This is a genomic window from Salinivirga sp. (assembly GCF_055145285.1).
Window position 1 is genome coordinate 1 of record NZ_JBSRDC010000015.1, and the last position, 115,121, is coordinate 115,121.

Below are 115,121 nucleotides of genomic sequence, written 5' to 3' on the forward strand. Positions count from 1 at the left end.
TTAGCGAGTTTATTATGAGACAAGATTCTTTGCTGAATATCGGAAGTGTAGCCGATATATATTTTATCGTATTTTACGGAATAAATGACGTATACCCAAAACATAGCCGACAGGTTTTAAAATAAAAGAGGCCGGAAAAATCTTCCGGCCTCTTTTCTTGGTAGCGGGGGAAGGACTCGAACCTACGACCTCCGGGTTATGAGCCCGACGAGCTACCAACTGCTCTACCCCGCATTGTTTTGCGGTTGCAAATATAAGTCAGTAATATCCAAGATCCAAATTTATCTCGCTTTTTTTACAAAAATCGTAATTTTTTCAAAATTATTTTGATAATAAGCTGAGTAGATGTGGCTGTTTTTTAATGCTTTAGCTTTGCAGGTCAAGGGACGAAGGCTTTTTTTTGCTAAATATTTTTATATTTAAGAGCAATTTTCATTTCTTTGCAGGGTAATATTAACTTAAATTTTAAAAGCTATGTCAGACATTGCATCTCGTGTAAATAGCATTATCGTTGACAAGTTAGGTGTTGATGAGAGCGAAGTAACAGCTGAAGCAAGTTTCACTAATGATCTTGGAGCTGATTCCCTCGACACAGTGGAATTGATCATGGAATTCGAAAAAGAATTCAATTTAGCTATTCCAGATGATCAAGCTGAAAAAATTGCAACAGTAGGTGACGCAATTAAATACATCGACGACAACACCAAGTAAGACTTAATTCTACCCTAAATTTACCAAAATGAACATCAGACGCGTAGTAGTTACCGGAATGGGAACCATTAACCCAATCGGGAATAACACATCCGAGACCTGGGAAAACATGGTGAATGGAGTTAGTGGAGCAGCTCCGATAACTCGTTTCGATGCTTCAAATTTTAAAACCCAATTTGCCTGCGAAGTTAAGAACTATGAGCCTAAGGATTACTTCGACCGAAAAGAGTTGCGCAAACACGATCTTTATTCGCAGTTTGCGATGATTTCTGCCGATGAAGCAATCAAGGATTCAGCATTAGATCTTGATAAAGAAGACAGAGAACGGGCAGGTGTAATTTGGGGTGCTGGTATTGGTGGATTGCAAACCTTTGTTGAAGAAATTGGGAGCTGGGCCACTGGCGATGGACAACCCAGGTTCAGCCCTTTTTTCATTCCTAAAATGATTGCCAATATTGCAGCAGGTCACATTTCAATCAAGCATGAGCTGCGCGGACCAAACTTTACCACTGTTTCTGCATGTGCATCTTCTACACATGCCATTATTGATGCAGTAAATTACATCCGCCTTGGATTTGCCGATGTAATGGTAGCTGGAGGTTCCGAAGCAGCTATTGATGAAGCCGGCGTTGGAGGTTTTAATTCGATGAAAGCCATTTCAACCCGTAATGATGACCCTAAAACCGCATCAAGACCATTCGATAAAGACCGCGATGGTTTTGTAATGGCCGAAGGTGGCGCAGCAATGATTCTCGAAGATTATGACCACGCCGTAAAACGGGGTGCCAAAATCTACGCAGAGATTGTTGGTGTCGGACTTAATGCCGACGCGCATCACATGACAGCACCGCACCCGGAAGGTCAAGGTGCTACCAAAGTCATGCAAATGGCCATGAACGATGCTAAAATCAAACCTGAAGATGTTGACCATATTAATACACATGGTACATCGACTGGTTTGGGAGATATCGCAGAACCTAAAGCAGTACTTAATGCATTTGGTGAGCACGCTTACAAAATAGCGCTGAATTCAACCAAGTCAATGACAGGACACTTGTTGGGAGCTGCCGGAGCACTTGAAAGTATGGCCACAATCCATTCTATAAGTGAGCAAGTTATTCCACCAACAATTAATTTGCATGAATTAGACGAAAATATTGATCAGAATCTTGATTTCGTGTTTAATAAAGCACAAAAACGCGATATCAAATTTGCAATGACCAATAATTTCGGATTTGGTGGACATAATGCTACTATTATTTTCAAAAAGAGTGAATAGTGTGGAGTAAAATAAACTTTACTGCTCAACAAATTACTTTTAAGAACGACCAAGCGTTCAAAAAATCCATTAAAAATGTCACCGGATTTCGTCCGGGTAAAATAATTTTTTATAAGCTGGCCTGTATACACAGGTCAGCTTCTTTTTATCATGAAAAGCAACTCATTAATAATGAGCGACTTGAGTTTTTAGGTGACGCTATTTTAGGAGCTGTTGTGGCTGAATATCTTTATCAACAGTTTCCTGAAAAGAATGAGGGATTTTTAACCAAATTCAGGTCCAAATTGGTTAATGGACAAACACTTAGTGAACTTGCTGAACGTACCGGGTTAGATCAGTTGTTATTTACCCGTTCTTTAGATAAGGAACAAACTAACCATATTTTGGGCGATTTTTTTGAGGCATTTATCGGTGCGGTTTATCTCGACAAAGGATATAAAAGAACCCGGAGATTTATTATTGACCGTATTCTTGAGGCTTTGATAGATTTGGATGAGATGAAACGCCGTGATACCAATTACAAAAGTCTCCTGATAGAATGGGCACAAAAACATAAAAACCCAGTGCGTTTTGAAACGGCTTGTGTGAATAATGAAAAAGCACATAACCCGGAATTTGAAACACGTGTTGTGCTTGATGAACAGAACCTTGGCAGGGGTAAGGGAAAGTCTAAAAAAGAAGCAGAACAAAATGCCGCTCGCGAAGCGCTGGTACACCTTGAAAAATAGTCTCTTATGGGTAATGTTTTTTACTTGGAAGAAGAGATCGAATATCCTGATGTTTTCGGTGTAATAACAGATTTACCACCCTGGAAAATATGTTTTGTCATTGCTGATCTTTCAGGTGTTCAATTAAGTCACGAAGATATTCTCAGCAGGCCGCCCGACCCCATAGAAAAAGTGTATCAGCAACAATTGATTACATTTGAAAAGTATGTGTGGACCGATGAAGAGTCCGGGCAGTTTCTACATTTGATCGAGAACCGAAAAAAACTTGATCCGGCTCCTGCACAAGGTGAGATAAACAAAGGACTATTTGAAGATGTTCCCATAGAAAAATATATACACTTGTTAGATGAATGGACAACCGTAAAGTTTTTAATCCGAACAGATGGAATGGATAGCTTGTTTGACCCATTCCAATTAAAACAAATAAATGGTATTCGAATGATCCTTAAATCTTCGGCAAGTGAATTTAAGAATGGAGAAAAAATAATTTAACATGTTAAAAGAGAATAAATTTGAACGGCTTAAGGCGATTAGCGAAGTGCCGGGTGCATCGGGGTTTGAACATAAAGTGAGAGATTTGGTGAAAGGTGAGGTGGCTCAATACGCCGATAAATTATGGATTGACCGTTTAGGTAATTTAATTGTATACAAAAAGGGCAAAACTGACAAGAAAGTACTTGTCGCCGCTCATATGGACGAGATTGGATTTGTTGTGAGCCATATAGACGATAATGGTTTTATTCGTTTTCATCCAGTTGGCGGGTTCGATCCCAAAACACTTACCTCGCAACGGGTTGTGGTACATGGCAAGCAAGATATTAAAGGCGTTATGGGGAGTAAGCCTGTACACATAATGAAACCGGAAGAACGGAAAAAGAATGTAGAAATCACAGATTTTTTCATAGATACGGGTATGGAAGCTGTTCAGGTCAAAGAAATTATAGAGCCGGGAAATGCCATTACGCGCGACAGAGAATTAATTGAAATGGGCAATTGCTATAACGGTAAATCTCTCGATAATCGTGTTTCAGTTTATATTCTTGAGCAAGTTTTAAATCTTTTAAAATCCGAGACCCCGGCCTTTGATCTTTATGCTGTTTTTACGGTTCAGGAAGAGGTGGGTTTACGAGGGGCCCAGGTGGCAGCGCAGGCCATAGAGCCCGATATTGCTATTGGGTTAGACACCACTATAGCTTATGATACACCGGGTGCGCAACCACAGGAGCAGGTTTCAGCATTAGGTAAAGGTGCTGCCATAAAAATTATGGATGCTTCTGTGATAGCTGATTTGCGTATGATTGAATTTCTGAAAAATACGGCAAAAAAACACAATATTACCTATCAGACAGAAATGTTAGCAGGTGGGGGTACAGATACCGGAAATCTCCAACGAATGGTAAAGGGAGGAGCTATTGCCGGCGCTATTAGCATTCCCACAAGACATATTCATCAGGTTATAGAGAGTGTACACAAACAAGATGTTTTGGATTCAGTGAACCTGCTTTATTTTGCTTTAAAAGACATGGATGGTTTACAATTGGAATACAAATAAGCCACTATGGGTAAGCTGATTGAGCCGGAGCGATTAAAAGTGTTGGCCCAAAGTCATTACGAAGCGCACAAGGCAGTAATTAAACCATTAGGTAAGCAACAAAAACGAAACCTCGATGACCTTGTTCAACAGTGGGATGCCGAACTCTTTGAGGAGATAGATTGTCTGGAATGTGGTAATTGTTGCCGAACATTGGGCCCCAGAATTATAGACACTGACATTCGACGGCTGGCAAAACACCTCAAAATGAAGGATAGTGAGGTCGTAGAAACTTACCTCCGTATTGATGAGGATGGTGATTATGTTTTTAAATTCATGCCGTGTCCGTTTTTAATGGACGATAACTTTTGTATGGTTTATGAAAAAAGGCCTCGTGCGTGCCGCGACTATCCCCATACCCATCAGCCGAAATTTTACAAGCGCATGAAAGTATCACTAAAAAACACTTTTACATGTCCGGTAGTTTATCATATTTTCAGACGGTTAGCTGAAGAAACATAATTATAGGCAGGTTAGTAACTTTACTTTTATACTTTTTTATATTTTTAACCGTTATACCAAACAACTGCTGAGCAAGGCAGTATGATTTATGAAGTTTCGTTTATACTATGAATCGATTTTTTGGAATTTTATTTTTAGTTATATCTGTTTTTAGCGGATACGGGCAATCTGATTTGTCATCGGTCTATCGCTTTTTAACAGTTCCTACCTCTGCATATTCTGCTTCTCTGGGAGGAACACCAATTGTAAGTGCTGACAGCAGTATTAATTTAATAACTGATAATCCGGCATTGCTAAAACCCAAACTGGATCAGCAGATAGGACTTAATTTTGCAAATCTGCATCCTGGTGTTAATATGGGGATGGTAGCCTGGGGATACGATTTAAAAGAGTTGGGGGTTATAGGCGCAGCTATGCAGTATATGAACTATGGAGAAATGGATCGTATCGATCAGTTTGGCAACAATATGGGGATTTTTAATGGTGGCGATTACGCCCTGGTAATTGGATGGTCGCAACCACTTATGAAAAATTTGCGTTTGGGTGCGAGTGTAAAAGGCATATATTCTAAAATTGACCATTATGATGCTTTAGCTGCAGCTTTTGATGCATCTTTGACCTATAATAACCCAGACTTACAACTAACAGTCTCAGTAATAGCAAAAAATATTGGTACCCAAATCGAGGAGTATGTTGAGGGTGAAAATGAGCCTTTACCGCAGGATTATCAGTTTGGAATTGCAAAAGGCTTAGAACATGCACCATTTCGTTTTTCACTGGTAGCTCATCATTTACACGATTTTAATTTACTACTGACCAATAATAATACAGTTACTCCAAATAATACAGACCTTCCACCAGAAGAAATTGAAACGGATTACATTCGAAAAGACGCAGAAAAAATTATGCGCCACCTGATATTTGCGGTTGAATTTATTCCTTCGACCAGGTTTACTGCCAGGGTGGGTTACAACTACTACCGGCGTAGCACTATGAAAATGATTGATAAAGGCGGAATGGTCGGTTTTAGTCTGGGTGCATCGGTGCTTATTAAAGGATTTCATATTGAATATGCCAGAGCTTCATATCACCTGGCCGGAGCTACAAATCACATTTCTGTGCGAACCAATCTCGCACGGTTTTTTGAATAATACAAAAGTGCTGCACTTTGGCGTGTTTTTATAATCAGTATCTTGCTTGTTTCTCTATTTGTTGGTCCATTCTAGCGTGGGGTTGGCTGTAGGTAATTTTTGGATAATGAGCTAGATAACAAGTATGTGCCTGAAGGAAAAGCATTAGCACCAATTACATTCCGAGATGAATTCCGGCGGCTTTAGTTTTATTCATTGGGCTTATTGAGATAGGTCTCCAACTCTTTTGCTACTTCTGACCATTTTTTATGCACTTCTTTTACAAGTAATTGTATTTTTTGGTGATGGTTTCTTTGTTCTGCGAGGGCTTCAATTTGTTTGCTCAAGTTCATTAATTCATCAGCGCCATAGTATCTGAAAGTCGATTTGAGAGAATGAGCAGACACTTTTATTTTTTTATAATCATTTTTTTGCAGGCCGGTGTTTAGCTTTTGGATAAAGTCAGGTGCATTTTTTTGGAGTAGTTTAAGATATTTAATTTCCTTCTCCGGTGAATCGCCAACAATATTTTTAATTTTATTAATATCAATGGTTTTGAAATTATTATTGGCTGAAGAGGCTGTTACAAATGTTTCTGGTGGTTCTGAAGCATTGAGTTCAAGGATTTTTTTGATTTTAATTAGTAAATCGGCCGGGGAGAAAGGTTTAGACAGGTATTCATTCATACCCAGGTCAAGGCAGCGTGTACGTTCATCTTTCATTGCATGAGCAGTCATACCAAGAATTGGAATACCCGATTTCTGATCCTCACGGCTTCTGATAAGTTTTGTAGCTTCATATCCATCCATTACCGGCATCTGTATGTCCATAATAATGAGATCAAAATCTTTTTGTGATAAAATATCAAGGGCTTCTTTTCCATTGTAGGCAACTTCCATTTTGATGCTGGAATTAAATTTTTGTAGTGTTTCGATGGCCAGCGACAGGTTTATTTCATTATCATCGACAATCAGTATACGGATATTTTCTATAGCTTTTTCAAATTGGATTTTATAATCTTCGATTAATGGAGTTTCGTTCTCTGTTGAAATGTTGTAAGGTAGCGTAACATTAAAAACTGTTCCTTTATTTTCTTCACTTTCTACTGTAATATCGCCATTATGTAGGGATATGAGTTTTTTTACTATAGCCAGACCCAGTCCGGTACCGCCATATTTTCGAGTGAGGCTGCCTTTTACCTGCGTAAAGCTCTCAAATATTTGGTTGAGTTTGTCTTGAGGTATTCCAATACCGCTGTCTGATATTTTTATGTTAAGTTTTATACGATCTTCAGCAATTTTTTCCTCTTGAGTAGAGATACTGATGTATCCGTTTTCAGTAAATTTTACTGCATTTCGAAGCAGGTTTGATAATATTTGTGTGAGCCGTACCGGATCGCCATCGATTTTATGAATTGGCCGCGAAATATTTAATTCTGTTTTTAGTCCTTTGTTTTCGGCTTCAATGCGGAAAATGTTAAATGTGTTGATAATTATTCGACGATAATTGAATGATGTTTTATTCAGTGTGAGTTTATCAGCTTCAATTTTGGAAAGGTCCAGTAAATCATTTATGATGACTTTAAGATGTTCGCCAGATGAGCGTATGTTTTCCATGTAGCGTTTGTGTTGCTTATCTAACCTTGCATTGAGCATAAGGTTGCTATAGCCAATTACCACATTGAGTGGTGTACGCATTTCGTGGCTGGTATTGGCCAGGAATTGTTCTTTAAGCTGGGCGCTTTGGCGTATTTCCTTATTGGCCTTTTCGAGCTGATTTTTTTGTTTTGATAATTGCATTGTACGCTCCCTGACTAATTTTTGAAGCGTTACTTTTCTTTTTCTGAGTGCATATATTCGGTAGTTCCATAATAACAGCACAATACTAATGAGGGTTACACTCAGAATAATTCTGAACCACCATGTTTTATACAAGGGTGTATCGATGGTAAATTTGTAAGAAACTTCTCCGGCAGGCCTATTCATGAAGTCAGCGTGCATGGTTTGTACGCGAAAGGAGTAAGCACCCGATGATAAGTGGTTGTAGCTAACTTGTGTTTGTTTACCAGGCTTAGACCATGATTCATCAAGGCCTTCGAGTTTGTATCGGTAAAGCAATTTATCTTTATTAAAAAATTCGGGTGCTCCGTAATAAATGGTTACATTATTTTTACGGTAGGGTAAATGTAAACTTACAGGTAGGTTAAACCAGGGCGCGACTGAATCGGCATAGCCGTGCAAGTGCTCCTTGTTGTCGGACAGTTCGATAGCGCGTATAAAAGGTTCTGCTACGTTTTGGGTTTGTATTTCTTTAGTTGGTATTTGTCTGGTAACGCCATTCACTGTTCCCCAGAATATTTGACCTTTGGCGTTTTGTGCCACTGCATTGGAATTGCACTCTATGCCAAAGAAACCGGTATTTCTGGAGTACTGATGAGTGCCATAAATTACACCGTTTTTATCGGTATTGAGTAAAACAATTCCATTTTCCGTACCCAGTAAAATTCTTCCGTGTTTATCTTCAGTAATAGAATAAAAAATATGGTTTTTGGTTAATTCAGAAATAGCATAATATTTCAGAATTTTGCCGTTGTACCAGGACAGGCCTCCCTCAGTAGCAAACCAGAAATTGCCATATTGATCCTGTAGTATTGAACTCACATGTTCGTTTAACAGGCCGTCTTTTCTGTCTATTGTATCTACTACTTTATTGTTTCGTATGATGTTTACACCCTGATCTGTGGCTACGAAAATTCTTTTGTCACGGGCTTGCAAAACATCCCAAATGTAGTCGGAGCTGATGCCATTGGCCGAAGAAAAAAGCTTTTGGTTATTTACGCATTGCAGGCCCTGTCCAAATGTTCCTACCCACAGGTTCCCCTGGTCATCGATCATAAGAGATTCCACTAAATTTGAGACCAGATGCACGGGTTTACTGAGATAGTTTATTTTTTTTCCGTCGAAAACAGTGATCCCCATATTGGTAGCAACAAACACTTCTCCTTTTTCATTGGAAGCAATTTCGTTTGCAAAATTGCTGCTCAGTCCATTATCTGTTGTAAAATGTTGTTGATTGTTTTGCGATAGTTTAACAATTCCCTGGCCTTCGGTTGCCACCCACATGTTATTGGATTTGTCGACATGCACATCCATTACAAAAGATGGTTGGTAGAGTGCTTCGATGCGCAATTCTGCAAATTGAAAGCCTTTGAAAATCGATGCTCCTGCGCCATCGGTACCTATCCAGATGTTTTTTTGGTTGTCTTTAAAAATTTTATAAATACGATTAAAGCCAATTCCCTGGTATGCTGTAATGTTTTGGACCTCCCCATTTTCATCAAAAATAAACAATCCGGCTTCGTCTGTTCCTACCCATAAGCGACCTGCTTTATCAATTTCCATTGTAATGGCATGGTGGTCGTGTAATTTTCTCGATTGTACCTGTAGTTCGGTTCCATTGACTTTACAGTCGAAAAGCCCCATTGTTGAGGCCACTAAAACATGATGCTCTGATGTGAAAAACAGATCCTCGATAAGGACGTCGTCCGCGATAGGAATTTTAGCCTTTGTTAATGTGTTTTCATTTAGAACCCTAAGTTCTGTTACACCTGAGCAAAACCATAAATTACCTGTGCCAGGTTGGGTTGAAATTTTATAAAACGGGTATTGCCTTATGGATTGATCGGCCAGATAAACGGTATCGTTTTGCACATACCATATACCCTGGTCTGTTGCTAACCATAGTTGGCCTTTTGAATCAGCAGCAATGTCCCAAACAAACAGTTTTTTGATGGGTTCGTTTATTGTGGGTGTTTTTACCGAGTAACCATTGTAGTAGCAAGGGCCATTGGCTGTTCCAATCCACATGCGTTCTTCTTTGTCGAGGAAAAGTGATGTTGTAGAATAGGAGGGCATACCATCTTTAACAGAAAGGTATTTATCTTTTTGACCATCCAGTATAGTGATACCACCGGAATATGTTGCAATCCACACACGCCCGATTTTATCCTGATTTATATCAAAAACCTGACCCTGCGATAATCCTTGTTCATTCGTAAATCTGTCAAAGTTATACCGGTAGCTTTCTTGAGCATTAATAGATGGCAGCAAAAACAATCCCGCCAGAAAAACTAATACATATCTCATTCTGCCATTGTATTAAAAAATATTGAACAACCCCTATTCAGTTTTATCTTGCCTTCGCAAATTACATATTTTTACTGTTTAATCCGAATAAATACACCGTGAAATCATTTTGTGTGATATCACTACTATATTCATGTTGCTGTAGTTTCTCAAAGGTTATTGTTACACGAATATGTCGGCATATTATAAAGGAATTGTTTTGGAGATTTTTATGCTACTTTTTATTCGAGGTGATGTAAGTGTCTTTTTAGCATATAATTAGAGATTAGTGTGGTTATGGGTGCGCTTTGTGTGTATAGAATACGGATAGTGTTATTTTTCAAAATATTTTTCATTGTTTCAGTTAGTTAGCAGGAATATGAAAGTTTTTATGTTTTTTCGGTTCAAAATTACGTTTATTTTTTCCATCTTTGTCGACTTAATATGGCCATAAAAGTGCCTTACATCTGGCAAAAGAAGGGACTTTAGGCAAGGCCGAAATCACTTTATATTATGAGTAATATTAAAATAAGACTTACAATTCTGAATTTCCTTCAGTTTTTTGTTTGGGGGGCATGGTTGATATCTTTGGGTGGTTATATGATTCAAACCCTTAATTTCACGGGTGGCCAGGTTGGGAGTATTTATGCTACCATGGGTATTGCCTCACTTTTTATGCCTGCTATTATGGGAATTATTGCAGACCGTTGGGTAAATGCAGAGCGGGTATTAGGCTTTGCTCACTTAATAGGTGCTGTATTGTTGTTTTTTGCTGCAGGCGAAACTGATTTTGGGGTGCTTTATGTATTGTTGCTGCTAAACTCAATGATGTATATGCCAACCATTGCATTGGATAATACTGTATCTTACAGCATACTGGAACAAAACAAGTTTGATATAGTAAAATCTTTCCCACCAATTCGTGTATGGGGTACAATTGGTTTTATTGCTGCAATGTGGGTTGTAGATTTAATGGGATGGACAATTAGCCCGGTTCAGCTTTACGTGGCATCTGCTGCCTCTTTGGTGTTGGGTATTTATGCTATGACATTGCCGAGTTGTCCGCCAGAGAACAAAACCAAGGGAAGTTCCTGGGTTTCAGCTATGGGATTCGATGCATTTGTATTATTCAAAAAGCGAAAGATGAGTGTGTTTTTCATCTTTTCAATGCTTCTTGGAGCAGCCTTACAAATCACAAATACTTTTGGAGAGCCTTTTTTGCATGACTTTGCTTCGGATTTTGCTGATGCATTTGCGGTTCAGCATCCCAGCTTGTTAATGTCTATTTCTCAAATGTCCGAGACGGTATTCATTCTGACTATACCATTTTTCCTAAAGCGTTTTGGTATTAAGAAGGTTATGTTGTTCAGTATGTTTGCCTGGGTGCTTCGTTTTGCATTTTTTGCCATCGGGGATCCGGGTGGCGGGCTTGTGTGGCTTGTTTTATCTATGATAGTTTATGGATTGGCATTTGATTTTTTCAATATTTCCGGATCTTTGTTTGTAGAACTCGAAGCGAAACCCAAAATCAGGGCAAGTGCTCAAGGGTTGTTTATTATGATGACCAATGGGTTTGGAGCCTTTTTAGGAGCAACAGCCAGTGGTCTGGTAGTAGATTACTTTACACGTGGTGGGGTTAAGCAGTGGGATCTCATTTGGTATTCTTTTGCAGCCTATGCCTTACTTATTGCCATATTATTTATGATACTTTTTAAGTACAGACACAACCCAAAAGCAGTGGAAAAGGCCGAGGAAGCAGGAAAAATTTAGTAAAATTTAAATCGAACTCACGTTATAATAGAAAGTTAAAGAGAGCGGGAATAGTATTATTCCTGCTCTCTTTGTTTTATTTCATCTCTAAGCTCTGAAGCAAGCTCATAATTTTCTTTTTCAATGGCTTCATTGAGCATTTTTTTTAGGTCTTCTAAAGTTTTTTGTGCATACTTTTCTTTTTGCTCCTCTCGCGACAGATTTGCTTTGCTTGCAGTTACTTCGGGCTCATCCGTTTTTTCTGCCTCTAATTCTATACCTGCTTTTTCCATTACTTCAGGAGTAGTGTAAATCGGACATTTAAAACGCAAGGCCAGTGCAATGCTGTCGCTGGTGCGAGCATCGATTTTTATTCGGCTATTGCCGTTGTCGCATGTAATTTCGGAGTAGAATATGCCCTCTTCAAGGCGGTTAATGGTTACATCAATGATATTAATACTATATGCGTCTGCAAAATTTACAAACAAGTCGTGTGTAAGAGGTCTTGGAGGTTTTAGGCCTTCGAGTTCAATGGCAATAGCCTGAGCCTCAAAGCCGCCAATAATGATCGGTATTCTTCTCTCTCCGTTATCTTCAGCAAGTATGAGCGCATAGGCTCCGGTTTGTGTTTGACTATAAGATATTCCCAGTACTTTAAGTTTGATTTTATCCATAAAGGCTTTATTCCGTTACATATCTACAAACTTACATAAATTTTTCCTGTTTTTTATACCGATCGATCGTTTCCCCGGGTTACACCTTTATTTAATTAAATGAGTCCTTTTTGATGTTTTTCCTCAATCTTGTCCAACATATCAATAGTCATTGCGGCCAGGTTGTATTGAGGGCTCCAGCCCCACTCTTTTTTCGCACAACTATCGTCCATCGAATTGGGCCAGCTGTCTGCAATCGTTTGCTTAGCCTGGTCAACCTCATAATTCATTTTGAACTCGGGAATATGCTTTTTTATCTCATCGGCAATCATTTCCGGGTCGAAACTCATGGCAGTAATATTGAATGAATTTCTGTGGATCAGTTTTTCAGGATTGGCTTCCATTAGATCAACAGAGGCTTTTACTGCATCGGGCATGTACATCATATCGAGGAAAGTACCTTTTTGCAGGTTGCAGGTGTACTTTTGATTTTTAATAGCTTCGTAATATATTTCAACAGCATAGTCTGTAGTTCCTCCTCCGGGTAAGGTGACATTGGAAATAATGCCGGGAAACCTTACTGAACGGGTGTCGACGCCAAAGCGTTGATAATAGTAATTACTTAAAAGTTCTCCGGACACTTTACAAACCCCATAAATTGTGTTGGGCTGCATAATGGTGTCTTGTGGTGTGTTGTCTTGTGGTGTGGTGGGCCCAAATGCACCTATAGAGCTGGGTGTAAAAACGGCACAATTATTTTCTTTTGCAATGTTGAGGCTGTTCTCGAGGGCTCCCATATTAATTTTCCATGCCAGTTCAGGATTTTTTTCGCCGGTAGCTGATAGGAGCGCAACCATATTGTAAATTGTATCAATTTTGTACTTTTTCACAATTTCATAGAAGCGATCACCATCTGTGGCATCTAATTTTTCCCAGGGTCCTTCAGAAAGTTTTTTGCATTTAGCTTCATCAATATCTGCAGCTACTACATTACTTGTTCCGTATTGCTTGCGTAAAAAAGGTACAAGTTCAGAACCAATCTGACCTCCTGCACCTACTACGAGTATGTTTTTCATTTTAAATGGTTTATTGATTAAATGTTACGAGTGTCGAATTGAAACAAATGTATATATTTTCAACCGGAAAGCTATATGCTTTTTTATTTTCTTTAACAGTAATATTAAGGCCTTACTTATTGGTTTTTACAAGGGTTTTATACATTACATTGAATAGGTCATTAAACCTTATGGGTTTGGTAATAAATTCATCGCATCCGGCTAAAAGGCACTTCTCCCTGTCATTGCTGAATGCATGAGCTGTTTGTGCGACTATTGGTATGTTTTTATCGATTTGTTTTATTTTTCTTGTGGCCTCCAGGCCATCCATCACCGGCATTTGCACATCCATTAGAATTAAATCTACCCGGGTTTGATTTTTTATGGTTTTTAATGCTTCATGTCCGTTTTTGGCATGTATAAGTTTGCAACCTGTATTGCGCAAAATTGATTTTAAAAGGAGGTAACTTCCTGCATCGTCTTCTACGGCTAATACGCTTTTGTTTTGAATGAAACTTATATCGGCAGGTGCATTCCTTTTCTCCGATCGCATGGGTGAGCTTATGTAAGGGAGTTTAATAGTAAATTCTGATCCCTTGCCGGGCTGTGAATCGACGCTTATTGCACCACCGAGCATTTCGGTTAGTTTTTTTGAGATAGCCAGCCCAAGTCCTGCGCCTCCATATTCTCTTGTATAGCCTTCTTCTACCTGCCTGAACCGTTCGAAAATAGTTTTGTGGAATTTGGGATCAATACCAATTCCGGTATCTTTTATTTTGATCAATAAAAACTCATGATGGCTGTCAAAGCCGGTACTTATTTTTATAGTACCCTTTTTTGTGAATTTAACTGCATTGGCAACAAGACTGTTGAGCACCTGTTGTAACCGGATTTTATCCGTATCGATAATTATTTGTTCAGGAATTTCCGGAAACGCTGTTTCAAAGTTAAGGTTGGGTTTTTTATAATGCGTTTTGTAGTATTTAAATGAATCCTGAAGCATTTCTTTAATGTTTACCGGCTGTATGTTGATACTGATCTGTCCGGTTTCCATTTTAGCAAGGTCTATAATGTCGTTTATAATATCTAACAGGAAATTGCTCGACTCAATAATGATTTTTATAAATTCTTTTTGTTCTTCCGGGTTTGTTTTGGGTTGATTCAGGAGTTGCGAAAAACCTACAATTCCATTCAGTGGTGTGCGGAGCTCATGCGACATATTGGTAAGGAAGGCTGTTTTAAGTTGGTCTGCCATTTCTGCATTTTCTTTGGCTTGCTGTAGTTCTTTGGTCATATGCTTTCTTTCTGTGACATCTCTGCCGAGCATTATGAGCCATGCTGGTTCGCCCTGATTATCGAAAATGGGGACTTTAATAATTTCGTAGGCACGTGGTGACTTTCGGCCCCGGTCAAAGACCATGTCATATTTGTATTGGTTTCTTTTGTGCCATGTTATAGTGTCTGTTTCCGCACATTTGGTATAAATGGCTTTGTTTTCGGGGTGAATAGTTGCCAGCTCTTTGCAGGTTTTTAAGAGGTAGGGTTGGTTGGTAATGCCATAAAGCTCCAACAATGGTTTGTTGGCGAGTATCCACCGGTTTTCTTTATCTTTCAGGCAAACGATATCGGGGAAGTGGTTGATTAAAGAATAGAGTTGTGTCTCGCGGTTTTTTAGTTCCATCTCGGTGGCCTTGATACGGGTAATGTCATCGAGCACGAGTGTCCAGCCAATGTTTTGACCTGTGGTACTGTAACGAATTGAAATGTTAACATAATACCACCTGATTTTACCCTTTAATTCAATTGGGATCTCTATGGTTTGTGCAACACCTTGTTTTTGTACTTTTATGCCGGTTTCCAGAACTTTTTCAATAAACTGCTCCGGCAATGGTAGCTCAGTATAATGTTTACCTGTGGGGTCAAAGCCTTCTTTTAATAAAAAATAATTTGTATTGTTGGGTTTATAAAAATTGATAATGAAGCCTTTATTGTCAACCACAATAATCCATTTTTGCAGCGATTCAAGTGTGGCCTTTAGCTTCATTTGGTTGGCACGCAAAAGTTCGGTTTGAATTTTTTGTTGTGTTTGGTCTGTAGTTATAATAAACGTATAAGTGGGTTTACCAGTGGATTTTTCTTTGTAAAAAATATTTGACAGGTATTTATTCTCTCCATTTTTTGTATGCCCCCAAAAGTTAATTTCAATAATATCTTCATTTTTAGGGTTCGGGTAGTGCTGTTTTATGCTTTCGCTGGAATCTGCAAGATGCCTGATATCTATGTTGTATAGTTCTTCGATTGGATAGCCTGTAATTTGTGCAAGTCGCTCGCTGATAAAAACTGTTTTTTCGTTTTCAATTACGGTTATAGCTTCATTAACTATTGCTGACAGGCTTAAGAATCGGGTTTCAGATTTGCTGAGTTTTTTGTTAATTTCTGCAATTTCAAGATTTTTCGACTCCAGAATTTCGTTTTTGATTTTGATTTTTTTGTTCTGAGCTTCGTATTCTTCATATAAGTTAAGATACTCATGACGCTGTTTTTTGAGCTTAACCTCCAGCGATTTATGTGCCGATATGTCGCGTGCGTCAACCACAATGCCTTGTACCTCAGGGTCGTGTAGTTTATTTATGATTGTTATTTCGAGGTCCCTGGTCTCCCTGGTGTAAAGTGGATTGGTTTTGACCTCCGTTTTTATTTCAGCATCGGGGGTTCTTATAATTTCATCTAAAGACTCAAAAAACAAGGTTCGGCTTTCCCTTTCGAAAATGGAGTCGATGGTAAGTTTCTTGAAAATATTTTCGGTATTTTGTCTTAATATTAACCTTCCATTGTGAATATGCTTGATGTTGAGGTCCTGGTCAATAATAATATTGAGCCCAAAGTTATTTTGTATAGATGCTTCAAGTCTGGCTGTTTTGTGCTGTATGTGTGCAAGATTATTTGTGTCTTTGGTGATGTCTAATAACAACCCCATCCTTGTGTTAGGATTTGTGGTCTTTTCGGGGGTAATTCGAAACCAGATGTATGCTCCTGAAGTGTGACGAAATCTTATATCGAAAGCATTAATAGCTGCTTGCTGTTGAAGCTTTACAATGAAACGCAACCACTTTATTTTGTCTGAGGAGTGAATAATTTGATAAAGCTGCCTGGCTAAATTATCGTTGGTTTCTTCTAATCCAAGCTTTTCTCTAAAATGCTGATCTACGTCAATATGAGAGGTGCTCTTGTTCCACACCCATATGTATGTGGCTTGCTGATGCAGGAGTTGCCTCAGGCTGTCATTTTCTGAGCTCAAAAGATTTTTTTTGTTTGATTCGTGGCCCTGATGAAATCCTGCCTCTGTCATTGCTAAATATTATAGTCGAATAATAGTTAAATTTTTATTATCTAACAAGTTTTGAGATGAAAGCTTTAAGGCAATTCCGCGTTAAAAATGTGATATGGCCGCTGTTAAAAAAAGTGAAAGTACTAAGAAAATGAATGTAATGCGTTGTAAACCACTGGTTTTTGCAATTATTCTTGTTTCACCCTGATGACGAGTTAATTGAATGACAAACAGGTGGTTGTTGGCTTTTGGGGGTAATTAAATAAATAAATCAGATGTGATTTTATCACTTATAAACATTCCGTTGCGGGTCAGATAATATTTGTTGTCTTTCGATTGCACATGGCCCGATTTTAAATATTTCTCAAGGTTTTCTTTTAGTTGGCTGAGATGTTTATCAGAAAAATGATTTACAATATATTCCGTATCAATGCCCCAATATGTGCGTAACCCGGTCATCAGATACTCGTTAAATTGATCTTTTGTGGTTAGTTTTTCCTGTTCCCTGATATCGTCATGTTTTCTTTCTATGCGCAGATATTTGCTTATATCAGGCATGTTCCAGTACCGGTAGCTGCCATCGAAGCTATGTGCTGCAGGGCCTAATCCAAGGTAGGGTTTGTTTTGCCAGTAGTTGACGTTGTGTTTTGAGAACCTGCCCAGTTTTCCGAAATTTGATATTTCGTAGTGAATAAAATCGTTGCTTTCGAAGAATTCAGCCATGCGTGAAAATTGCCAGTGGCTCACCTCTTCATCGGGTGGGGTAAGTAAACCACTTTTTTTAAGTTTATCGAAAACGGTGTTTTCTTCGTATGTTAAATGATAGGCTGAAATATGTTGTATGTTCATTTGCACAGCTTTATTAAGGGTTTTCTCCCATTCAGCCTTTGTCATTTCTGGTAAGCCGTATATTAAATCGATGCTTATGTTGTCGTATCCCTCATTTTGCAAAGCTTCTACCGCTTTTAGTGCGCCGTATACTTTGTGACGTCTGTTCATCAGTTGGAGGTGATAATTATAGAATGCCTGGATACCCAAACTAACTCTGTTGATTTGGGTTTTTGCCAATTGCTTTACATAATACCTGGATATATCATCCGGGTTTACTTCAATGGTTATTTCGGGAAAATCGGAAACGTTAAAATTTTTGTGAATGGCATCAAGCACTTCATTTATTTTGGCTGGTTCAAGCAGGGAAGGTGTGCCTCCGCCAAGATATATGGTTTCTATAGTTTCATTTTTTAAAAAGTCCTTACGTAAATTTATCTCGAAAAGCAGAGCTTTATAGAAAGGCTCCTGCAGCCGGGCATCTGTAATAGTATAAAAATCGCAATAATAACAGCGCGATTTACAGAACGGATAATGTATGTAGATACCTGCCATAAGTAATGGACCCTTTGAAGTTAAGCTCAAAATTAATGAATATTATTTATAAAAACCTCTGCAATCAAGCATTTTATCATAAGATATAACCATAAAAAGCGTATTTATTTTTTATAGCTAATTTCTTTACAAAAACCTGACCAGATGTTTCTTTTAACCCTTATACGATGAGGGCTAAGCTTGGATTCTTTTTTCACCAATAAGTTTCTGTTGTTTGTCAAAATTTATCACTTCAAATGATAATAAAATGTTAATTTCGGGTTTTTGTCATTTGAATATTTTAAAAATATGGGGTACGCTAAACTAAAAAATAGAATCCTTGCCGGTAAGGGTTATAAAAAGACAGTACTTGACTGGAGCTTGCTTTCTTCCTGGATTGCAACTATAACATTTTTAAGCCTGATTCCTGCCAATAGGGTTTCAATGAACTTTTTTTATTTTAGTCAGGCCGATAAAGTTATTCATTTTGTATTTTATTTTGGCTTTTCCATGCTACTCTTCAGGTTATTATATAACTCAAAAATGAAAATTGACAGAAGCATTTTAATTGTTGCTGCAGTTATTCCCATAGTTTATAGCGGCATTATTGAGTTGATGCAGGAATATTTGGTGGCCACCAGAAATGCGGATTTTTTCGATTTTGCAGTAAATATGATTGGAGCTATTGTAGCTACTATTTTATACCGGTATTTACTTAGATTTGAATTTAACCGTTTCTATACTAAAGAATTCTCCTAATTTTTGCTGTGCTTTTGAGCGCATGTGTATTAAAATCGAAGCCAGTGATTACATTTATACCCGGTTTTTTCCCGGGGGTAAAACTACCAAGGTCATCCCATCCCATAAATTTTGCAGCGTTCAGGGTTGCCCACGCAAGAATTCTATTAAAGGGCAGGTTTAATTTTTGTTGAAGTATTTTTATTTCGTCAAGCAGCGATAATGATGCACCACTTGCTGTACTGTCTGTTCCGAGCATTATGGGGAAATCAGCTTTTTTTAGTGTTTTTATGTCTGGTAGTTGACCAGTAATTTGTTCATTGGAACTTGGGCATAACACCCATCCTGTTGGTGCTTTACGGTTTTGCAGCAAATGATTAATATCTTTTTCTTGTGTAAAGGTATTATGGATAAGTAATAAGGGGTTTTCATTTATAAACGAAGGTAAACTTTGCAGGGAGCTTTTGCCTGTATGCTGAAATTGGTCATCAATGAGATTTAATTTTTTGAACAAATCCATGAGTTCTCCCGCGCCATTGTGGAACATTTCGTTTTCAGCTGCAGCTTCCTGGTTGTGAATAGATAACATTTGGCTTGGCTTAATTTCTTTTTGCAATAGCTCCCATAGTTTTGGAGAAATTGAATATGGAGCGTGAGGCGTAATGAAGGCGGGCAGGCCAGATGCATTAAAATCAGCAGCAACTTTTTTTGTGTGCTCAAGTCGTTTGTTGGCTATTTGCGACTTTAAGCCGGTTATTTCAGCAAAAGTGTAGTACCGTATTCCTGATTGTTTTTTAATTTCTTTTGTTTTGCTTGTATTAGCAATATCGGCTACGGCAACGGTGCCGTTTTTATACATGAAATTATCGGCCCTTTCAATACTGTCCATATAATCTTCTGGTCTATGCGACGCCATCATGTGTTCAATAAAATGGGGCATTCCTTTGCCTTCAGGCAACACCCTTGGCACCCAGCTATATTCAAGGTGGGTATGCATATTGATGAGTCCCGGAACTAAAACCCCATTGAGAAATTCGGTATGTGCCAGCTCCAGCATTTTGCCATCAAAGTTGTATACCTTTCGAATTGTACCATCGTCATCCGTCTCCACAATGCCATTTCGTATTGGTGGCCCATCAACCGGGAAAACATAATTGGCAGATATTCTCCTCATTTTTTCAGGTGGTAATGGATTTTGGTTTTATTTGATGCGGTATGATTACCTTTTGATTGTATTTTTTTTGCACTTTTCAAATACAATCCACATTCGGGACACACCTTTGTGTAGGGAGTTACAGGAGTATTGCATGCCGGACAATGTTCCGCTTCCGGTTCATTTACTGGAATTGCATCATTTTCCTCGCGGATGGCATCTACGTGTTTGTGCAGATAATTTCGGGCGCCCTTGTCATTGATTACGTAAATGGCAAAGGCAATGCCGGTTACAATTATGCTACCTACTACGAGCATACGCCAGTTGGTAAAACCGGCTAAAAACAATACAGCGAGATACATGAAGAATATGAGTGGCCCCAATGAAGGCACCCATAATTTGTAAGTAAGTTTGGTGCTGGTGGTTTTCAGGTATAGTTTGTGTTCAGCAAAAAATGGAATATCCCGGGTGTTGATGATGACTGTGTGTTCATCCACTTCAGTTTCATTTTCAGGAAACTGACTCGCTAATTCCTGAATATTCATTTGCCGGGACAACAATATGTTTCCCTTAATCCACATTAAATATCCTCCGAAATAAAGTAGCGCACCAGCTCTTTTGAAATTAGAGAATCACCTCCTAGTGAGTCATTTTCGCGTCTTATTTCCTGTCTGATAAGGCCTATTTTAGGTGCATAAATTTCTTTGGTCATCCAGGGGTGGGCAGCGGTATCTTTAAAGTACTCCTGAACAATAATACAACTGTCAAAAGTTTGCTGATCATTATTGGCTATGGGAGCTGTAAGGGTAACCGTAGTGTCATTGTTAACCACCCTTCTTCTCATTACTCCATTTTGCCAGTAAGTTACTATCCAATCATCGTTTGTCGATTCTGAAAGTAATTTTTTCAATGGCACCCTGTTATCGTTTTGTGTAATAGAATATTCATACACATATTGGTTATCAATCATGGGTACATATACCTCGTTTGTGGTGACATTTGTTTCCAGTTCTTCGTAATAATTGTGTTTGTGGTAGCCAGGCGATACTTTTACGGTTGTACCATCGGAATATACCCAATAAGATTCGGGATAGGCCGGAAAGTAATCTTTTGGGAATATATATTCTATATCAGTATCTTTGCAGCCACCCAAAATGCCTAATAGTACAAGAAGTAATGTTATTTTCTTCATAATGTTGAATCTTCGTTTTGTTTTCAGGCCTTAGTGTGCTCTCCTAATGTTTTTTTGTTTTTCTGTACCCAATAAATTAAACCTATACCGATTGCTATAAAAGGTAAACTGAGCCATTGGCCCATATTTAATTTCATGGTTGCTTCAAATCCAACCTGATCTTGTTTTATAAACTCTATTAAAAATCGTGCACTAAACAAAAGTACTAAGAATATGCCAAATATTTGGCCATTAAGTTGTTTGGCTCTGATTTTCAGGAAATGGAAATGTAGACCAACAAAAATCAGCAAATAGCTAAGTGCTTCGTAAATTTGTGTTGGATGTTTGGGAACTGTTTCGCCTTTTATTTCAAAAATTACACCCCAGGGCAGACTGGTTTCTATACCATAAATTTCAGAATTGAAAAAATTCCCCATTCTGATAAAGAAACCTCCTAATGCTACAACTATTACAACCCTGTCGAGGATCCAAAGATAAGGCACATTGATTTTTCTGGCATAGAGCCAGAGGGCAAGTAAAATACCAACGGCTGCTCCATGGCTTGCAAGCCCCCCTTCCCAAACGAAAAGTATTTCGTGCGGCCTTGATAAATAATACTCTGGTTGATAAAAAAGTGTATGTCCAAGCCTTGCACCTATCAGCGTGCCAAGAAAAACATAAATACTAAGTTTTTCCAGCAATTCCTCTTTGAGCTTATCATACTCAAAGTATTTTTTCATTATTATGTAACCAAAAAAGAAAGCAAAGGCAAACATGAGTCCGTACCAGCGTACGCCATGTCCCCAAATTTCGAATATCTCGGGATCAAAGTTCCAGTGTATTGCTTGTAATATCATGTTTTTTCTGCAAATTTATAAGTATTGTCGGTTATAGCTTTCAAATTTAGCGTTAAATTTTACTACAAGTTTTTCGGCTTTATGTTTTATCCAAAATCTGCAAGTAAAAAAATTAAGGCATGTTTGCGGATTCATACACAAGTATTGTGAACATAATAAATTAAATTCTTGCGGATTTTAGGTTAAAAAAACGCCATTAAGAATCAACCAACTTGTATTATCATGTAATTTTTTATTCCGGGTTATTCTTCTCCCAATCATATTTTTTCTTTTTGGGTTTCATCGGGAGCATCACAGCAGCGCAGCCTGCTTTTCCGTCTTTGAATTTTATGGTCAGATAATAAATGCCGGTTTTGTTACACCTGAAACCAAATGAGCTATCTATTTGTTTACCAGCTTTATTCACATTGCTGCCGTACAATCTAAAGTCATCATACAATTTAATTACGGCAATACCTTTTTTGTTTTTGTCATTAGCTGTTGTAAATCTGTAGAAGGTACCTTTGTTCAGATAAACCGAAAAATTAGCAGTACTGGATTGCTGTTTGTTCAAAGATTTGCCAAATCTTACCTTGAAATGTTTGAGGTAGGTTGTTTATTTAAGTTTAACCTTGCAAGAACCAATCAGTGAATTATTGCACTGCCCATATCCCGACAGATTATAAACAGAAAAGAGCGCTAAAAAAATTAATCTGATACTCATAATTCAATGCATATATGACCGGGTGACCATAAATATAGCATTATCCTATAGGTTACATTATTCTTTAACAGCTACTCTAAGGTTTTCAATAATCCAGGCGCCCTTGTTCTCAAGGGAATTGATGGCTTTTTCAGGCAAAACTATGGTGCTTGTAGAATGTTTCTCAAATTCAAATGTTTTTGCCAGGCTATTGTTTATTAGAATATCGAACTTACTGACCTTAAGGTAGCCATATTCTTTCAAGTCTTTGAGGTTACTTTGATCAAGCCAAATGGTAAAAATAGTAGGGTCAACTTTTGGTCCTGTTTCTATTTCTTCTTCTTCTGGTTGTTTCAGAAAATCTGGTATGTCGTCCTCTTCGTTTTGTATTTTTTGTAATTCTTTACGAACAAAAATTCTTACATAATTCTCAAACTTTTCATCCTGAAAAATGATATAATTTTCTCCCACAGTGTAAGCGGTGGTTTCATATTGTCTGACTTCAAGGGGGCGACAGCCATTACCAGGCACTTCCTGGCAAGGGACATCAGAAACCTTCCCGGTTTTCAAATCAATTTTTTTGAATTCGTTTTTATAAACATCTGTATTGGCATATAAATATTTTCCATCTACATCAAAAACGCTGTTGTATAACTCTACACGCTTTGCTTTAATCCTTAATTCCTGCACGGGCTCCCATGTATAGAGCCTGTAAATATACAGATGAATGTAGCGGTAGCTGGTAGCAGCAAAGGTCATAGCAAGGTAATTATTGTGCTTGTCAACCTTAACTTCGAGTAGCTGACCTCTTTTATGCGTTGGGCCTTTGATTCTTTTTTCAAAGCGGTAATCTTTCAGCATTTCTTCAAGCGGTTGCGCACTTATTGGTTGCAACGCAAATAATGATAAGAGAAATCCAATGACTAGAGCCCTTTGCATAAGCTTGGGTTTTGTGCTTTTCGAAAAATCAGCTTCTTGATTTATTCATCAAGCTTTTTTAATAAACTATTTAGCGATACTTTTTCACGCAATATTTGCGGAATATTATCAATCTCTATCCTTCTTTGCTCCATGGTATCCCGGTCCCGCAAAGTAACGGTATTATTTTCTAATGTCTCATGATCAACTGTTACAGCATAAGGTGTGCCAATTGCATCCTGTCTTCTGTAACGGCGACCAATGGAATCTTTTTCTTCGTAATGACAATTAAACTCATATTTAAGTTCACGAATAATTGCTCTTGCTTTATCCGGCAAGCCGTCTTTTTTGGTCAATGGAAGCACAGCCAGCTGAATGGGTGCAATAGCTGGTGGTAGAGCCAAAACTATCCGCTGGTCTTGCTTGCCACTTTCTTTTTCTATGGTTTCTTCTTTGTAGGCAGCACTCAACACTGCTAAAAACATTCTATCTAATCCGATGGATGTTTCAACTACGTAAGGAACGTAACTTTCCTGCCGCTCATTATCGTAATACTGGATTTTTTTACCAGAAAACTCCTGATGTTTATTTAAATCAAAGTCGGTGCGCGAATGTACACCTTCTAATTCTTTAAAGCCAAAGGGAAACCGGAACTCTATGTCGGTGGCTGCACTGGCATAGTGTGCCAGTTTTTCGTGATCGTGGAATCTGAGCAGTGTATCGTCGTAACCCAATGCTTTGTGCCACTTCATGCGTTTTTCTTTCCATGTGTCAAACCATTTTTCTTCGTTACCTGGCTGTATGAAATACTGCATTTCCATTTGCTCAAATTCGCGCATACGGAAAATGAATTGGCGTGCCACAATTTCATTTCTGAAGGCTTTGCCTATTTGGGCTATGCCAAAGGGTAGGTTCATTCGCCCTGATTTTTGCACATTGAGATAATTTACAAAAATTCCCTGAGCCGTTTCGGGTCGCAAATAAATAGTTGATGCGCCTTCATTGACTGAACCAAGTTTGGTGTCAAACATCAGATTAAATTGGCGCACATCTGTCCAGTTTTTACTGCCACTTACAGGGCAGGCAATTTCTGCATCTTCAATAATTTGTTTTACCTCTGCCAGGTCATCATTATCCATGGAAGTTTTAAAACGCTGACGGGTTTCATCTATCTTTTTCTGGTTAGAAAGCACGCGCGGGTTTGTTTCGCGAAATTTGCCCTCTTCAAAATCATCACCAAACTTTTTGAGGGCTTTTTTTATCTCTTTATCAATTTTCCCCTCTAATTTTTCAATGTATTCCTCTATTAAAACATCAGCACGGTACCTTTTTTTCGAATCTTTATTGTCAATTAAAGGATCGTTAAAAGCATCAACATGTCCTGATGCCTTCCAAACCGTAGGATGCATGAATATGGCCGAATCGATACCCACAATATTTTCATGCAGCATTACCATTGATTTCCACCAGTATGCTTTGATGTTATTCTTTAGTTCCGCTCCAAGCTGTCCGTAATCGTAAACAGCACTTAAACCGTCGTAGATTTCGCTACTTGGAAAAATAAATCCATATTCTTTCGCGTGCGATATGATCTTCTTAAATATATCTTCCTGACTCATAGTATAATCCTTCTAAAATTTGCGCCAACAAAAATATGTTAAATATATGGCTTTTCATAAATGTTTTTATGATTTGTGGGTTTTTCATGATGGAAAGTATCCAATAACTTATAGCATGAAATATCTTCATCAATAAACGAACCAGGTAAAAATATTTATGTATAAAATTGTTTTTTATCGACATAAAGGAATTGAAAAGCTTTTATGCTAATAAATTAAGAGTTTTTTATTTCTTTTGTATGAGAAATTGAGGTTGTCTTAAAGCCTTCACATTATTGATGATTTTGATTCGTATAGGTAGCGTTTTTTGTGAAATAGCATCAATTTTTATTACGAAGAGAAGAATCTAATTATTAGCCATTAGTATGTTAAAAACCGGACTTAAAATATTTTTCGTACTTGCAGCCATTGCAGCTATAGTTTTGGGATATTTTTATTTCTTTGAGCGAAATAAGCATGTTCCGGATCCATTAGAGGTATTCGATAAAGAGGGGATAGTTTTAAGGATTAATAAGCCTGAGAAACTGATTGATGCATTTCAAACTTCCGGGTATGCTTCAAAAAGTCAGGTGCTGGATACTGCTTTTATTGAAACACTACAACAAATGCTGCTCGTGAAAAAACACGAAAAAGTCAAACATATTTTTATGGTGTTTGGTACCACTGATTCTGCATTATCTTCTTTAATTGTTTTTCAAAATTATACTTATCGGCATGCTCGTGATGTTATAGATATTTTTTATAATCATTTTAGTAAGAAGCAAAAGATTGTAGAGAAAATCAAAGACGGGAACCAGTATTTTAGTGTATATGAAGATAATAAACCCAAATTGTTTTTTGGCGAAAAAGAAGGCCTGGTAATACTCAGCCATAATAGAGAGACACTACTTTCCGGTCTGGGGCTAATTGATAGAAAAAAGGATTCTAATATATTATCAAAGTTAAATAACACCGCCAGTAAAGATGTGGCTGCCAATTTTTTCATCAATATTGAATCGTTTGTTGATGAAGTTGGAGGAACATTACTATCCAAACCGGATTCATCTGCCCTTTATGCGCAAACAATGGTATTAGACGTGCATTTAAAACAGGACGAAGTATTGTTAAGTGGGCTTTCAAATCCCGGAAGGGGAAGCCTCGGTGCATTTATAGCACAAGCGGACCAACGTATATTTAGTTTCCCTGAGATTATTCCGGAAGATGCTGCTGTTTTGTATCAGATAGCAGCTAATGGACTCATAGAAGAGCTCCATGAAAAAAACAGACTGCCAAATAATGTGTTGAGCTGGATGAAAAGTTGGTCAGATAACGAGATGGTTCTTTTTGAATCAGGCAACAACAAAGGAATAGGCTTTAAAACTAAAGGCAAATCGCTTGCCATTAATGCTTTGGAGAATTATAAAAAAACCATTGATAATAAATTAAGCGTAGAAAATTACCGTTTCGACAGGGAAACATCATTCGATATTTTTCAGGGTGATTTTAGTTGGATTAATTCTTTTGTTCCTGCTTTTTTTATGAATAAAAACATTTTTAAGTATGCAGCTGCCTCAGGAGAATACATAGTGTTTACTACCCAAAAGAGCCTGTTACAGGGCATATGTCGAAATACTATTCTGCAACAAAACCTTAAAACCAGTTATCAGTTTAAACAGCATGAGCCCTATCTTTCATCGGCAGCAAATATGGTAGTTTACAGCAAGTTTACAGCTTCTGCCATTGCGCCCTATTTGAATAATACAGGCGTTAAAAATCTTGAGCAGCTTCAACTATTTGACATGTTTGATGCTTTTGCCTGGCAAATGACAGGGAGCGGCAAGAATCTTTACAACCATTTGATATTTTTCAGTAACGGGTCAAATATATCGAAGAGTAATATACGGTGGAAAACCAAACTACAAAGCTCAGCAGCACTTAAACCCATAATTGTAAAAAATCACAACAATAACACAGACGAGATATTTGTTCAGGATCAAAAAGATTTTATTTATCTGATCAACAGGAAAGGTCGTATTTTGTGGCAAAAGAAACTGGACGGGCCTATTTTAAGTAAGGTTTATCAAGTGGATAAATACAAAAACAATAAGTTGCAATACCTTTTTAATACAGCAGCAAATATATATTTGATCGACCGAAATGGTAATGATGTGGAGCGATTTCCAGTGAATTTGCCAGTGCATGCTTCTACAGGGCTGTCAATGTTTGATTATGAGCAAAATAAAAGCTACAGAATTTTCATCCCTCTTGAAGACAAACGATTACAATTATACGATATAGATGCAAATATCATTGCCGGGTGGGAATTTAATAAGTCAGATGAAATTGTTACTACGCCCATCCAGTATTTTCGGTTTCATGATAAAGACTATATTGTATTTGCCGACGCCGTGAGGCATTATATTCTCAACCGCCGGGGACAAACACGCATAAAACCAACAAAAATGGTGGGGAAGTCGCCCAGGAATAAAATTTACTTTGATAAATACCAGGCACGTTGGGTCTCAACTACTACCCGCGGGGAGGTGCATTATATCGACTTGTCAGGAGAAGTAGAAACAAAAGAATTAACCAAACTGAACAGCAATCATCATTTTCTGTTTGCCGATATTACCCGTGATGGTAAATCTGATTATATTTTTGTAGACGGTAAAGATTTAAATGTTTTTGATCAATCGGGAGCGCCGGTTTTTCATTACACTTTTAAAAACATCATAACCGAACCGCCTGCATTTTATGTGTTTTCACGGCACAAAGCCGGTATAGGCATCGTTGATCAAAAAGCTGGTAAAGTCTACATGTTTAATCGCGACGGGAATCAATTTAAAGGGTATCCTTATCCCGGAATTACGCCGTTTACCATCAGCCATATTACCGGATTTAGCGGATTTCAGCTTATAGTAGGAAATTTCGACGGGTTTTTATATGATTATCAATTACCATAAATTTACATTATGGATCAATTATTTGCGGCTTTTATTATTATAGGCGTTATGCTGGAAATATATGAACTTAACCGGGCCAGATTAGTTTCATTACCAACCCGGAAATTCTTAGCACTACTGACCTCATTATTGTCATCTGCTATTATATATGGCTTGTTTATAATAGCCGGCTGGTATGCCATGGCCCTGCTTCCGGAACTAAGCTTTGTAGCAAAGAAATTTTTAACGGTGGCACTTATTGCCATTATGGTGGCTTATAGTTTGTTCCGCGATAAACGATACAACAAAGCCGGTAAAATGATTTACAGCAATTTCAATTTGTTTTTGCTTATACTCGTGGGCCGTGGAATACTTCATTTAATTACAGGGTTTATTCTTGCATTAATGGCAGTTCCCGGACTTTGGGTGCTTCAAAGTTATGCTTTTGGAATAGTTGTTTTTGGAATAGGTGTCATATTGGCCAAAGGCGATCGGGTCAGAATCTTTGGCATTAGTGTTGGATACATTAAAGTAGTTTCTTACGCAATAGCAACACTTTTGATTTTAATAAACTGATGATATGATAATTTTAAAATTTTTGCTCATCGTATTCGTGATATTTTATGTAATCTTACTGCTCGGCAGATTATATATCCGTCGCTTTATCAGAAAAAACAGCCGCCAGTATCAGCAGCAAAAAGAACAGAAACAATACGATAGTAAGCGCCACAAAAAAGGGGAGACTTTTGTACAATATAAACCAGACGAGAAAAAGAACATTCCGAAAGACGAAGGAGATTATGTAGATTACGAAGAAATTAAGTGATCCAGTTTTGCACACACAGGAAACTTTTCTATATTTGCAATCCCAATTTAGCCCGGATGGCGGAATTGGTAGACGCGCTGGTCTCAAAAACCAGTGGGCTTTGCCCTTGCCGGTTCGACCCCGGCTCCGGGTACCAGGGTCGTTGAATTTCAACGACCTTTTTTTAAAACAAAACCCCAAATTCTAAGATGAATCGGGGTCTTTGTTGTTGGCTTAAATAAGCCATGAATATAAAGTCTTCAGTTATTGAGTTGGCCCAGGATTAGAAATCGCATAGCCGGGTCGAAAATCACCTACTTCTATTGTTAGGTATTTTGAATTAGAATCTCCTGGTAATAAAATGTAATTGACAGTTGCAGAAAAGGTTTGCCTGCCAGCTGGTTGCCATGTCCTAGTGTCAATCCACTCAATATAACCATGTACGGTTCTTACTTCAAAAGCACCATCTTCATTTTGAAACCATTCTGAAGGAATTGTATATCTGTTATCTCCAGGCCAGTTGAAATGCCATTCTGGTTTATCATATGCTGGTGGCAGTGGTGATCCAACATTTGAATAAGAAACGTGAACATCAGGATAACTTTGACCAAATGCGGTCAATGATAATAAAGCAATAACTGCTAAAACAATAACTTTTTTCATAACACAATGTTTTTAGTTAATAAATAAGTACGATCAAATTTATTTATTAATTTTGAAATAACAAAATACTTTTTTTAGCATATCTTCTGATCTGCGAGGACAAGTCAATTAGAAGAAAAATATTTCTTTAATTCTTGCCTCAAGAATAAGGTGCTGTTATATTGGCCTTTATTGTATATTTATCTCCTACTTAGATATTTGATGCTTTCGAACTGCTCTGAAAAATAACACAACATTAACAATATTGACTTATTTTATTTTCAACTCTGCTATTTCCAACCTTTTTAGCTTTTTTCCAATCTTTGCATGCACCTTTCCTAATCATTTAACCTCATTTTGCAATCGCCCCGAAGCTCCAGTAATTTTGGATCGTTGCCTCTTATTTGAATAGCGCGGTCAAAATCATCTATCGCTTTCCTGAACTTTTTTAGTTCCATCAGCAATATTGCCCGGTTTCTGTATGCTGGGAAAAAGTATGCATTATAATCAATGCTTTTTGTAAATAATTCGTATGCTGCCTGCTTATTACCCTCTAAAAGTTTTAAATAGCCCTTATTGTAGTATGCCTCCGAATAAGTAGAATCATATTTTATAGCTTTATTCATAGCATAAAGCGCTTGTCCATATTGTTTTGTTTTTAGCAAAACACTTCCCGCATTGAGCCAGGCTGGTGAAAAATCTTGCTGTATCTTCAACACATTTTCATATGAATGGTAGGCCTTTTCAAGTTTACCTTTTTTATGATAAGCATTTCCAAGGTTGTAATGTGCAATGTACATTTTAGGCTCAATATTTATAGTCTGCCGGAAGGTTTTAATAGCTGCATCATATCTGTTTTCACTGGTATATGCTTTTCCTTTCATATTAAGCACCCAGGCATTGTCCGGATATTTTTTCTGCACATCACTCCATAGAGCAATGCTATTCTTCCAGGTTTTATTTCTCTCAAACGCATAGATTGAAAGACCTGAAATGTATATGAAGGTAAAGAACAATAATAACTTACGGTTAAGATTAACCTTATCTATCAAATAATATAAAATGATAAAAACACCGATTGATGATATGTAAGTATACCTATCCGCCATCATAAAAATACCAATTTGGGAGGGAAATATTTTCAATACCAGTACTATATTAAAAGTAAAAAATGCCAGCCCAAATAAATATACCCTTTTTTGCTTTTTATAGAAATACCAGAATAAAAATAAAATGAGTGGTATTATTAAAAGGAGAGTAGTGTACCATGATTTGGTTTCATTTAAGATATCATCAGGGTAAGGGTAAAAAGCAGATAAATTTAATGGGATTAGTAGTTTAATGAAGGACAACAAATAAGCGTAACTTGCGGAAGATAACCTTTCAATGGTGGTTAAGTTAATTCCAACCTGGCTATTCTCATTTATTGCTCCATGCCCTCCAAGCGCAACAAGTCCAAAGATTAATGCAATGAGAAAAAACGGTATTTTTTCCAAAATTACTGATTTGGAAAATAAACTTCTCCCCTTTAAATAATCTACCGCTATGAGAGTGACAGCAAGTGTGACAGCCTGCCCTTTTACACCCAAACTCAGCAAAAACAACAAAAGTGAAAGGATAAAAAACTTCCAGTCTCTTTTATCAAGGTAACGAATATAACTTAACAGCGCACTAAAAAAAAATACGCCCAATAATACATCTTTCCTTTCCGAAAGCCAGGCTACACTCTCGGTATGCATGGGATGTATAGCAAAAAGAACAGTAGTGAAAATGGCCAGGTAGTCATCATTAAACAGTTTTCTTATCATTAGAAATACTAACCATGAGGTCAAAAGATGAAGTAGAAGATTATTTAGATGATACAACCAATGGTCGTAGCCAACCAATTGGTATTCAATTGCCCAACTAAGTAATGTGATCGGTTGATATAAATTGTCATAATATTCTGTAAACATCTGTTGAATATTCTCTGCAGAGAGATCTCTAATTAAGTAATTTTCAGTGATCAGACGATCATCATCATAATTAGTGAATTCATTTTGGAAGGTAGGAAAATAGATCGTAACAGTGAGGATAACTGTAATTATTAGCGCGAGATATCGCTGATTTTTAGTCAGTGCTTTTTTCATAAAGGGATTCTTTTTGCTGAATCAAATATAATAAAGATACTTTAAGATCAACCGATATTATAGCGAGAAAGCTTTGCGTAAATGAATTATTGATGTTGTTCAAAATTGAATCAACATTTTTTTAACTTTGAACCCATATTTTGTTTTACAAGCAGTTCGTTTCAATTAAGCTTTATCAATTTAGAACATTTAAAATGGAGTCAGGTAAGGAATTCTCTAAAAACGAAAAACAGCGGAAATTTGATATCCGTTACCTTGAGATGGCCCGTATTTGGGCCAAAAACTCCTATTGCAAGCGCAAAAAGGTTGGAGCGCTTATTGTAAAAGACCGCCAAATTATCTCTGATGGTTACAATGGCACCCCGGCGGGGTTTGAAAATGTGTGCGAAGACCAAAACAACATTACCAAACAATATGTTCTACATGCTGAGGCAAACGCCATTACAAAAGTTGCTAAAACCAACAATAGTAGTCAAGGCGGTACACTTTATGTAACTACTTCACCGTGTATTGAATGTTCAAAACTGATTATTCAGGCCGGAATAAAGAAAGTTGTGTTTACCGAATTGTATTCTAAACACGAAGGGCTGGAGTTGCTGGAAAGGGCCGGGGTTGAGGTATTGCATCTGCCCGATGAGGAAGCTAAAAAACAAAACCGGCATCAATAAGATGATAGAAATATTTTCGTTCTATAATAAAGTAAATTCACATTATGAATTATAAAAACTCACTGAAACACATATTATATCCTGCAATAATTGCATTGTCGATAATTATCGGGATTTTGACACATCGCTATTTCTTCCAGTCTGCACCTGCAGTCCAGAAAATATCAGGAGAACCTTCCAAAATAGATATACTTTTGCAAAAAGTAGCTATCGATTATGTGGACAAAGTAAACTATGATTCCTTACAGGAAAACGCTATTCCGGAAATTGTAGAGAATCTCGATCCGCACTCAGCTTATATTCCTGCGCGATTAAAAAAAGAAGTAGATGCCCCAATTATGGGTGAGTTTGACGGTATTGGCGTGCAGTTTAACATTCGTCACGATACGGTCATGGTTATTCAAACTATTGTCGGAGGTCCTTCCGAAAAGGTCGGCATTATGGGCGGCGACAGAATAGTGAAAGTGAATGATACCGTAATTGCAGGTGTTGATATTTCGACACGCGAGGTAATGAAAAAGTTAAAAGGTAAACGCGGCACAAAAGTAAATGTAAGTGTTAAGCGTCCTGCCACCGAAGAATTAATAGAATTTGAAATTATAAGAGATAAAATACCATTGTATAGTGTAGATATTTCGTACATGTTGAACGACAATACTGGCTATATTAAGGTTAGTAAGTTTTCCATGAATACTTATAGCGAATTTATGCAAGGTGCCAATAAGCTCAAGGCCAAAGGAATGAAGAAACTTATAGTAGATTTGCGTGGAAATGGCGGTGGTATAATGGAAGCAGCTATTCGCATGGCCGATGAGTTTTTAAAAGCCGGTAAATTAATTGTTTATACCCAGGGGAATAACCGGCCTAAGCGAGAATACAGAGCATCACGACAGAATTTTTTAGCCGGTATGAATGTAGCGGTGCTTATTGATGAATGGTCTGCATCGGCAAGCGAAATTTTCGCCGGTGCCCTGCAAGATAATGATAAAGGAGTGATTGTTGGTCGCCGGTCTTTTGGAAAAGGCCTTGTGCAGGAACCCGTCTATTTTGAAGATGGATCGGAACTCAGACTTACGGTTGCAAGATATTATACGCCCACAGGCCGCTCCATTCAAAAGCCATATGAAAACGGTGATGAAGAATCGTATCGTGAAGATATTACAAGACGATATCTGAATGGTGAGTTCATGGAAGAAGACAGCATTCAGTTTGCCGATAGTCTGAAATTCACAACGCCAGGAGGGAAAATTGTGTATGGAGGTGGTGGAATTATGCCGGACATATTTGTTCCGGTAGATACAACTGACGGTAGCGACTTCTTATACGATGTGCGTAGAAGAGGCCTGCAATATAGCTTTGCTTACGACTTTACAGACAAGAATCGCGAAAAGTTGAACACATTTGCCGATTATAAAGCCTTACAAGCTTATTTATACAAGCAAAATATGATGGACAAATTTGTGCAATATGCCCGGGATAAAGAATTAAAAGTCAATCCTGATGATTTAAAAGTATCAGCAAATCTGTTAAAAACTCAAATAGCAGGACTTGTAGCTCGCAACATTCTGGGTGATGAGGGTTTTTATCCAATTATTCATACCGTTGATACCACATTGAAACGGGCTGTTTCGGAGTTGACCAACTAATTGTAAATACGGAGGTACCGGCCATCAAAGCTCGTATTATATGTTTTGAGCGGAAACTCACTCGGACCCTGCGTAACCGATCCATTTTCAATGTAAAACCTGCTCTGACAGGTGTCGCACTGCAGGTATAACTCATTTTCGGAGTCAACGCTTACCCTTGTGCCGTATTCAGCTTCGTAGGGGCAGGTGCGTTCCAAAGCAGAAAATTCGTCAAAATTTTTTCTGTATAGCAAAATACCGCTCAAACCGCCTGTAATATATTTATAACTACCTGGCACCAAATCATTAAACTCCGCACTGTTTATATCTATTGTGATATTTACTTGTGTTTCAGGTACCGGATTTTGATTGTCTTTGCACTGTAATAAAAAGAGCAAAGCCATACCAAATATTAAAAATTGAACTAATTTTGTTTTTTTTATCATTTAATAAAGCAATTAAGATCGATTTTGATTTACAACAAAAATAGACTAATATTACAATTCAAACGAATACTTTGGGTGATTAGTATTTTTTTTTTGCAGGCTGTGCAAGCACTCAGGTAAAATATTCTATTGATCAGGGAAATGTTGGAAAAAGTGGGCGTGTTGGGCTAAAGTATAGAATAGAACAGTTTAAGCAGAATCGTGAAAACAGGAAAGAAGAACGCACCTATCAGCGATCCTTACGCCGTAATGCCAGAGCTATTAAACGGTTTAATCGCCGATATCAGGATAAGCGGACAAAAAAAATGATGAAACGCAGTGCGCGTAAATCTAAACGAATAAATAACGAAAAGCACCAATTTAATATTTTTGAACGCATAATAAACAGCACAGCTGATTATGGAAAACTTTTTAGAGACTATAATTACGGTTTTAATTGGATTAGGCGCCTTTTTCATCAGCTCACTCCGAAAAAGAAAAGCCCCTAAAAAACAAAACAGTAGTCAGGCCAAGGAAATAGATGATTTTTTCGCCGATGAGACCGATACATTCTCTTCTGATGAAAGAGAGTATGCTGCATATTCTTCCCAGGAAAGGCATACTGTTGATTCAAACCCCCAACCTGAAAAAGAAAGAATAACAACAACAGAGCGATTTTCTACAAAGCCAGCCCCGGATCAGCAAAAAGAAAAGCGTCAGGAAGATTCGTATTATTCTACAGAGAAAAACAAGAAATCCAAAGCTGTTATACAACAGTCCCGGAAGCACAGTTTTAACGCACGAAAGGCAATTATTTATGCCACAATTATTAATCGTAAGTATTTTTAAGAAAATGTTAGAAGTTTGTTAATTTTTATGATACGATTTTTGGATTAATGGGTATTAAATATTTATATTTACCCTTTCATAAATTGGAATGTTCTAAATAAAAATATGTGATTATGTTAAGAAAGATACTCTATGTAGTTCTTGCTCTGATCTCTACAAGTGTTCTTTATGCCCAAACAGGGTCTATAAAGGGGACAGTTACCGATTCAGAGAAAAATGAGCCGGTTCCCTTTGCCAATGTGGTGGTGGAAAGAAACGGGAACCAAATTACGGGTACCATTACTGACGTGAATGGAAATTATACATTAAAACCAGTCCCTGCAGGGCAGTTTACTGTATTGGTTTCATCAGTGGGTTACCAAAAGAAACAAATCAATGGTGTGTTGGTCAATGCTGACAAGATACGATTTCTCGATATTGAAATGGGATCAACATCGGTAAAGCTCGATGAAATTGAAGTTGTCGAGTATAAAGTACCACTGATTGATAAAGATAACACCCAAACAGGTGGTACTGTAACGTCAGATGACATTGAGAAAATGTCAGGACGTTCTGCAGAGTCTGTAGCAGCCACTGTAGGAGGGGTTTATCAGCAAGATGGCGAAGTTAAATCTGTTCGGGGTGCCCGTGAAGAGGCCACAACTTATTATATAGATGGTATAAAGGTCAGGGGTTCAAAAGGCCTACCTAAATCATCAATCGAAGAGGTTTCCGTTGTAACCGGAGGTTTAGCTGCAAAATATGGTGATGCAACGGGTGGTATCATTAGTATTACCACAAAAGGGCCTTCAAGAAATTTCTTCGGTAGCGCTGAGTTAATGACTTCTGTAGATGGATATTTCGACAATCTTGCCGCAGTGAGTCTATCAGGCCCGCTGGTTTCAGTTAAAACTACTAATCCGGATGATCCAACAGAAGTAGTTAAAGAAACTATTGCAGGTTATTTTTTGTCTGCCGAAGCTACTTACACAAAAGATGGCCGACCATTTGCAACCGACATGTGGAAGGTGAAAGATGAAGTAATTGATAACCTGGTGCAAAACCCAATTGTACCGGATCCGTATTCTCCTTCAACAATTCTTTCGGCCCAATATCTCGATAAAGCAGATTTTGAGAAAATCGATGCAAAAGAAAATGCAGACAATTGGGGAGGAAACATATCTGGTAAAATTGATATAAAACCTTTTGAAGGAGCAAATATTACTTTAGGAGGTAACTTAACATATAATGAGAGTAATGCTTTTGTGCGTTCTTATCAGTTTATGAACTCCGATCAGAATCCCCAGACCCGGGATTTAACATGGAGAGCATTTGCACGCTATACACAAAGGTTCCAAAATAGAGAGGCTTCCGAAGAGCAAAAAGCATCGCTGATTAAAAATGCATATTTTACCACACAGATTGACTGGACTCAGCAAAAGGGTGGTTTAGAACATGCTGAATATGGTAATGATTTATTTAAGTATGGCTATTATGGTGAGTATCAAATCCGCTCACTTAATTCATACCAATACGGACATGATACAGCATCAAACTATACAGGATATATACACAACGGTTTTATAGAAACCCTTGATACCATATTATCAACGCCTATTAATGAAGCAGCAAGCAGATATAATGAGCTTTATTATGAAAATTATAATCCAGCTAACAATATCATTCCGCGTTATCCAACAACTACTGACCTCGTTATGGGAGGTGGCTATGAGAACGGCGATGGTTTGTCGGGGATTCAACTAACCGAATTAGGAACAATTGCCGTTCCCGGAACGGTTTATAATGATTTCTATGAGTACGATCAAAGACAGCTTAGAGCTACAATCTCCGGTTCTGCCGATATAGGAAATCATGAAATAAGCGCTGGGGGTGAATTTGAAATGCGTTTTGACCGTCAATATCGTGTTTCACCCTCCGGACTGTGGTCACTTGCTCGCGGATATATGAATGATCACATCTCAGAGCTTGACCTTAACAATCCCGAGCCCGGCTACGTAACAGATGCTAACGGTAACATAATTTATGACCCATATGGCAACCCGGTTTTTAATGATACCGTTAACTACCCGAGGTTGCTTTCAAGAGATAACCAGTATCTATTTGACTTGCGTTTCCGTGAGGCACAAGGAATTGAAGATCCACGCCAGTGGGTGAATATTGATGGATACGATCCGGAAGATATGGATATTGCCTATTTCAGTGCTGATGAGTTGTTTAATAATGGTAACAGCCTCGTTTCATATTATGGATATAACCATAAAGGGGAACAGATTGATCCCAATGTATCTTTTAACGATTTCTTTACAGACTATTTTATTGATGAAGTAGGTAATAGAAGATACAAGCGCGAGATTCCTGTATTTCAACCAATCTACGCAGCAGCATATATTCAGGATAAATTTGCATTTAAAGACCTGGTTTTCAACGTGGGATTGCGCCTGGATTACTATGATTTAAACCAAAAAGTACTGGATGATAAATATACCTTCTTTGAAGCCTATGAAGTAGGAGACGCTGCTGTTAATCCTCAAATAGCTGCAGCTACTCCAGGCAATATCCCCGAAGGAGCTACTATTTATGTACAGGATTATAATGCAGAAGCGGGTAACATGAAATTGAATGGTTTCCGTGACGGTGATACATGGTATACTGCCTCAGGAGAAATTACCAATTCACCAGCCCTCATAGAAGGTGGTAAAGGAATACAGCCTTATCTTAAAAACCCGGCGGGAGACACTGTTGGTAGTCCTGGTTATTTAAATTCATTTACCGATTATAAACCGGAATATGTCTTTATGCCAAGGATTTCCTTCTCATTCCCCATTTCCGACGAGGCTTTGTTTTTTGCACACTACGACATACTTACAAAGCGACCAAACCCTGGTAACTCAAGGTTAAATTATGTCGATTATCTTACTATTTTCTCGCAAAGTGGTTCTGTGCTTAGCAATCCTAATTTGCGTCCTGAAAAAACCATTGATTACGAACTTGGATTCCAACAAAAAGTTGGGAAAACCAGTTCGCTCAAAATCTCGGCATTTTACCGTGAAATGCGTGATATGATTCAGGTAAGAAGTGTTAAAGGTGCTTATCCGGTAGATTATCTTACCTATGATAACTTAGACTTTGGTACCGTAAAAGGTTTGACCACTACATTTGATTTAAGAAGAACCAATAATGTATCATTAAGAGCTTCTTATACATTGCAGTTTGCTAAAGGAACCGGTAGTGATCCTACTACAGCCTTAGCTTTGGTGCAAGCCGGCCAGCCTAACCTGCGAACCATTAAGCCACTTAACTTCGATCAAACACATGCATTTGTGTTTAATTTAGATTATCGCTTCGCTGATGGTGACAATTACAATGGACCAAAATTATTTGGAAAAGATATTCTCGCTAATGCAGGTTTCAATATTGTATTAAATACCGGATCAGGAACACCATACAGTTTAAGAAATGTTGCCAGTGGAACCCTGATAGGACGTATTAACGGTTCCAGAATGCCATGGATGACTACGATGAATATGCGTATTGATAAAGATTTTATAATTACACTCAGTAAAGGAGAAAATGATAACAGAAAACGTATCAATATCAATGTGTATGCTGACATCAGTAATGTGTTAAATACCATGAACATTACCGGAGTTTATTCTAAAACAGGGAACCCCGATGATAATGGATTTTTAACCTATGCCGGTAATCAGAATGAAATAGAGTCGAATATCGATCCGGAGTCTTTCAGAAATTATTATAGATTATATATGAATAATCCTTATAATTATACGATGCCCCGAAGAATTAAATTAGGTGTATTGGTAAGCTTCTAACAAAATGAGAATAAATTATATCACAATGAAAAAACTGAATATCATATTAATATTGATTTTTATATTCTCTTTGGCTGGAAACAGGGGATACGCAGAAAAATACCTGTATGCTAAAAAGGGAAATAAGAAAGAGATAAAAAGTGTAGGAGCAGGATGTTTGCCACCCACATCCAGTCGCTACCTGCAGTTTAATAATGTAAAAGCCATGATTCATAATGGTGGAGACATGTGGTGGGATTTTTCTAATGCCCAATATGTTGTACCTAAGAGTGGACGGGCAAGTGCCCTTTTTGCAGGTTCAATCTGGGTAGGTGGTAAAGATTCCAATGGTCAGTTGAGATTGGCCGGACACAGATTTAGAGGTATTGGAGTTGATTTTTACCCAGGGCCACTGGTTGCAGAAGGACCAAATAAAGGTAATGTCTCTGCAGAAATTTGTACACGCTACGACAGACAGTATTATCTTACTAAATCCATGGTTTCAGAATTTATTGCCTACAGCCAATCGGAGAACCCTGAGGAAGAGTTTCCAAATTATACTGTACCGGAAGTAATTACCAATTGGCCAGCTCACGGACCTACAGAAGATCAGTATGATTATCATCTGGCCCCTTTTAAAGATGTAGACGGGGATGAAACATATGATCCCGGAGCAGGTGATTATCCATATTATATTTTCGATAGCCGCAATTACGATTGTAACACAAGACCTGTAAGAGAAGCTTCGGCGCTGAACAATGAATCAATGCAGTTGTTCGGCGATGCTACTTTATGGTGGGTATATAACGATCGTGGTAATATTCATACAGAAACCCAGGGCGACGCAATTGGAATGGAGTTTCGTGCACAGGCTTTTGCTTTTGCTACCAACGATGAGTTGAACAATATGACATTCTACAATTACCAGATCATTAACAGATCTTCTTTCACCCTTAACGAAGCATTCTTCGGAGTATGGACAGACGCTGATATGGGTTATTATAAAGATGATTATGTTGGTACTGATGTTGTCAGAGGTTTGGGTTACCTGTATAACGGAAGTTTGGTTGATGGTGATGGTGAGCCAACCTCCTATGGAGCAAATCCTCCAGCCGTGGGTATTGACTTTTTCGAGGGACCATATATGGATCCGACACTTGAAGATGACCTTACAAACTGGGGTCCGGACGGCGAGCTGGACTGCGAAACAGGGTATAGGTATACAGCTGGAGGACAAGTGGACACAAGTGAAACAAATGCGAACATTGTATTTAATGGTAATATTAATGGTTTAAACTTTGGCGATGGTATTGCAGATAATGAACGCTGGGGTATGCGCCGTTTTATTTATTTCAATAATGCCGGAGGCGATTATGGTGATCCCACCTATGCGCACGAGTATTATAAATACCTCACGGGATATTGGAAGAATGGTAAAAGAATGAATTATGGCGGAACCGGTTATGATGGCGCTACTGAAATAGATGCAGATTTTATGTTCCCGGGTTTAACAGATAAGTGCGACTGGGGTACAGGTGGAGAAACACCGCCACAAAAGAACTGGACAGAGGAATCAGAAAATAATACGCCTGATGACCGACGTTTTGTGCAGTCAGCCGGACCTTTTACGCTGGAACCCGGAAATGTTAACAATATTACTACTGGTGCTGTATGGGCTCGATCTTACGAAAACTCTTTGTTAGCAAGTGCTGAAAAAGTAAGAAAAGCTGATGATAAGGCACAGGCACTTTTTGAAAATTGTTTTCAACTAATTGATGGCCCGAATGCGCCCGACCTGACCGTTATTCCAATGGATCAAAAGTTTATTGTCCATATTTCAAACCCTACCAGCTCTAATAATTATCTTGAGCAATACGCACAGGAAGATTATTTAAATATTGGTACCGCGTATGAGGATAAAACATATCGTTTCCAGGGATATCAGGTCTACCAGGTACGCGATAAAGACGTTACATTAGACCAATTAAGAGACCCTTCATACGCAAAAATTGTTTTCCAATGTGATTTGAAAGATGATGTCCGTGATTTGGTAAATTTCACATACGATCAGGCTATCGACGGCCATTATCCTACTGTTATGGTTAATGCCAATAACCAGGGTATTAAACATACTTTTGAAATAACACAAGACCATTTTTCCGAAACTTCAGGAGGGCAACTGGTTAACAATAAGGAGTATCATTATGTAGCTATTGCATATGCTTACAATAATTATAAAGACTATAGTCAGACAGATACTGCTGGTTTTGACGGTCAGAAGACACCCTATTTGTCCAGTCGTAAAGCTACAACCGGAGAAATCCCGGTTTATGATGTAATTCCACATCCCCGAAATATGGATAATGGTGGAACAGAATTGAATTCTGATTATGGTATCCAGCCAGCTATCACCAAACTTGAGGGAGACGGTAACGGACAAAATTATTTGCAACTGGCAGAAGGTGTTGAAGATAGTATATTGGCCGGCTACGAACTCAATGGAATAAGATATCAAGAAGGCAATGGTCCCATTAATGTTAAGATTATCGATCCATTAAACGTTTCGCCAGGCACATATTATGTCGGTATCTGCAAGGATTCTGTTCATTTTCCTGCCCCGAATGACAATTACTATCATACGGAAAGTGGGACAGCATACAACACCAGTCCGTTCGATGGTTTAATTCGTGACGGTAAGTGGTTCCTTGCACAGGACGATGGTTTTGGAGGATTCGATACCATAGGAGTATCAAATACATGGATGTCTGAAAAGAATGAAATCTTATTCGATAGCCTCGGTATTTCTATAGATATAAATCAATATGGCTTTCCACTTCATAATTATGAAGCAGATATTTCACTAAAGCATTTAATTCGCTTTGATGTGAATAATGGATTTGTAGGTGCAAACCTATCCTACGAGAATGTGGAGCAACCATGGTTAAACTTTATTCAGGATCAGGATGGGCAAACTTTTTTGAACTGGATTAGAGCCGGGAACACGGTATATACAGACAACCCAATTTGGAGCGATTACAAGGGACTTGATTCTGCTTCATATTATGAAAATGTACTCAACCGCACATGGGCTCCATGGGCACTAACAACGGGGCACACACACGGGCCGCGTTTTCCTGGGGTACCCCTTAGTTTTACCAGTCAGGGTGTGGTTCTGCCAAGTATTAATGTAGTAATTACAAAAGATCAGGATAAATGGACCCGCGTTCCTGTTTTCGAAATGTCTGAAAGTGCTTCGAACAGCCAGGGAGGTGTGAACAAATTTGAGATTCGGGCAGCGCCTTCGCTTAATAAAGCCCTGGAACCTGCAACTGCTGCAGGACCATCGCAAAACCCAGCAGATGCTAATTACGTTAGCGATTCAGGTTGGAGTTGGTTCCCCGGCTATGCAATTGATGTGGGAACAGGTAAAAGATTGAACATGGCCTTTGGAGAATCCAGCTGGTTAGTTGGTTACAATGGGCGTGATATGATATGGAATCCGGTTGAAACTATTATAAGTGAAGACGGAACTTATGTGATGGGAGGTAAACACTATCTCTATGTATTTGCAAGCGATAGTAGTAGCATTGCTGGTAGATATTTACCACCTTATGATAGTGTTTTCCAGTTCCACGACAAACTTGTAAACTCATTACCCGACTACCGACCATTTGTACAGTGGGTTTCAATGCCGCACGTCAGAACCGGTTATAGTTTCGATACTTATGACGATATGCCTGATAATGAAATGCGCATAGAGCTTCGAACTGCTATACCGTATAATCAAGGCCTTGGTAAAGATGCAGTTGACAATCCAAGAAACGCTAATTACCCTCTATATAAATTCACCTTAGATGAATTTGTTCCGATAGTGGGAAGCAGATCTGTTGCTGAAGATGCACTTGAAACTGTAAATGTAGTTCCAAACCCATATTACGGAGGAAATAAATATGAAAGCGGACAGGTTGATTATGTTGTGAAAATTACAAACTTACCACGGACATGTAGTGTGGATATTTATAATATGGCTGGTACGCTGATTCGCTCATATGAAAAAGATAATGCTTCTACCATAATTGAGTGGGATTTGAAAAATAATTCCCGTGTTCCGATTGCCAGTGGTATGTATATTATACATGTAAAAGCACCAGGAATTGGAGAGAAAACACTTAAATGGTTTGGCGTATTGCGTCCGGACGATCTTAGCTCATTCTAATACGTATAAAGAAACTTGTTGATTATGAAAAAGATAACATTTATAATAATTACTGTAATCGGATTAACGATTATTGCTCCTGACATGTACGCTGGAAACGATGACCGTGCAGGTGAAGCAGGAGCCAGTGAGTTACTTTTTAATCCATGGGCTGCATCATCCGGTTTTGCAAATGCTAATGTGGCTTCAATCGAGGGGTTAGAGGGTATATTCCTTAATGTTGCAGGTACAGCTTTTACCCGGAAGACCGAATTAGGATTTACCTATACCGATTACCTGTCAGGTGCCGGTATAGGAATCAATTCTTTTGCGTTTTCGCAGCATGTTGGAGAATCTGGAACATTATCAGGTAGTGTTGTGGCCTACGATTTTGGAGATATTGAGCGTACAACAGTAGAACTACCAGATGGTGACGGTACAACATTTAATCCTTCTTATACCAATATTACAGTGGCCTACGCCCGTGCATTTTCTAATGCAATTTATGGTGGTGCCGCTCTTAAGGTTATAAATGAAGGAATATCAAACGCTAAAGCGACTGGTGTTGCCATCGATGCTGGTATTCAGTATGTTGCTGGCGAAAGAGATCAGTTGCGTTTTGGTGTTACAATGCAAAATGTTGGACCTACCATGAGTTTTAAAGGCGACGGGCTCTCCTTTAAAGGCTATACACCAAGTGGAACACTTCAAACCATCGAATTCAGAGAACGGGAGTTTGAATTGCCTTCTTTAATTAGAATTGGCTTATCTTATGACCTGTTTCTTGCTGAAAACCATAATTTGTTATTGGCAGGAGCCTTTACATCCAATTCTTTTACCAAAGATAATTATCACTTAGGATTAGAATATGGTTTTAGCGATTATCTGCGTATTCGTGGAGGTTATTTGATGGAGAAGGGAACCTTCAATGAAGAAGAACGATCAACTGTATTTACCGGTTTAAATGCTGGTATATCGATAATGGTTCCAATCAATAAAGAGAATGGCTCCAGATTTGCAGTAGATTATTCTTATCGATCTACAGATGCATTCGATGGTGTGCACTCCATAGGTGCAAGAATTATACTGTAAAATCAAACTTAAATATAAAAGAAAAGGATCTCTCATAGGAGATTCTTTTCTTTTCATATAAAGTTGTTTTTATCCTATCCTTATGGGTAGGGTTTGTTGTTTTAAAAACATTACCGCCGCGTAATCGTTAGAATTGTTTATAAAATAAAAGTTGAGCAAAATGTCGAAGTTGAACTATTTAACAGAAGATGGATTAAAAAAATTGAAAGACGAGTTAAACCATCTTAAAAGCGTGGAGCGACCACAAGCTTCTCAGGCAATTGCCGAGGCAAGAGATAAGGGAGACTTGTCTGAAAATGCCGAATATGATGCAGCCAAGGAGGCTCAGGGGCTTCTGGAACTTAAGATATCTAAAATGGAACAAATAATCCAGAATTCCAGGATTATAGATGAGTCTAAAATTGATTATTCCAAAGTACAGATTATGACCAAAATCAAAATCCGGAATACAAAAAATAATGCTGAGATGGAATATTCAATTGTATCAGAGTCAGAAGCCGATTTAAAAAAGGGGAAAATTGCTGTCAATACCCCAATAGCCAAAGGACTATTAGGTAAAAAAGTCGGTGAGAAATCTGTCGTTACCGCTCCTGCTGGTAACATGGAATTTGAAATCCTCGATATTTCACCAATGTCATAAAAGTTAATATTATGGAAACAATTTTTAGTAAAATCGTTAAAGGAGATATTCCTGCTCATAAAGTTTATGAGGACGATCAATTTCTTGCTTTTTTAGATATTGCACCTTTAAAGAAAGGGCATACACTCGTGATTCCTAAAAGAGCTGAAGACTATCTTTTTGACCTCGATGACCAGGAGCTCGCAAAAATGATAATTGTTTCTAAAAAAGTAGCAAAAGCTATTCAAAAGGTATTCCCATGTGAGAAAGTTGGTGTAGCAGTTTTGGGTCTTGAGGTTCCTCATGCCCATATCCATCTGGTTCCGCTTGAATCAGAGCAGGATATTAATTTTGCTAATCCTAAACTTAAACTTACTCAGGAAGAAATGGCAGATATTGCCGGAAAATTGCAGACTCAGATCTAAAAACCCTTCACAATACCTAAATTTCTTTTAGTTAAGTGCTAATGTTGCATCTTTGGAGGTGTGATTGTCAGGCTCATACATACATTATCAGGTTTTTGTTGTTATTAAGTATGGTACTCTTGCTCTATTTTCATTTTTTAGCAGATTTGGATATGAGATATAAGAGAAAACAAAACCTCTAAATATCAAATTAGGGTAGCACTGACAATATTTCCTCAAGTATATATAAATTTTCTTTAATCTTTCTAAATTTATATAAAAAGGCTAACTTCATCTTGTCATAAAATCAAAATTGCCGACAAATGAAAAAAACTTTATTACTGATTTTGATGACTTTGATTTCTCTTGGAATTTTTAGTCAGGGAATTAATACGGACTACTATAAATATGGTGCAAGTCCATCTGTGCTACCAGATTTTTTATTGCATTCTACTGAAACCGGACCTCTTATGATTGGCGTTTCTGATCCGGATATGGATTCAGCAAAAGCAGTGGATCAGGCAGTAAAGCGAGCACGATCACTCTTGTATTTATCACAAAACGCACATGTAAGATCGTTATTTGATTATTATCTTGGCGAAGAGTATTCGGGGAGTGGAGGTACATTTCAGTCATTTGTGCAATTAGCCGTACACGATTCTGTTTTTCCTGAATATACGGTCATCGATACTTTTTTTACAAGGTTCCAGGAGGCCATTGTCCGCATACAACCTCAAAATGATGAATTAGAATTTGGTTTTACTATTGGGAAATCATATGATATTCGTATGGAGAAATTTAGAATGGAATATGAGTGGGGTGGCGCTACAGTGTATCAGGATCAAACAGAGATGGAGATTCGTTACTCTGACTCAGTTTTGTGTACAGATCTTGTTTCTGTTTATCAATATGCTGAACAATTTGAGGTTTATAGTGCTGTTAATGGAGAAGAACGCTTTTTTCCAATTTTACGTTATAATTATGTGCAACAGGAAAATGGCAAGCAACAATATTTTAAATACGGCCTTTGGGTGCATATAATGAATCGGTTTATCCAGGAAATTGCCAATGAATCCAGAAAAATGCGGGAAAAGGTGAAAAAAACCAGCGAAACATACAAAATCAATACGTCTTTAAGCCAGGGGGTTACCTCTAACCTGGTTACTTTCCAGATTAGAGATATTAACCTGATTAATGGAAATGTGGAAATTGATTTGAATGTTGAATTTCTTGAGTATTAGTTTTTGTCGATGTTATTTGCCTAATTTTTTGATGGCCAACTCAATCCTTTCCAGGGTATTGTCACGACCAATTAATTCAATAATTTTAAAAAGGTCCGGGCCTTTTGCTCCACCCACTATGGATAATCTTAGTCCGCTCATCACGGCACCAAAGCCTAATTCATGTGCATTAATGTAATCAGAAACCTGTTGTTTTAACTCCTCTGCCTGCCAATTGTCTGTACCAGCTAAAATACCTTTTATAACTTCAATAGCTTGAGGTACATTGTTTTTCCATCGCTTTTTTACAACTTTAGCATCATAATCCTGGGGTGCATGGAAGAAAAAGTAGCTTTGATCCCATAATTCATGTACAAAGTTTACACGTTCTCTTACCACCTCAACTATTTCATTTAAAATATTGAAGTCGTAGTTGATGCCTTTTTTATCCAATTTTTCCGAAAATGTTTTTGTTATTTCTTTTACAGGTTTGCTTTGTAAATATTGATGATTGAACCATTTTGCTTTTTCAGGGTCAAAGCGCGCACCGCCTTTTTGAACTTTACCCAAATCAAATTGGTCAATTAATTCTGATTTGCTCAAAATTTCCTGGTCATTACCCGGATTCCACCCCAACAAGGCAAGCATATTTACAAATGCTTCAGGGAAATACCCATCTTCCCGATACCCTGCAGCTACCTCTCCGTCTTTACCGTGCCATTGAAGTGGAAATACAGGGAACCCCATTTTTTCTCCATCCCGCTTACTAAGTTTACCTTTTCCGGTTGGCTTTAGCAACAAAGGAAGATGAGCAAATTCCGGTTTTTCCGTTCCCCATCCAAAGGCTTCGTAAAGCAAATAGTGTAATGCCAGCGAAGGAAGCCATTCTTCTCCCCGAATAACATGACTAATCTGCATCAAGTGGTCGTCTACAATATTGGCCAGATGGTAAGTGGGTAACCCGTCAGACTTAAATAAAACTTTATCATCAAGTGTGTTGGTATTTACTTTCATTTCCCCTCTAACAACATCATTCATTTCTACCGTTTTATCTTCTGGCATTTTAAACCGAATCACGTAAGGCTCGCCTTTTCCTATTCTTGTTTTTACCTCTGTTTCAGATAGCGTCAATGAATTAACCATTCTTTTCCGCTCTTCCTGGTTGTAAGTAAAAGTTTTTCCTTCGGCCTCATATTTTTGTCTGCGATCGGCAATTTCTTCCGGTGTGTCAAAAGCATAATATGCCATGCCATTTTGGATGAGCTGTTCTGCATATTTGCGGTAAATGTTTTTTCGTTCCGACTGTTTGTAGGGGCATGCTGGTCCACCTTTGGTGTAACCTTCGTCGATTTCAATACCGCACCACTCCAACGCTTCCACAATGTAATCTTCTGCACCGGCTACATAGCGGTTTTGGTCGGTGTCTTCAATCCTCAGAATAAAGGTACCATTGTGCTTTTTGGCAAATAAATAGTTGAATAAAGCGGTTCTTACTCCTCCAATATGTAAAGGCCCTGTTGGGCTTGGGGCAAATCTTACTCGTACAGTCATAAATTTTGAACTTTTTTAATTGAAAAATTCTTCGTTTAACGATTCTCTATCGATTGTGGTTTCAGCGTCATTTTCTCCGCAATCCAGATTCATGTTAAAATTTTCAGGAACAGCAAAAGTATCTTTTGGTGAGATGTGCAATTCTTCATCGGCAAAAACCTTTTGCATAAAGAGGCCGTAAACTGGCAGTGCCATATTGGCGCCCTGACCCAGTGAAATGCCATCGAAATGAATCGATCTTTCCTCACCACCGGTCCAGACTCCTGCTACCAGTTCAGGAACTATGCCCATGAACCATCCATCTGATTGGTTATTGGTTGTGCCTGTTTTTCCTGCAATTTCACCTTCAAGCTCATACTTATATCTGAGTCGAATACTGGTTCCTTCATTTACCACGTTTTGTAGCAGGCTTAGCATTAAATAGGCTGCGTTTTCTGATATGGCTTCATTTTTACGGGCTTTAAAGCGTGCCAGTTCATTACCATTTTTATCTTCTATATGTGTAATAAATAAAGGTGTAGCATGTATTCCTTTATTCGCATAAGTGGTATAGGCACTTACCATTTCATAAAGACTAAGATCGGCTGATCCCAGTGCAATTGCTGGCACTTCGGGAATGTGGCTATTAACACCCATTAAGCGTGTGATATCAATTACTGCTTTGGGTTTAAATTTTTGTATAAGCCATGCTGAAAGATTATTGATAGAATGGGCAAGCCCGGTTTTCAGGGTAATATTTTTTCGTTTAAAACGATCGGGCCCTACACTTTCAGGTGTCCATGTTTCACCTGTCGGGAGCGATATGGTTACTGGCACATTAGGCACCCTGTAACATGGAGAATAACCTTCTTGCATGGCCAGGGTGTACAGAAACGGTTTAAAGGTAGAGCCTACCTGTCTTCTGCCTCCCGTAACGTGATCAAACTTGAAGTGTTTGAAATTAATACCTCCAACATAAGCTTTCACATGGCCATTGTGTGGGTTTACAGCCATAAATCCACTGTGAAGGTAATATTTATAGTAAAGCAAGGAATCCCATGGTGTCATTACTGTATCAATTTCGCCATCATAACTGAAAACAGACATTTCAACTGGTTTGTGAAATGCAGCTTTAATCTCTTTTTTTGATTTGCCGCGATTTTTCATATTCCAGTATCTGGTACTCCGGCGCATTGAGTTTTTCATGATCTGGTCAATCTGTGTTCTATCCAAATCCTCACTAAATGGCCCTTTTGAATTATATTTTTTTTCTTCAAAAAAGGCTTTTTGCAGATCCTGACTAAGGTGTTCATGCATTGCTTCTTCAGCATGTTTTTGCATACGGGAGTCAATTGTTGTGTAGATCTTTAACCCGTCTTGGTACAAATTGTAGCGTTCTCCATCAGGTTTGAAATTTTTGTTACACCAACCATAAACCGGATCATCGACCCATTTGGCTGAATCTTTCGAAAACTCCTCCTGATTAGTGTATTCCTGTTCAAAAGGGTTGGATTTGTTAAGTTTCAGACGTAAATATTCGCGGAGGTAGGTAGCCAGACCGACGTTGTGATCCTGGACTTTAAAATCCAGCTCTACTGGTTTTTCAGATAGAGTATCGTAAGATGTTTGTGATATGAACTCATATTTACGCATTTGACTGAGCACAATATTACGACGGTCTTTTGCCCGGTCTGGGTGTCTCACCGGACTGTAAAAGGAAGGAGCCTTAAGTACACCGACTAAAGTTGCAGCCTCATTTAAATTAAGTTTTTTCGGTGTTTTATTAAAAAAGGTTTTTGCGGCTGATTTAATTCCGTAGGAATGATACCCAAAATATACTGTATTGAGATACATTACAAGGATTTCTTCTTTTGTGTAATTTCGCTCGAGTTTAACGGCAGTTACCCATTCCTTGAATTTTATCAACGTTAAATTAGCGTAATAAGATAATTTTGAATTATATGAAGTTGTATTCCTTGGAAACAGGTTTTTAGCAAGCTGTTGAGTAATGGTACTTCCACCTCCCTTAAGCGACCCTGTCATTACGCCGTATAAAACGCGCATTAATGCAATTCCGTCAATTCCTGCATGCCGTTCAAAACGGTAATCTTCAGTGGCAATCAGGGCATTTACAATATTAGGCGAGAGGTCATCAAAATTAATGTAGGTCCTGTTTTGAATGTAGTAATTACCGAATGCAACCTTATCTGCAGAATATATCTGAGATGCAATATTGTTCTCCGGATTTTCCAGGTCCTCAAAGGTGGGCATAAACCCCATTTTCCCCGTTGCTATTAGCGTGAAAAATATGATAAAACCTAAGATTGGTACAATAATAATTGACCAAAATATGATAAGGTATTTTCTGAATTTGTTTTTATGTTCATTTTGGTTTTCTTGTGTTGCCATATCGCTCAAATTTTCTAAAAATTTCAACTAATCACCTTATCAAAGTGTTAGCCCACTGTTTATGAAATAATTTGTAATCAATGATTATGCAAAAATAAGTTTAAAAAGTAACATATAGCTAAAATGAGTTGAAAAATTCAGTGAACCAGCTTTGTGTGTTCTTATGTGCAAGCACATAAACAAAACTTAAATTTGGAAAAAAAAATAAAATTTGATAAGACTAATTGTTTTCTGTTATTTTTGTGCCCTGAAGTGATAACGTAATTTTGCTTAATATATGATTAAAAATCTGGTAATTGTCGAGTCCCCGGCTAAGGCAAAAACAATAGAGAAGTTTCTTGGTAAGGATTATACCGTGAAAAGTAGTTACGGACATATCCGCGATTTGGCCAAGAAAGATTTGGGTATTGATAAGGAAAAAGGATATAAACCTAAATATCTTCAATCCCCGGACAAAAAGAATGTAATTAAAGAGTTGCGAGAGGCCAGTAAAGAGGCCGATATGGTATGGCTTGCTTCCGATGAAGACCGGGAAGGAGAGGCTATTGCCTGGCATTTGTTCGAGGTGCTTAAACTGGACAAAGAAAAAACACGCCGGATTGTATTTCATGAAATAACTCCTAAAGCCATCAAAAACGCCATTGAAAACCCACGGGAAATTGATTATAATTTGGTCAATGCCCAACAGGCGCGACGTATATTGGATCGACTTGTAGGCTTTGAGTTGTCCCCGCTTCTGTGGAAAAAAGTTAAGCCATCGCTCTCAGCCGGCAGGGTTCAGTCTGTTGCTGTCAGGCTTTTAGTAGAACGTGAAAGAGAAATAATTGCCTTCAAACCAGATTACTCATATAAAGTTCAGGCCACATTTTCTGATCAGCAAGGTAAACACAAGCTTAATGCTGAATTGAATAAACGCCTACCCGAAGAGAATGATGTCAAGGAGTTCTTTGAGAAAATAAAAGAACAGCAGTTCAAAGTTTTAAGTGTGCAAAAGAAACCTGCACAAAAATCGCCGGCAGCACCATTTACCACATCAACTTTGCAACAAGAAGCTGCAAGAAAGTTTGGGTTTTCTGTTTCACAAACAATGACCCTCGCACAAAGACTCTATGAGGCTGGTTACATTACATACATGAGAACGGACTCGGTGAACCTGTCGAATGATGCTATTGCTTCAGCTGCAGAACAAATTACTCAGCTATATGGCGACAAATATCAGAAGACCAGGAGATATGCCACCAAATCAAAAGGGGCACAGGAAGCTCACGAGGCCATAAGACCCACATATTTACAAAAGCAATCGGTTGATGCCGCTTCTGGAGAACAAAAACTGTATTCGTTGATTTGGAAAAGAACCATCGCATCGCAAATGTCCAATGCGCAGTTAGAGAAAACTACCATCAATATACCAGTTGAACATAACAATTCCTATAAGTTCGTTGCTCAGGGAGAAGTATTGCTGTTCGATGGATTTTTGAAAGTGTATATGGAGTCGCGTGATGAAGAAGAAAATCAGGAAGATAAAGGATTGCTTCCTCCCATTAAAGAACAGGAAAGTTTAGACCTCCTGTATTCCAAAGCATTGCAGCGTTATACATCGCAACCACCACGATATACTGAAGCGAGTCTGGTTAAGAAACTCGAGGAATTAGGCATCGGTAGACCTTCTACATATGCCCCAACCATTTCTACAGTACAGAAACGTAATTATGTAGTTAAAGAAGATCGCACAGGTAAACAAAGACCTATAAAGGAGATTGAACTTAAAGACCGCGAGATTATATCCCGGCAAAAAGAGGAAACCTATGGCAGTGAAAAAAGTAAATTGTTCCCCACTGATGTAGGTATGGTTGTAAACGATTACCTGACGGAGTATTTTAAAAATGTCATGGATTATAGTTTTACAGCTGATGTCGAAAAAGAATTTGACCGCATTGCTGAGGGTAATCGCAAGTGGAGTGCAATGATAGATGAGTTTTATCAACCGTTCCATCAAAAAGTAGCGTATGCCGAAGAAAATTCAGAGCGGAAAGCAGGTGAGCGAATTCTGGGGGAAGACCCAAAGTCAGGGAAACCCGTGATGGTAAGGATTGGAAAATATGGTCCCATGGCGCAAATTGGCACTGTAGATGATGAAGAAAAGCCACAATTTGCCTCACTTCGAAGCGAACAGCATTTGGAAACTATTACCCTTGAGGAAGCTTTAGATTTATTCAAGTTGCCGCGCAACCTGGGCGAATATGAAGGTAAAACAGTGACTGTATCGGTAGGTAGGTTTGGACCCTACGTACGCCACGATGGGCTCTTTGCAAGCCTTAAAAAAGAAGATGATCCGTATACCATCGAGTTCGATCGGGCTGTTGAGCTTATTAAAGATAAACGAGAAGCCGATGCTAAAAAACACATCAAAACTTTTGATGAAAAGGAGAAAATTAAGGTGCAGAATGGAAAATACGGACCATATATTACGCATAAACGGAAGAATTATCGAATACCCAAATCTGTTGATCCTGAAAAGCTAACTTATGAAGATTGCCTTGAGATAATTGAAAAAGGCAAGAATAAAAAAACAAGAAAAACTAAAAAGAAATAATTCATCAGAAGCTTTCACTTAATGCAGAAAAGAACAAATGCAGTTAAATGAGTTTATAAAACCCAATGAACTTACAGTTGATTATACAAAAAATCAACTTGGAGCCAGGGTTAAACAATGGAATAGAAAGGATTTACCAAATAACTCATTGTTTATAATAGGTCTTAGTAATTTAAAGGGGGAGGTACATAATTTATGTGCCATTAGAACTGAATTATACTCATATTACTTACCCAGCAGCCAAAAACAAACAATAGACCTGGGAAATATTATTTCCTTTGATAAAACAGATCAGGCTGAATTGCTTATTCTTGTAATGAACACAGTGCAAAAAAACGGTTCAGTGCTCATTATTCTAACAGAGGAAAAGCAAAATCTGTCTTTTTTATATGGTCATGAATTAAGCAAAGAATTATTAATTGTTGCGGAAAAGTCCCCTTCTGGCAAACAAAAAAATCCTGTAGATTTATTGCAAAAGAAAAGAATTGAGCGCTTATTATTGGTTGGCGTGCAATCATATTTTCTTAATCCGGCCATTAGAAAAAATACAATACATCCGATTATATGCCGGCTTGGTCAAATTAGAGATAGTATTCACGAAATTGAGCCCTGTTTCCGTATGGCAAGATTTGCCGAGTTTGATGTAAATGCTTTGCGTTACAGTGATTTCCCGATGAATAAGTCTGAAAATCCAAATGGACTATATGCCGAAGAGTTTTGCCAACTCGCCTGGTTTGCCGGGAATAGCGAAACGTTAGATTTTATTGCTTTAAGTGGGTTATCTGAGAATCTGCGAAACTCAAAACCCAGTATAAAGCTTGTCGCTCAAACAGTTTGGTACATAATAAGTGGTGTAGATATCCGGCAGAACCACCTACCCGGAAATGTTCCGGAAAATTTTAAAGAGTTTCACCTCCAAAACACCCGGTTGCCTGAAGATTTGGTTGTGTATAAAAGTAAAACAAATGCAAAACATTGGTTGCAATATGGAAAAATTGACAGATTTGTTCCTTGTACACAAAAAGATATGGACGATATCTTAAACGATAACATTAATGATCGGCTCTGGGAAGCCATAAGTATGCTGTAATTCGAATATTTGGAATTTATATTTCCTTAACCACCGCTTTTCTGTATGGTTTGTTTGATGTTTCAGGAAGGTTTACTATATTTACTAATCAATAAATAGTGTTTATTTTACTTGGAACGAATAAAAAAATATAGCATAATAAAACAAGTTGGAATATATTACGTAAATCCATTAATGCTTAAACAATTCAAAAACTTACAATTTAAAAAAGTATTTAATTTGTTTGGTTTAATGATTTTTATTTATTTTACCTCTTTAAAGGCTCATGGAAAAGCCTGAGATTAGATAAATCAAAGAATGAGAATATTTTTTATCATTATAATACTAACTTTATCCACCTGGTCAATGGCACAAACCATACCACATGCAACGTTATTTCAATACAATCACATGATGGTTAATCCCGGTTATGCAGGTATGAATGATGGGATTACAGTTAATACGGTTGTAAGAAATCAATGGATGGGATGGGACGGTGCTCCAAACACCCAAAATTTTAATGCACATATGCCATTTAAACTTTTTGGCGCCGAGCATGGAGCAGGATTGACGCTTATGAACGACGAAGCCGGATTTGAGAATAATATTGCTATTGGTTTAAATTATGCTTTTCGTCGAGATATTGCCGAAGGTACAATGGGTATTGGTGTTGGATTTGGGTTTTACAATCAGACGCTTAATGGAACATTTGACCCAATACAGGAAGGAGATGCTTTAATACCACAAGGAAAAGATGAAGCACTTTTTTTCGATCTTAATATAGGTGGTTATTATAAAACAGATAAGTTGTATTTTGGATTATCCGTAAATCATTTAACGGCACCCGAAGTCAAATATCAAAACAGTACAGGAGGAAGTTATCCATATTACCAGCGGGCGGCCTTTTTAACAGCTGGTTATCGTTATCAGCTCAGCAATCCGCTATTTGAATTTGAACCAAATATTATGGTTTATTCGACAGGTTCTTCAACCCAGGCCGCTTTTAATGCAATATTGCATTATAAAAATCGTTTTTGGGGAGGTGTTGGATACCGGGTCATTGATGCCGCATCTGTAATGGCTGGCGCAGAAATAATTGAAGGATTAAATATAGGATTAGCTTACGACATACCAACATCGCAGGTAATTCATGCCACAGCAGGTTCATTTGAATTTACTGTGCAATATGTGTTTAAGGTTGATCTGGAGAAAGATGACCGAATTTATCGAAGTGTTAGATTTTTGTAAATTAATGATATCAAAATATGGGCAATATGAAAAAACTAATTGTTTTATTAACCGCAGCGACGCTATTAAGTGCTTGTAATTCAGGTGGAGGCGGTGAGCTGACCGGTGTTGAGGGTCGTGCACCCGGTTATGATCAAACACCTTATGGAATGGTTTTGGTTGAGCAAGGAAGCTATACCATGGGGCCAACAGACGATGATGTACCCTGGGCTATAAATGCACAAGCCAAGACAGTTTCAATTTCTTCTTTCTGGATGGACGAAACAGAAATTACCAATAACGAATACAGACAATTTGTACATTGGGTTAGAGATTCACTAGCCTACCGCATGCTTGGTGAGCAAATTGATGAATACCTTATTCGCGAGAATGAATTTGGCGAGGAAATCGACCCGCCATATATTAACTGGAATGAGCCAATAGTTTGGGACGGACAAGAAGAACAAGAAATTCTTGCCGATCTTTATTATCCAGAAAATGAGCGTTTTTTCCGGATGAAAACTATTGATCCAAGAAAACTTATCTATCATTATTATTGGGTAGATTATAAGCAAGCTGCTGAAAAGTTTACTTTCGATAATAAGGTGAGAAGAAGATATAACTACGAAACAGGTCAGTACGATGGCGAACTTTACAATGAGGAAGGTATAAAAGAAGAGGTACAGGATAGATCTTCATTTATTATGGAAGAATCCACTCCAATTTATCCTGATACATTAGTTTGGATTAGTGACTTTTCATATTCTTATAACGAACCAATGGCCAATTCTTACTTCTATCACCCTACTTATGACAATTATCCTGTTGTTGGTGTGAACTGGGTACAGGCCAAAGCTTTTGCTGTATGGAGAACAAACCTGCTTAATGCAGCGCAGTCACGCCGTGGTGAACCTAATGTTCAGGACTACCAATTACCAACCGAAGCTCAATGGGAAAGAGCTGCCAGAGGAGGTCTCGACCTTGTCCCCTATCCATGGGGAGGATATTATACCAGAGATGCCGAAGGTTGCTTCCTGGCAAACTTTAAACCTCTTAGAGGAGATTATACAGAGGATGGCGCCCTTCGTACACATGAAGCAGCTGCTTATAACCCAAATGATTTTGGTTTGTATGATATGGCAGGCAATGTGGCCGAATGGACACGTAATTCTTTTGATGAGTCAGCCTATACTTTTACTCATGATATGGACCCTGAATATGAATACAGAGCGCTTGATAATGATCCTCCAGTACTAAAACGAAAAGTCGTCAGAGGTGGATCATGGAAAGATATTGGCTATTACCTGCAAAACGGGACTCGTGCCTATGAATATCAGGATACTGCTAAATCTTACATTGGATTTAGATGCGTACGTTCATTCATGGGTAGCGGTCAAGATGCCCCTAGTTCTAATGTTTACTAAATTTTAGGTTATGACATTATCGGAATTTGTTGAAAGTAAAACGTATAAGACAATTATGAAATATGTATACGGCTGGGGCGCATCCGTTGTGCTGGCCGGTGCATTGTTCAAAATTCAGCACTATCCTGGTGCAGGACCAATGCTTGTTGCAGGGATGAGTACTGAGGTTTTGATATTCTTTTTGTCTGCTTTCGAGCCTTTACATGAAGAGCCTGATTGGACCTTGGTTTATCCTGAATTGGCTGGAATGACGAATGACCTTGACGATGATTTGCCGCGTGATAATTACGGAATTCAACGCGATAGCAGATTGTTTAATGTCTCAGAAGCACCCTCTGGGGCCCCCGATGGTAGGCAACCAGCAGTTGCTTCTCAGGCTCCTGCAGCCCAGGAAGGTGGAGAACAACCGCAAGCCGGAGCACCGACAGGCGGATACCCGGTTCCAGGAGGGCAAAAAACTTACGCACTCGAGCGATTTGATGAACTTCTTGAAAAGGCAGAACTTGGTCCTGACCTATTTGTAAAAATGGGAGAAGGAATTCAAAGACTATCCAATACTGCTGAAGACCTGAATAAAATGCAAGATGTTGTTGCAGCCAATGAAAACTATGCTGCAAATATGCACAATGCATCAGAATCAGCTCGCCAGCTCTCTGAAACATTTAATTCATCCAGCGATGTTGTTCAAAGTTCAACCTCCTCCATGAGCGAAGCTTCCTTGAAAGCTGCTGAAAAAATGGAGCAAACAGGTGACGATTTGGCTAGCGCAGCACATGAAAGTGCAGAAACCATTAAGCATTCCTTTACGGAGGCTTCCAAAAATAGCGCTTCTAAAATTGAACAATCATTTGATGGCTTCTCTGATGCCGCAAGATCCAGTTCCGATAATCTTGCCCAAAGTGCTGAAAAGGCCGGTAAACATTTAATGGATGCGGCAAACGAGAGTGGTAGCATGCTAACTCAAAGCTACCAGCAGCTAATTTCTGAGATGGAAAATAGCATGCAAAACATGAAATCAGGAAACCAAACATATATTGAACAAATAGACACCCAAAACAAACATCTAACTGCCTTAAATTCAATATATGAACTGCAGATGCAAAATCTAAATCAACAAAACGAGCAATCAGAACAGTTGTATAACAAGGCCAATGAGGCAATTGAAAATATGAGTGCTGCAGTTGGAGATACTCAGAAATACAAAGAAGAGCTGGGTAAATTAAATGATAATCTTGCCGCATTAAATAATGTTTATGGTAATATGTTATCATCATTCAATTTGAACTCAAACGAATAAGCTAGAGAATTATGGCAGGTGGCAAAGAAACTCCCCGGCAGAAGATGATAGGGATGATGTATTTATTCCTCACAGCAATGCTTGCTTTGAACGTATCAAAGGAGGTTTTGAATTCTTTTGTACTTGTGAATGATAGTCTTTCTGCAACAGTAGATAACTTTACTGAAAAGAATAAGAGTATCTACCAGGATTTTGAAGAACAAGCTTCTATGAATGAAGAGAAGGTTGGGAAATGGCGGGATCTTGCCAATGAGGTTAGGGCAAAAGCTAATGAAATCAGTGAATATATAAAAGAACTGAAAGTTGAAGTTGTTCAGGCAGCTGATGGGGAGGATGCAGCAGCTATCACCGAGGATGGAGAAGTTATTGCTGATAAAATTGATGCAAAAGACAATTTGGATGTCGGAGGAGAGGTAATGATAGTTAAAGGGAAAGGTCCTGTATTAAAAGAGAAAATCGCTGAGTTCAGAAAGTTTTTGCTTAAAAATACAGATCCAGAACACTCTTTTATTCGAAAATCGATTGAGAAGAATTTAAACACAAATGATCCACCATCGGACGATGGAGCCCAGCTCTCATGGACTTCTCATCATTTTGGAAATATGCCGCTTGCAGCTGTTTTGACAATGCTTACTAAAACGCAGTCCGATATACGAAATGCTGAAGCTGATATTTTGCGTTATTACTATGGCCAGATAAGTGCCCAGGACTTTAAGTTTAACGATTTGGAACCTGTTGTGCTTCCTACCAAAAGCAACTATGTGCTTCAGGGAACCGAATACGAAGCGGAAGTTTTTATTGCTGCCCAGGATACTACTCAAAAGCCAAGTATTTATGTTGGGGAATACGAAAAGGTTGGTGAAGGAAAATATCGCATGTTAGGTAATTACGACTCTTTAGATATAAAAAATGGTCGTGGTATTTATCAGGTAAGAGCAAACAACAGAGGAGATAAAGAATGGGGAGGTTTGATTGCAATGCGTGCTCCCGATGGATCTATTCAGCAATATCCTTTCGAAGCACAATACCAGGTGGAAGTGCCTACAGCCATAATCAGTGCCAGCGCAAACCGCGTATTCTATTATGGCGTTCCAAATCCATTAGAGGTATCAGTACCCGGCCTTCGAAAAGACCAACTGAAACCAGCAGCTACAAATGCACGTATTGTTTCTTACAATGGCGGCATAGCTGTTAAACCAAGTAAAAAGGGGGGTAAAATTAAAGTAAGCCTTTATGCTGATGTGGACGGTCGAAGAAAATTTATAGGTAGTAGAACATTTAGTGTGAAGCAGATTCCACCCCCAACCCCGGTTTTGCAACCGATTAATGTGAAGTTTGGAGATATCGCTAAAGGAGAGTTGGGTTTTGCTGATCGTGTAGTAGCTAAACTTGAAGGATTTATTATGGAAAATATTAAATATCAGGTAATTAGTTACACTGTAAGCACCACAGATGAAGGTTTTACTATAGAGGAAACAGTAAATGGTGAACGCTTTACTCAGGCTGTAACCCAGATGATACAAAAGGCCAGTAGAAACCAAAAAATAACCTTTGAAGACATTAAAGCGAAAGGACCAGACGGAGTTAAAGAACTAAGTCCAATGGTTTTTACCATTAAATAAAAACTCCATAACAGTAGAAAATTAAAAATTAAACGATAAACACATGAAAAAATTAGTGCTTTTCTCTTTTACATTTGCCTTGTTGTTTTCTTTAGTCCCTGTGGATAAGGCGGAAGCACAGGTTCTTGATGGTATTTATGAAAAAGAACATGTGCCTAGCAGACGCCCTGTTCCATATTCACAGCTGCGAGAAGCCGATGTGATGTGGAAAAAACGAATCTGGCGGTGCATTGATTTGCGTCAAAAAATGAATTTTCATTTTTATTATCCAATAGAGCGCATAAATGAGCGCATGAGCCTCACCAATTTATTGGTTTATGGTCAAACGCACGAAGGTGTAGTGCTTTATGATGCCGATGAGAATGATAGATTTACCACCATTCTGACCACTTCAGAAATTGAAGCAAAATTTGATGCCGGAACACAAGAGCGAAGAATTGTGCAGGAAGACGGTACTGAGATTGTTAAAGAATTTTATCAGGGAATTAATTACGCTGAGGTTAAACAAATATGGTTAAAAGAAGACTGGTTCTTTGACCGTCAGCGTTCCAAAATGGAAGTCAGAATATTGGGCATTATGCCAATCCGTTTTGCTGAAGACCCAAATACTGGAGAGCTGGAGAAACAACGTCTTTTCTGGGCCTATTACCCTGCCGTGCGACCAATTCTTGCAAATCATGAAGTGTTTAACCGGCAGAACGATGCAAAACGTCGAACATACGATGATATCTTCTTTAAAAGGTATTTCGATAGCTATATCGTAAAAGAATCGAACGTATATGAAGATCGTAGGATAGCAGAGTATCGCGAAGGAAGAATGGCACTATGGGAAGCTCAAAAAATTAAACAAGAAATGTTTAATTTTGAACAGGATCTCTGGTCATATTAGATATTGAAATTAATGCAAGAAAAGGCCCGGAAGGGCCTTTTTTTATATGTTCTCTTCACCTTTTTTAAACTTAATGTCGTTTAAAATTTCACGTATTTTATCTTCTTCAGACTTTTTACAGATAAGCAGGGAATCATAAGTTTCAGCTACTACATAATCATCTAAACCCTGTATAGCCGTAATTTTGTTATCCGTTGTAGTGATAAAAGTATTGTGTGTATCATATGTAAGGATGTTTTGATGATTGATGACATTATTCTGTTCATCTTTATCCTTATTTTCGAAAAGATTGCTCCATGTACCCAGGTCAGACCAGCCAAAATTTACACAGTATACGTAAACATTTTCAGCTTTTTCCATTATTCCATAATCAATAGAAATGTTTTTACACCCAGAGTATATTCTACTAATGAAATTTTCTTCTTCTGCGGTATTGAATACTGCCCTGTCTTCTGCAAAAAGTTCATATATTTCAGTAAGATATTCTTCAAATGCGGCGGTTATATCTTTCAGTTTCCACATGTAAATTCCGGCATTCCAAAAAAATTCGCCACTTTCAACAAAAAAATTTGCCAGTTCCGCATCGGGCTTTTCTGTAAAATTTTTAACTTTTGTAATACCTTCTTTGATGGAGGTGTCTTCTATTTGAATATATCCATAATTTGTCTCTGGTCTTGTTGGAGTAATGCCAATTGACAGCAAGGCATCTTTGTGATTAATGAATTTTATACCTTCATTGATGACTTTTACAAATTTTTCCTGGTCTAAAATTAGATGGTCCGCAGGCGTTACAATTATCGAGGCTTCTGGATTTATAGCTCTAATCCGTTCATTAGCAAAAGCTATGCATGGGGCAGTATTCCGCCGTGTAGGTTCTACAAGTATCTGGCTTTCTTTTAATTCGGGAATTTGTTCCTGAACAAGTTTTTTAAAAATGAAGCCTGTGACAATAAAAATATTTTCCCTGGGGCAAACTTTAGCCATGCGATTATATGTCATTTGCAGTAGGGTAGAACCTGTATCTAATAAATCGATAAATTGTTTGGGACGGTTTTGCCTGCTCAAAGGCCAGAAACGCCTGTCGATTCCGCCAGCCATTATTACGCAAAACAAGTCTTTATTCATTTTCATTGTTTTTTTGAATGCTGTTATCGGTTGCTTCTGCTTCTTCCTCTTTATCTGCCTCTTTCATAAATGTTTTCATAAGTAGAATTGTCCAGCCGCTGTTTCTATTGTATCCAAGCCGTTGGAATCTTATTTGTTTTTTTTCAAAATATATTTTTATAAAGATGCTGCGATAAGTATCATCTCCGGTACCCTCCCAATGATTAAGGGCATTTACGTTTTCAACAATGTCAAAAGGCTTTCTCAGCATATTAAATCTGTGGTCATAACTTGCAAGGCAACTATTACCTGTTGAATCAAGAATAATTTGTAGTGCAAGTATGCCTTTAAGCCTTTGAATATGTTTTTTTTCAGCCCCTTGCATAATTTCTGTAACAAGCAGGCTATCTCCTTTAGCGTATTGAAGCGTTACGCTTTTATCTTCCAACCGAAATTGCGGAGAACAATTGTCAAGTTTGTCTTTAAACATTTTTTGGGCATGTAAGTTTATTCCCAAAAATATGATTGTCAGCAACAGTAGAATCCTCATTGAACAGTTTTTTTCTATATCAACAAAGATAATGTTTTCTGACACCTAATGCAATTTTCAAAAATACAACGTTTCCTTCTAAACTATTAAAAATTGGTGACGGCAGGATTTAAAGGGTATTTTTTTACCTTAAGTAAAAATTACTCTTATTTTCACATCACTGCCCTAAAGCAAAAGAAACTACTTTTGATACTAATTGAAATTTACAGAACACACTGCATGGATTTCTTAGATGTGGTAGTTGGTATTGGGATTGGCTGCTATGCGCAGGAGGTAGAAATAGAGAAAAATATTGAACCCAATACTTACAAGGCTGAACAAACCAACGGTAATTAAAACATGGTCGAACCATAATACTCCGGCACCCAGAGCCAGTAATCGGCCTCCGAGCAAAGCCAGCTGGTAAAGCGTACCGGCTTTTTGTTTGTTCAGCATGGTGAGCAAACTGGTGGCAGGGTTGTTCATAAAACTAATAAAGAAAAAAGGTACGAGTACTTGTGTCATAAAACCTGTTGACATATAGTCATCAGATAATATCCAGTCGAATAGCCAGGGCGCTGCAATTAATAAAATAGAGAAGGGTACAATACCAATTCGAAACATGTTGCGGTACATTCGCTTCACAAAGGCCTTCAAATCGCGACCGCTATGCATAATATCGGATGTTTCGCGATAGAATACCTGCCCAACAGAGTTGGCTACCATTCCAGTAGGCGTATTCACAATTTTATTCGACATACCAAAATCACCAGACGCACCTGCACCAAAAAACCTTGTCAGCATAAAGACCGGAAGCTGACTCGAAAGGTTGTTTAAGAAGCTAATTAAAGTATCGTAGAGCGGCATGTCTTTGTAGCGCCGGGCAAGTCCGCCAATATCACTTCTTGCGAAAACAAAGCAGGCCGGATCGCTTCTAAAGGCATAAAAAATCAGTAATACTACGCTAATGCCCTGGGCAAGGAGCAGCCCATACAGCAAACCATCTGCCGTAAAACCTAAAAATCCAAACAAACTTTGTGTAACCACCAGCACAATTCCTTTTGAAACACGTCCATAGGTGATGTAGCGATATTTTTTCAGCCGGTTGAGGTAAAACATAAAAGTTTCAAACAATCCCAGCAAAAAAGTGCTCAATGGAATGTAATAAAGCCAGTTGGCCAGGTTGGGGTTGTCTATTAATTTACTGACAGCAGGATGTATGCCTATGATTATCAGCATGAGCAGGGCAGAAACACCCAGGCTTATTGCTGTATTAAAGGCAAGCAATGCCCGTGCATGAGTATCTTTTTTTGGCAACAGCAATGCATAATGGTATTGCAGATTGGAAATAATTTTTGTTACCAGTATAATGCTGGAATAAATGAAATAAACATCAAAAATAACTTTGGGATAAATGCGGGTAAGTAAAGGAAAGATAAGAATAGGCAGCGCCTGGCCTATGGCAGTACCGCTAAAAAGGCTTCCCACGTTGCGCCAGAAGGGGTCCTTTCGTAAATTGTTGAGCTTTTCCCTGAATCGCTGCACCATTTTCTGCATTTTGACGAAAATACGGAAAATTTGTGGAACAACGCAACAACAAAGGTTTTTTGCTTTGCTTATGACCTTGTTTGGAGGTACTTGTTTTACTGTTTATTCAATCTCATCTCGCTCAGTGCTTCTTCGAACGAGCGGCTTTTAAAGCCAAAATCTCTGCTGGCTTTCTCTGCAGAAAAATTAGTGCAAGCCGGTCTTGGGGCTTGGGCGGTAAAACTACTGGAGTGTACTGGTGTGATAAGATTTTGGTCCAGATGAAAAGCCTCCGCTATTTTTAAAGCCATTTCGTATACGCTCAGATAATCGGCACCGCATGCGTGGTAGATTCCTCTGTTGGGGATTTGAGCTACCTGTAGTGTCATTGCCGCCAAATCCGTTACATAGGTTGCTGTGCGAAAATGGTCTGTTGTGACATTAATGTTTTGCTTAGCCGCGAGCGATTTTTTCACCCATAAAACCAAATTGGAGCGCGTGCCAGCAAGGGTTGGTCCAAAAATAAGCACAGGCCTTATTATGGTACTTTGCCGGCAAATATTTTGTACATGGAGTTCTGCCATTTCTTTGGTGCGCCCATAATAGTTTACCGGATCAGTTTTATCGTTTTCAGTAACAAGTGTATCCTTTCCCGGAAAAACAAAGTCGCTGCTGATATGAATGAGCCGCGTGCCTGAATGCCGGCAGGCCTCAGCTAATTGCCGCGATACCTCTAAATTTACCCTGAAGGCTTCATCCCTGTGTGCTTCGCAATAATCTACTTGCGATAAAGCCGCGGTATGAATTACAACATCAAATTTTTCTACCATCTGCGCTAAAATATCGACAGAAAGCAAGTTGACTTGCTGAAAATCGTCACAATAATCGTGAATACTCCGGTTTCCTGACCAACCTGTGAGATGTATATGCTTATTGGCATTTGCCAGCTTTGCAATATGTTGACCTAAAAAGCCATTACTTCCTGTAAGCAGTATTTTAATCATCGCAGCTCTTCATTAATTCGCGCATACTTTGAATTTGTGGTGGTGTGCCTAAAACCAGAAGTATATCCTTATTGGTTACCGTTGTTGAAGGATCCGGATTATGAATAAAATCTCCCTTATCTTTTTTGATACCTACCACATTTACGCCTGCTCTTTGCCGCAGGTTCATGGAGGCAATAGTAGTTTTATCACCCTCAGGCACCGATATACATTGTATTTCTTCAAGGTTCACTTCTTCTGTCGACTGCAATAGCAAGGTATCGAGAAATTCGATTAAGTCCGGACGTGTTACCAACTGAGCCATGTGCGATCCTCCGACTTTATCGGGCATAATTACTTCATTGGCTCCGGCACCCAGCAGTTTGTCAATATTGACCTCGTCAGATACCCGGCTGATGATTTTAAGGCCTGGGTTGAGTGCCCTGGCTGTAACAATCACAAAAAGATTGTCTGCATCGCTGGGGAATGTGGCCAAAAGTGCACGTGCACTCCGAATATTGGCCTTTTCCAACACATCATCTTCGGTAGCATCGCCATTCAGATATTGGAATTGTTGGTTTTCCTGGATTTTCTCTATTACCTTTTCGTCCCGTTCAAGAATCACAAATTTTTCATAATGATTCAATAAATCCACTGAAGCTTGTTTCCCAACGCGCCCGTATCCGCACAAGATAATATGATTTTCTGTTAGGTCAAAGTTTTGTTTCACGGTTGATATAAATTAATTTCTGTAAACTTAAACAATTGTGCCAATCAATAAAAGTATGAATTTTAGTAACCAACGCTGAAACAAATTTAACGAAAATTGTTTTTAACAACCTTTTCTTTTACTTTTGATCAAAAACAAGTAAAATGTTAGTTAAAACGTACGGCTCAGCAGTATTTGGTATAGAAGCTACTACCATAACCATTGAAGTGAGTATTTCGCAGGGTTTTGCCTTTTTTCTGGTGGGATTACCCGATAGTGCTGTTAAAGAGAGCCAGCAACGTATAGAGTCTGCTCTGAGGAGTAATAATTATAAAATGCCCGGTAGAAAGGTGGTCATCAACATGGCCCCGGCCGATATTCGTAAAGAGGGTTCAGCCTACGATTTACCTTTGGCCATAGGTATTATGGCAGCCGATGAGCAGCTGAATGACCAAAAAATAGGCGATTATATCATCATGGGAGAACTGTCGCTCGATGGCTCTATTTCACCCATTAAAGGCACCTTGCCCATTGCCATTCAGGCCCGCAAAGAAGGTTTCAAGGGTTTGATTGTGCCCGCGGAAAATGCCCGCGAGGCAGCCGTGGTTAATAAATTAGATGTGTATGGAGTATCTGACATCAAACAAGTTATTGACTTTTTTGAAGGACGTGGAAATCTTGAACCGACAGAAGTGGATACACGAGCTGAGTTTTACAATGCTGTAGCAGATACTGAGCTTGATTTTTCCGATGTAAAAGGACAGGGAAAAGTTAAACGTGCCCTGGAAATTGCTGCAGCTGGCGCACACAACGCAATTATGGTCGGACCTCCTGGGGCAGGGAAAACCATGATGGCCAAACGATTGCCCGGGATTTTACCACCGCTGACTTTGCAAGAGGCTTTGGAAACAACCAAAATACATTCGGTAGTGGGCAAAATAGATCGGGATACCTCTTTGATGACCATGCGCCCGTTCCGGTCCCCTCATCATACCATTTCGGACGTCGCTTTGGTTGGGGGCGGCGCGTTTCCGCAACCCGGCGAAATATCTTTGGCACACAATGGGGTGCTGTTTCTGGATGAATTGCCCGAATTTCAAAGAACCGTATTGGAGGTGCTCCGGCAACCGATTGAGGACCGGCGCATTACCATTTCGCGCGCAAAATTTACGGTCGATTACCCGGCCAACTTTATGCTTGTCTCTTCAATGAATCCATGTCCGTGCGGTTATTTTAATCACCCTACCAAAGATTGTGTATGCTCTGTGCCCGTACGCCAGCGATACCTGAACAAAATCAGCGGCCCGCTGCTCGACCGCATTGATATACACAGCGAAATTACACCGGTTCCATTCGAGGACCTCTCAAAACAACCCGATGCCGAAACCAGTGCCGATATTAGAAAGCGTGTGATTAAAGCACGGGAAATACAACAAAAACGCTTCGAGGGCACCGATATCTATGCCAATGCCCAAATGTCTTCCCGTTTGCTTCGGCGCCACGTGGAGATTGATGAGGGTGGCAAACAAATTCTGAAAACCGCTACTGACCGCCTGGGATTTAGTGCCCGTGCTTATGATCGTATTCTCAAAGTTTCGCGCACAATTGCTGATTTGGAAGGTAGCGAAAAAGTACAAACCCATCATTTGGCGGAGGCCATTAATTACCGGACGCTGGACAGGGAGAATTGGGCAGGGTGAACAGTTTGAGTTTGGAGTTTGAGTATTGAGAGTGGAGGATACGGAATGATATTTCAGTTATTGTATGTTAAATTGTTTTTCATTCAGGAATACGTTTTTTCAAAAACACAATTGAAAACGAAGTAGCGACGAATGGCCATTCGTCGCTGGTAGACACCCTGTGTGAATATTCATTTGTAACATGAAAAATAATTGAATAATTTATTATAGATGATCATTTGATGCATTCGGTACAAATATTGATAAAGTACCCCGGTTTTCTTTACCTGATTAACTATGGATGAAATTCTCAACTACATAAGCATTGGCGGTTCTTTTGCGCTGGCTATTTCCGGAGCTATGAAGGCTATGGGTAATAAGTTCGACCCGTTTGGTGTGCTGATTATTGCATTTGTTACAGCGGTTGGCGGCGGAACCATGCGGGATATTTTGCTCACTGAAAAATCGGTTTTCTGGTTTAAAGAAACGCCCTATATCTACTTCATCATTGTCGGAACCCTGATAGCCTTGATATTTAGACGTAAGCTGGTTTATTTTCATAAAACACTTATGGTTTTCGATGCTATTGGCCTGGCGCTGTACACCATAGCTGGTGTGCAAATTGGCTTAGACAATGAACTGGATTTAATAAATTGTATTATTCTGGGTACGTTAACCGGCGCTTTTGGTGGGGTGCTTCGCGATATTTTGGTGAACGAAGTTCCGGCTATATTTCATAAAGAAATTTACGCCACAGTGAGTATTGTGGGCGGTCTTTTTTATTGGGTTCTTTTTCAATTAGGTGTATCAAACCCGATTTTGCAAATTATTCCCATTCTATTTATTATTGCAGCACGCATCATCATTATGTATTACAATGTTTCTTTCCCCTCTATTTACAGGAAAAATGAATAAGCCTGATATTTTTCCGGAAAACCTTCCAGAGTAATATCAGGCTTGTAAGATGTTTTCTATCAGGCCGAATTTCTGCTGGCATTAATATTTCCATATAACGCCCTTACCACCAATTTTTCATAAATATCGCTATGTTTGGTGCCTCCTTCTGCCATTTTTTGCAAGGCATAATTTTGTATCAATAATAGCGGCAGCACAATGCGTTCCCTCGATTCAATAGATTGCCGGGAGGTGGGTTCTTCCTGCATAAGTGAATCCAAACCTGCAATTTTGAGCATCATGGTTTTGGTCAGCTGATATTCTTCGTGTAACATGAGCCAGAAATCTTTAAACTCCTTGTTGTGCTTTGTGTACGACGTGAGTTCAAAGTACGATTTGGCCAGCGACATCATGGCATTGTTCATCAATGTTTTGAAAAACGGGACCTGTCTGTAGAGCTGCTTAAGCTCTTTTTCTTTGCCTTCATTAATCATTTCAGAAATAGCCGAGCCCAAGCCGTAGTATCCAGGGATGTTTTGTTTTAGCAAGCTCCAGGAGCCTACATACGATATGGCGCGTAGGTCATTGAGCGTGAGTTTTTTGTTTTTGCCTCGCTTGGTGGGTCTGCTGCCAATTTTGGCGGCTGAGTAGTACTTCAGCGTACTCATTTTTTCCAGATAAGGGAGGAATTTATCATGGTTTTTCAGCGCCAAATATTTGTTGTAGCTTTTCAGACTCAGTTGTTCAATAATGGAACGCACTTCATGTTTCATTAAAGCATAATCCGGGTTCAGGTAACTGGAGAGGCCTGAGGTGATGATTTGCTCAACATTAAATTTAAATTTTTGTTTCGTGCCATATTTACTGGTTATGGTTTGTCCCTGAATGGTCAGTTGTATCTCATTGTTGGGGATATTGGCGCCCTGCGAAGCATAAAACTGATGGGTTTTACCACCACCACGTGCAGGAGGTCCTCCGCGGCCATCGAAAAAGATGGCTTCAATATCGTGTTTGCTGCACATGGCTGTGAGTGTTTCTTTGGCTTTATGAATGGCCCAGTTGGCATTCATGTAACCGCCATCTTTGGTGCCATCAGAGAACCCAAGCATGATGGTTTGCCGGTCGACACGCCGTTTTACATGCTCGCGATAGGGTTTAATGTTGAACAATTGTTCCATTACCCGCTCTGATTCCTTCATCCCTTCCATGGTTTCGAAAAGCGGAATGATATCAAAGTTCATATCTTTTTCGGGCATGAGCCAGCGCATCAACCCAAATACATAAAGTACAGAAAAAATGGTGTCTGAATTACTTATGATGTAACGATGGCAGCCCCGTTCGCCATTTTTTTGCTGTATTTCAGGTAACTGCCTGATATTTTCAATGGTATCTTCTACAAGCGGATCGGCGTCTTTGGTTTTCGGAATGTCTATTTTTTCCTCTACCAACAGTTTTATAAGTTCTTTTTCGCTGAGTTCTGAGAGTGATTCTTTTATTTTCCCGGCATTTTTAAGCACATAGGTGATGGTTTGTTCATGTATGTTATGGTCCTGCCTTATATCCAGCGCAGCGAAATGAGAACGGAAAACCCTTAAACGCGTGATGAGGTCATCAATTTCATCAATGTAAAGCTTCTCATATTTGTTTTCAACCTCGTTTCTGACTTCTTTCAGCACAGTGATGATGTTGCGGTGACTTACAATATGAGTGGTGTCGAACATGGCCTGATACACATCATCTCTCAGGGCTGTTACTTTGGACTCAACTGTTTTGAATGTTAATTTTGATGCAAGGTCTTTCAAATCATTGTAGTAACATTTCATGAGGCTTGTACGCAGCGCATCGGCTACATTCATTGTGGTTTTGTAGTTCACGTTCGGGTTGCCGTCACGGTCGCCACAGGGCCAGAAACCCAGCGTGATAAGCTTCGGGTTGTCGAGTTCAGGAAAACTCTTCTTTAACGTGGAGTGAAGTTCACCAATAGCATCGTAAAAATAGGTGCGGCAAAGGTGAATAATGTTCATGGCCTCGTCGTAAGGTGTGGGATTGTGTGAATTAACCAGCGATGTCAATCCTAGTTGGTGTAACAATTTGTCAATTTTATCCAGATTGTTACGGTTAATATGTTTTCTCAGCTTAGCAATGATATCCAGTACCGCGGGCCTGTAGAATTGAGTAGGGTGGGCGGTAAGCACTATCCTGGATTTGAAAGAATTGAGCTTTTCCAACAAAGCATCTCGTTCTTCTTCTGTGGAAAGTGTTGAAAACAACCCTTTGACGTTCAAAAAGCTGTCATCATCTAAGTGGTTGGGTAAAACGGAATCTTCCACGCTATCGAACAGCACTACCTGTCGCTCAACGTATTGGATTACCTTAAACATGAACCCAAACTTATTTTCTCCGATGAGGTCGGCATGGGTTTCCATGAAGGAATCCAATATTTCGATGGGGCTTTTGGCTTCAGCCAAATGTTTTTTGGCGTAGCTGCTCAGTAATGGAATCAGGTGTCCTACAGTTTCTGAACCTTGATAGTCGAGGTTTAGGAACATGCTGTTGTATATCTGGTATCTTTTGTCTACCGGGTTTTGCATAGGTCTGGGTTTAAATTATTGGACATCTAATCAGTTTAAAAACTGCATAATCAGTTTCAAAGGTAAGCACGAATCAATGAAATTTAACGTTCATGCAATCCAATTACGACAAACCTGTTCTAAAAAATGTTTAGCAAGTATGCGGTTATAAAACCATATCTTACTATTGGCGTGGTTTTCCATTTTATTTTGCCTTTTAAAAGGTTTTTTTATGTTGGTTGTGTTGCGGCTGCTTCCTTTCAATGTTGGATAACAGCTAAGTCTGATATTATAAACCATCTGTTCGGATTGAATTTTGATATTATTCACAAAAGCCGAAAGATGAAACTTCCGGGTCACATTATTAAGCTAATGGTGCTTTGGAAGCAAGTTACGACCTACTTCATTTGAAAAGATGAAAGGTGCGTTTTGGCATAGAGCAGGTTTTCTCAGGTTGCTAAAATCAAAATTATAAACAGATGGATAATTCAAACCTCATTGGATCTTCTCACGAGCGAAGTCAAACCTATGGTGTGCCAATTTCACGAAAATATCCTGAGAACAGACTTTCAGAGAATGATTTTGAAGCACGACTCAAGGAAAATGATGAGTTGATTTCACATGCTTCCTATATTATTTTGCAGCTGTATAAAACTGTTGCTGGTTCAGGTTTCTTTATTAATGTTACTGATGCCCAGGGTTGTATTCTTACCATCAAAGGAGATGACGAGGTGATGAGAGAAGCAGAAAAGCTGCAGATGGTAGAAGGCGCCTATATGAATGAGGCCTCTATCGGCACCAATTCTATGGGGTTGGCCATTCATGAGCGAAAACCGGTTCAGGTTACAGCACAAGAGCATTTTATTTCTGCTTACCATAACTGGACTTGTTCTGCTGCTCCAATTATGCTCGATGATCAGGTTATTGGGTGCATTAATATGACCGGACATGCAAATCTTGTTCATTCGCATACGTTGGGAATGGTGATTTCTGCAGCTCATGCTATCGAAAATAGAATTAGTCAGCAACAGGTACTACAAAAACTTGAAACTTCTAACCAATTTGCCTTTGCTATGATGAATAATCTGGCTTTTGGGGTAATGGCCATCAATATCAGCGATGAGGTTGAATGGGTTAACGATACTGCGTGCCGGCTAATTAACATCAGAAGAACCGATTTGTTAACCAAAGATGTGAATTATTTGTTGGCTGATTGGCGAAGAATAAAACGTATCATTTTAAATGAACTAAAATTTACCGACGAACACACAAGTTTTAATATTCCTGAAATTAATGAGCAGTTTTTGTTCAATGCATATGTGATTCGGGGCGAAAATAGTGCCATGCATGGCTATTTGCTTACCTTTAGGCCGTTCAGCCGAATTGTGGATCTGATCAGGAAATATCAAAACCATCACACTCGATTTAGTTTCGATAATATTGTGGCCGAGAGTCCTTCTATGCGACAACTTGTTGAGAATGCACAACAAGTGGCAACAAAACCATCAACCATTTTGCTTAGCGGAGAGAGTGGTACGGGTAAGGAGGTGCTGGCACAATCAATACACAATGCTTCGTTGAGAAAAGACGGCCCTTTTATAGCACTTAATTGTGGCGCAATAGCAAGCACACTAATTGAAAGCGAGCTTTTTGGTTATGAAGAAGGAGCTTTTACCGGTGCAAAAAAAGGCGGTGCCCCGGGGAAATTTGAGTTGGCTAATCATGGCACATTGTTTTTAGATGAGGTGGGTGATATGCCACTTGATATGCAGGTGAAATTGTTACGTTGTATTCAGGAGGGCTATGTGACCCGTGTAGGAGGGAAAAAAGAAATACGGGTTGATGTGCGCATTATTGCAGCAAGCAATAAAAATTTACAACTAGAAATAGAAAAAGAGAACTTCAGACTTGATTTGTATTATCGTCTGAATGTAATTAATCTCCATGTTCCGGCTTTACGCGATCGTAAGGCTGATATTTTGCATATGGCTCGCTTTTTTGCGGCTCAAAAGGCAGAAAAAATGGGCAAACCTATGCCTTTTATTGATAGCCGCGTAAGCCGGTTCCTTGAAAATTATAGCTGGCCTGGCAATGTAAGGGAGCTGGAAAATATGATGGAGCGTTTTGTTGTGTTGGATGGTAATATTGATAGTCTCCTTAATCAAAATAATCCTGAATCTGAACAAATGCCCAAAACAGCTGTGCAAGATACCAATGCGGATTTCACCCCACAAACGCTTGCTGAAATCGAAAAAAACGCAATTATTTCCTGCTTAAAAACATATGACTTTAATATCTCAAAAGTGGCTAAGGTGTTGAACGTGAGTAGGAATACCCTCTATCTAAAAATAAAAAAGTATAATATTAGCTTAGGATAGCGTTGTCCTAAAATTGAGCAGTGTCCTAAAGCTGCACAAGACGATTGTTTGTTTTGTGTAGTTTTAGGACACTTTTTTTGTGCACTTTTCTGTATTGTGGATATGGTTTCGTGTAATAGCCTTTTTGTCAGTTGTTTATGTTGTTCTGGCACTTCCTTTGGCATAGGTAAATCGAAAATACAATTTAAATATTAACCTAAAATTATACTACGATGAAACGATTTACATTGCCAAGAGATCTTTATTTCGAAAAAGGTAGTTTAGAAGTGCTAAAACAACTTGATGGAAAAAAAGCGACCATTGTTGTAGGTGGTGGTTCAATGAAACGCTTTGGTTTTTTAGATACCGTTGATCAATATTTAAAAGAAGCTGGTATGGAAACCCAACTTATTGAAGGTGTTGAGCCAGATCCAAGCGTTGAAACAGTTATGAAAGGTGCCAAAAAAATGCAGGAATTTCAGCCCGATTGGATTGTAAGTATTGGTGGAGGTTCTCCAATTGATGCTGCTAAAGCAATGTGGGTTTTCTATGAATATCCTGATGCTAAATTCGAGGATATTGCAAAACCTTTTAATATTCCAACATTGCGTAAAAAAGCACGTTTTGCTGCCATTCCTTCAACCAGTGGAACAGCAACTGAGGTTACAGCCTTTTCAGTAATAACTGATTACAAAGTAGGTATCAAATACCCACTAGCCGATTTCGAAATTACACCTGATTTGGCTATTCTTGATCCTGAGATTGCATACAAAATGCCTCAAAACCTCACTGCACACACAGGTATGGATGCGTTAACTCATGCCACAGAGGCAATAACAGCTGCTTTAGCCTCTGATTTTAGCGATCCTTTGGCTCTGAAAGCCATTAAAATGATCAAAGAAAACATGCTTGCTTCTTATAATGGCGATTCTGATGCACGTGATGCCTTACATATTGCCCAATGTTTAGCGGGTATGGCTTTTAGTAATGCTTTATTGGGTATTTGCCACAGCATGGCGCATAAAACGGGAGCAATTTATCACATTCCACACGGATGCGCCAATGCCATTTATTTACCAACTGTAATTGAGTGGAATCGGGAGGTAGCTGAATCGAAATATGCTGAAATAGCTCGCTATATTGGTCTTGAAGGCTCAAACGACAGGGAATTATGCGATGCATATATTCAAATGATCCGCAATTTGAATGAAGCAATGGGAATTCCTGGGTCGCTTAAAGAATACGGAATCGATGAGAAGGAATTTAATGAAAATATTGACCGTATATCAGAAAATGCAGCAGCAGATGCTTGCACCGGGTCAAACCCAAAAGAAACAAAAGTAGAAGACTTTAAAAAGTTGTTTTCAGCAGTCTATTATGGAACTGAAATAGAAGCATAACGCACAAACAGGAGGCTGTAACTACAAAACCCATAACACTAACTTTTGCCCAAAAAGAAAAATTACAGTCTCCTGTTTTACTTATTCCTAAGAAAGTAGCAATAAAGTATTAGCCTTGTTTTAGCTTAAAGTAAGTGATTTATAATTCAATGATATGGAAAGATTCGAGATTTTACAAAAAAGAGAACTTGCCCGTGATATTTTTTTTCTAAAAGTTTACGCTCCGGTAATTGCCCGGGCTGCAAAGCCAGGACAGTTTTTAATTGTAATAAATGATGTTTATGCTGAGCGTATTCCGCTTACAATTAGCGACTATTCAAGCGATGAGGGAACCGTTGATCTTGTTGTGCAGGCTATTGGGTTTTCTACACGTAAAATTGTTCAACATGAAGTTGGAGAATGTTTTGCTGATGTTGTTGGTCCACTGGGAAACCCTTCTGAATTTATTGAGATGCCGCTCCCGGATCTTCAGAATCAACATTTGCTTTTCGTGGCCGGGGGCATTGGTGCTGCTCCCATTTACCCTCAGGTGAAATATTTTCAGCAAAAAGGTGTTCAAACCACAACCATTATCGGAGCACGCAACGCTGATTTAATTATTCTGGAAGAGGCATTTCGTCAAACCGGGACCGCTTTGCACCTATGCACCGACGATGGCAGTAGAGGGTTTCATGGCAATGTTACGCAGCTACTAACAGATTTAGTTGAGCGTGAGAAATTACATTTAGACCATGTCATCACAATAGGTCCGCTTATTATGATGAAATTTGTGGCCCAAACCACACGCAAGTTCAACTTGCCCTGCGTAGCATCGCTTAATTCATTAATGATTGATGGTACAGGCATGTGCGGAGCCTGCCGTGTAACTGTTGAAGGCAAAACCCGTTTTACTTGTGTCGATGGCCCTGAGTTTGATGCGCACAAGGTCGATTTTAATGAAGCGCTAACCCGACAGCAAAATAAGAAATCATATAAACACGATCATTACTGTAATCTCGAAAAAGCAGTTGACGAAAAACATAAAGTACGGAATACTCGCGTTCCTGTTCGGGAGCAACCGGCATCTATTCGCAGTAAAAATTTTAATGAAGTTTGCTATGGCTATAATGCGCAGGAGGCCATGAAAGAGGCTGCGAGGTGCTTGCAGTGTAAAAAACCACGTTGCGTGGGGAGTTGTCCGGTTCATATTGATATTCCCGGTTTTATTGCCGAAGTTGCCAATGGGAATTTCCAAAAAGCTTATCAGATATTAAGTCTGAGTACCAGTTTACCTGCCGTTTGCGGACGGGTTTGTCCGCAGGAAACGCAATGCGAAGGTGAGTGTGTTTTAGGAATAAAAGGAGAACCCGTTGCTATCGGAAAACTTGAGCGCTTTGTGGCTGATTGGGCATTGTCTAATGTGCAACCAATTGTAAAAGAAGTGGAGTCTGATGCTTCAAACGTTGCTGTTGTTGGTTCTGGCCCTGCAGGCCTTACGTGTGCCGGCGATTTAGCCAAAATGGGTTATCGCGTTACAGTTTTTGAGGCATTGCAAAAAGCAGGTGGTGTGCTGGAATATGGAATTCCTGAGTTTCGCTTGCCCAAAAAGAATGTAGTAGCAAAGGAAGTTGATCGCTTGTCAGCACTTGGAGTTGATATTCAAACAGATTACATCATTGGGAGGGCCGGCAATGTAGATCATCTTTTACAAAATGGATATGATGCTGTTTTTATAGGCGCCGGAGCAGGATTGCCAAGGTTCATGAATTTGCCCGGAGAAAATTTAAATGGTGTGTACTCAGCCAATGAATTTCTTACACGGGTCAATCTTATGCAGGCCTATCGCGACGATTTTGATACCCCGGTTGAGCTTGCCGATAATGTGGTTGTTATTGGCGGAGGAAATGTGGCAATGGATGCTGCCCGCACTGCGGTTCGTTTGGGAGCCAAAGTTTCATTGGTCTACCGGAGAGGTGAGTCAGAACTACCAGCACGTCAGGAAGAAATTCATCATGCCAAAGAAGAGGGTATCGATTTTCAATTGCTCACAAATCCTGTAGAATTTTTGGGCGACGCAAACAGCAATCTCCAAAGTGTAAGATGTGTGCGCATGGAATTGGGTGAACCAGACGACTCGGGCCGCAGAAGACCTGAAGCTGTTGAGGGAAGTGATTTTACTATTGAGGCAGGTACAGCCATTGTCGCTATTGGAACGAGCCCCAATCCATTGTTGGAGAAAGCTGCCCCTGAAGTAAGTCTGAATAAATGGAATTGCATTGATGCTGATAACGAATGGGGACAAACGACGCAACCTGGTGTGTTTGCGGGTGGTGATGTGGTAACCGGGGCTGCAACAGTTATTGAAGCCATGGGCGCCGGAAAGCGTGCTGCAAAAGCTATTGATAATTACGTGAAAAAAATTAAAAATCAATCCTATGCGGTTTAAAACAACAATATCTATTTGTCTTGGAAGCTCCTGTTATCGCAGGGGAAACCAGGAGGTGCTCGAATTAATCAAAGAGTATCTGAGTGAAAATCAATTGGCCGACCACGTGGAATTTAAAGGGCATTTATGCACTGGTAAATGTGCTGAAGGACCCAATTTGCAAATCAATGGCAAGGAATTTCATCATGTGGACCGGAATGCAGTTATCGAAATTCTGGATAAGCATTTTCAATTGGTCTGATTCTATTTTCTGAATTGCATTTAATAAAAAATAAACCTAATGAATAAGCAGGAAGCCATATATACAGAAGCCAATAATTGTCAGGACTGCTACAAATGCATTCGACACTGCCCCGTAAAGGCAATTAAGATAGAAGATCATTCGGCGAGTATTATGCACAATTTATGTATATTTTGTGGTATTTGTACTAGCATATGCCCTGCCCAGGCAAAAATTATCAGGAACGATATTCACACGGCAAACTATTATTTACATCAGGAAGATCCTGTGTTTCTGTCATTAGCACCCAGCTTTGTGAGCGATTTTTCTGAATGGCCATTGGAGAAGTTTATGGCTGCCTGCAAAAAGTTGGGGTTCGAAGCGGTATCTGAAACAGCACTTGGCGCAGAGATGCTTTCAGCACAACTTAAAGATTGGCTTCCTGAACAAAATGGGGGAATATACATTTCATCCTGTTGCCCGACAGTAGTAGAACTTATCCAGAAGTATTATCCTGAACACATCGATAAATTAACGCCGTTTGTTAGTCCGGTTCAGGCACATGCCCGACTTTTAAAAAAGCTTAATCCAAATGCCCGAGTGGTTTTTGCAGGACCATGTATTTCAAAAAAAACAGAACTCGATTTTCCCGATAATGCCATCGATACTGTACTGACCTTTCAGGAGTTAAGCACAATGCTTGAGAATGAAGGTTTGCTTCCGGAGTTGGTCGATACGTCTGCATCTGAGCGTTTTTATCCGAAGCAAGCGCATAATGGCAGTTTGTATCCTGTCGATGGTGGAATGAGTAACAGTCTTCAGCCAGATGTTGCCCAAACCAGTTCTTCGTTTATGAGCTTTTCGGGAATGGCCACTATAAAAAAATTGCTTGATAATATGCCGGAAACAAACGGGCAAACACTCTTTTTGGAATTACTCGCTTGTGATGGTGGCTGTATTAATGGCCCGGGACGAGCTTCTTCGGGTGAGATCATACAGTCGAGGAGTGCTGTGCTCGCCACAAACGAGCAGCAGGAGGGAGCTAGCCTGGCCGATTATTCAACTATCCCTCTGGCCATGGATTATCAATTTAATTTTATTGAGAAACAACCCACCTTTCCTGAAGATGAAATACGCGAAGTATTGTCGTCCATCGGAAAAATGACACCTGCCGATGAGCTTAATTGCGGCGGGTGTGGATATAATACGTGTAGAAATTTTGCGCAGGCCATTTTGGGAGGTAAAGCTGAAAGACAAATGTGTGTGAGTTACATGCGTAAAATGGCACAAAACAAAGCTTCGGTGCTGCTGCGTAAAATGCCTTACGGAGTTGTAATTGTGGATGAAAATCTCAAAGTAATTGAGTCGAACGAGTTGTTTGCTTCCATTTGGGGTGAGACATCCCAACTGGCATATGATGCACGGCCTGGTTTGGAGGGCGCAAGCATCGAGAAACTCACTCCTTTATCACGGTTATTTAAAAACTTACTGCATTCAGGTCACGAACGTATTGAGAAAGATCTAGAGTACGAGGGACGTGTTTTGCATGTTTCATTATTCACCATTCAGAAACACAAGCAGGTTTGTGCTATTGTACGTGTGCCTGGTGAACATCAGGTATCTGTTGAAGAATTAATGTTGCGCCTAAAGCAAGTAGTAAGAGAAAACATGCAAACAGCACAAAAAGCAGCCAGTCTTATTGGAGAGAACGCTGCCAATACAGAGTGTGCAATTAATACTGTAATGGACTCTATGAAAGGAGGATTCAATGCGTAAAATGTTCATTGATAGCGATTCAGGCTATATGCCTAAAAATGGTCAGATTGTATGTGGCGATGTTTTTTTGAGCGAAAAAATGAAAAATGAAAATCGCCTTACAGCTGTACTTTCTGATGGGCTTGGTTCAGGAATTAAGGCAAATATTCTTGCCAATATGACAGCGACTATGGCTTTGAATTTTACAATCAATGATCAGCCTATTGAACGCAGTGCAATTTCTATCAGGGAAACGTTGCCCGTTGATCCTGTGCGAAAAATAGCATTTGCTTCATTTACCATTGTCGATACCGAATTTGACGGACAAACACGGATAATTGAATATGGGAACCCACAATTTTTAGTTTTCAGAAAGAATAAGCCGCTTAATCTTGAACGACGGTATTTGGCCGGTGGCGAGGTTGATATTGTGGAATTTCAGGCCTGTCGGGAAGATCGTATTGTGCTGTTCAGTGATGGCGTATCACAGTCAGGAATTGGCCGTAAGGACCTGCCTTTTGGATGGGAGACCAAAGCAATGACTGATTTTATTTGTAATACAATAACCAGTGATCCCAGCATTTCTGCGCACAAGTTATACAAATCTATTGTTCAGCAAGCCATTGTTAATGATATACAGAAACCCCGGGACGATATTACGTGTGCCGTGCTTTATTTTCGAAATCCACGAAAACTATTGGTATGCACCGGCCCGCCTTATGATAAAACATATGATTCGAATGTTGCACGCAAGATAAAAAATTTTGAAGGACATACAATTGTTTGTGGTGGCACAACAGCTCAAATTGTTGCACGTGAATGGGACGAAGAAGTAGTGGTTGATATGGAGCATTTTTCTAAAGACATTCCTCCCATTTCTCATATTCATGGTGTTGATTTGGTGACCGAAGGAATTCTTACCCTTGGAAAAGCTGCCGAGCTTTTAAAATATGGTACTTATGAGCAGGCCAGGCCACAGATCCGTCACGCTTACTGGTCGATCAACTATTAACTCACGATTATATTGAGTTTATGGTTGGGACAAAAATTAATGAAGCGCACCAGGACCCTAACCTGCCTGTTGAACTCGAAATTCGGCGCAATGTGGTAAAAAAAATGGCCTATATACTCGAGAAAGAATATTTAAAAGAGACAGAACTTAAATTTATTTAGCATGGAAACAAAAAAGATTCAAATTGTAATTTGCACAGGCACATTATGTCATGTGTTGGGTGGAGCTGAGCTTCCGTCTTTGGAACAGCATCTTCCAAATCATCTTAAAAATCAGGTAGATATTAAAGGTTCTCCATGTATTAATCATTGCAAAAATACAGACATGAGACCACCTTTTGTGGAGATTAACGGAGAGGTGATCGAACAAGCTTCAATAACTAGAATTCGGGAACATCTGGAAAAACTGACAGCCAATGACTCCAAATAAAAATAACGCTTCAATAATTCGAAAAGATTTGCTTATTCGTTTGTACCGGGAATTGTTAAACAACGATACAGCAAAGGTGGACAGAATCCCTATAATCATAAAACCTCGTGGTCGGGAACCATGGCGATGTTGCGTTTACAAAGACCGGGCTGTGCTCAAATATAAAATAATGTCGATGCTGGGTTATAGTGAATCCGATGAAAATGATGAACTCACACCCCTGAGCTGGTATGCTGAGCATCCCAAAGGTACAAAAAGCTTTTACCTGAACCTAATTGAGGAGGCATGCAGCAATTGCCCGCCTCCAAGCTATGTTGTAACCAACCTTTGTCGTGGTTGTGAGGCCCGCCCGTGTCAGGTAAATTGTCCGAAAGATGCGGTTAGTTTTCAAAACGGACAAGCAGTTATAAATGCTGAAACTTGCATAAACTGCGGGAAATGTATGCGTGAGTGTCCGTATAATGCAATCCACTATCAGCCACGTCCATGCGAAGATGTTTGTCCGGTAGACGCCATTTATCAAAATCCTAAAGGTTACGAAGAAATTGATATGGAAAAATGCATTCTTTGTGGGCGTTGCCTTCAGTCCTGTCCCTTTGGTGCAGTCATTCCATCATCTGATTTTCCGCTTCTGTTGGAAGATATGAAAAGTGAAACTCCGGTTGTGGCCATTGTGGCACCTGCTGTGGCAGGACAGTTTCGCACATCGCTTGAAAAAATTTATGCGGCTATTCGAAATGCCGGCTTCGATCAGGTTTACGAAGTGGCAGAAGGAGCCGAAAAAACAGCATCGTTGGAGCGTGCAGAACTTTTGCATTTGAAAGCACAAAATGAACATCCAGGACTGATGAGTTCCTGCTGTCCGGCATGGGTCAATTTTGTGAAAGGCAACAAGCAGGAGTGGAAAACGCATGTTTCTGAAACGCCAAGCCCGATGGTTTTGTCCGCAAAAAGCGTTAAAGAAAAAATCCCGAATGCCAAAGTGGTATTTATCGGACCCTGTTTGGCCAAAAAGGAGGAGGCACACTCCAGTGCCGAAGTCGATTATGCCATAACTTTTGAAGAGTTAGGGGCAGTATTTGTTGCTGCCGGAATTGAGGTTGCCAACCAGGAAGCAGACTCGATGCCTGAAAAAACACCCGAAATTGGAAGAGGGTTCTCTGCTTCAGGTGGAGTAGCAAATGCAATAGAAAAATTAGCCGGGCAAAAATTTAATACGCATATCGTAAACGGAATTGATAAAATGTCAATTCGGCAAATGGCCAAAGCAGTAAAAGATAAAAAAACAGATTTTTTTGAAGTGATGTGTTGCGAAGAGGGCTGTTTAGGCGGAAGTCAGAGTTTAACTTCAGCTAATGAAGCAAAAAGAATTATAAAAAATTGATACTCTATTAGGCATAATTGAGTTCATTGGGGTGGTAAGCTATTTTATCATCCCAATTTTTGGGAATTACAACCTTGTTCGTATATTTGCGAACAATAATTTATTATGAAAATCGATCCGATAACAGAAGAACAGAAAAAACTTGCCAGGTATGCCAAAGCATTCGGGCATCCGGTGCGTATGTATGTGCTCGATTTGCTTTCAAATCAAACATGTTGCTACAGTGGCGACTTAACAGAGGATTTACCAATTGCCAAATCAACCCTTTCGCAGCATTTAAAGGAACTGAAAGATGCCGGCTTAATCCAGGGCCAAATTGAAGCACCAAAAATCAAATATTGTGTCAATAAAGAAAATTGGGAAGAAGCCCAAAGATTGTTCAAAAAGCATTTGGGTATCTGATATTTTTTTGTTTTAATTGTTCGTAGTTTTACGAAATACGAAGTGTAACTTAAATAATCATTATTATGGAAATTAAAGTATTAGGAACCGGTTGCGCCAAGTGCAAAACACTGGAAAAAAACACGCGCGATGCTGCAGCAGAGTTGGGTATTGAAGCTGATGTAAAGAAAGTTGAAGACATCATGGAAATTATGGGATATGGTGTGTCGCGCACTCCGGCTATTATGATTGGCAACAAAATAGTGGTAGCCGGAAAAGCGCCATCAACAGAAGAAATTAAGAAAATCCTCACCCAAAATCAATAAGTTATGAAGTTTATCAATGTTTTTATAATCAGTTTGGCTGTTACCGCCACATTTGTGGTCTGCAACAAGGAAAAGAAAAACACAGCGGACAAAGAGACGACAAAAAAAGAAACCGTTGAGCAATCGCCGGTTGAAGCCTCTCAGGTAGCTGTTTACTATTTTCACGGCACCCGCAGATGTGCTACCTGCCAGGCCGTAGAACGTGTTTCGAGAAGTGCTGTAAAGAATTTTTATGATGGCGAAATTCCCTTTGCCAGTTATAATATCGAGGAAGAGGAAGGTGCAGCAAAAGCCAAAGAAGTAGGTATTACAAGCTCTACACTTCTTATTGTGCGCGATGGGGAGAAAATTGATATTACCGATGAGGCTTTTATGAATGCCCGCTCAAATCCGCAAAAGTTGAAAGAACTAATCAAAGAAAAAATTGAACCCCTGAAAGAGAGTTAGCGTCAAGTCAAGCATAACCTGACGGGTCAGGATTTTTTTTCATGCTTACAAAACGCTGTTATGCTAAGACTTTGGTAATTAATGATTTAGTAACATGGAGATACTTAACAAATCTGCTCAAACGGCAGGGTTTTGAAAATGCAGTAAGCCTTGATGGCGTATCCGTTTGCCTGGGAAAAGCAGGGTTTACCCATTGAAAGGGTTATTTGAACAAGTGATAGTAAAAGATGTTATGATGCTTGTAAAATCTGCTACGAGGGCTGCAGCGATTCTATACATGTCTATTTACTCACAGCGAAAACGCCCACCGACACTAAGATAATTAGGGTAGAAACGCCAAAATATAGAAAAGCATACTTATGTTTCTTCTCAGAAAGTTGGGTTCGATGAATAAAAACGTTCCCGATAGTGCTTATGATAGTCACAAAAATTATATTTGAAAAATGTTGAATGGCCCAAAACCGGAGTGAGGAATAACGCATTGCTTCTTCAGGGGTGATTGTATCGAAGGGTTTTTTTAGAAAAAAGTAGAGTATGATACCCAGTAACAAATCGATGTACAACAGCACAAGAAATGAACGGCGTAAAATATTTTCAAACCGGCCATATTCACGTTTCATTACCCACCCCATAAACGAATACAGCGATATAAAAATAGCCACAGAAAAAAAGAGAATACTGAATACAATATGAAAGTATAAAAACGCCGTGTAGAATTGTTGCATGGGTTCTCGAATTTAATGTGTAATAAAGGTAATAAAATCAACGGATGCGATGCAAACCGTTGATTTTATAATAAATTATTAAGAACGGCCCCAATTGGCATTTTTCACCCAATTCGTCAGGAATTGAGCGTTTTCGTATGGTATGCCCGGCATAAACCCATGACCCAGGTTGAAAATCCAATCGGAGTGGTGCTTGCCAAAATCCAAATATTGGTTTAACCTTTTTTCAATTACAGGCTGATCGGCGAACAATAAACGAGGATCCAGGTTTCCTTGCAGGCCAATTTTCGGGTGTGTGAGTTTCCGGGCTTCAACAAGTTCAATTTGCCAATCGATACTAACATAATCGCAGTGTTCGGGTGTAAGCAAACCTAAACCTGTACTTAATCCTTTTGGGAAAAATATAAACGGTAAATTTGCTTCCCGGGCAGCTTTGGCTATCCGCTTTACCGAAGTCATAAATAACTCATTATAGAGTTCCACAGGAATTAATCCGGCATGTGTTTCAAACAACTGGAACACATCAATTTTATGAGCAGCCTGCTGTTTTAAATATTCGATGGAAAGGTCTGTAACAGCCTCAATTAGTTTTTTAGTTGTCGCTCTATTTTTATAAATATATTTTGTAGCATTGGGAAATGCCTGGTGGGTGCCCAGGCCTTCGATCATATAGCACAAGACAGTAAGAGGGCCACCGCAAAATCCAATTAGGGGCGTGTCTGCAGGTCGTTTGCGAATAATGGCATCAATCACATCATAAATATACTGCAGTTTATCCGGATCGGGATTCAGGTTGGGTTGATCGACGGATTTTAAAGGTTTTTCGAAAACCGGCCCTTTTTCTTTAAAATCCAAACCCATACCCATAGCGTATGGAATCACAAGAATGTCTGAGAATAATATAGCTGCATCCACACCTAAATCATCAATGGGCATCAAAGTTACATCTGCAGCCATTTCGGATTTTTTCATCATTTCCCAAAACGTGTGTTTCTCTTTCAGGGCAAGGTAAGAAGGCAACACACGACCAGCCTGACGCATAAACCATACGGGAGGCCTGCTGTGAGGCTTCCCGTTTATGGTGTCTAATAATATTGAATTCATAAAACGAATTTACAATTGTTTAAGTGCATTTAAGTTCGCGGCAATGGTTTGATCGATATCTTCATCGGAGTGCACATACGAAACAAAACCAGCTTCATACTGCGATGGAGCGAGGTAAATACCACTTTCCAGTGCTAAACGGAAGTATTTTGCGTAACGAGCCGGATCCGAGGTCATGGCATCATCGAATGAATTCACCGCTTTATTATCGGTAAAGAACAACGTAATCATACTTCCTATGTGGTTAACTACTCCATTGATTCCTGTATCTTTCAGGTTCTTTCGCATTCCTTCAGCCAGTTTGGTTGTTTTGCGTTCCAGCTCCGGATAGATGTCGGCATTGTTGTGCAATTCGTTCAACATGGCATAACCAGCATGCATGGCCAGCGGATTGCCGGAAAGCGTTCCAGCCTGGTAAATAGCTCCATTAGGAGCCAGCTTTTCCATTATTTCTTTTTTACCACCATAGGCGCCTACTGGAAGTCCACCGCCGATAATTTTACCGAGGGTTGTAATATCAGGCTCTACGCCAAAGTGTAATTGTGCGCCACCTTTGGCCGCGCGGAATCCACTCATTACCTCATCAAATATCAATAAGGCTCCATGTTTTTTTGTAATTTCACGTACGCCTTCAATAAAGGATTTGTCTGGAATTATCACTCCCATATTACCGGCTACAGGCTCGAGTATAACAGCTGCGATTTCATCACCATGAGATTCAAAAAGAGCTTTTACCGATTCCAGATCGTTGTATTTAGCTGTTAATGTATCTTGTGCAGTACCTTTGGTGACACCGGGGCTATCGGGTAATCCGAGGGTAATGGCACCGGAGCCGGCTTTAATCAGGAAGCTATCGGCATGACCGTGATAATTTCCTTCAAACTTAATGAACTTGTCACGCCCCGTATAACCACGAGCCAAACGTAATGCGCTCATGGTGGCCTCTGTACCGGAGTTGACCATTCGCACGATATCAATCGATGGAATTATCTTTGTAATTAATTCAGCAAGTTGAGTTTCAATAATTGTAGGAGCCCCATAACTTGTACCGCGCTCGGCAGCTTCTTTTACGGCTTTAACTACACTGGGGTAGGCATGTCCTAAAATGAGTGGGCCCCATGACCCTACGTAATCGATATATTCATTCTGGTCGATATCGTATATTTTGGATCCTTTACCATGGCTGATGTATACCGGATTCAAATCTACACTCTTAAAGGCTCTTACTGGTGAATTTACGCCACCTGGAATATATTGCACTGCTTTTTTAAATTCAGTTCTCGACTGGTCTATTTTCATTACAAGTAATTTTTAAAGTTTGTCTACAATTTCTTGAGTATGATACGATAAAATAATGTCGGCACCGGCCCGTTTGATGGAAGTTAAGAGCTCTTTTACAATCCGTTCCTCATCAATCCATCCCTTTTCAGCAGCTGCCTTCACCATGGAGAATTCTCCACTCACGTTATAGGCGGCAATAGGAGTATTGAATGTATCTTTGGTTCTGCGAATTACATCCAGATAACTAAGTGCTGGTTTTACCATTACAATATCAGCTCCTTCCTGCAGGTCAAGCTCAATTTCGCGCATCGCTTCATCCGAATTCGGCGGATTCATTTGGTAGGTATCTCGGTTGCCAAACTGTGGTGCACTTTCTGCAGCATCTCTAAAAGGCCCGTAAAAGGCAGAAGCATATTTTGCTGAATATGACATAATGGGCATATTGTAATAACCGGCCTCATCCAGCGTATCGCGCATGTGTCCTACGCGCCCGTCCATCATATCGCTGGGTGCCACCATATCTGCTCCTACACGGGCAAATGAGATGGCTTGTTTTGAGAGTGTTTCTAAGGTTTTATCATTATGTACATCACCATCTACAATGGTTCCGCAGTGTCCGTGAGTAGTATATTCACAATTGCAAACATCAGCAATGATATATAATTCGGGTACTTTTTCTTTAATTGCTTTGATCGCGCGTTGTACAATAGCATCATCATGTGTGGCTACCAGACCGTGTTCGTCTTTCTTTTCTGGAATACCGAAAAGCAAAATGGAACGCACACCTTTGGCGTAAAGTTCCTCACAGGTTTTAACCATCATATCTACTGAAAGTTGATAATTGCCGGGCATGGACTTAATGGGGTTTTTTACACCTTCGCCAGGGCAGGCAAAAAGGGGCATTACTAAGTCTGCTGGGCGTAAGATTGTTTCTTCAACCATATCTCTAATAGCCTGGTTTTTTCGTAAGCGTCTTAGTCGTGTTCTGGGAAATGTCATAATATTACGTTTTAATGATTATACTTTAGGTTGATTGTGTTCAAAGTATTGCGCCATTTCATTTACAAGCACTTCCAAATTAGGCAGGGAGGGCATAAAATCCGGTGTAACCCCTTGAGCTTGTAAGGCTTTTTGGGTAGTGGAACCGATAACGGCGACTTTTAAATGCGTTTGATTTAGGTCAGCACTGTGGTGAGTGTAAAAAGCCTCCACAGCAGACGGGCTCATGAAAAGAACAATATCGTTATCCTGATTTTGAATCAGGTTCTGGATTGCTGTTTCTGCATATTTGATTTTCTGGGTTTTGTATGTAATTACTTTCCGGCAAAAGTGCTTTGATTCCAGTATATGCAGTAAGTTATCAGAAGATAAGTTGCCGGCAGAAATCAGAATTTGCTGTGGTGTTGCACCTAGCACGTTTATCAATTCCCGGGCAAACGATTCTGCATTTTTGCAGGAAGATATGAAATCTGCTTTTTTGCCATATTGAGCCAATGTTTCGGCCGTGGCCTTTCCGATAACCGCATACTTAAAGGTGGTTTCGTGGGAGGTTTGTTGTATTGCGCGCAGCCACTCAAAGAAATAAGTTACACTATTGGAACTGGAAAATACCACCCATTGAATATCATTCAGTTGTGTTGCTTTTTCTAGAGAAGGATTATTTGCAGCAGATATTTTAATCAGAGGGAACTTAACCATACGTGCACCATGGTTTTTCAAAAGATTGCCGAGTTTCTCAGCTTTCTTAACATTACTGGTAGCAATGATGGTTTTTCCTCTGAGTGCTGTCATATTATTGACTATTGAATTTGCGAATTCGTTCCAATATATCTGCCGAACCCTTAGCAATGAAATAATCAGCAAGGTCATTGGCAAGTCGGTCAGCGTTGCTTAATTTTCCTTCTACTACATGTTCAATTGCATTGGTTCCATCTACATAAGCCATAAACCCCCGCATGTTTAGGTTATCGGCTTTCACGGATGAGTAGCAACCGATTGGGATTTGGCAGCCACCTTCGAGCTTTCGCAGGAAAATCCGCTCTGCATTTGTTGTTTGTAAGGTCAAGGGGTCTGAAATATCGTGTAGAATTTCATGAGTACGTGCATCATCTTCCCGAATCTCCATAGCAATGGCGCCTTGAGATACGGCCGGAATGATTACTTCCGGATCGATAATTTCAGAAATATAACGATCGAGTCCGATGCGCTGCAGTCCGGCAGCTGCCATGAGCATCACATCGCAGTGGCCGTTTTCCATCTTACGCAGCCGTGTATTCACATTGCCTCGAATATCGACAATATGGAATGTGGGATTCATTTTCAGAAGTTGCGCAGACCTTCTAAGACTCGACGTGGCAATAATTACATCGGGTGAAAGATCGCTCATTTTAATGCCTTTGGTACTGACAAGGGCGTCGCGCACCTCACCACGTTTTAATACGCCGCCCAGCTTTAGTCCATCGGGAAGTGTAGTGGGGAGGTCCTTTAAACTATGAACGGCCAAATCGACTTCATCGTCGAACATGGCCTGTTCCAGTTCTTTGGTGAATAATCCTTTATCGCCAATTTTTGATAAGGCGACATCCAAAATTTTATCGCCTTTTGATTTTATAATAACTAATTCGGTTTTTATTTCGGGGAAACGTGCAGCTATTGCTTCCTTTACCTGATTGGCCTGGTAAAGCGCCAGTTGGCTGCCTCGGGTGCCAATTCGTATTTGTTTATTTCTCATCTACAGTTCTTTTTCTAAAGTTAGTTTGATTCAATGAAGTGCTAATTCAAATCGAAGAGAGAGTTCAGAAGCTTAACATATTCCATGCGTTTTCCGTTATGGGTTACCTCTTTAATATTTTTAATCAATAAGCGGGCATATTTTTCTGCAATATGGTCACCATAATTGTCTAACAAATCGTTCTCATCGGCTTTATTTACTTTTTTAAAGCCAGCCAATTCAGTTTGATTAATCAAATTAAAATTTGATTTAACAGTGGAAATTACATCGCCCAGGTTACGCGATGAAAGCCAGTTGTTGTAATCTATCAGGTATTCCTGTATAATCTCATCAATATCGCTCATCAACCGTCTCCTTTTCTCCTCATTTGCAGAGACTACTTCCTGCAGTTGATCTACGTCAAACACCAACGTATTATCCACACCATCTACTTCGGGTGCAATGTTACGTGGTACCGATAAATCGATAAAGAGTTGTTTTTTACCATTTCGTTGTGAAGCGGCTTCGATTACTTCGGGTTGATTGATTAAAGTTTTTTTGGAGCCGGTAGAAACAATTATGATGTCACTTACCTGCATTTGAGGAATAAGGGTTTCGAAGGGAGCTGCTTCAACATTATATTTTTCGGCCAGGTGTTGTGCTTTTTCGTATGTGCGGTTGGTAATAACCACGTCTCTACACCCTTTTTTGATCAGGTTTTTCAGTGTTAGCGTACCTGTTTCTCCAGTCCCCACAACCAGTATGCGGCACGATATCAAATCGGGAAATATTTTCATGCACTTCTCTACACCAGCATAGGATACGGAAAATGCTCCCTGATTAATTTTTGTCTTTGTGCGAATCTTTTTGTTGGCCTCGAATGATTTGGTAAAAAGCCGTGTAAGTTCCGTATCGGATAGTTTATTGTCCAGACTCACTTGCAGTGCCTGTTTCACCTGACGAACGATCTGGTTTTCTCCCAGTACCATTGAGTTGGCGCCGGCGACTACATAAAACAGATGTTTAATAGCCTCGTCTCCTGATTTTAAATAGAAATATTCACGGATATTGGAAGACACATTGCAATAGGCTTTTAAACTTTTCAGCAGAAAGCTAAAAGCTGCTTTCTCACAGCAATCTTCCATCTGGAAATAAAATTCCGATCGATTACAGGTTGACAATACAATTACCCCTGAAAAATCCGGGTTCTCTTTCAATTGGTTGCCCAGTTCTATTACCTGGGATTCATTCAGTGAAAAGTTTTCTCTTACCTGTAATGGAGACGATTCGTAGTTGATTCCTAAAACACCTATCATAATGATCGTTATTTTTAGTGCAAGGTAATCACCAACTTTGTAGAAAACCTGTTATTTGTACTAATTCTAAGTTAAAATTAGCATGTGGTATTGATTTCAGAGAAGTTTAATGTGAAGCAATGGAGTTTGTTTTGGTAATCATAATCAATTTTAATTTTATAGTACCGGCATATTCTGTTTACAATTTCAAGTCCTAACCCGCTACTTCCCTCACTTGTCGATTTTTTTACGAACCGTTTAAATACCTGACTCCTGGGAATTTCCAAAGGTTCTCCACTATTGCATATTTGTAATTTATTTTTTTCCAATGTAATTTGAATTCTTCCCATTTCCGAACCATGAACAATGGCGTTTTTTATTAAATTGGAAATAAGTACTTCAGCCAGTACAGGATTCATATTTACGCAAGTATCTACAGAATTTATATGTAAATCAAATTGTCGTGCATCAATAAGGATCGTATAGTTTTCGATAAGTTGTGAAAGCACTTGATGCAAGTTAATGCATGAAACTTCACCGTACTGATTATTTTCAATTCTGGAAATCATAAGTAAGGATTGGTTCAATTTTGAAAGGCGCTGGGCGGTCTCTAAAATTGTATTTACTATGTTGAGCTCTTTGTTATTAAGATTGTCAGATTGTAGCAAAAGTTCAGCTTTCCCTTTAATGATTGCCAGCGGAGTTTGCAGTTCATGGGTGGTGTTGGCCGTCAGTTCTTTTAAATTCAGGAAATCGTTTTCAATACGCTCCACCATCTTCATGTGCACTTTATTCAATTTGTCAAACTCTTCAATTTCTGATGGTTCCAAATTGAGTTTTTCCTTACTTTGGATATTATAACTTTGGACTTTGGACAAATTACGAAAAAACACGGACCACACTTTCTCAAAAACATGTCGGTTCATAGCATAAATTAATAGCATAAAGACTATTAGAACCATAATGGATGAGATCGTAATGCGTTGTATGAGTTTATCGGCTGACACAAGAGATTTATAGATCGTTACTTGTTTGTTTTTTCCCTTTACTATATGAGAAAACTGCAGCGCACGATAGGGAAGGTAAGCCTGCTTCTCTTCTTTACGCAGTACAGTATCTGCAAATTGTGGTTCAATGTGGCGGTGTTTTCGGAGTGGTTTTATATCAACTTCATAGTTCAAAAATACATGGTTTTCTTTGAGCCTTTCCTGATCAAATACCGTTTTAATTTTATGCATTTGATCCATGAGCTCGCTGTCTACATGGTTCTCAATCATCTGTTTTGAAATATGAAAAAACAGATGATTTCCAGCGAAAATAATAAAGACGCTGATGGTAATAACTATGAGACTTGTTTTGGTAAGTAGCTTCATCCATTAAATTTTTTCTGTGGTTTGTTCTGCTTGTCCATAGTGTCATCTCAACTATGAAATGAAGGGTAAGTTGAAGAAATTTTCGTTTTTACCAAGGCAAAAAATGTGCGCAACGTTCTGTAAACACTTTTTAACGCAAATAAAAATGAAAAGATCTTTACCTGGCCCGTCAGATTATGCTTGACTTGCCACTATTTTATAATGAGCAATTTAAACTTGCTTTTCTTTCTTTAATATTTTGTTTGTATAAACATCATAAACTATATCAATACATCGGCTGTTGGAAGATTAAAAGTTATTCAGCTATAAATTTGTACCCAACGCCATATACAGTTTTTATATAATCTTTACAACCTTGCCTGGTGAGTTTTTTACGTAAGTTTTTAATGTGTATGTACACAAAATCAAGTGATACTAATATGTCTACATGTTCCCCGACCAGGTGCTCAGCAATGGACGTTTTTGATATCACCTGGTTACGATTGGTAATTAAATAATATAGTAAATCAAACTCACTTTTAGTAAATTCAACAGGTTCTCCTTGCACTTTTACCTGCCGATTCTGTAGGTCTACCGTCAGAGATCCAATAATAAGTTCGCTATCCCCTTCAAATTTCAAACGTCGCATCAAACTATAGATGCGGGCATTCAATTCCGCCAAATGAAAGGGTTTCACAAGGTAGTCATCAGCGCCTATATTTAGCCCTTCAATGCGGTTATCCAATTCGTCTTTGGCTGAAATAATGATGATACCCGCCTTTTTGTTTTCTTTTTTCATCTGGCGAATTAGATCCAAACCACTCCCATCTGGCAACCCGATATCTACTACCAAACAATCGTATTCATAGAGTGAACATAGCTCAGAGGCTCTACCCAGGTTGGTGGCGGTGTCGCAATAATACTTTTTGTCCTTAACCAGGTATTCCACTATTGAGTTTGCCAGCTCCTTTGCATCTTCGACCAACAGAATCTTCATATGCGCCTATTTTTTTACTTTCACACGTCCGGCATTTACAAACAATATGATAAAAATACACATTTTAACTCGAAAAAAAACCTAAGTAATCCTTTGCAAATATAAATGAGACTTTGTTCATTTTTGTATCAACTCCGGATAAGCTTATGCAGTGATTCCTCCTTTGAGGTGCATGTGTTAGTTCTGCTGTTGAATGTGGCGCCGCGCTTAAAGAAACGCTATTTTTAGGAAGTTATATTACACATCTGTTCCCAGATCTATCTTTAATTTTATTTTTAGTAGTTGTAGTTCTTTTCTATTTAATAATAAAATGTTAATTTTATAGTTCTCTTTAAAATAGAGCATGGGGATTAATTTGTTGTTTTGTAGCATGTTAGATCGTTTTTTTTTAATGACAATGTTTAAATAAAATATTATGAAATTTATTAAAGTAATTGCTTTTTCCTTTGTTATTATCTGCTCAACTTTGGGCGCTGCAACAGCTCAACAGCATAGTGATGACAAACTGATTTTGGGTGGGACCTATTTTTTTGAAGAAGAGCTGCTTAATACATTAGCTGATTATCTGACAGAAGCGCTGGATATGTCTGTAGAGGTGAAATTGTATGACAAAACAAGCAGTTTGCATGCCGATATGGATAAGCATAACCCTGATATCCTGCTAATGAATTCATACGGATATGTTTATGGACATGCCAAGTATCCGGATTATACTGCATTTGCAGCCTTAGGTACTAAAACTAAACCTGATTCATATAAAAGTTGCATTATCGTAAATGCCGATAGCAAGTACAATACACTTGATGAGCTAATTAATGATGCTTCAAACGTTGACCTGCGTTTTGTGCATGCCACTTCAACATCGGGGCATATTGTACCAAGATATGAATTGCGTAAGCGTGACATTACCCAGGCAGAGGGGGTATTTAAAAATATTGAGTTCGGAGGCAGTCACGAGAAAGTTATTATGTCTGTTATAAAAGGAGAGGCCACTGCTGCGGCATGTGGCATACCCAGCCTTGAGTATTTAATTGAGCAAGATGATTTAAAAAAGGATCAATACCGTATTATTTGGAAATCGCATAAGATCCAGGGAGCACCTGTGGTTTATAATTCGCAGCTCGAAAGCGAAACCAGGGAAAAAATCAGAAATGCTTTTATTAACATGGCAAATGATGGTCCGGAAGCTTATGAATTTGTAAGGTCTACTTTTCATGCTGATAAAAAAAGCAAATTTATTCCGGTTGATGATAGCGAGTATGATGTTATAAGAAGTATGGCTTCAAGTATGGATGACCTTATTCTTTTCCTTAATTTCTATTTGCAATAAGATTTATTTTTTTACATCCGGGGCTTGCATTTTTCCCGTTGATTGGGTAAAAACGCTTATCGTTTAAGCTTTTCTTGCTTTTTTTAAGCGTCTGATGAACAGGACGACAAAGATAAGCTTGAGCGTAAGTCCGGTTATCATTAAATAAATATATTGATTGTTTGTGGTGTGATACTTCATTGCAATACCACTGAAAAATACCAGAAGGCCAATAATTAAAAAGAGCAATTCGTATCCGGGTTTGTAAAATCCAAGCCAAATTTGTAAGGCGATATAATAAATTTTGAGCAACCCACCTGTGGCCATTAAAGGAATAGCTATGTAGTTTTCCATTCCGGCAAAACGGAATATTATGCCAAGGCTTAGAAGTATGATACCGGTCGGTAAAACCCATTTATGCTTCATGCATTCGTGTTTGTGTATCCGCATCTTTATTCATTACCTGCAGAATTGTTTTTAAAATAATTAAGCAGGTGCAATGGTAAACTTTTTCCCGGTAAGTTCTTCAGAAATCTTCCATAATTTTTTGGCAACATCCTTATCCATGGCATGCGGTTCGGGTTGTGCTAATCCCGGCGCGCCTTTCATATCATTAAACCCCTGGGGGCCATAGTATGCTCCACCTTTCACGTCAGAATCCAGAGCTGCCATAAGTGTGGGTAAAGCTGCCTTTTCCGGGCTGTGTGCCATGAAAAGCATAAATGGCCAGGCTAGAGTGTACAAAACCCTGGGTATAAACCTCGGCAGGTTTGTGCCCGATACGCCCGGATGCGCTGCTACTGAAAGCACTTTTTTACCTGAATCATCAATTTTACGTTGAAGTTCAATTGCAAACATCAGACATGCCAGTTTACTTTGCTGGTAGGCTTCCATTCTGGAATAGCGTTTTTCGGCATTAAGATTTTCAAAGTCTATTTTTCCTTTCTTATGAGCAATACTGCTCAGTGAAACAATACGAGAACCCTCTGTCTTTTGCAAAAGGGGAAATAGCAGGTTGGTCAGAAGAAAATGACTGAAATAATTTACACCTATCTGGGATTCGAAACCATCTTTTGTTTTGGAAAATGGCGGAATCATAATGCCGGCATTATTAATCAGCAAATCTAAACGTTTATACTTTTTCTCGTAATTATCTGCAAATTCCCTCACCGATTGCAGGTTCCCTAAATCTATTGTCATAAGTTCCAGGTCAGCTTCCGGGGTATCTTTTTTAATCGCATTAATGGCATTTTTACCCTTCTCTGCATTTCGGCATGCCATAATAATTTTCATTCCGGTTGTAGCAAGGCCACGAGCAGTCTCATATCCCAGACCACTGTTAGCACCTGTAACTATGGCTATTCGGCCTTCTTGTTTTGGTATTTGTTTTATATTAAAAGTCATAAGATTAAATTTTTATTAGTCCGATGTTGGTTTATTTGTTAGTACAATATGACAGAAATAATTTCCATTATAATCTGTACTCCCTTACTACATCTTTCAAACAGGTGGTTTTGCCTATTGTTTGTATTTTTATAAATATTCTATAGCAATTCACCAATTAGTTAACGAAAAACCGGATATCAACAGCCATGTTTAGTGCAATAGCAGTGGAAAAACAGGGTGTCTCTGCAAGCAACCCTGATTTTTATGCAAATCCTGCTCGGTTGAGAACTTTAGATTTTACCACACCATTTTGCTTGTAAAAAGTAATTAAGTTCAGAATAACGACAGCGGTTAATCACTACATTTGCCAGCATGCCAATAGATATTAGTATCGAGAATTATCTGGAAGAACTTCAGCACCTGCCACTAATTGATGTGCGCACGCCCGCTGAGTATGAAAAAGGCCATATTCCCGGAGCGGTCAATATTCCTTTGTTTTCGAACGAAGAACGTGCGCATGTAGGCACTGTTTACAAGCAGGAATCGAAGGAAGCTGCTATGGAGTTTGGTTATAAGTATGTAAATCCTAAGCTTAATGCATACATAGAGGAATCATTAAAAGCGGCACCTGATAAAAAAACAGTGATTTATTGCTGGCGGGGCGGAATGCGGAGCCATGCATTTGCCGAACATCTCGAAGACAACAATTTTAGGCGAGTGAACGTAATTGAGCATGGCTATAAGGCGTACCGAAAACTCGCGGTTAATAATTACGATAAAGGTGAACTGCGTGTACTTGGTGGTTATACAGGTAGCGGTAAAACCCATATTCTGCATGAAATGCAAAAACAAGGGCAGCAGGTAATTGATTTGGAAGGGCTGGCCAATCATAAAGGGTCGGCATTTGGTAATATTGGAATGGAAACACAACCCACTACAGAACAATTCGAAAATAACCTGTATTGGGAATGGCAGAAACTGGACTTAAGCGAACCAATATGGATTGAAGACGAAAGTGTAAATATTGGAAATGTTAACCTACCTGTATCGCTTTTTCGGCGCATGCGTGAGTCAGAGCTGTATTTTATCGAAATTAGCAAAGAGGCCAGGGCAAAATTATTGGTTAAGGAATACACCATAGAAAATAAAGAAAAACTTGCTCAAGGCATACAAAGAATAAGTAAACGATTAGGCCCCCAAAATACTAAAGCAGCCCTGGAGAAGCTTGAAAGGAATAATTTTTTTGAAGTTGCCCTTCTCACGCTTACTTATTATGACAAATATTACAAGAAAGGAATGGGGAAAAGAAACTCAGATAACGTACATTTTATAAATCTACAAGACACTTCTGCCAGGGAAAATGCAGAACAAATATTAAACTTACAATATGACCGGAATAAAATTGACACAATTTAGTCATGGTGCAGGATGCGGATGTAAAATTGCACCTTCTTTGTTGACAGATATTTTGAAAACCAGCACACCTGATTTAACCGACGAGAATCTGCTCGTGGGAAATAATAGCCGCGATGATGCTGCTGTATACAAAATGGATGATGACACTGCTATTATCAGCACCACAGACTTTTTTATGCCCATTGCCGATGACCCTTATACATTTGGCAAAATAGCTGCCGCCAACGCTATGAGCGATGTATATGCCATGGGAGGTAAACCATTAATGGCCATTGCAATATTGGGTTGGCCCATTGACAAACTTCCGGCTGAAGTGGCTTCGCAAGTGATGGACGGAGGACGAGCTGCATGTAAAGAAGCCGGAATTGTAATAGCCGGTGGGCATAGTATCGATAGCCCTGAGCCCATTTTTGGGTTGGCTGTGACAGGTAAAGTAGAAATCAGCAAATTAAAACGCAATGATACAGCCACCGAAGGTTGCCGGCTTTACCTTACCAAACCTTTGGGTGTAGGAATACTATCAACGGCACAGAAACAGGGTAAGTTGAAAAATGAACATGCCACAATCGCTTCCGATTCAATGTGTAAACTGAACGATGTAGGCTTACAGCTCGCTGATATTGAAGGTGTGAAATCGATGACAGACGTAACAGGATTTGGTTTAATGGGCCATTTGAGTGAAATGTGCGAAGGGAGTAAGCTCAGTGCAACAATCGAATTTAATAAGGTGCCCAGAATCCATGAGGCAGAAGCGTATATCAAGGCAAAGTGCTTGCCGGGCGGTTTGCATAAAAACTGGCATACTTATCACCAAAATGTAGATTTAGCCAACGAAGCTTACAAGCCTTTTTTGTTTGATCCACAAACAAGCGGTGGCTTGCTGATAGCTGTAGAACTCCATGCTACTAAGGAAGTTGAGCAAATTTTGCAGGATAGTGGCCTTGAAAGTGAGCCTTTTGGCTTGTTAACCAAATCGTCAGATAAACTAATCAACGTGCGCTAGTTTAGCTTCTTTTTTCCTAATGCGGTGTTTAATCCAATTATGGGCAATTACGCCCGATAATATCAGGGCAGCACCAAATAATTCTCTGGGGTTGAGTGTTTCATTAATAAAAATATAGCTGCACAAGGCGGCAAAAATTGGTTCTGTGGCCAAAATAATCGATACTTTAATGGCGGGTACGAATTGCTGAACCCACACGGTTATGAAATAGCACACAAGCGTACCGATTAATCCGAGATATAGCAACGATAAACCAGATGATGTAGTAAGTTGCGGCACACCATTATTGGTAAAAAGAAATGCCACAAGACTGGCCAACATAGCTCCCATAAATTGATAAAGCACAATAATTCCGGCATCAGCCTTTTGTACAAAACGCTGCGCAAATACAATATGAAAAGCTAATGATAATGCTGTAATAAGCGTAATGATATCGCCAATATTAATGTCTGTTTCCAGATCGTAAGTCAGGAAAAATAATCCTACCAGAACGATTCCTACCGACACCAAATCTATTTTCAGAATTTTGTATTTGAACAAAGTAAACAGCAGAAATGGTACAATAACCACGGCCGAACCGGTAATAAAGGCACTGTGGCCGGTACTGGTGTATTTTAATCCGATGGTTTGACTCAGGTATATCGAGGCCAGTAAGAATCCCAGAACCGTGCCATAGAGGAAAGCACTTTTTTGTTTTAATTTTTGAGGCTTTTTAATCAGGTTGTAAATCAACAGAGCTGCAAAAGCAAGGCCTGTGCGTGTAAATACAATGAAAGACTCGTCAACTGTAGTTACGGTATCTTTTATAATAAAAAAGGTAGACCCCCAAATAAGCGAAACCAGAAAAAGCAAGAATGTGTACATGGCATTTTTTATTCGCAGTAAAAATAAGCGCTTTTATACCACGGTAAAATTGATTCGAAAAATTGTACGGAATTAATACACAGTAGTAATTTATTTTTGGCGCGTCAGATAAGACATATTCATGCTTATTATTTTGCCATTATTCCATGTTTCACTGTGAAAAATATACTTGTCGCCCATAGTATATAATCTGAAGCGATATTCATGCTCTTCAAAAACGCCTTTCAAGTAGTAAACGTTTCCTTCTTTCGTGCCTTTTGCCTCAAATGGCCCTTGCTTCATTAAGACAGAATCATTTTCAATGATCAGCGTCATGCCCTTAGTTAAATCTTTGCCGTTTTTTATTCCATATGCTGTAATAGATAAATTCACAGAGTCGACAATTTTCATAGTTTCCTTGTAATCATGCGCCACCACGTCTTTTCCATTTTCAATAATGTAGGTGTGGTTATGCCATTTTCCTTCCAGAAATTTCACCAACTCATTGGCATTTTGTTGGGCATTAATATTTAAGGCGAAAATGATCCATAAAACGAATAGGATAAATTTTTTCATAGCATAATATTTAGCAGTTAACTGTAGTATATCTTCAACAGTAATTTTTAAACCACATTTTTACTCATGATGTGCATCAATGCTTTTTATCTACGTAAGATAAGAAATTTTTTAATATCACTTATGGTCAATTGTATAAGATTGAGGATGACAGGAAATTCACTTTTGAATATGCTTTGATTACATAATCAGTTTTGCGAATGTAGAAAAAGTCCTTAACTTTTCAATAAAAACTATGTATAACCGATTAATCACCAATATTAGACCACTGGGCTTTACCTGGGAAACGCAAAACCCGTTTTTGTTTTGTGTGCATCATCTCGATCATTACCCTAAAGGTAACGAGGAGTTAGGGCCCGATGCTTCCCTTGCAGGGCGCAATCTCGGACAGGATTTCACAACTAAAGATGGTTGGCGCATGTATCACGGTGAATCTATTCCCGGCTTTCCGGCGCATCCGCATCGTGGATTCGAAACCATTACTGTTGTACTCAATGGTTTTGTCGACCATTCTGACTCACACGGTGCAGCCGGCCGTTACGGCAACGGCGATGTGCAATGGATGACTGCCGGCGCCGGTTTACAACATGCCGAGATGTTTCCACTGTTGAAAACACAGGAAGAGAATCCGTTGGAGCTTTTTCAGATTTGGCTTAATTTGCCCAAATCAAGAAAATTTGCCGACCCTCATTATAAAATGTTGTGGGCCGAAGATATTCCCGTTTTCAAATCCACTGATGCTAAGGGAGGCAGCACGGAAGTAACCATTATTGCAGGTAGCATAGAAGATACTGTTGCACCCCCACCTGCTCCGGATTCCTGGGCTGCTACCAATGATAATGATGTGAGCATCTGGCTCATTAAAATGGACCCGCATGCCACCTGGGAAATCCCCACTGCCACCGCGGAGGCCAACCGTTCATTGTATTTCTACAGCGGTACGGGGATTAAGGTTGCCGGTATTGATATTCAGCCATACCATTCCATCGACCTTTTGGCAGATGAAAAAGTTATTATTGAAAATGGCTACGATGATGCCTATATGTTGCTTTTGCAAGGGCAACCGATTAACGAACCTGTAGTGCAGCATGGCCCGTTTGTAATGAATACCGGTGCTGAGATTAAACAAGCCATTATGGATTATCAGCAAACACAGTTTGGGGGGTGGCCCTGGCCACGGCACGATAATGTGCACAATCGTGAGGAGGGGCGGTTTGCCAAATATGCCGATGGTAAAGAGGAGCGCCCGTAATACTTCTTTGTATACAAATGCTTACAATATTTTACCAAAATAAAAGGGCTTTCCAATGCATCGGAAAGCCCTTGCTTTTTCGTTTAATTAGATTGAATCTTAAAACATGAATCCAATACTACCAATAACTTGCGATTGGCGTTGGTCTGTTTTAAATGAATTGTCCCCAATATTTACTTCATCTCCCAGCTTACTTAATGGAAATTCATAGCGAACATCCACGGTAACTTTTTTCAAAATATCGATACCTACACCAACTGTTCCACCAAAAGTGGCCAGCTCTGTAGCATCAGAAAATGAGGTCAGCCCCTCTTTAACTTCTGCTTTGGCTCCCTCAACATTGGGGTCTAATTTAAAACTGGCAACCGGGCCAAGATTAAATCGTGCCGGTCCGAGTTTCATACCCACTAAAACAGGGATATCAAAACTATTGTATTTTATCGTTGCTGTTGATGATTCTAATTCGCCGGCTAAGTTATCAGTGTCACTGAAGTCAATAGATGCCTCCGCATGTGAGAATATCAATTCGGGTTGAATGTAAATTCCCAACACTTTTAAGCGTGCAAATGCACCAAAGTGATAACCCATTTCATAAGATTTTGGCTCAAATTTGATTCCTGGCCTGTTTATGGCCTGAGGATTGATGATTTCTGTTTCTCCATCTGGAGCTAAAATTATCAAATCGTCCTCGTTTGGCCCGCCAGGCAAATAATCTGGCTTAATTGTAATGTCATTTTCAATACTAAAATCATCAAAACTTACTTTTGTAGAATTTACACCAGCTTTCACACCCCATGTAAAAATCTGGGAAAAAGATACTTGAGCAACAAGTACCATGCCTATTAGGAATACAAGTTTTTTCATAATATTTTGGTTTTGGTTCCATGGTAAAAATAATAATTTAAACAGACCTGAGCATATTTTTTACACAACTTTTCGGTTAATGAATCATTTTGTTTTGTGAATGTCATGTTTTCATAGGTTTCAAAATAAAAATGACCATCGGTCGCCAAAGGCTTGCTGACGGCACAGCACATTTATTGGAGTTTTTTTACACGCATTATATTAGGATGTCTTTATTTACCCAAAGTTGCTTCGGTACAAGTTTTGTTATTTCTAACCCATGTCCAATAGAGCAAAAATAAAGATTAGCGTTTTACAAATCGTATTTATAGCCTTTTTAGGTATCACAACCCTGTCTCTAAAGGCCTCTTCTGCTATGCTCGACAGTGCCCGCTGGGTTTCAAAAATTGATTCCATAAAATTGGCTTATCAGCAAATTGAATATGAAGGGCCCTATGCCCTGAGCTTTTATACTGCCTTGAGTGCTTACCCTGAATTAAATGATGTGAATATACAGTTCAGGCAACGTAATATCAAAACTACTATGCAATGCAGGCCCAAAACATTTTCTGTATTGCGGAAACCGGCTAAAAGAAAATTTGTAATGGTATTTAATCAAAACCGGGGTGTGCCAATAAATGAGTTGAGTTTTAATGCACGCGTAGGGCTTTTTGCCCACGAAATTGCTCATGTGCTGGATTATTTACAAATGACAAGCGGACAAACCATAGGACTTGGGTTTCGTTACATTTCAGAAAAAGGCCAGATTGCTCTTGAACACGAAATAGACCGCATGGTTATTTGGAAAGGTTTTGGACATCAAATTCTTCAATACGCTAAAGAAGTATTACGGAACTCATCAATTACCGATGATTACAGGCAAAGGCGTAGTCATGTCTATCTTAAACCATCAGAAATTAAGCAACTTATCAGCATTGTTGAAAACAATCCTTCAAATGTTAATAGATAGCTTTTAAATTTTCGATTTCTTCAGAACAAAACCACGTATTTTTGCATTAATAAATTCGGGGTAAGCATGTATAAGATTTACGTCACCCCATTTTTTGAGTCAAACCCTTTGCAATAATTGTCTGATATGTCCCAATTTACACATTTGCATGTGCACACGCAGTATTCCATACTCGATGGAGCATCTAAAATAACTGAACTTTTACAGAAAGCAAAAGATGATGGTATGCCCGCTGTGGCAATTACGGATCATGGTAATATGTTTGGCGTAAAAGATTTTTGGGATAACGCCAAAGATATTGATATTAAGCCTATTATAGGCATTGAGACATATGTGGCGGCAAACGGTAGGCATGTAAAGGAAAAAGGTAAAGGTAATCGCGGCTATCACCTGATTTTATTGGCCAAAAATACAACAGGCTATAAAAATTTAATGAAGTTAAGCTCATTGGGCTTCACCGAAGGCTTTTATCACAATGCCCGCATCGACCATGAGCTTCTGGAAAAGTATCATGAGGGCATCATTGCCAGCTCAGCATGCCTTGGGGGTGAGATACCTCAATATATTTTAATGAACCAGCTCGATAAAGCTTATGAACGTGCACGGTGGTTTAAAAATTTATTTGGAGACGATTTTTACCTTGAGCTTATGCGCCATCCGGCCAAAGCCCCACAACAGCGTGAAGCAATTTATGACCGCCAGCAAATTGTAAATAATGAGTTGATAAAGATGTCTAAAGAATTAGACATTAAACTGATTGCTACAAATGATGTGCATTTTACAAATGCAGAAGATGCTGAAGCCCATGACCGTTTGATTTGTTTGGTTACCAATTCTCCCATAGACGACCCCAAGCGGATGCGTTATACCAAGGAAGAATATTTTAAGTCAACCAAAGAAATGCAGGAACTTTTTGCTGATGTTCCTGAAGCCGTTACAAACACACAGGAAATAGTAGATAAAATTGAAGACCTTGAACTTAACAGCGAGGCTATAATGCCTGATTTTAGGCTACCTGAGGGTTTTGATAATGAGAATGATTATTTGCGTCATCTAACCTATGAAGGTGCAAAAGAGCGATGGGGTAACGATTTGCTCGAAAGTGCCGTTGAGCGACTCGATTTTGAGTTGCAGACAATAAAGGATATGGGATTTCCCGGGTATTTTCTCATCGTATGGGATTTTATCAAAGCTGCACGCGAAATGGGCGTTATTGTAGGCCCGGGACGTGGCTCAGCAGCCGGCTCGGCAGTGGCTTACTGCCTGAAAATTACCAATATTGACCCAATTAAATACGATTTGCTTTTTGAACGTTTTCTTAATCCCGACCGTATCTCAATGCCCGATATCGATATTGACTTTGACGATGATGGACGGCAGGAGATTCTGGACTGGGTAGTAGACAAATATGGCGAAGATAAAGTTGCACACATTATCACCTTTGGTACAATGGCTACAAAATCGTCCATTCGAGATGTAGCACGTGTACAGGAATTCCCACTCAAAAGAGCCGATGAAATAGCCAAGCTCGTGCCCGAAGCCCCTAAAATGAACTTTAAAAAGGCTTATAAAGAAGCACCGGACCTTAAAAAGTTGCGCGAAGCCGGTAATCCCGAAGAAAAAGCCGTGCTTGAATATGCCGAAAAGTTAGAAGGTTCTGTGCGCCAAACCGGTGTGCATGCTTGTGGTATTATTATTTCCAAAGATAGCCTCACTGAGTATATCCCCGTGTGTAAAGCAAAAGATGCCAAATTGCTTGTTACCCAATACGATGGCAATTTTGTGGAGCCTGTTGGGATGCTTAAAATGGACTTTCTGGGTCTGAAAACCCTATCCATCATTAAAGAGGCTTTGGAATTTATTGAAGACTCTAAGGGCTTTGCCCCGAACATTGATCAGGTGCCGTTAGAGGATGCCAAAACTTTTGAACTCTATGCACGTGGCGACACTACAGCCCTGTTTCAATTTGAATCGCCCGGTATGAAAAAACACCTCCGGGCACTAAAACCCGACCGGTTTGAAGATTTAGTGGCTATGAATGCCCTTTACCGGCCGGGTCCAATGGGATATATCCCCCAATTTATCGACCGGAAGCATGGACGTGAGAAAATAGCATACGACCACCCGATGATGGAGGATTTTTTGGACGATACTTATGGAATTACCGTCTTCCAGGAGCAGGTTATGTTACAATCCCGTAAGCTGGCCAATTTTACCCGCGGACAATCAGACAGTCTCCGTAAAGCAATGGGTAAAAAGAAAAAAGCTCTTATGGCTGAGCTGAAAGTAAAATTTCATGATGGTGCGTTGGCCAATGAAGAATTCATACAAGGTTGCAAACAGGTTAATAAAGAACCGGAAAAACTTATTGAAAAAATATGGAAAGACTGGGAGGCATTTGCAGAATATGCATTTAATAAATCACACTCTGTTTGTTATGCCTATGTTTCATACCAAACTGCATATTTAAAAGCACATTACCCGTCAGAATTTATGGCAGCGGTGCTTACGCGTAATTTGTCTGATATAAGTAAAGTAACTACCTTTTTAGACGAAACGCGGCGGATGGGCATTGAGGTACTCGGCCCCGATGTTAATGAAAGTGTGTACAAGTTCCGGGTTACATCAAAAGGAGATTTGCGATTTGGATTAGGAGCAGTAAAAACCGTGGGCACAAATGTGGTGAATCATATTATCGAAGTGCGCGAAGAAAAAGGCAGATTTGACGATATTTACGAGTTTGTAGAGACAGTTGATATGCATATTGTCAACAAAAAAAACATGGAAGGATTGGCCTATGCGGGTGCTTTTGACTGTTTTGATATTGGACGCCACAATTTCTTTGCTACCGATGATAAAGGACAAACCTTTATTGAACAGCTTATCAGGTATGGCAACCGAATGAAAGAAGAAAGTACCAGCGCTCAGCAATCGTTGTTTGGAGGAGCAGATGAGAACTTTAATGTGGCCAGACCAACAGTTCCGCAGGGTGAATCCTGGACAAAAATGGCCCGAATGAATATTGAAAAGGAATATGTGGGTATTTACCTTTCGGAACATCCGCTTGATGATTACAAGTTGGAGCTTGAGCATATTTGCAATGCACGTTTTGTAGATTTGCAGCAGGATATGGAATCTATGGAAAATAAAGAAGTTACCGTTGGGGGAATGGTTACAGAGGTAAAGCATCTTACTACTAAAAACGGTAAACCATGGGGTCGACTGACAGTGGAAGATTTTAGTGGAGCCTATTCCTTTGCTCTTTTTGGCCGCGATTACATGAACTTTAAACCCTACATGGAGAAAGACTGGTACCTGCTCATTAAGGGAAAAGTACAGAGAAGAGAGTGGGGCGACACCAACGAATTGGAGTTTAAAATCAAAGAAATTAGCAACCTGGTTGATGCCCGTGATGATAAAATTAACAGCATCAACATTAAAATACCTATTGATTCACTTACCGAGGAGCTGGTAACAGAAATGTACGATATTATGGGACAGGGCAAAGGCAAAAAAGAGTTGCAGTTTATGGTTTTTGACCCTCAAAAAGATATTGTCATCCCCATGTTTTCAAGAAGTGTAAGCGTAGACATTTCAAAAGAGCTGGTTGAGTATCTGGGACGGTTCCCTGAACTTGAATATAGTTTGAAATAAATGGCAAAATAATTGCTAAATTTAACCTAAAATTTAAAAATTGAATATTATGGCTATCGAACTAACTGAATCGAATTTCGACGAAAAGGTAATACAATCAGATGTACCTGTAGTAGTAGACTTGTGGGCAGAATGGTGTGGCCCATGTAAATTACTGACCCCCATCATGGAAGAGCTGACAACTGAATATGAAGGCAAAGCCCTGATTGCCAAGGTCGATGTAGATAGTAATCCCGGTATTGCTGCAAAATATGGTGTACGCAACATTCCTACAGTACTTTTCTTCAAAGATGGCGAAGTTGCTGACAAACAGGTTGGTGCTGTACCAAAAGACAAATTAACCGAAAAACTGGATAGTTTGATTTAATAATGTAATATTAAGTATATTTTAACAGGCTGTTCATTAATTCGAGCAGCCTTTTTTTGTTACTTTGTGTTCAGGGAAAATTATATTTTATGACCGATAAAATAACCGTAGAGAAAATACAGGAAGTACGACATCTGAACAGCCTTGATTTTTTTGCAAGACAAATAGTAGAAGGGTTTATTACAGGCCTTCACCGAAGTCCTTTTCATGGTTTTTCGGTCGAATTTGCTGAACACAGGGCCTACAATAATGGCGAATCTGTTCGGTTTATCGACTGGAAGTTATATGGCCGAACAGGTAAACTTTTTGTGAAGCGGTTCGAAGAAGAAACAAATCTGCGCTGTCAGATTGTAATAGATACTTCATCCTCTATGTTTTTTCCAGTAGAAAAACAAGTCAATAAAATTCAGTTCAGCGCGTATGCTGCTGCGGCGCTTATTCATATGCTTAACCGCCAACGTGATGCAGCAGGGCTTTCTTTGTTTGATGAGCTGCTACAGTTCCATACAAGAGCCCGGATGTCAAAAAACCATGTACAAACCATATATGCCAGGCTGGATGAGTTATTAAAACTAAAATATCAGCCAAAACAGCGAAAACAAACCCAAATCTCCGGTGTGTTGCATCAAATAGCCGAAGCGGCTCATAAAAGGTCACTAATTGTTATTTTTTCAGATATGTTTGAGAATGAGGATGCTTCGAATCTTTTTAATGCACTGGAGCATTTACGATACAATAAACACGAGGTTATTGTGTTTCATGTACATGACAGACAGTATGAACAGGCTTTGGTGTTAGAGGACAGACCGCACAGGCTTATTGATATGGAAAACGGCGAAGAATTGAAGTTAAAGCCTCAGGAAGTAAGACAGCTGTATGGAGAGCAAATGAAAGCTTTTTATGACCAAATCAGGAAAAAATGTTTACAATATAAAATCGATTTTGTCACAGCAGATATAAACGACCCTTTTGACAAGGTGCTGACATCGTTTCTGGCCCGAAGAAGTCGGATGTTTTAAAATTATTACCAAGTGAAACAGCTATTTTTCACCTTATTCATTATAGTTTTTTTGCCTACTGTTCTTTGGGGGCAGACAAACCCGAACGACCCACGTGAAAGACCAAAGATTGGTTTGGTGCTAAGTGGTGGAGGAGCAAAGGGCATGGCACATGTGGGCTTTCTTAAAGTAATGGAAGAGGCCGGAATAAAGCCCGATTACATTACCGGTACTTCTATGGGAAGTATTGTAGGCGGATTATATGCCATTGGTTATTCCTACGAGGAAATTGAGAATATACTCAGAGACCAGAATTGGAATGAAGTTTTATCGAACGACGTTCAGTTGTCAGACATCAGTATAAACGAAAAAGATAGTTACGGGCAGTATTTTGCGGAGTTTCCAATCCAGGGGATTCAGATTAAATTACCTAAAGGCCTGATTTTCGGACAACGTGTAATGGACCTTCTGAATTATTATACTTTATCGGCCTACGACATTCACAATTTTGATTCTCTGCCTATTCCTTTTAAGTGCGTGGCTGCAGACATAACCAACGCAGAACCTGTAGTGTTGGATACCGGGAGTTTGGCACTGGCTATGCGTGCCAGTATGGCTATACCTACGGTTTTTACACCAGTGATGTGGGGTGATAGATTATTGGTCGATGGCGGGTTAACTAGAAACTTCCCGGTAGAAGAGGTTAAGAAAATGGGAGCCGATATTATAATTGGCGTATACACTGGTGGTGTGCTTAAGGATAAAGAAGCCTTAAATTCAATGATTGACATAATGACTCAATCTGCATTTTTTATGGGAATTTTTGATGCAGAAGAGCAAAAAAAGATGGTCGATATTTATATTGAGCCAGACCTGGAAGGATATACCGCAGCAGATTTTGTAAAAGTAGATTCTATTATTGAAAAAGGAGAGCAGGCAGCGCGTAAAGTTTATGATAGACTCGATTCCTTATCAAAAGCGCAGCGGAAATATTTAAAAAAGCCACCAAAGGCAACTTTGTCTATGCCAGACAGTATAGTGGTACAAAAGATTACTACACAGGGGATTGCTCCCAGGTATAGAGCATTTGTAAAGGGACGTCTGGGAATCGTGCCAAATAAGCCTTTTCATTTCAGTGAGCTCGAAAATGGTATCAACCGAATTTATGGCAGTCGCTATTTTTACAGGGTTTATTATAGTTTTGAAGATATTAAAGGTGGCGGCCAAAAATTGATTATTCATGCAGAAGGCAAACCAACCGGGTTCTTAGGCGCCAGCGTACATTACGATTCTGAAAAACGTGCTGCTTTATTGCTTAACACTACATTTCGCGATTTAATTATACCTTCGAGCCGTTTGAGCCTAACAGCCAATCTTTCAGAGAATCCCGGTTTTCAATTGGATTTTTTTAAATATTTTGGCAAAAAACGCAATTATACCCTCGGAACGCAATTTAATACAGATGCTTTTGATGTACCGGTGTATGATAAAGGCGATCTGAGCCGTTTGTACAAATATAACTATTCATCATACGAACTTTATACCCGTTATGCCCTGACAAATGATTCCCGGTTAAGTGCGGGTGGACTGATGGAAAGAACATCCGTGAAGCCCAAGGTGCATAATACCAATGATTTTGAGCGTTGGGTGGTGAAGAACAAGCAGCTTTATGCTTCTTTCGAAATTAACACAACCAATAAAAGATATTTCCCCACAAAAGGTCTTGACCTGTCATTAAGATACGAATATAATTTTGACTTACAGTATGATATCAGTTTGGAAGATACTTCTGCTAATTTTGATACACAAATGTTTAATAAAACATTTGGCAGTCTGAAATTTCATTTGGATTATTACCAACCTGTATGGAATAAATTCACGCTTCATGCCTACGCTCATGCGGGCCTTACTTTTGGTGAGAACTTCACCCTCGTAAAACAATATATGGCAGGTGGTATATTTACTGCTTACTCATACCTCATTCCATTTACGGGATTTAATGAGCTGGAATATACCGCACTGCAAATATTGTCAGGAGGTGGTGGCATCCAATATGAATTGTTTACAGATATTTTTATTGAACCCCAGGTCAATGTCTTACTTTCAGCAGATTACGTTGAAGACTTTATCAATACTTCTTTGGAAGAACGCTTCATTTTGGGTTATGGACTGAAAGTTGGTTACTCATCCATAATTGGCCCCGTAGTAGTTACCGTGTCTTCTAACACCTACAATAAAAAAGTAAGGTCATTTTTCAACCTTGGGTACCGGTTTCGCTTTTAATCATCCGCGCCAGTCAATCAGGTGTTTTGTTTCATCCAGTGTGTTTACTACCCCATATAAAAAATCGTTTTGGCGTTTTGCTGAGCACATCATAGGATGATGAGAGCTTACTTTGTGATTGAGGCTCATATCACTGGTAATATTTTGTGCATGTCCGCCCCACAAAATCCAAACAATATCCGGGTTTTGGTGATTAATGAAATTTAAGAGGTTTTGAGAAAACTGTTTCCAATGCTTGCTATGGCTGTTGGATAACCCTGTTTGGCAGGTAAAAGCAGTATTTAGTAATAAAACACCCTGTTTTTCCCAGTTTTTAAATATTTCCTGTGGCCCTGCAAGTGCTTTTGTCTTTTTGTTCCATTCTATAATAGACTTGTATGGAAGCGTATCGCCATAATATGTTTTGTAAATTAGCCGAATGATATTTTTTAATGAAACATTGCGAAAAGGTTGTGACCAATCACTCAGTGTGCCCACTTCAAAAGCCCTGCCCGTGGCAACCCCCGGCTGGGGATAGGGGTCCTGACCCAGGATAATAGTTTTCACCTCATGTAACGGAATGGTTAAAAACTGCAGGACACGGGAAATTTCTGGGGTAAAATCTTTTCGTGTGGTTTTATTGGCTATATCCTCCAGCAATTGGCTGTTTTCTGAATCAAGAAACGGGTGCCAGCCCTTAGCAACAGGGGCGTGTAGCTCATCTAAAAATTTTGACATGAGTATTAGTAAATTTGCGTGCGGAAATTCTTCATTTCTTTTTCGATGTGTGGTGCCTCGGGCAAAATAGAATATAAAAGTTTTTTAAACCCCTGGCCATGGTTTGGATGTATAGTATGGCAGAGCTCATGTATTATTACATAATCGATCATCATGGCCGGTAGGCGCATCAGCTGAATGTTTAAGCTAATGTTGCCTCTTGTGGAGCAACTCCCCCAGCGTGTTTTGTTATTTCTGAAAGTGAGATTATTGTACCGGAATTTATATCGCCTTGCGAGTTCTTTAGTTCTTTCAGGAAGGTACCTGGAAGCTTCGTCTTTAAGCACATAATCAATGATGTTTTTAATGCCCGATTGAAAAGCCGGATTTTTGATATCAAAATTTTCAGGTACTGCAATTACGTATTCCGGTCTCTTGCCCTTTAACCGCATACGATCTGTATCTTTTTGTTCAATGGTAAACTGATTGAAAAAAGTTTTTATCGTGGTTCGATGTTCAAATACGGTTCTTTTTTGTTCAATACTTTTGTTGAAAGCCTGTTTTTCCAGAATCCATTTTTTCTTTCTGGCAATGACATTTGAAATTTGCTTTTTCGAAGCACTGGCAGGCGATGAAATAGTTACAACCTCGAAAGGTTTTAGCCTGATATTAAAGTTTTTAAGCCCGTTTTTTTGGACTATTTTTATTTTGCCTATATCGTTATCTACGAGATAATAGTATTTCGCATTCATAACTACAAAAAAAGTGAAAATAACTATAAAATCTTCAATTATATTGAAAAGAATTTTTACCTTTGCCGCACTTTAATCAAACGATAATGTTATGCCAGTAAGAATTAGATTACAGAGACACGGAAGAAGACATCATCCCTTCTACTACTTAGTAGTAGCAGATAGCAGGGCGCCACGAGATGGTAGATTTATCGAACGGATTGGTTCTTACAATCCAATGACAAATCCTGCTAGCGTACAACTGGATTTTGATAAAGCATTATCGTGGCTGCAAAAAGGAGCGCAACCTTCAGAAACTTGCCGCTCCATCCTATCAAGGGAAGGTGTCATGATGTACAATCACCTGTTAAAAGGTGTGCGTAAAGGAGCTTTTGATGAGGCAACCGCCGATAAAAAGTTTGAAACCTGGAAAGCCGAGAAACAAGTGAAGCTTCAGGATGAAGCTGAAAAAACAAAGGCTGAAACGGAAAAAGAAAAAGCTGAGCGCATGGCCAAAGAAAAAGAGGTCAACGAAGAACGCGCTAAACAGCTTGCAGAGAAAAATGCCGAACTGAATGCTGCAGCAGAAACTGATGCTAAGGGCGAAGATGAAGCCGCCAAAGCTAAAGAAGAGCAGGCAGAAGCCAGTGAAGCACAAGCAGAGGGAGAAGCTGAGGTTGCGAAAGAGGCTGAAGCAAAAGACGAAGCCAAGGAAGCTGAAGCAAAAGATGGAGCTAAAGAGGCCAAGGAAGATGATTCCAAAGAGACTGAAGCTAAAGAGGCTAAGGAAGATGACTCCAAAGAGGCCGATGACGAAAAAGAGAAAAAAGCTGAAAACTAATCTGCATGAATTTTCAGGATTGTGTTCTTGCAGGCACCATTACTAAAACACACGGTGTTGACGGTAAGGTGGTGGTAGCCACAGAGATAAATCTTGAAACAAAAGACTTCAGGGAACCAATATTCATCAAAATTGATGGATTGCTGGTTCCCTTTTTTGTTGTTACTATCGACACTAAGGGGCATAACCAGTACATAGTTACTTTGGAACTTGTAGATACAATAGAAGAAGCCTCAACCCTCATTGGTCTTGATGTGCTTTTATATGAAGATGATGTTGTTTTTGCTGATTCATTCGAAATGTCTCAATTGCAAGGATTGAATGTAATTGATCAGCAAAAAGGAGAATTAGGCCCCATCATACGGGTTGAAGAAGTTTTCGCTAATTCCTTACTTGTTGTTGATAAAGAAGGAGAAGAAATATTAATCCCATTCAACGACGACTTTATCGTGGAAATTTTGCCAGAAGAAAACTATCTTTTACTTGATTTACCCGACGGTTTAATTGAATTAAACCAATAAATTCCATTTTCTTTCATAAAAAAACCTTAATTTATTTAATTTAGAGGTTTATAAACGGAGACAATGAGTTTACGATTCTTTCTTATTCTCGTGTACATATTTTGTGCGCAGTTTACACAAGCCGGTAAAATTGACTCTTTGAAGCAAGCACTCAATTCAAAGAGTGATACGGGTCGGGTTCATACTTTACTTGAACTAACCTATAACTATCGAAGAACCGATATTGACTCCGCCTACTTTTATCTTCAGCAGGCAAATAAACTTTTATCTGCCATAAAAGAAAATTTTAATAGTAGTGCTATAAATCGGTGTCAGGCTTATTATTATCAGCAAAAAGGTTTAGTTAACCAAATGACGGACCAATATGATTCAGCACATAATAGTTACAATGAGGCTTATGAAATATACAAGCGGCAAGGATTAGTACAAAAACAATCACAAATCCTTATTAATTTAGGAACCTTGCATGAGGAAACAGGGAATTTTTCAAAAGCCCTTGAAGCTTATTATGCATTGTTAAGCCTAACCGACAGCGCTTCTTTAAAACTGGAAAAATCAAGAGTACTTATTAATATTGGTGTGATTTACCTGAATCAACAAAAGTATAAGAAAGCACTGGAGTACTTCGGAAAAGCTATACCACTTAAAAAAGAAGTTAAGGATAAACAAGGCGAGGCCTTAGCATATAATAATATAGGGATAGCTTATTATTATTTGAGCGAATATGATAAAGTGCTCGAGAATTTTAAAAGAAGCTTAAATATTTATCGGCAAATCAATGATTTAAGAAGCCAGGCATTGCCTTATTTTAATATTGCTGAGATTTACTACGAACAGAGAGAATTAAAAGAGGCCCTGTATTATTATAAGAAATCGTATGAAATTGAGAGGCAGCTTAATAATATGTCCGATCAGGCAGTCTCTTTAATGGCTATTGGGAATGTATATATCGATCTGAAAAAATTTACAGATGCTATTCGTGTGCAACAAGAAGCCGTGAATATTTTGAGTGAAATAGGAGCCAAACACGAATTGGCTAATGCGCTACTTCAATTATCCTATAGTTATGAGGTGCTCGGTAATTATAAAAAAGCACTTGAAAAGTATAAAGCTCATAAGCACATAAAAGACTCGGTATTTAATTTACGCAAAGAAGCACAGATAGCAAAAATTCAAGAGCAATATGAGTCTAAGCAAAAAGACCAGCAAATAGCATTGCTGCAAAAACAAAATAGGCTGGCAGAATTGGAAAATAAACAAAAGCAAGCACAAATAAATAGCAGGCAGCGTATTGCAGTTTTAAGTTTATTGGTCGCAGCGCTGGGATTGTTTGCGCTTGTTATGATTTATAGGCTTTATAGACAAAAAAAGCTATCGAACCAGATGCTTGAACTTAAAAACGGAGCCATTCAACGAAAAAATGATGAGATTATAGAAGTGGTTCAAAAGCTTGAAAATAATCTTAAAGGAAGAAGAGAATTTTATAGAATTATATTGAGTGAGCTGCGCGTACCCCTGGTTTCTATATCGGGTTTTGCAAGACTTATTTCGCTTCAACCCAATAATGAAAGTTTACAAAAATATATCGCCCAACTTCAAAAATCAGCAAGGGTTTTAATCCGGGTTCTTGAAAATTTTACGGTGGCAACGAAACTGGAAACCGGAGATTTTAAACTTAATAGAGAAGGTGTAGATATTAATGAAATAGCAAAACATTTATTGAAACACTTTGAACCACTCGCAGTCCAAAGAAAAGTAGAATTGGACTATCATATTGATGATTCTTGCCCGCGCGTGTTGGACTTAGATCCTGTGAGGTATTTTCAATTATTATCAAATCTTACAGATAATGCCATTAGGCGGGTATTGCCCGGAGGCAAGGTTAGTACAATTTTTTATTATGAAAAACCAAACCTGCTCAAAGTTAAGGTGAAAGATACAGGGGTAGAAATTTCTGATTCATATAAAGAAGACCTTTACACACAGTTTCAGGAAAAAGACGATTTGGTGTCTAATACCGTAAGGTTTGGCCTGGGGCTTAGTTTGGTGAAGAGCATAATCGATGCTTATGACGGAAGTATTTTTATTGATGGTAACGATGCTGGAGAAAATGAAATGACCGTTGCCTTGCCTACTGAAGTAGTGAGTAATAGTAGTTTTAGTTTTTCAGCCCACGAACAAGATTTAAGTGAAAACAACCTTTTAACAGGCAAAATACTTATTGCGGATAATAAAGAAGAAATCAGCGATGAGGTTGATGAAGCTTTAGCAGCATATAGCAAAGGGTTAACAGTAGAGCATGTGAATGAAAAAGAAGAAGCTATAACCCTATTAGATAATAAGGATTTTGATATTTGCATTGTGAATATACCCGCTCAGGAAAAAGAACTCGCTGAGTATTGGGAAGCGTTTAAAAAAGTAGTCGGTTCCCGCAATAAATCAACTGTTTTCATTGGCGTATCAGATAATATTTCGCAGGGGTTCTTGCAGGCATCTAACAAACATGGCATTTCCGGAGTTTTGAAAAAACCAATAGAGGTATACAAATTGCTAGTAGAAATTGAACGCTTCGTTTGTGTTGATCCTGGTCTAGGTTTGACTATTGCAACTAATTGCACCAATAAAAATCAAATAGTAAATTCTCAGGTTGAAGTCGGTAATGAGCAGCCACACTCAAATAAAGTTGAGCAGAATTTGACAATTTTGAATAGTGCTATCAGGCAAAAAGACTGGAAAACTGTTATGGAACAAATCAACCAACTCGGATCCGGCAGCAATGCGCATTTAACGCGTGATGTACTACAGTATTTGAATGTTATAGAAAAAGAATGTGTAACAACTCGAAATGTAGACGTTATGCTCCATGCATTAGAATTATTTCAAAAAAAGCGGAATAAAAATATGTTTGGCTAAAACAGCTTCATCCGTTTAAAATTAATTTTAACCCAACTTGAAAACACAAACGCATAAATAACTTCCATTGAGTGCATTATGATTTTGTTTTTTACAATTGGGGGACTACTTTTGTTTTTCTAACATATGGGCGGTGTTTAAAATTATGGCT

The 115,121-nt window shown here is 39.0% G+C and carries 94 protein-coding genes, 2 tRNA genes and 1 pseudogene; 55 read left to right on the plus strand and 42 right to left on the minus strand.

From position 1 onward, the window contains the following. Both ACTB0Y_RS02595 and ACTB0Y_RS02600 read right to left on the minus strand, forming a co-directional pair. Positions 1 to 104, minus strand: a 104-nt coding sequence (locus ACTB0Y_RS02595; RefSeq protein ID WP_463205325.1) for a GIY-YIG nuclease family protein, incomplete at its 3' end; no start/stop codon positions are given. Positions 105 to 158: 54 nt separating this feature from the next. Then, positions 159 to 234 (minus strand) — tRNA-Met (locus ACTB0Y_RS02600). Between the two features lie 240 nt (positions 235 to 474). Here ACTB0Y_RS02600 and ACTB0Y_RS02605 point away from each other — a divergent pair. The 7 genes from ACTB0Y_RS02605 (at position 475) to porQ (ending at position 5,922) form a co-directional block, all read left to right on the plus strand. After that, complete coding sequence (locus ACTB0Y_RS02605; protein WP_463205232.1) at positions 475 to 711, plus strand: acyl carrier protein; 237 nt, start codon at positions 475 to 477, stop codon at positions 709 to 711. Between the two features lie 28 nt (positions 712 to 739). Further along, positions 740 to 1,990 carry a beta-ketoacyl-ACP synthase II gene (fabF, locus tag ACTB0Y_RS02610; protein ID WP_463205233.1) on the plus strand — a complete coding sequence of 417 codons (1,251 nt, stop codon included), beginning with the start codon at positions 740 to 742 and terminating at the stop codon, positions 1,988 to 1,990. Continuing rightward, the gene (gene rnc / locus ACTB0Y_RS02615; RefSeq protein WP_463205234.1) at positions 1,990 to 2,718 is read left to right on the plus strand and encodes a ribonuclease III; all 729 of its coding nucleotides are present in this window, start codon (positions 1,990 to 1,992) and stop codon (positions 2,716 to 2,718) included. The genes fabF and rnc overlap by 1 nt, the downstream gene beginning before the upstream one ends. Before the next feature lie 6 nt (positions 2,719 to 2,724). Continuing rightward, positions 2,725 to 3,210 carry a hypothetical protein gene (locus ACTB0Y_RS02620; RefSeq protein WP_463205235.1) on the plus strand — a complete coding sequence of 162 codons (486 nt, stop codon included), beginning with the start codon at positions 2,725 to 2,727 and terminating at the stop codon, positions 3,208 to 3,210. A gap of 1 nt (position 3,211) precedes the next feature. After that, on the plus strand, positions 3,212 to 4,270 hold the full coding sequence (locus tag ACTB0Y_RS02625) for a M42 family metallopeptidase (RefSeq protein ID WP_463205236.1): 1,059 nt from the start codon (positions 3,212 to 3,214) through the stop codon (positions 4,268 to 4,270). A gap of 6 nt (positions 4,271 to 4,276) precedes the next feature. Next, the gene (locus ACTB0Y_RS02630; RefSeq protein WP_463205237.1) at positions 4,277 to 4,771 is read left to right on the plus strand and encodes a YkgJ family cysteine cluster protein; all 495 of its coding nucleotides are present in this window, start codon (positions 4,277 to 4,279) and stop codon (positions 4,769 to 4,771) included. A 107-nt stretch (positions 4,772 to 4,878) separates the two neighbouring features. Next, positions 4,879 to 5,922, plus strand: coding sequence for a type IX secretion system protein PorQ (porQ, locus tag ACTB0Y_RS02635; protein ID WP_463205238.1), 1,044 nt, complete (start codon positions 4,879 to 4,881; stop codon positions 5,920 to 5,922). Between the two features lie 188 nt (positions 5,923 to 6,110). On the opposite strand, the gene ACTB0Y_RS02640 is transcribed toward porQ, so the two are convergent. Then, on the minus strand, positions 6,111 to 10,046 hold the full coding sequence (locus tag ACTB0Y_RS02640; RefSeq protein ID WP_463205239.1) for a two-component regulator propeller domain-containing protein: 3,936 nt from the start codon (positions 10,044 to 10,046) through the stop codon (positions 6,111 to 6,113). Between the two features lie 492 nt (positions 10,047 to 10,538). On the opposite strand from ACTB0Y_RS02640, the gene ACTB0Y_RS02645 reads away from it, so the two are divergent. Further along, positions 10,539 to 11,795 (plus strand): nucleoside permease, encoded by a 1,257-nt coding sequence (locus tag ACTB0Y_RS02645; protein ID WP_463205240.1) that lies wholly within the window; start codon positions 10,539 to 10,541, stop codon positions 11,793 to 11,795. Positions 11,796 to 11,851: 56 nt separating this feature from the next. On the opposite strand, the gene ACTB0Y_RS02650 is transcribed toward ACTB0Y_RS02645, so the two are convergent. From ACTB0Y_RS02650 to hemW, 4 genes are all read right to left on the minus strand, one after another. Continuing rightward, complete coding sequence (locus ACTB0Y_RS02650) at positions 11,852 to 12,448, minus strand: bifunctional nuclease family protein (RefSeq protein ID WP_463205241.1); 597 nt, start codon at positions 12,446 to 12,448, stop codon at positions 11,852 to 11,854. 95 nt (positions 12,449 to 12,543) lie between these two features. After that, entirely contained in the window at positions 12,544 to 13,503 is a 960-nt protein-coding gene (locus tag ACTB0Y_RS02655) for an L-threonine 3-dehydrogenase (protein ID WP_463205242.1), read from the minus strand. A gap of 112 nt (positions 13,504 to 13,615) precedes the next feature. Then, positions 13,616 to 16,831, minus strand: coding sequence for an ATP-binding protein (locus ACTB0Y_RS02660; RefSeq protein WP_463205244.1), 3,216 nt, complete (start codon positions 16,829 to 16,831; stop codon positions 13,616 to 13,618). Positions 16,832 to 17,068: 237 nt separating this feature from the next. After that, positions 17,069 to 18,193, minus strand: a complete 1,125-nt coding sequence (gene hemW / locus ACTB0Y_RS02665) for a radical SAM family heme chaperone HemW (RefSeq protein WP_463205245.1) — start codon at positions 18,191 to 18,193, stop codon at positions 17,069 to 17,071. Between the two features lie 288 nt (positions 18,194 to 18,481). On the opposite strand from hemW, the gene ACTB0Y_RS02670 reads away from it, so the two are divergent. Then, positions 18,482 to 18,931, plus strand: a complete 450-nt coding sequence (locus tag ACTB0Y_RS02670; RefSeq protein ID WP_463205246.1) for a VanZ family protein — start codon at positions 18,482 to 18,484, stop codon at positions 18,929 to 18,931. Here ACTB0Y_RS02670 and ACTB0Y_RS02675 read toward each other — a convergent pair. From ACTB0Y_RS02675 to ACTB0Y_RS02705, 7 genes are all read right to left on the minus strand, one after another. Beyond that, positions 18,915 to 20,084: an amidohydrolase family protein gene (locus ACTB0Y_RS02675; protein WP_463205247.1), complete on the minus strand. Its 1,170-nt coding sequence runs from the start codon at positions 20,082 to 20,084 to the stop codon at positions 18,915 to 18,917. The genes ACTB0Y_RS02670 and ACTB0Y_RS02675 overlap by 17 nt on opposite strands. Then, on the minus strand, positions 20,081 to 20,644 hold the full coding sequence (locus tag ACTB0Y_RS02680; RefSeq protein ID WP_463205248.1) for a hypothetical protein: 564 nt from the start codon (positions 20,642 to 20,644) through the stop codon (positions 20,081 to 20,083). The genes ACTB0Y_RS02675 and ACTB0Y_RS02680 overlap by 4 nt, the downstream gene beginning before the upstream one ends. Beyond that, positions 20,644 to 21,255: a hypothetical protein gene (locus ACTB0Y_RS02685; protein WP_463205249.1), complete on the minus strand. Its 612-nt coding sequence runs from the start codon at positions 21,253 to 21,255 to the stop codon at positions 20,644 to 20,646. The genes ACTB0Y_RS02680 and ACTB0Y_RS02685 overlap by 1 nt, the downstream gene beginning before the upstream one ends. A gap of 23 nt (positions 21,256 to 21,278) precedes the next feature. Beyond that, entirely contained in the window at positions 21,279 to 22,091 is an 813-nt protein-coding gene (gene lgt, locus ACTB0Y_RS02690; RefSeq protein WP_463205250.1) for a prolipoprotein diacylglyceryl transferase, read from the minus strand. A gap of 232 nt (positions 22,092 to 22,323) precedes the next feature. Beyond that, positions 22,324 to 22,644, minus strand: coding sequence for a hypothetical protein (locus ACTB0Y_RS02695; RefSeq protein WP_463205251.1), 321 nt, complete (start codon positions 22,642 to 22,644; stop codon positions 22,324 to 22,326). A 207-nt stretch (positions 22,645 to 22,851) separates the two neighbouring features. Beyond that, positions 22,852 to 23,712 carry a hypothetical protein gene (locus ACTB0Y_RS02700; protein WP_463205252.1) on the minus strand — a complete coding sequence of 287 codons (861 nt, stop codon included), beginning with the start codon at positions 23,710 to 23,712 and terminating at the stop codon, positions 22,852 to 22,854. A 41-nt stretch (positions 23,713 to 23,753) separates the two neighbouring features. Further along, the gene (locus ACTB0Y_RS02705) at positions 23,754 to 25,310 is read right to left on the minus strand and encodes a glycine--tRNA ligase (RefSeq protein ID WP_463205253.1); all 1,557 of its coding nucleotides are present in this window, start codon (positions 25,308 to 25,310) and stop codon (positions 23,754 to 23,756) included. Positions 25,311 to 25,675: 365 nt separating this feature from the next. Here ACTB0Y_RS02705 and ACTB0Y_RS02710 point away from each other — a divergent pair, with 365 nt between their 5' ends. The 4 genes from ACTB0Y_RS02710 to ACTB0Y_RS02725 all read left to right on the plus strand — a co-directional run bounded on the left by ACTB0Y_RS02710 (position 25,676) and on the right by ACTB0Y_RS02725 (position 29,193). Then, a complete protein-coding gene (locus ACTB0Y_RS02710) occupies positions 25,676 to 28,252 on the plus strand; it encodes a hypothetical protein (protein WP_463205254.1) in 2,577 nt (858 codons plus the stop codon). A gap of 9 nt (positions 28,253 to 28,261) precedes the next feature. Further along, positions 28,262 to 28,807: a hypothetical protein gene (locus ACTB0Y_RS02715; protein WP_463205255.1), complete on the plus strand. Its 546-nt coding sequence runs from the start codon at positions 28,262 to 28,264 to the stop codon at positions 28,805 to 28,807. A gap of 4 nt (positions 28,808 to 28,811) precedes the next feature. Next, positions 28,812 to 29,057 carry a DUF4834 family protein gene (locus ACTB0Y_RS02720; protein WP_463205256.1) on the plus strand — a complete coding sequence of 82 codons (246 nt, stop codon included), beginning with the start codon at positions 28,812 to 28,814 and terminating at the stop codon, positions 29,055 to 29,057. A 50-nt stretch (positions 29,058 to 29,107) separates the two neighbouring features. Next, positions 29,108 to 29,193: transfer RNA gene (locus ACTB0Y_RS02725), tRNA-Leu, on the plus strand. A gap of 107 nt (positions 29,194 to 29,300) precedes the next feature. On the opposite strand, the gene ACTB0Y_RS02730 is transcribed toward ACTB0Y_RS02725, so the two are convergent. Both ACTB0Y_RS02730 and ACTB0Y_RS02735 read right to left on the minus strand, forming a co-directional pair. Beyond that, complete coding sequence (locus ACTB0Y_RS02730) at positions 29,301 to 29,699, minus strand: hypothetical protein (RefSeq protein ID WP_463205257.1); 399 nt, start codon at positions 29,697 to 29,699, stop codon at positions 29,301 to 29,303. Between the two features lie 317 nt (positions 29,700 to 30,016). Continuing rightward, entirely contained in the window at positions 30,017 to 31,807 is a 1,791-nt protein-coding gene (locus ACTB0Y_RS02735; RefSeq protein WP_463205258.1) for a tetratricopeptide repeat protein, read from the minus strand. A gap of 194 nt (positions 31,808 to 32,001) precedes the next feature. Between ACTB0Y_RS02735 and ACTB0Y_RS02740 the strand changes: the two genes are divergently transcribed. Next, the gene (locus ACTB0Y_RS02740; protein ID WP_463205259.1) at positions 32,002 to 32,475 is read left to right on the plus strand and encodes a deoxycytidylate deaminase; all 474 of its coding nucleotides are present in this window, start codon (positions 32,002 to 32,004) and stop codon (positions 32,473 to 32,475) included. 44 nt (positions 32,476 to 32,519) lie between these two features. Continuing rightward, positions 32,520 to 34,121: a S41 family peptidase gene (locus ACTB0Y_RS02745; protein ID WP_463205261.1), complete on the plus strand. Its 1,602-nt coding sequence runs from the start codon at positions 32,520 to 32,522 to the stop codon at positions 34,119 to 34,121. Here the strand turns inward: ACTB0Y_RS02745 and ACTB0Y_RS02750 are convergent. Next, positions 34,118 to 34,546, minus strand: coding sequence for a Rieske (2Fe-2S) protein (locus ACTB0Y_RS02750; protein ID WP_463205262.1), 429 nt, complete (start codon positions 34,544 to 34,546; stop codon positions 34,118 to 34,120). The two genes, ACTB0Y_RS02745 and ACTB0Y_RS02750, sit on opposite strands and share 4 nt — an antisense overlap. Before the next feature lie 399 nt (positions 34,547 to 34,945). On the opposite strand from ACTB0Y_RS02750, the gene ACTB0Y_RS02755 reads away from it, so the two are divergent. From ACTB0Y_RS02755 to ACTB0Y_RS02785, 7 genes are all read left to right on the plus strand, one after another. Next, a complete protein-coding gene (locus ACTB0Y_RS02755) occupies positions 34,946 to 35,374 on the plus strand; it encodes a hypothetical protein (RefSeq protein WP_463205263.1) in 429 nt (142 codons plus the stop codon). Between the two features lie 113 nt (positions 35,375 to 35,487). After that, the gene (locus ACTB0Y_RS02760; protein ID WP_463205264.1) at positions 35,488 to 39,204 is read left to right on the plus strand and encodes a carboxypeptidase-like regulatory domain-containing protein; all 3,717 of its coding nucleotides are present in this window, start codon (positions 35,488 to 35,490) and stop codon (positions 39,202 to 39,204) included. A 25-nt stretch (positions 39,205 to 39,229) separates the two neighbouring features. Continuing rightward, entirely contained in the window at positions 39,230 to 43,399 is a 4,170-nt protein-coding gene (locus ACTB0Y_RS02765) for a T9SS type A sorting domain-containing protein (protein WP_463205265.1), read from the plus strand. 24 nt (positions 43,400 to 43,423) lie between these two features. Beyond that, positions 43,424 to 44,470 carry a PorV/PorQ family protein gene (locus tag ACTB0Y_RS02770; protein ID WP_463205266.1) on the plus strand — a complete coding sequence of 349 codons (1,047 nt, stop codon included), beginning with the start codon at positions 43,424 to 43,426 and terminating at the stop codon, positions 44,468 to 44,470. Positions 44,471 to 44,630: 160 nt separating this feature from the next. Next, positions 44,631 to 45,110: a transcription elongation factor GreA gene (gene greA, locus ACTB0Y_RS02775; RefSeq protein WP_463205267.1), complete on the plus strand. Its 480-nt coding sequence runs from the start codon at positions 44,631 to 44,633 to the stop codon at positions 45,108 to 45,110. A gap of 11 nt (positions 45,111 to 45,121) precedes the next feature. Continuing rightward, positions 45,122 to 45,514, plus strand: a complete 393-nt coding sequence (locus ACTB0Y_RS02780) for an HIT family protein (RefSeq protein ID WP_463205268.1) — start codon at positions 45,122 to 45,124, stop codon at positions 45,512 to 45,514. Positions 45,515 to 45,816: 302 nt separating this feature from the next. Then, complete coding sequence (locus ACTB0Y_RS02785) at positions 45,817 to 46,734, plus strand: hypothetical protein (RefSeq protein WP_463205269.1); 918 nt, start codon at positions 45,817 to 45,819, stop codon at positions 46,732 to 46,734. A 12-nt stretch (positions 46,735 to 46,746) separates the two neighbouring features. Here ACTB0Y_RS02785 and gltX read toward each other — a convergent pair whose 3' ends face one another. Next, positions 46,747 to 48,264 carry a glutamate--tRNA ligase gene (gene gltX / locus ACTB0Y_RS02790; RefSeq protein WP_463205270.1) on the minus strand — a complete coding sequence of 506 codons (1,518 nt, stop codon included), beginning with the start codon at positions 48,262 to 48,264 and terminating at the stop codon, positions 46,747 to 46,749. A gap of 15 nt (positions 48,265 to 48,279) precedes the next feature. Beyond that, on the minus strand, positions 48,280 to 50,652 hold the full coding sequence (locus tag ACTB0Y_RS02795; RefSeq protein ID WP_463205271.1) for a transglycosylase domain-containing protein: 2,373 nt from the start codon (positions 50,650 to 50,652) through the stop codon (positions 48,280 to 48,282). Between the two features lie 277 nt (positions 50,653 to 50,929). Here ACTB0Y_RS02795 and topA point away from each other — a divergent pair, with 277 nt between their 5' ends. The 7 genes from topA (at position 50,930) to porN (ending at position 60,773) form a co-directional block, all read left to right on the plus strand. Next, on the plus strand, positions 50,930 to 53,245 hold the full coding sequence (topA, locus tag ACTB0Y_RS02800) for a type I DNA topoisomerase (RefSeq protein ID WP_463205272.1): 2,316 nt from the start codon (positions 50,930 to 50,932) through the stop codon (positions 53,243 to 53,245). A gap of 37 nt (positions 53,246 to 53,282) precedes the next feature. Next, positions 53,283 to 54,335 carry an arginase family protein gene (locus ACTB0Y_RS02805; protein ID WP_463205273.1) on the plus strand — a complete coding sequence of 351 codons (1,053 nt, stop codon included), beginning with the start codon at positions 53,283 to 53,285 and terminating at the stop codon, positions 54,333 to 54,335. 297 nt (positions 54,336 to 54,632) lie between these two features. Further along, positions 54,633 to 55,562, plus strand: coding sequence for a PorP/SprF family type IX secretion system membrane protein (locus ACTB0Y_RS02810; protein WP_463205274.1), 930 nt, complete (start codon positions 54,633 to 54,635; stop codon positions 55,560 to 55,562). A 26-nt stretch (positions 55,563 to 55,588) separates the two neighbouring features. Further along, entirely contained in the window at positions 55,589 to 56,965 is a 1,377-nt protein-coding gene (porK, locus tag ACTB0Y_RS02815) for a T9SS ring complex lipoprotein PorK/GldK (protein ID WP_463205275.1), read from the plus strand. 10 nt (positions 56,966 to 56,975) lie between these two features. After that, positions 56,976 to 58,262, plus strand: a complete 1,287-nt coding sequence (porL, locus tag ACTB0Y_RS02820) for a type IX secretion system motor protein PorL/GldL (RefSeq protein WP_463205276.1) — start codon at positions 56,976 to 56,978, stop codon at positions 58,260 to 58,262. A gap of 11 nt (positions 58,263 to 58,273) precedes the next feature. Further along, positions 58,274 to 59,884 (plus strand): type IX secretion system motor protein PorM/GldM, encoded by a 1,611-nt coding sequence (gene porM, locus ACTB0Y_RS02825; RefSeq protein ID WP_463205277.1) that lies wholly within the window; start codon positions 58,274 to 58,276, stop codon positions 59,882 to 59,884. 43 nt (positions 59,885 to 59,927) lie between these two features. After that, positions 59,928 to 60,773, plus strand: coding sequence for a type IX secretion system ring subunit PorN/GldN (porN, locus tag ACTB0Y_RS02830; RefSeq protein WP_463205278.1), 846 nt, complete (start codon positions 59,928 to 59,930; stop codon positions 60,771 to 60,773). A gap of 42 nt (positions 60,774 to 60,815) precedes the next feature. Here porN and ACTB0Y_RS02835 read toward each other — a convergent pair whose 3' ends face one another. The 5 genes from ACTB0Y_RS02835 to ACTB0Y_RS02855 form a co-directional block, all read right to left on the minus strand. Further along, positions 60,816 to 61,904, minus strand: a complete 1,089-nt coding sequence (locus ACTB0Y_RS02835; RefSeq protein ID WP_463205279.1) for a mannose-1-phosphate guanylyltransferase — start codon at positions 61,902 to 61,904, stop codon at positions 60,816 to 60,818. Further along, positions 61,891 to 62,427 carry a hypothetical protein gene (locus ACTB0Y_RS02840; protein WP_463205280.1) on the minus strand — a complete coding sequence of 179 codons (537 nt, stop codon included), beginning with the start codon at positions 62,425 to 62,427 and terminating at the stop codon, positions 61,891 to 61,893. The genes ACTB0Y_RS02835 and ACTB0Y_RS02840 overlap by 14 nt, the downstream gene beginning before the upstream one ends. 228 nt (positions 62,428 to 62,655) lie before the next feature. Further along, positions 62,656 to 63,954 (minus strand): lipopolysaccharide biosynthesis protein, encoded by a 1,299-nt coding sequence (locus ACTB0Y_RS02845; RefSeq protein WP_463205281.1) that lies wholly within the window; start codon positions 63,952 to 63,954, stop codon positions 62,656 to 62,658. Positions 63,955 to 64,049: 95 nt separating this feature from the next. Beyond that, positions 64,050 to 64,937, minus strand: a complete 888-nt coding sequence (locus ACTB0Y_RS02850) for an SDR family oxidoreductase (RefSeq protein WP_463205282.1) — start codon at positions 64,935 to 64,937, stop codon at positions 64,050 to 64,052. Continuing rightward, complete coding sequence (locus ACTB0Y_RS02855; protein ID WP_463205283.1) at positions 64,930 to 65,646, minus strand: potassium channel family protein; 717 nt, start codon at positions 65,644 to 65,646, stop codon at positions 64,930 to 64,932. The genes ACTB0Y_RS02850 and ACTB0Y_RS02855 overlap by 8 nt, the downstream gene beginning before the upstream one ends. A gap of 143 nt (positions 65,647 to 65,789) precedes the next feature. Here ACTB0Y_RS02855 and ACTB0Y_RS02860 point away from each other — a divergent pair, with 143 nt between their 5' ends. Together ACTB0Y_RS02860 and ACTB0Y_RS02865 are read left to right on the plus strand one after the other, a co-directional pair. Continuing rightward, positions 65,790 to 67,325, plus strand: coding sequence for a YifB family Mg chelatase-like AAA ATPase (locus ACTB0Y_RS02860; RefSeq protein ID WP_463205284.1), 1,536 nt, complete (start codon positions 65,790 to 65,792; stop codon positions 67,323 to 67,325). Between the two features lie 276 nt (positions 67,326 to 67,601). Beyond that, positions 67,602 to 68,219: a trimeric intracellular cation channel family protein gene (locus ACTB0Y_RS02865; protein ID WP_463205285.1), complete on the plus strand. Its 618-nt coding sequence runs from the start codon at positions 67,602 to 67,604 to the stop codon at positions 68,217 to 68,219. A gap of 59 nt (positions 68,220 to 68,278) precedes the next feature. On the opposite strand, the gene ACTB0Y_RS02870 is transcribed toward ACTB0Y_RS02865, so the two are convergent. Then, positions 68,279 to 70,789: a phosphoenolpyruvate carboxylase gene (locus ACTB0Y_RS02870; RefSeq protein ID WP_463205286.1), complete on the minus strand. Its 2,511-nt coding sequence runs from the start codon at positions 70,787 to 70,789 to the stop codon at positions 68,279 to 68,281. Positions 70,790 to 71,247: 458 nt separating this feature from the next. On the opposite strand from ACTB0Y_RS02870, the gene ACTB0Y_RS02875 reads away from it, so the two are divergent. The 12 genes from ACTB0Y_RS02875 to ACTB0Y_RS02930 all read left to right on the plus strand — a co-directional run bounded on the left by ACTB0Y_RS02875 (position 71,248) and on the right by ACTB0Y_RS02930 (position 82,904). Further along, positions 71,248 to 73,146 (plus strand): sigma-54-dependent Fis family transcriptional regulator, encoded by a 1,899-nt coding sequence (locus ACTB0Y_RS02875; protein ID WP_463205287.1) that lies wholly within the window; start codon positions 71,248 to 71,250, stop codon positions 73,144 to 73,146. Positions 73,147 to 73,358: 212 nt separating this feature from the next. Beyond that, positions 73,359 to 74,525, plus strand: coding sequence for an iron-containing alcohol dehydrogenase (locus ACTB0Y_RS02880; protein ID WP_463205288.1), 1,167 nt, complete (start codon positions 73,359 to 73,361; stop codon positions 74,523 to 74,525). 154 nt (positions 74,526 to 74,679) lie between these two features. Beyond that, positions 74,680 to 76,950 (plus strand): NADPH-dependent glutamate synthase, encoded by a 2,271-nt coding sequence (gene gltA, locus ACTB0Y_RS02885; RefSeq protein ID WP_463205289.1) that lies wholly within the window; start codon positions 74,680 to 74,682, stop codon positions 76,948 to 76,950. Next, positions 76,940 to 77,191: a (2Fe-2S) ferredoxin domain-containing protein gene (locus ACTB0Y_RS02890; protein WP_463205290.1), complete on the plus strand. Its 252-nt coding sequence runs from the start codon at positions 76,940 to 76,942 to the stop codon at positions 77,189 to 77,191. Before gltA ends, ACTB0Y_RS02890 begins: the two co-directional genes overlap by 11 nt. A 39-nt stretch (positions 77,192 to 77,230) precedes the next feature. Further along, positions 77,231 to 78,946, plus strand: a complete 1,716-nt coding sequence (locus tag ACTB0Y_RS02895) for a [Fe-Fe] hydrogenase large subunit C-terminal domain-containing protein (RefSeq protein WP_463205291.1) — start codon at positions 77,231 to 77,233, stop codon at positions 78,944 to 78,946. Continuing rightward, positions 78,939 to 79,937, plus strand: coding sequence for a SpoIIE family protein phosphatase (locus ACTB0Y_RS02900; protein ID WP_463205292.1), 999 nt, complete (start codon positions 78,939 to 78,941; stop codon positions 79,935 to 79,937). Before ACTB0Y_RS02895 ends, ACTB0Y_RS02900 begins: the two co-directional genes overlap by 8 nt. Positions 79,938 to 79,957: 20 nt before the next feature. Further along, a complete protein-coding gene (locus tag ACTB0Y_RS02905) occupies positions 79,958 to 80,098 on the plus strand; it encodes a hypothetical protein (RefSeq protein ID WP_463205293.1) in 141 nt (46 codons plus the stop codon). A gap of 1 nt (position 80,099) precedes the next feature. Then, complete coding sequence (locus tag ACTB0Y_RS02910; RefSeq protein ID WP_057953581.1) at positions 80,100 to 80,366, plus strand: NADH-quinone oxidoreductase subunit NuoE family protein; 267 nt, start codon at positions 80,100 to 80,102, stop codon at positions 80,364 to 80,366. Then, positions 80,353 to 81,750 (plus strand): monomeric [FeFe] hydrogenase, encoded by a 1,398-nt coding sequence (locus ACTB0Y_RS02915; protein WP_463205294.1) that lies wholly within the window; start codon positions 80,353 to 80,355, stop codon positions 81,748 to 81,750. Before ACTB0Y_RS02910 ends, ACTB0Y_RS02915 begins: the two co-directional genes overlap by 14 nt. Positions 81,751 to 81,855: 105 nt before the next feature. Next, the gene (locus ACTB0Y_RS02920) at positions 81,856 to 82,152 is read left to right on the plus strand and encodes an ArsR/SmtB family transcription factor (RefSeq protein WP_057953583.1); all 297 of its coding nucleotides are present in this window, start codon (positions 81,856 to 81,858) and stop codon (positions 82,150 to 82,152) included. Between the two features lie 65 nt (positions 82,153 to 82,217). Then, complete coding sequence (locus tag ACTB0Y_RS02925) at positions 82,218 to 82,457, plus strand: thioredoxin family protein (protein ID WP_463205295.1); 240 nt, start codon at positions 82,218 to 82,220, stop codon at positions 82,455 to 82,457. A gap of 3 nt (positions 82,458 to 82,460) precedes the next feature. Then, positions 82,461 to 82,904, plus strand: a complete 444-nt coding sequence (locus tag ACTB0Y_RS02930; protein WP_463205296.1) for a nitrophenyl compound nitroreductase subunit ArsF family protein — start codon at positions 82,461 to 82,463, stop codon at positions 82,902 to 82,904. A 281-nt stretch (positions 82,905 to 83,185) separates the two neighbouring features. On the opposite strand, the gene ACTB0Y_RS02935 is transcribed toward ACTB0Y_RS02930, so the two are convergent. From ACTB0Y_RS02935 to ACTB0Y_RS02980, 10 genes are all read right to left on the minus strand, one after another. Beyond that, the gene (locus ACTB0Y_RS02935; RefSeq protein ID WP_463205297.1) at positions 83,186 to 83,629 is read right to left on the minus strand and encodes a hypothetical protein; all 444 of its coding nucleotides are present in this window, start codon (positions 83,627 to 83,629) and stop codon (positions 83,186 to 83,188) included. Between the two features lie 78 nt (positions 83,630 to 83,707). After that, a complete protein-coding gene (hemE, locus tag ACTB0Y_RS02940; RefSeq protein WP_463205298.1) occupies positions 83,708 to 84,733 on the minus strand; it encodes a uroporphyrinogen decarboxylase in 1,026 nt (341 codons plus the stop codon). A 9-nt stretch (positions 84,734 to 84,742) separates the two neighbouring features. Beyond that, positions 84,743 to 86,032 (minus strand): glutamate-1-semialdehyde 2,1-aminomutase, encoded by a 1,290-nt coding sequence (hemL, locus tag ACTB0Y_RS02945; protein WP_463205299.1) that lies wholly within the window; start codon positions 86,030 to 86,032, stop codon positions 84,743 to 84,745. Between the two features lie 12 nt (positions 86,033 to 86,044). Beyond that, positions 86,045 to 87,013 carry a porphobilinogen synthase gene (gene hemB / locus ACTB0Y_RS02950; protein ID WP_463205300.1) on the minus strand — a complete coding sequence of 323 codons (969 nt, stop codon included), beginning with the start codon at positions 87,011 to 87,013 and terminating at the stop codon, positions 86,045 to 86,047. An 18-nt stretch (positions 87,014 to 87,031) separates the two neighbouring features. Next, entirely contained in the window at positions 87,032 to 87,805 is a 774-nt protein-coding gene (locus tag ACTB0Y_RS02955; RefSeq protein WP_463205301.1) for a uroporphyrinogen-III synthase, read from the minus strand. Between the two features lies 1 nt (position 87,806). After that, positions 87,807 to 88,745, minus strand: coding sequence for a hydroxymethylbilane synthase (gene hemC / locus ACTB0Y_RS02960; RefSeq protein ID WP_463205302.1), 939 nt, complete (start codon positions 88,743 to 88,745; stop codon positions 87,807 to 87,809). Between the two features lie 41 nt (positions 88,746 to 88,786). Continuing rightward, positions 88,787 to 90,040 carry a glutamyl-tRNA reductase gene (hemA, locus tag ACTB0Y_RS02965; protein ID WP_463205303.1) on the minus strand — a complete coding sequence of 418 codons (1,254 nt, stop codon included), beginning with the start codon at positions 90,038 to 90,040 and terminating at the stop codon, positions 88,787 to 88,789. 77 nt (positions 90,041 to 90,117) lie between these two features. After that, positions 90,118 to 91,392, minus strand: a complete 1,275-nt coding sequence (locus tag ACTB0Y_RS02970; protein ID WP_463205304.1) for a sensor histidine kinase — start codon at positions 91,390 to 91,392, stop codon at positions 90,118 to 90,120. A gap of 295 nt (positions 91,393 to 91,687) precedes the next feature. After that, entirely contained in the window at positions 91,688 to 92,368 is a 681-nt protein-coding gene (locus tag ACTB0Y_RS02975) for a response regulator transcription factor (protein WP_463205305.1), read from the minus strand. A gap of 237 nt (positions 92,369 to 92,605) precedes the next feature. Beyond that, positions 92,606 to 92,740 carry a hypothetical protein gene (locus tag ACTB0Y_RS02980; protein WP_463205306.1) on the minus strand — a complete coding sequence of 45 codons (135 nt, stop codon included), beginning with the start codon at positions 92,738 to 92,740 and terminating at the stop codon, positions 92,606 to 92,608. A gap of 43 nt (positions 92,741 to 92,783) precedes the next feature. Here ACTB0Y_RS02980 and ACTB0Y_RS02985 point away from each other — a divergent pair, with 43 nt between their 5' ends. Continuing rightward, complete coding sequence (locus ACTB0Y_RS02985; protein ID WP_463205307.1) at positions 92,784 to 93,698, plus strand: phosphate/phosphite/phosphonate ABC transporter substrate-binding protein; 915 nt, start codon at positions 92,784 to 92,786, stop codon at positions 93,696 to 93,698. A gap of 63 nt (positions 93,699 to 93,761) precedes the next feature. On the opposite strand, the gene ACTB0Y_RS02990 is transcribed toward ACTB0Y_RS02985, so the two are convergent. Next, positions 93,762 to 94,103, minus strand: a complete 342-nt coding sequence (locus ACTB0Y_RS02990; protein ID WP_463205308.1) for a hypothetical protein — start codon at positions 94,101 to 94,103, stop codon at positions 93,762 to 93,764. Between the two features lie 60 nt (positions 94,104 to 94,163). After that, a complete protein-coding gene (locus ACTB0Y_RS02995) occupies positions 94,164 to 95,081 on the minus strand; it encodes an oxidoreductase (RefSeq protein WP_463205309.1) in 918 nt (305 codons plus the stop codon). A 354-nt stretch (positions 95,082 to 95,435) separates the two neighbouring features. On the opposite strand from ACTB0Y_RS02995, the gene mnmH reads away from it, so the two are divergent. Both mnmH and selD read left to right on the plus strand, forming a co-directional pair. After that, positions 95,436 to 96,479, plus strand: a complete 1,044-nt coding sequence (gene mnmH / locus ACTB0Y_RS03000) for a tRNA 2-selenouridine(34) synthase MnmH (protein ID WP_463205310.1) — start codon at positions 95,436 to 95,438, stop codon at positions 96,477 to 96,479. Further along, positions 96,451 to 97,482, plus strand: coding sequence for a selenide, water dikinase SelD (gene selD, locus ACTB0Y_RS03005; RefSeq protein WP_463205311.1), 1,032 nt, complete (start codon positions 96,451 to 96,453; stop codon positions 97,480 to 97,482). The genes mnmH and selD overlap by 29 nt, the downstream gene beginning before the upstream one ends. On the opposite strand, the gene ACTB0Y_RS03010 is transcribed toward selD, so the two are convergent. Further along, the gene (locus ACTB0Y_RS03010; protein ID WP_463205312.1) at positions 97,465 to 98,346 is read right to left on the minus strand and encodes a DMT family transporter; all 882 of its coding nucleotides are present in this window, start codon (positions 98,344 to 98,346) and stop codon (positions 97,465 to 97,467) included. The genes selD and ACTB0Y_RS03010 overlap by 18 nt on opposite strands. 90 nt (positions 98,347 to 98,436) lie before the next feature. Further along, entirely contained in the window at positions 98,437 to 98,901 is a 465-nt protein-coding gene (locus tag ACTB0Y_RS03015; protein ID WP_463205313.1) for a hypothetical protein, read from the minus strand. A 235-nt stretch (positions 98,902 to 99,136) separates the two neighbouring features. Here ACTB0Y_RS03015 and ACTB0Y_RS03020 point away from each other — a divergent pair, with 235 nt between their 5' ends. Then, a complete protein-coding gene (locus ACTB0Y_RS03020) occupies positions 99,137 to 100,153 on the plus strand; it encodes a pirin family protein (RefSeq protein WP_463205314.1) in 1,017 nt (338 codons plus the stop codon). Positions 100,154 to 100,252: 99 nt separating this feature from the next. On the opposite strand, the gene ACTB0Y_RS03025 is transcribed toward ACTB0Y_RS03020, so the two are convergent. Beyond that, entirely contained in the window at positions 100,253 to 101,017 is a 765-nt protein-coding gene (locus ACTB0Y_RS03025) for a porin family protein (RefSeq protein ID WP_463205315.1), read from the minus strand. Positions 101,018 to 101,276: 259 nt separating this feature from the next. On the opposite strand from ACTB0Y_RS03025, the gene ACTB0Y_RS03030 reads away from it, so the two are divergent. From ACTB0Y_RS03030 to ACTB0Y_RS03050, 5 genes are all read left to right on the plus strand, one after another. After that, a complete protein-coding gene (locus ACTB0Y_RS03030) occupies positions 101,277 to 101,966 on the plus strand; it encodes a hypothetical protein (protein WP_463205316.1) in 690 nt (229 codons plus the stop codon). Positions 101,967 to 102,092: 126 nt separating this feature from the next. Next, positions 102,093 to 105,620 carry a DNA polymerase III subunit alpha gene (dnaE, locus tag ACTB0Y_RS03035; RefSeq protein WP_463205317.1) on the plus strand — a complete coding sequence of 1,176 codons (3,528 nt, stop codon included), beginning with the start codon at positions 102,093 to 102,095 and terminating at the stop codon, positions 105,618 to 105,620. A gap of 49 nt (positions 105,621 to 105,669) precedes the next feature. After that, entirely contained in the window at positions 105,670 to 105,987 is a 318-nt protein-coding gene (gene trxA / locus ACTB0Y_RS03040) for a thioredoxin (protein ID WP_463205318.1), read from the plus strand. A gap of 89 nt (positions 105,988 to 106,076) precedes the next feature. Beyond that, entirely contained in the window at positions 106,077 to 107,006 is a 930-nt protein-coding gene (locus tag ACTB0Y_RS03045; RefSeq protein WP_463205319.1) for a DUF58 domain-containing protein, read from the plus strand. Positions 107,007 to 107,018: 12 nt separating this feature from the next. Further along, complete coding sequence (locus tag ACTB0Y_RS03050) at positions 107,019 to 109,268, plus strand: patatin-like phospholipase family protein (protein WP_463205320.1); 2,250 nt, start codon at positions 107,019 to 107,021, stop codon at positions 109,266 to 109,268. Here ACTB0Y_RS03050 and ACTB0Y_RS03055 read toward each other — a convergent pair whose 3' ends face one another. After that, positions 109,269 to 109,985, minus strand: a complete 717-nt coding sequence (locus tag ACTB0Y_RS03055) for a uracil-DNA glycosylase (protein ID WP_463205321.1) — start codon at positions 109,983 to 109,985, stop codon at positions 109,269 to 109,271. A 5-nt stretch (positions 109,986 to 109,990) separates the two neighbouring features. Beyond that, positions 109,991 to 110,716: a M48 family metallopeptidase gene (locus tag ACTB0Y_RS03060; protein ID WP_463205322.1), complete on the minus strand. Its 726-nt coding sequence runs from the start codon at positions 110,714 to 110,716 to the stop codon at positions 109,991 to 109,993. 91 nt (positions 110,717 to 110,807) lie between these two features. Here ACTB0Y_RS03060 and ACTB0Y_RS03065 point away from each other — a divergent pair. The 3 genes and pseudogenes from ACTB0Y_RS03065 to ACTB0Y_RS03075 form a co-directional block, all read left to right on the plus strand. Next, a pseudogene (locus ACTB0Y_RS03065) lies at positions 110,808 to 111,398 on the plus strand (30S ribosomal protein S16); the annotation flags it as partial. Positions 111,399 to 111,541: 143 nt separating this feature from the next. Beyond that, positions 111,542 to 112,057, plus strand: coding sequence for a ribosome maturation factor RimM (gene rimM, locus ACTB0Y_RS03070; RefSeq protein ID WP_463205323.1), 516 nt, complete (start codon positions 111,542 to 111,544; stop codon positions 112,055 to 112,057). A gap of 63 nt (positions 112,058 to 112,120) precedes the next feature. Continuing rightward, the gene (locus tag ACTB0Y_RS03075) at positions 112,121 to 114,970 is read left to right on the plus strand and encodes a tetratricopeptide repeat protein (RefSeq protein WP_463205324.1); all 2,850 of its coding nucleotides are present in this window, start codon (positions 112,121 to 112,123) and stop codon (positions 114,968 to 114,970) included. The last annotated feature ends 151 nt before the right edge of the window (positions 114,971 to 115,121 follow it).

Excerpts from the sequence above, each read along its gene's own strand:
- porK (WP_463205275.1), top strand. The coding sequence starts at position 55,589 with ATGAAAAAACTAATTGTTTTATTAACCGCAGCGACGCTATTAAGTGCT.
- ACTB0Y_RS03055 (WP_463205321.1), bottom strand. The coding sequence starts at position 109,985 with ATGTCAAAATTTTTAGATGAGCTACACGCCCCTGTTGCTAAGGGCTGG.
- ACTB0Y_RS02620 (WP_463205235.1), top strand. The coding sequence starts at position 2,725 with ATGGGTAATGTTTTTTACTTGGAAGAAGAGATCGAATATCCTGATGTT.
- selD (WP_463205311.1), top strand. The coding sequence starts at position 96,451 with ATGACCGGAATAAAATTGACACAATTTAGTCATGGTGCAGGATGCGGA.
- porL (WP_463205276.1), top strand. The coding sequence starts at position 56,976 with ATGACATTATCGGAATTTGTTGAAAGTAAAACGTATAAGACAATTATG.
- ACTB0Y_RS02640 (WP_463205239.1), bottom strand. The coding sequence starts at position 10,046 with ATGAGATATGTATTAGTTTTTCTGGCGGGATTGTTTTTGCTGCCATCT.
- ACTB0Y_RS02740 (WP_463205259.1), top strand. The coding sequence starts at position 32,002 with ATGGAGTCAGGTAAGGAATTCTCTAAAAACGAAAAACAGCGGAAATTT.
- ACTB0Y_RS02840 (WP_463205280.1), bottom strand. The coding sequence starts at position 62,427 with ATGAGGATTCTACTGTTGCTGACAATCATATTTTTGGGAATAAACTTA.
- ACTB0Y_RS02645 (WP_463205240.1), top strand. The coding sequence starts at position 10,539 with ATGAGTAATATTAAAATAAGACTTACAATTCTGAATTTCCTTCAGTTT.
- ACTB0Y_RS02700 (WP_463205252.1), bottom strand. The coding sequence starts at position 23,712 with ATGCAAAGGGCTCTAGTCATTGGATTTCTCTTATCATTATTTGCGTTG.
- trxA (WP_463205318.1), top strand. The coding sequence starts at position 105,670 with ATGGCTATCGAACTAACTGAATCGAATTTCGACGAAAAGGTAATACAA.
- ACTB0Y_RS02970 (WP_463205304.1), bottom strand. The coding sequence starts at position 91,392 with ATGAAGCTACTTACCAAAACAAGTCTCATAGTTATTACCATCAGCGTC.
- ACTB0Y_RS02650 (WP_463205241.1), bottom strand. The coding sequence starts at position 12,448 with ATGGATAAAATCAAACTTAAAGTACTGGGAATATCTTATAGTCAAACA.
- ACTB0Y_RS03015 (WP_463205313.1), bottom strand. The coding sequence starts at position 98,901 with ATGAAAAAATTTATCCTATTCGTTTTATGGATCATTTTCGCCTTAAAT.
- ACTB0Y_RS02995 (WP_463205309.1), bottom strand. The coding sequence starts at position 95,081 with ATGACTTTTAATATAAAACAAATACCAAAACAAGAAGGCCGAATAGCC.
- hemB (WP_463205300.1), bottom strand. The coding sequence starts at position 87,013 with ATGACATTTCCCAGAACACGACTAAGACGCTTACGAAAAAACCAGGCT.
- ACTB0Y_RS02735 (WP_463205258.1), bottom strand. The coding sequence starts at position 31,807 with ATGAAAAAAGCACTGACTAAAAATCAGCGATATCTCGCGCTAATAATT.
- ACTB0Y_RS03010 (WP_463205312.1), bottom strand. The coding sequence starts at position 98,346 with ATGTACACATTCTTGCTTTTTCTGGTTTCGCTTATTTGGGGGTCTACC.
- ACTB0Y_RS02765 (WP_463205265.1), top strand. The coding sequence starts at position 39,230 with ATGAAAAAACTGAATATCATATTAATATTGATTTTTATATTCTCTTTG.
- mnmH (WP_463205310.1), top strand. The coding sequence starts at position 95,436 with ATGCCAATAGATATTAGTATCGAGAATTATCTGGAAGAACTTCAGCAC.
- hemA (WP_463205303.1), bottom strand. The coding sequence starts at position 90,040 with ATGATAGGTGTTTTAGGAATCAACTACGAATCGTCTCCATTACAGGTA.
- lgt (WP_463205250.1), bottom strand. The coding sequence starts at position 22,091 with ATGATATTACAAGCAATACACTGGAACTTTGATCCCGAGATATTCGAA.
- ACTB0Y_RS02850 (WP_463205282.1), bottom strand. The coding sequence starts at position 64,937 with ATGATTAAAATACTGCTTACAGGAAGTAATGGCTTTTTAGGTCAACAT.
- gltX (WP_463205270.1), bottom strand. The coding sequence starts at position 48,264 with ATGACTGTACGAGTAAGATTTGCCCCAAGCCCAACAGGGCCTTTACAT.
- ACTB0Y_RS02905 (WP_463205293.1), top strand. The coding sequence starts at position 79,958 with ATGGTTGGGACAAAAATTAATGAAGCGCACCAGGACCCTAACCTGCCT.
- rimM (WP_463205323.1), top strand. The coding sequence starts at position 111,542 with ATGAATTTTCAGGATTGTGTTCTTGCAGGCACCATTACTAAAACACAC.
- ACTB0Y_RS02900 (WP_463205292.1), top strand. The coding sequence starts at position 78,939 with ATGCGTAAAATGTTCATTGATAGCGATTCAGGCTATATGCCTAAAAAT.
- ACTB0Y_RS02845 (WP_463205281.1), bottom strand. The coding sequence starts at position 63,954 with ATGGTGCAGCGATTCAGGGAAAAGCTCAACAATTTACGAAAGGACCCC.
- ACTB0Y_RS02890 (WP_463205290.1), top strand. The coding sequence starts at position 76,940 with ATGCGGTTTAAAACAACAATATCTATTTGTCTTGGAAGCTCCTGTTAT.
- ACTB0Y_RS02605 (WP_463205232.1), top strand. The coding sequence starts at position 475 with ATGTCAGACATTGCATCTCGTGTAAATAGCATTATCGTTGACAAGTTA.
- ACTB0Y_RS02870 (WP_463205286.1), bottom strand. The coding sequence starts at position 70,789 with ATGCAAAACCCGGTAGACAAAAGATACCAGATATACAACAGCATGTTC.
- ACTB0Y_RS02925 (WP_463205295.1), top strand. The coding sequence starts at position 82,218 with ATGGAAATTAAAGTATTAGGAACCGGTTGCGCCAAGTGCAAAACACTG.
- ACTB0Y_RS02935 (WP_463205297.1), bottom strand. The coding sequence starts at position 83,629 with ATGCAACAATTCTACACGGCGTTTTTATACTTTCATATTGTATTCAGT.
- ACTB0Y_RS02685 (WP_463205249.1), bottom strand. The coding sequence starts at position 21,255 with ATGAAGAAAATAACATTACTTCTTGTACTATTAGGCATTTTGGGTGGC.
- fabF (WP_463205233.1), top strand. The coding sequence starts at position 740 with ATGAACATCAGACGCGTAGTAGTTACCGGAATGGGAACCATTAACCCA.
- ACTB0Y_RS02875 (WP_463205287.1), top strand. The coding sequence starts at position 71,248 with ATGGATAATTCAAACCTCATTGGATCTTCTCACGAGCGAAGTCAAACC.
- hemC (WP_463205302.1), bottom strand. The coding sequence starts at position 88,745 with ATGAGAAATAAACAAATACGAATTGGCACCCGAGGCAGCCAACTGGCG.
- ACTB0Y_RS03060 (WP_463205322.1), bottom strand. The coding sequence starts at position 110,716 with ATGAATGCGAAATACTATTATCTCGTAGATAACGATATAGGCAAAATA.
- ACTB0Y_RS02625 (WP_463205236.1), top strand. The coding sequence starts at position 3,212 with ATGTTAAAAGAGAATAAATTTGAACGGCTTAAGGCGATTAGCGAAGTG.
- porM (WP_463205277.1), top strand. The coding sequence starts at position 58,274 with ATGGCAGGTGGCAAAGAAACTCCCCGGCAGAAGATGATAGGGATGATG.
- ACTB0Y_RS02920 (WP_057953583.1), top strand. The coding sequence starts at position 81,856 with ATGAAAATCGATCCGATAACAGAAGAACAGAAAAAACTTGCCAGGTAT.
- ACTB0Y_RS02880 (WP_463205288.1), top strand. The coding sequence starts at position 73,359 with ATGAAACGATTTACATTGCCAAGAGATCTTTATTTCGAAAAAGGTAGT.
- ACTB0Y_RS03030 (WP_463205316.1), top strand. The coding sequence starts at position 101,277 with ATGTCCAATAGAGCAAAAATAAAGATTAGCGTTTTACAAATCGTATTT.
- ACTB0Y_RS02810 (WP_463205274.1), top strand. The coding sequence starts at position 54,633 with ATGAGAATATTTTTTATCATTATAATACTAACTTTATCCACCTGGTCA.
- ACTB0Y_RS02975 (WP_463205305.1), bottom strand. The coding sequence starts at position 92,368 with ATGAAGATTCTGTTGGTCGAAGATGCAAAGGAGCTGGCAAACTCAATA.
- ACTB0Y_RS02895 (WP_463205291.1), top strand. The coding sequence starts at position 77,231 with ATGAATAAGCAGGAAGCCATATATACAGAAGCCAATAATTGTCAGGAC.
- hemW (WP_463205245.1), bottom strand. The coding sequence starts at position 18,193 with ATGGCAGGTATCTACATACATTATCCGTTCTGTAAATCGCGCTGTTAT.
- ACTB0Y_RS02980 (WP_463205306.1), bottom strand. The coding sequence starts at position 92,740 with ATGCTACAAAACAACAAATTAATCCCCATGCTCTATTTTAAAGAGAAC.
- ACTB0Y_RS02865 (WP_463205285.1), top strand. The coding sequence starts at position 67,602 with ATGGATGAAATTCTCAACTACATAAGCATTGGCGGTTCTTTTGCGCTG.
- ACTB0Y_RS02745 (WP_463205261.1), top strand. The coding sequence starts at position 32,520 with ATGAATTATAAAAACTCACTGAAACACATATTATATCCTGCAATAATT.
- ACTB0Y_RS02835 (WP_463205279.1), bottom strand. The coding sequence starts at position 61,904 with ATGAAAATGAATAAAGACTTGTTTTGCGTAATAATGGCTGGCGGAATC.
- ACTB0Y_RS03075 (WP_463205324.1), top strand. The coding sequence starts at position 112,121 with ATGAGTTTACGATTCTTTCTTATTCTCGTGTACATATTTTGTGCGCAG.
- ACTB0Y_RS02705 (WP_463205253.1), bottom strand. The coding sequence starts at position 25,310 with ATGAGTCAGGAAGATATATTTAAGAAGATCATATCGCACGCGAAAGAA.
- ACTB0Y_RS02630 (WP_463205237.1), top strand. The coding sequence starts at position 4,277 with ATGGGTAAGCTGATTGAGCCGGAGCGATTAAAAGTGTTGGCCCAAAGT.
- ACTB0Y_RS03045 (WP_463205319.1), top strand. The coding sequence starts at position 106,077 with ATGACCGATAAAATAACCGTAGAGAAAATACAGGAAGTACGACATCTG.
- topA (WP_463205272.1), top strand. The coding sequence starts at position 50,930 with ATGATTAAAAATCTGGTAATTGTCGAGTCCCCGGCTAAGGCAAAAACA.
- ACTB0Y_RS02990 (WP_463205308.1), bottom strand. The coding sequence starts at position 94,103 with ATGAAGCATAAATGGGTTTTACCGACCGGTATCATACTTCTAAGCCTT.
- ACTB0Y_RS02715 (WP_463205255.1), top strand. The coding sequence starts at position 28,262 with ATGGATCAATTATTTGCGGCTTTTATTATTATAGGCGTTATGCTGGAA.
- ACTB0Y_RS02805 (WP_463205273.1), top strand. The coding sequence starts at position 53,283 with ATGCAGTTAAATGAGTTTATAAAACCCAATGAACTTACAGTTGATTAT.
- ACTB0Y_RS02910 (WP_057953581.1), top strand. The coding sequence starts at position 80,100 with ATGGAAACAAAAAAGATTCAAATTGTAATTTGCACAGGCACATTATGT.
- ACTB0Y_RS02930 (WP_463205296.1), top strand. The coding sequence starts at position 82,461 with ATGAAGTTTATCAATGTTTTTATAATCAGTTTGGCTGTTACCGCCACA.
- ACTB0Y_RS02675 (WP_463205247.1), bottom strand. The coding sequence starts at position 20,084 with ATGAGGAGAATATCTGCCAATTATGTTTTCCCGGTTGATGGGCCACCA.
- ACTB0Y_RS02780 (WP_463205268.1), top strand. The coding sequence starts at position 45,122 with ATGGAAACAATTTTTAGTAAAATCGTTAAAGGAGATATTCCTGCTCAT.
- ACTB0Y_RS02660 (WP_463205244.1), bottom strand. The coding sequence starts at position 16,831 with ATGACAGAGGCAGGATTTCATCAGGGCCACGAATCAAACAAAAAAAAT.
- ACTB0Y_RS03020 (WP_463205314.1), top strand. The coding sequence starts at position 99,137 with ATGTATAACCGATTAATCACCAATATTAGACCACTGGGCTTTACCTGG.
- ACTB0Y_RS02985 (WP_463205307.1), top strand. The coding sequence starts at position 92,784 with ATGAAATTTATTAAAGTAATTGCTTTTTCCTTTGTTATTATCTGCTCA.
- hemL (WP_463205299.1), bottom strand. The coding sequence starts at position 86,032 with ATGAAAATAGACCAGTCGAGAACTGAATTTAAAAAAGCAGTGCAATAT.
- ACTB0Y_RS02710 (WP_463205254.1), top strand. The coding sequence starts at position 25,676 with ATGTTAAAAACCGGACTTAAAATATTTTTCGTACTTGCAGCCATTGCA.
- ACTB0Y_RS02770 (WP_463205266.1), top strand. The coding sequence starts at position 43,424 with ATGAAAAAGATAACATTTATAATAATTACTGTAATCGGATTAACGATT.
- ACTB0Y_RS02755 (WP_463205263.1), top strand. The coding sequence starts at position 34,946 with ATGGAAAACTTTTTAGAGACTATAATTACGGTTTTAATTGGATTAGGC.
- ACTB0Y_RS02955 (WP_463205301.1), bottom strand. The coding sequence starts at position 87,805 with ATGACAGCACTCAGAGGAAAAACCATCATTGCTACCAGTAATGTTAAG.
- dnaE (WP_463205317.1), top strand. The coding sequence starts at position 102,093 with ATGTCCCAATTTACACATTTGCATGTGCACACGCAGTATTCCATACTC.
- gltA (WP_463205289.1), top strand. The coding sequence starts at position 74,680 with ATGGAAAGATTCGAGATTTTACAAAAAAGAGAACTTGCCCGTGATATT.
- porN (WP_463205278.1), top strand. The coding sequence starts at position 59,928 with ATGAAAAAATTAGTGCTTTTCTCTTTTACATTTGCCTTGTTGTTTTCT.
- ACTB0Y_RS02795 (WP_463205271.1), bottom strand. The coding sequence starts at position 50,652 with ATGGCAACACAAGAAAACCAAAATGAACATAAAAACAAATTCAGAAAA.
- ACTB0Y_RS02655 (WP_463205242.1), bottom strand. The coding sequence starts at position 13,503 with ATGAAAAACATACTCGTAGTAGGTGCAGGAGGTCAGATTGGTTCTGAA.
- ACTB0Y_RS02860 (WP_463205284.1), top strand. The coding sequence starts at position 65,790 with ATGTTAGTTAAAACGTACGGCTCAGCAGTATTTGGTATAGAAGCTACT.
- ACTB0Y_RS02680 (WP_463205248.1), bottom strand. The coding sequence starts at position 20,644 with ATGTGGATTAAGGGAAACATATTGTTGTCCCGGCAAATGAATATTCAG.
- greA (WP_463205267.1), top strand. The coding sequence starts at position 44,631 with ATGTCGAAGTTGAACTATTTAACAGAAGATGGATTAAAAAAATTGAAA.
- ACTB0Y_RS02670 (WP_463205246.1), top strand. The coding sequence starts at position 18,482 with ATGGGGTACGCTAAACTAAAAAATAGAATCCTTGCCGGTAAGGGTTAT.
- ACTB0Y_RS03025 (WP_463205315.1), bottom strand. The coding sequence starts at position 101,017 with ATGAAAAAACTTGTATTCCTAATAGGCATGGTACTTGTTGCTCAAGTA.
- hemE (WP_463205298.1), bottom strand. The coding sequence starts at position 84,733 with ATGAATTCAATATTATTAGACACCATAAACGGGAAGCCTCACAGCAGG.
- porQ (WP_463205238.1), top strand. The coding sequence starts at position 4,879 with ATGAATCGATTTTTTGGAATTTTATTTTTAGTTATATCTGTTTTTAGC.
- ACTB0Y_RS02720 (WP_463205256.1), top strand. The coding sequence starts at position 28,812 with ATGATAATTTTAAAATTTTTGCTCATCGTATTCGTGATATTTTATGTA.
- ACTB0Y_RS02760 (WP_463205264.1), top strand. The coding sequence starts at position 35,488 with ATGTTAAGAAAGATACTCTATGTAGTTCTTGCTCTGATCTCTACAAGT.
- ACTB0Y_RS02750 (WP_463205262.1), bottom strand. The coding sequence starts at position 34,546 with ATGATAAAAAAAACAAAATTAGTTCAATTTTTAATATTTGGTATGGCT.
- ACTB0Y_RS02785 (WP_463205269.1), top strand. The coding sequence starts at position 45,817 with ATGAAAAAAACTTTATTACTGATTTTGATGACTTTGATTTCTCTTGGA.
- ACTB0Y_RS02915 (WP_463205294.1), top strand. The coding sequence starts at position 80,353 with ATGACTCCAAATAAAAATAACGCTTCAATAATTCGAAAAGATTTGCTT.
- ACTB0Y_RS02730 (WP_463205257.1), bottom strand. The coding sequence starts at position 29,699 with ATGAAAAAAGTTATTGTTTTAGCAGTTATTGCTTTATTATCATTGACC.